Raw genomic sequence first — 114,599 nt, 5'->3', positions numbered from 1 at the left:
GCGCAGGAGGCGCGACTGAGTCCGATCCTTTCCAGGCTCCACTCGCCTGGCGCGCCGCGGGACGGAGAGCACCTGCTCTCCGTCCCGCGCTGTCCCGACCGCTGATCCCGCGGCGCGTCAGGAGCTCCGGCTCTTCATTCCGGGGAGGATGAGCCCGCGCCGTCTGGCGAGCAGGAGGAGGATGATCGCGCACGCCAGGCAGACGACGACCGCACTGAGGGATCCTTCGAAGCCCATGTCCCCGCCCGTGAGCGCGGCCGGCCCTTCGATGGAGGCGGAGAGGAGGCCGGTGTCGCCCGAGCCCGTCCCGGAGACGTCGGAGGAGAAGATCCCGCCCTGAACGAAGTTCCAAGCCGCATGGACGCCGATGACGAGCCACAGACGCCTCGTCAGGATGAAACACGCTCCGAGGAGCAGGCCCGCTTCGAGTGCGATCGCGACGGCGCCCATGAGCGTCGCCTCGGGGTTGATGAGGTGGACGCCTCCGAACAGCACTGAAGTCAGGCCGAGGGCCCACCATGTTCCGATCCGATGCTCGAGGATGCGGAGCAGCAAGCCGCGGAAGAGGATCTCCTCGGCGACGCCGGCCATGATCGACAGCCCGGCGAAACTGAAAAGGGCGGCCTGGGCGTTGAAGCCGACCACCCGGTATGCGCCCGCGAGCGCGGCGGCGCCGACGACCGCGCACATGAGGGCCGTTCCGATGAGGACTCCTGCGCCGAGTTCGCAAAGGGCCCCTCGGCGGGCGAATTCCAACGGACTTCGCTCGGCGATGAAGCGCATGAGGAGCAGATAGCCGCCGAGGGCGAGGAGGGCGCCGATCACCCCTCCGACTCCCGTTCCGGTATCGCCGCCGATCACCTGAGCGAGGAGGGCGCCGAGGCCCTCCGCGACGATGAAGACGACGAGGCCGAGGATCACCTGAAGGATGGGACGACGTCCGATCCGCTCGATCATGAGGTCTGAGGAATCCGGGCGATGCTGATTGCGAGGTGCTGGAACAGCCATATTTCGATTATCCCTCCGTTTCCCCTTGGATCCCCCGCCCCTGAATCCCTCGGCGGGCCGCCTCCGCGTCATGCTCGCGCCCATCATTCGGATGCCCGTAGCGCGAATCGCTTCAGACGTTCTATTCTCGCTGCCATGACGTCGTTCAACGCCCGCTCGTGGTGGTGGCTCTCCTTCTAGGCGAGCCCCTTCGACGTCGTACCCGAAATTCAGCTCGCCGATGATGGCGGGCTGTTCGCGCATCCGGGCCCGCCTCGACCCCGACCAGGAGGAACCCGATGACCGCCGAACCCCTCTCCCCCCGCACCGAGCCCGCAGGGGCCGCCCCGACCGCGAACCGCCTTCCCACCGGCCAGATCGACGGCCTGCCCGAGGCGCCCGTCCGCGACACGATCCTCCCCGCCTACTTCGGGCGCTTCGGCGGCCAGGAAGTGCCCGAAATGCTCTTCCCCGCCCTCGACGAGCTCGAGGCCGCCTACGCGGAGGCGATGAACGACCCCGCGTTCCACGAGGAGCTCGATTTCTTGCGCCGGACCTATCTCGGTCGCGAAACCCCGATCTACGAATGCCGCAACCTCCCCGTCGAGGGCGGGGCGCGCATCATCCTCAAGCGCGAGGACCTCGCCCACGGCGGTGCGCACAAGGGCAATAACGTCCTCGGGCAGGCGCTCCTCGCCAAGCGCATGGGCAAGAAGCGCCTCATCGCCGAGACCGGGGCCGGACAGCACGGCACTGCGACCGCGATGGTCGCCGCCCTCATGGGCATGGAGTGCACGATCTACATGGGCGCCCACGACGTCGCCCGGCAGAAGCCCAACGTCGAGCGCATGGAGCTCATGGGCGCGAGCGTCGTCCCCGTGACGCGCGGCTCGGCCGGCCTCAAGGACGCGATCGACGAAGCGCTCGAGGAATGGTGCACGCGTCTTGAGGACACCTTCTACCTCCTCGGCTCGGCGACCGGGCCCCACCCCTTCCCCACGATCGTCCGTGAATTCCAGTCGGTGATCTCCCTCGAGTCGCGCGCGCAGATGCTCGAGCGCTACGGCCGCCTGCCCGACGCAGTCATCGCGGCCGTCGGCGGAGGCTCGAACGCGATCGGCGCCTTCGCCCACTATCTCGATGATCCCGAGGCCGGGCTCATCGGCGTCGAACCGGCGGGCAGGGGGCTGGACACGGATGAGCACGGCGCGCCGATCTGCGCGGGCCGCATCGGCTCCCTCCACGGGATGCGCTCCTTCGTCATGCTCTCCGACGAGGGCGAAGTCCTCCCCTCGCACTCGATCTCCGCGGGTCTCGACTACCCCTCGGTCGGCCCCGAGCACGCGATGCTCGCCGAATCGGGCCGCGTCTCCTATGTCGGCATCACGGATGAGGAGGCGCTCGAGGCCTTCGCGCTCCTGTCGCGCAGCGAGGGGATCATCCCCGCGATGGAGTCCTCGCACGCCCTCGCGCACGCCCTGAAGATCGCGCGGGAGAACGCGGCGAGGGGAGTGCCCGCCGACGACCAGCCCCTCCTCCTGGTCAATCTGTCGGGGCGGGGCGACAAGGACATGGAACAGGTCGCCGATCGTCTCTGATCGCCGAGGCCGGGGCGCCGGTTCGGGATGCGGTCCTGCCGATTGAGGTCCGCACCCGATCCGGCGCACACTGCTCCTATGGACGAGTTGAGGATCGAGCCGGGGCCGGGCATCCCGAAGGGTCTCGTCGTGCCCGCGACCGAACTCGTCGAACGCTTCTCGCACTCCTCGGGGCCCGGCGGCCAGGGGGTCAACACCTCGGATTCGCGCGTGCAACTCGCTTTCGACGTGGCGGCGAGCTCCGCCCTCGATGATCGCCTGCGCGAGCGCGCGCTGAACAACCTCGCCGGGCGGCTGAGCGGCACGCTCCTCGTCGTCAGCGCCTCCGAGCACCGCTCGCAGTTCGCGAACCGGAAGGCGGCGCGCGAACGCCTCGCCGCCCTGCTCCGCACGGCCCTCGCCCCCGAGACCCCCAGACGCGCGACGAGGCCGACGCGCGCGTCGAGACTGCGCCGACTCGCGGCCAAGCGGATGCGCGCCGAACTCAAGGCGCAGCGGCGCCGCCCGAACGTGGACTAGGCCCTCCCGGTCGGCGCGGTTCAGGCCTTCCGAGCGACCAGGGTGTTCGAGGCCTGGGCGAGCGGCCGGACGATCATCGAGTCGATGTTGACGTGCGCGGGCCTCGTCAGCGTCCAGACGATGGCGTCCGCGATGTCCTGCGCGACAAGGGGGTCCGCCACGCCCTCGTACACCTTTGCGGCGGCCTCCTCGGAGCCGAGGCGGTTGAGTGAGAACTCCGGGGTCTTCACCATCCCGGGGGCGATCTCGATGATGCGCACCGGCTCTCCGACGAGCTCGAGGCGCAAGGTGTTCGCGATGATCCGCTCGGCGTGCTTCGCTGCGACGTAGCCCCCGCCGCCCGGGTAGGTGTCATGAGCGGCGGTCGAGGTGAGGAAGACGATGTCCCCGCCGCGCTCACGCATGCCCGGCAGGAAGGCGCGCGAGGTCAGGAGCGCCGTCATCGCATTGCGCTCGTACATGGCGATCCAGCGGGCCGGGTCGGCATCGGCGACCCTGTCGACCCCGAGGGCGCCGCCCGCGTTGTTCACGAGCGCATCGACCGGGCCTTCTTCGAGCACCTCGCGGGCCATGTCCTCCACCGCGCGCCCGTCGCTGAGGTCGGCCGCGACGTAGCCGCATCCGGTCTCCTCGGCGAGGGCCTTGAGGCGATCCTCGCGCCGGGCGACGGCGATGACGTCCCAGCCGATCGCGCGGAGCGCACGGACCGTCGCCTCCCCGATCCCTGTGGAGGCCCCGGTGACGACGGCGCGGCGAATGACTTCAGTCATGGTTGATCTCCTGTCGGGTCTGCGCTCTCGGGCGCTTCGTGCACCTCCAGGGTATGCGCGTGCGCCGCAGCCCGCTTCTCGGCCCGCCTCTTGCGTATCCTCCGCGTGAGGAACCAAATGAGGACGCCGAGGGGGACGAGAAGGAGCAGCCAGGGCAGGATCATGATGAGGATGAAGGCGATGACGTCGATCCCGTCGAGGAAGGTGTTCCACGAGCGCTCCCAGATGGATTCCGTCACCGAGGGGAGCGCGGAGGTGGAACGGAAGCGGAGGTCGAGCGTGGAGAAGGCGACTCGATCCGCGTACCAGGCGCGCTGGGCGTTGAGGCCGTCGAGCTCGGCCTGACGGCTGGTGAGCTCACGTTCTGCCTCCAGGAGATCCGCAGTGTGCTGGGCCGTTTTCATCAGTTCGCTCAGCCGTGCGATCGAGGTCTCGAGGGCGCTCGCCCTGGCATCGAGGTCGGCGACTTCCGCACCGACATCGGTGGACGAGGTCGATTCCGTCGTGACATCGCCGAGTTTCTTGATCTCGTCGAGGACGCGGTCGAAGGCGTCGGCGGGGATCTTCAGGGTCGCATACGCCGTGGGCGCATCCGCATAGGCGGAGAACTCGGTGGTCGCGACGCTGCCTCCGGCGCCGGTCACGATGCCGGAGGCAGCTTCGAGCGCCGAGCGGGGATCCTTGACATCGATGTCGAGCTGTCCGGTGACGATGACGACCGGGGCGACTGCGGGCGAGGCCTTAGCGGGCGAGGCCTCATCAGTCGCGGCCAGCGGTGATGCGTCCTGCGACTTGGCCGAATCCGGGGATGCCTCGATCCCCTGCCGCGCGTATCCGGTTTCCGCGGGCGGGAAACCGTCCGAGGCGGCGCATCCCGATGCTCCGACGGCAAGCAGCAGAGCGAGAACGGCGGCACGTGAGAACTTCCGGGGTGTCATTGCTCCTCCTCGAGCTCAGCGGTGGCCCCAATTCTTCCGTTTCTGCTCAGGGCGCGGAAGCTCTTCGCCTTATCGAGACCGAATCGAGGCCCGGCCCCGCCTCGTCTCCGCCCGATACGCGACGAGCAGGGGCGCCGCTTCCCGAATCGACGGGAGGCGGCGCCCCTGCTCTCATGCGCCTCCGGCGCCGAAGCGCTTCGGCGAGACCGCGGCTCAGTGGAGCCCGTAGGCCCTGTGGATCAGCCAGATCGGGTGGACCACGTTCGCGCCGGTCGCGGTGCGCAGCTGCCAGCGGCAGGTCTCCGTGTCGCAGGCCGCGAGTTCGACGTTCACCTGCTTGATGAAGTCGAAGACGGGCTTGCCCACGGCCTGGGCGATGTCGTACTTCTCCTTCTTCATGCCGTAGGTCCCCGCGATGCCGCAGCAGGGCTGGTTGGACTCCTCGACGGTGATGCCCGGGATGAGTTCCATGAGCTCGACGGCGGGCAGGCCCAGGCCCTGGGACTTGAGCTGGCAGGGCGCGTGATACGGGATCGTCGCGTCGATGCGCTGGAAGTCCAGGTCGAGTTCGCCCTTCTCGTGCAGGTGCATGAGGAATTCGCAGATGTCCCACATGCGCGAGCCGACGTCCTCGAGCTCGGGCGTATCCATCTCGAGGATCTCGTGGGCCTCGTGGCGGAGCATGCCCGCGCAGGAACCGGAGGCCGAGATGATCGGGGCGTCGCGATTGGCCTTGCGCAGGTCGTTGGTCAGCTTCGACACGTACTTGCGCGATTCGTCGTACAGGCCGTTGGACTGCAGGGCGAGGCCGCAGCAGCCGTGCGGGGGGACGAGGACCTCGTAGCCGAGGTGCTCGAGGACCTGCACGGAGTGGATCGAGGTCTCGACCTCGAAGTACTGGCCCGCGCATCCGTGGAAGAAGATGACCTGCCCCTTGGTGCCGGCCTGGGGAAGCGGGGTGTGCTTCTTGAACCAGCCCTCGAAGGTCCTGCCGGCGGCGCGCGGCATGGGGGCCGAGCGGTGCACGCCGATGACCTTCTCCATGGCGATGCGGATCGGCTTGACATCGAGTGCCCAGTTCGCGATCGGCGCGACGGGCGTCATGACGGTGCCGATGAATCCCGTGCGACCGATGAGGTGGTCGCGCAGCGGGATGCCCTTCTCCTTCTTCATGTCGGTCCGGGCGTGGTGGATCATCTCGGTGACCTTGACGCCCTGCGGGCACACGAGCGTGCAGGTGCCGCAGGAGGAGCAGTAGTCGATCGAGGAGTCGACGATGCGCCCCTCCTTGCGGTAGCGCTCGGCCTGCGGGCCGGAGTACTTGGGTCCGGGGAAGAGGTCGGTGACCCTCATGACCGGGCACTGGGTTTCGCAGATCGTGCACTTCACGCAGGAGTCGAGGGTGGCGCGGAGGCCGAAGTCCTCATCGGCGAGGCCGAGAACGTTCGCTGCTTCGATGGTCATTTGAGGCTCCCGAGGATCTGGTCGGCGGCGCGCAGAGCGGAGGCGAGGGCGATGCCCTCCCCCGACTTCTCGCGCCAGCGGGTCGCTCCGGCGAGGTTCCCGCCGGCCGCGTAGACGTTGGAGTAGACGGGCGCCTTCCCGGCGCCGAGGGGGTGCATGTCGTCGTCGACTTCGAGGCCGGCGAGGAAGACCGCCTGGTCGCTCCCCCAGAAGTCCCCGTGGAGGAGCTGGCCCTCGGCCGCGAGGACGGGGAGTCCGAGGATGGTTTCGGAGAGGGTTCCGTAGGAGTCCATGTCGAGCGCGCCGGATTCGAAGCCGCCGCCGGCGAGGACGACGTTCTTCGTTTCGATGCGCGTCGGGCGCCCGGCGGTCGAGATCGTCACGGCCCTCACGGCCCCGTCTTCGGCCTCCACGCCGGTGACGGCGGAGCCGAGGATGAAGCGCGCCTCCTTCTTGACGAGGGCGGTGAGCGCCTGATTGAGGCGCATGCCGGGGATCGAGGGCGGTTGCATCGCGATCTCGAAGACCTCGTGTCCGAGCCGATCGGCGATGTCCTTCCAGGCGCCCGGATCGTTGAGGCCGAGGACCGCGGGCAGGCCCACGATCTCGCCCTCGTTGAGGTGCGGTTTGATCGTCGCGACGAGCTCGGCGCGCATGGCGGGGTCGTCGAGGGCGCGCGCGTGGTTCGTCCCGGTGGTGTCGACCTCGTCCTTGCGGATCTCGAGGTCGACCATGATCGAGCGCGCCGTGATGGGCTCGCCGTCGGGGCCGGGCTGGCGCGAGAGGTTCTCGGCGATGAGCGCCGGGTAGAAGTCCTTGAGGCGGCGCAGGCCGACGATCGCGTAGGAGCGCCCCGCCTGCGGGATGCCGGCCGCCATCGACGGCTGGTAGAGGCAGGTGGGGCGGAGCGCGCCCAGGGCGGTCGGGAGGAGCACGTTCGCGTGCGGGTCGCCGAGGAGAAGCTCGGGGCCGAGGACCTCCTTGAGCCATGCTGCCGCTTCGCCGACGAATTCGGGGGTGAAGTGCGTGTAGGGGTGGGTCGGCCGCGTCGAGACGTGCTCGCTGATCGCCCTGAGCGGATCCTCGATGCGCGCTTCGGAGTACCCGAGCACGTCGATCGTCCCCTGGGAGAGCTGGAGTCCGCCGAGGCCCTTGGTGACGAGGGTGACCTTCGCTCCGCCGCGGGCGAGGCGGAGGGTGGCGGCGAGGCCTGCGAGGCCCGCGCCGATGACGACCGCGTCTCTCATCGGACGTCCTCCTTCACGGTGTCGAGTTCTTCGCTCGGGAGGTGCTCGACGTCGAGCGCTCCCTCGTGGATCCAGTTGTCGAGGGCGGTCTGGCGCAGCTGCTTGCCGTAGACGATCGGCCACAGGCCGATCCAGCGGTTCTTCAAGAAGGTCCGGAAGAGCTCGTTGGCCTTCACCGAGTCGATGTCGCCGCGCTCGTGGGCGATGCCGGTGGCGCGCTGCGAGCAGAAGCCGCCCTGGCAGGGGCCCATGCCGAGTCGGACCTGACGGCGCACGTCGTCGAGCTGCCCGCCGGGCAGAAGATCCATCGTGGTCTCGAGCATCGCGCGGGTGACGAGTTCGCATTCGCAGATGATCTGGTCGTGGCTCGGGGCCGCGTTGTCGTGCTCGACGGATTCGAGGCGGTGCCCGATCGTGTAGAGGCGGTGATCGGAGGCTGCGGGAACGGCTTCGCCGGCGGTGCGGCACTCGCGCTTCTCGCCCATTTCATCGCACATGATGTCGACGATGCGCTCGGCCATGAGGCGGTAGGTCGTGAGCTTGCCGCCGGCGATGGTGAGCAGGCCCGCCACGCCGTCGCGCGACTTGTGGTCGATGACGCTCATGCCGCGGGCCATGTGCCGGGTGTCGGTGGCGGCGACTCGCGAATCCTTGACGAGGGGGCGCGCGCCCGCCCATGCGTGGAGCGGGCGGGCCTTGCGGAAGCCGGGGATCATCGCTTCGCCGGCGTCGAGCATCTGCTGGACCTGGTCGGCGGGAATGGCGAGCTTGTCGGGGTCGTCGGCCTTGAGGTCGGTGGTGCCGATGATGCAGACCGGGTGATCCGGCACGATGATGTCGCCATCGGCGGGCCATATGCAGCGGTTGAGGACCGTCTGGGTGAGACGGAAGTTCATCGCGACCATGATGCCCGCGCCGGGAACGACGTCGACGCCGTGGCAGTCGGCCAGGGCGGCGATCTGTCCGGCCCAGGGGCCGCCGCAGTTGAGCACGAAGGAGCACTCGATGCGCACGTCCTCGCCCGTGCGCAGATCGTGCGCGACCACTGCGGAGACGGCGTCGCCCTCGCGCTCGATGTTCGTCACCTTGTGGTAGGTGAGCACTTGCGCGCCGTAGGCCTGCGCGGAGCGGATGGCGCCCCAGACCATCTGCCAGCCGTCGACCGATCCGTCGAGGACTTCGAAGGCGCGTTTGAGCTTGGGGTCGAGCCGGGGTTCGCGCTTGAGGGCCTCGGCGACCGAGATCTCCTGCGCGGGCACCTTGGCGGCGGCTGCGCGCTCGAGGAACTTGTCCGCGTACTCCTCGTCGTCCTGGGAGGTCACGACGAAGAGCCCGCCGGTGTCCTCCACGGCGTTGGCGTTGATCTTCTTGACGATGAGGTTCTCCTCGGCGCATTCGGTGGCCGATTCCGGGTCGGATGCGATGTAGCGCCCGCCCGAGTGGAGGAGCCCGTGGAAGCGGCCCGATGTCCCCTGCGCGATGTCGTATCGTTCGACGAGCACGGCCCTGAAACCGCGCATCGCGACGTCGCGGACGACGCCCGCGCCGGTCGAGCCGCCGCCGATGACGACAACGTCGGTGTTGATCGTCTTCACCCTAGTTCCCTTCGAGAGTCTGAAGTCGGGCACGGCCGCGCCGGCCCCTTCGCCTCTCCAATAGTGCCGTCTGAGATGCCTTCTGATCGTATTGTTCAGGCGCGTTGCACATATGTGCATCAGCTCCCGCAGCCCTCCTACCCATTCGCACCCGAAAGGCCCGAAACCCAACGGAATCCCCCCGTTTTCACCCGAATTGCAGCCCTCGCATCTTGCGAAAATGCCCCTTCGGTCGCCCTTCTATAGAGTGGTCGCCATGACCGACGAGATCCGCGCCCGAGTCCTCGACCCCGCAAGCACCGACCCCTCCGTCCGCCCCCAGGACGACTTCTACCGCTCCGTCAACGGCCGATGGATCCGCGAACACGAGATCCCCGCCGACCGGCCCATCGACGGCGCCTTCCACGCACTGCGGGACCTGTCCGAGGAACGCGGACGCCAGATCGCCCAAGACGCCGCCGCGGGCGCCCTCGACGATGCGGACGCCCCGCTCATCGCGAGCCTGTGGACGGCCTTCATGGACGAGGCCGGGGTCGAGGCCAAGGGGCTCGACCCGCTGCGCCCCTCCTTCGGCCTCATCGACTCCGCCGCCAGGACCGGCGAACTCGATGCGCTCAGCGGCCGCCTCATGGCCGAGGGCGTGGGATCCTTCTTCGGCGTCTACGTCGGCACCCACCCCCACGATTCGGACGTCAGGATGCTCACCTTCGTCCAGTCCGGCATCGGCCTGCCCGACGAGTCCTACTACCGCGAAGACGACTACGCCGACATCCGCGAGGCCTACGCCGCCCACATCGAACGCCTCCTCGCACTCGCCGGGCTCGCGCCGGATCCGGCGCGAGCCGCACGCGCCCTCATCTCCTTGGAGACCCGCTTCGCCTCCCACCACCGCGACTCGGTGTCCAACCGGGACCCGCTGCTCTCCGACAACCAGATGGCATGGGCCGAACTCGTCGCACTCGCGCCCGGATTTGACTGGGACGCCTGGGCCGCCTCCGCCGGGCTCAGCATCGCCCCCACCGCCCTCGTCAACGTCGACCAGCCCGACTTCCTCACAGCGGCCGCCGCGATCTGGGCCGACACGCCCGAGGCCGAACGCGCCCTGTTCCTCAAGGCATCGCTCCTCGATGCGCGGGCCCCGCTGCTCTCCTCCCCCTTCGTCGAGGAGAACTTCGACTTCTACGGGCGCACCCTGTCGGGCACCCGCCAGCTCCGCCCGCGCTGGAAGCGCGCCCTCGGACTCATCGAATCCCTCGCGGGCGAATCCCTCGGCAGGGTCTGGGTGGCCCGCCACTTCCCGCCCGAATCGAAGGAGCGCATGGACGCCCTCGTCACGGAGCTCCTCGCCGCCTACGACCGCGCCATTCGCGAGTGCGCGTGGATGGGGGAGAAGACCAAGGCCAAGGCTCTGGCCAAGCTCGCGACCTTCCGCCCGAAGATCGGCTACCCGCCGAAGTGGCGCGACATGTCCGGCCTCGACCTCAGCGGCGCCGAGACCCTCGTCGACATCGTCGCGGCGGCCCGCTCCTTCGAGACGCAGCGCGAGTTCTCCCGCTTGAACGAACCCGTCGACCGCGAGGAATGGCTCATGACGCCGCAGACGGTCAACGCCTACTACAACCCCCCGCTCAACGAGATCGTCTTCCCCGCGGCGATCCTCCAACCGCCCTTCTTCGACCCGCAGGCCGACGACGCCGTGAACTTCGGGGCGATCGGCGCGGTCATCGGCCACGAGATCGGCCACGGATTCGACGATCAGGGATCGCGCTTCGACGCTGCGGGCAACCTGGAGAACTGGTGGGACGAGGACGATCGCGCACGCTTCGAGGAGCTCACCGCGGCCCTCATCGCGCAGTACGACGTCCTCACGCCCAAGGACCTGGCGGGCCAGGACGCGCCGACCGTCAACGGCGCGCTCACGGTCGGCGAGAACATCGGCGACCTCGCGGGCCTGACGATCGCGTGGAGCGCTTGGGCGAATGCCCTCGAGCGGATGGGCCTGACTCCCGAAACCGCTCCCGTCATCGACGGCCTGACCGGCCCCGAAAGGTTCTTCACCGCATGGGCCAGGGCCTGGCGCACCGCATCGCGGCCCGAGTTCGCGCGCCAGATGCTCGCGGTCGACCCCCATTCCCCCGCCGAGTTCCGCTGCAACCAGATCCTGCGCAATATCGACGCATTCCACGCCGCCTACTCCACGGTTGAAGGCGACGGGATGTTCCTGCCGCGAAGCGAGCGCGTTCGGATCTGGTGATCCGAGGAAACCCGCCGAGGTGCGCGAAAGCGGCCAGAATGCGAAAATGCGCTCGACACTTATCCGCGAATGCTCCCATCCGCCAGTGAAAGGTACCCCATGCCCGGCCTCAACCTCACACGTGAAGAAGCCTCCTCCCGCTCTCAGATCGTCGAGGTCCTTCACTACGACATCGAGCTGGACCTCACCACCGGCGACACCGACTTCCGCTCACGGACCCGCATCGAGTTCACCGCGGAGCCGGGCTCGTCGACCTTCGCCGACCTCGTGTCGGCCAATGTCCATTCGATCCGCCTCAACGGCGAGGAGCTCGGGGTCGGGATCCACCGGGACCACCGCATCGCGCTGACGGATCTGGCCGAGCGCAACGTGCTGGAGGTCGATGCGGACTGCCAGTACATGCACACGGGCGAGGGCCTGCACCGCTTCACCGACCCGGCCGACGGGAAGGACTACTGCTACTCCCAGTTCGAAGTGCCCGACGCCCGCCGCGTCTACACGACCTTCGAGCAGCCCGACCTCAAGGCGACCTTCACCTTCACCGTGACGGCCCCCGCGGGGTGGAAGGTCTTCTCGAACGCGCCGACGCCCGAGCCCGAGACTGCGGGTGACGCGCTCATCTACCGTTTCGCGCAGACCGAGCGCATGTCGACCTACATCACCGCGATCGTCGCGGGCCCCTACGAGGGCGTGACCGATTCCCTCGTCTCGACCGACGGCAGGACGATCGACCTGGGCGTGTACTGCCGCGCCTCGCTCCTCGAGCACCTCGACGCGGAGCGCATCATCGATACGACGCGCAAGGGCTTCGACTTCTTCGAGAAGCAGTACGGCATCGCCTACCCCTTTACGAAGTACGACCAGATCTTCGTCCCCGAGTACAACGCGGGCGCGATGGAGAACGCGGGCTGCGTGACCTTCCGCGACGCCTACGTGTTCCGCACCCGCCCGACCGAGGCCCAGCTCGAGACCCGCGCGAACACGATCCTCCACGAGCTCGCCCACATGTGGTTCGGCGACCTCGTGACGATGAAGTGGTGGAACGACCTGTGGCTCAACGAGTCCTTCGCCGAGTTCATGAGCCACCTGGCCCTCGCCGAGGGCACCGAGTTCGTCGACGCCTGGACCGGGTTCATGCTCCGCAAGGACTGGGGCCTGCGTCAGGACCAGCTCCCCACGACCCACCCGATCACCGCTGAGATCCGCGACCTCGCGGACGTCGAGGTGAACTTCGACGGCATCACCTATGCGAAGGGCGCGTCCGTCCTCCGCCAGCTCGTCTCCTACGTGGGGCGCGACGCCTTCTTCGCGGGCCTGCACGAGTACCTCACGGCCCACTCCTACGCGAATGCCACGCTCGCCGATCTCCTCGGCGAGCTCGAGAAGGCCTCCGGCCGCGACCTGACGGCCTGGTCGAAGGTGTGGCTCGAGGAAGCGGGGGTCACGCTGCTGCGCCCCGAGATCACGGTGGACGAGGACGGCGCCATCGCCGAACTCGCCGTCCTCCAGGAGTCCTTCTCCGAGGGCTCCTCGCTGCGCCCGCACCGCATGGCGGTGGCCGGCTACTCCCTCGACGACTCCGGCGCCCTGTCGCTCGACTTCCGCGAGGAGCTCGATGTCGACGGCGAGCGCACGCCGGTCCGAGCGGCCCGGGGCCTGCGCCGCTCGGACCTCATCCTCGTGAACGACGGCGACCTCGCCTATGCGAAGATCCGAATGGACGCCGATTCCCTGGCCTTCGCCACCCGGAACATCGCTTCGCTCACCGATTCCCTCACGCGCGGCGTCGTCATGGCCTCCGCGTGGGACATGACCCGCGATGGCGAGATGACCGCGCGCGACTATCTGGAGCTCGCTCTGGCCGCGATCCCCGTCGAGTCGAACATGCAGCTCCTGGAGCTCACGATCCGTCACATCGAGGAGGCCGTGCGCACCTTCGTCGCGCCCTCGGCCCGCGCCCGGGCGCTGAACGACGTCGCCGCTCGCCTGCTCCTGCTCGCGCACACCGCCCCCTCCGGCTCCGACGCCCAGACGATGCTCGTGCGCGCCGCAGCGCGTTCCGCTTCAGCGCCCGAGCACTTCGAGACGATCCGCCGCCTCTACACGGGCGAGGAAACCCTCGACGGCCTCGATCTCGACCTCGACTGCCGGTGGACGCTGCTCACCGCGCTCGTCCGCGGCGGCGTCGCCGGCGAGGCTGAGATCGCCGCTCTGGAGGCCGAGGACGGGACGATGACCGGCCGTCAGAACGCCGCCGCGGCGCGCGCGGCCGTCATGGACGAGTCGGTCAGGCGCTCCACCTTCGATGCGGTCATGACGGATCAGTCGATCCCGAACGACACCCGTTGGGCGATGATCTCGGGCTTCTGGGCCCAGGCGCGCACCGCTCCTGAGGCCTACGCGGCCTTCGTCCCCGAGTACTTCGAATCGCTCGAGCGCGTCTGGTCCGATTACACCTTCCACATCGCCGAAGACCTCGTGACCCTCATGTTCCCCTCGCTCATCGCGGGCTATGCGCAGGGCGTCGACGTGGTCGCGGCGGGCGAGGAGTGGATCGCCGCCCACCCGCAGGTCTCCCAGGCCCTCATCCGCATTCTGCGCGAACGCATCGACGTGGCGCGCCGCCAGATCGCCGCGCAGGGCGTCGACGCCTGATCGGCGAGGCGCTCACAGGACGCAGGAACGGCGGCGCCCCGACGATCCGGAAGGACGTCGGGGCGCCGTTTCAGTCTTCAGCCTGAGGGGCCGGTCTCAGGTCCTGTGCTCGGGCCCGGACAGTCGGGCCAGGTGGAGCGTCAGGTAGGCGATCTCGTCGTCCGACAAGGCGGTGCCGAGGCGGAGTTCGATGAGCCGGGCGATCGTCCGCGCGCAGTCGTGCTCGCGGGGGTAGGAGTCGACGATCGACTGGACGACTGCGAGGGTGTGGTCGCAGAGCTGATCCTCCCTCCGGATCCTCACGAAGAGGTAGCGCAGGTGCGTGATGAAGCGCCCGGCGCTGATCGACGCGGGGTCGACGGCGAGGCCGAGCCCGGTCTCGGCGATCTCGAGGATCTGCTGGATGACGCCAGTCATCGTGTAGGTCCAGGACAGGTCGCCGCTCGCGAAGCCCGCGTTGACGAGATGGAGGGTGAAGGCTGTGGTCTCGGCCTCGGGGAGGCCGACGTCCGCGCGGGCGCCGAGGGCCCTGCGAAGGGCGTCCGCCTTCGCGTACTCATCCGGGTAGAGGTTGACGACCTCGCCTGTGAGCGGGTACTCGACGATCTGGCCGGCCCGCGCGCGTGCGAGGGCGAAGCCGAGGTGATCGGCGAGGGCGAGGACGAGTGTCGGGCTCTGCGCGTCGGGGATCCCGGCTTCGCGCATCGCGGCCACGACCATCTGGATGTGTTCGGGCGGGATGTCCGCAAGGAGCTGACCCATGTGGTCGGGGTCGCGCCCGTCGGCGGGGACGAAGACCTTGACGATCTTCGACTCGTCGACGGGCGCACCGGCTTTGGCCTGGAATCCGAGGCCGCGCCCGGTGAGGATCACATCGACGCCGTCGCCGCGGCGCGCAAGCACGACGTTGTTGTTGAAGACGCGGAGCAGCTCCATGACGTGATCCTCCTTTCCGGGCGCTTCGGCGGGGCGGTCAGCGTTGGATGTCGATGACGGGGTCACAGGCCTCGACGGTGGAGCCGACGAGGGGCGTGACGGTCCGCATCGCCTTCGTGTTCGTCACTGTCATCAGCGTAGTGGTCGCGTATCCGGCCTGTTCGATCTTCGCGAGGTCGACCTCGACGAGGACCTCTCCGGCAAAGACCTCCTGCTTCTTGACGACCTTGACGTCGAATCCGTCGCCGTCCATCTGGACGGTGTCGATGCCGACGTGAACGAGGATCTCGACGCCGTCGGCGGTCTTGATCCCGAAGGCGTGCCCGGTCTTCGCGACGGTCGCGAGTACGCCGCTCACGGGGGCGACGATCGTCCCCGAGCTCGGGACGATGGCGACACCCGCGCCGAGGGCGCCCGAGGCGAAGACCTTGTCGCCGGACTCGGCGAGCGAGATAACCCGTCCGGGCACGGGGGCGAGGAGGGCGGTGGTCGGCTCGAGCGGCTCGGCCTCTTCGGGTGCGCCGGCCCCGCCCTCGTCCTCGGCGACGGCTGCGGCCGCGGGGGCGCTCGTGCTGAGCGCGGCGGCGGGGGCCTTCTGCTCGGCGGTGCGGTAGTCGAAGATCGCGACGAGGGCGAAGGCGGTGAAGAAGGCGACGCCGATCGCGATCGCGTACACCCACATCGGGTCGAAGACGGAAATCGTGAGGAGTGAGGTGAAGGCGAAGGCGCCGGTGGTGACGCCTCCGCTCGGCAGGCCGAGGATCGCGATAGCGAGGCCGCCCGCGAAGCAGCCGATGAGCATGAGCGGGTAGATCCTCTTGAAGCGCAGGTGGATGCCGTAGAGCGAAGGCTCGGAGATGCCGCCGAGGAGGCCCGCCGCGAGGGCGCCGGTCGCGGTCTGGCGCATCTGGACGTCCCTGTCGCGCATGGAGAGGAAGAGGACGCCGGCGGTCGCGCCGAAGCAGGCGAAGTTCCATGCGCCCATGGGGCCCTGGATGAAGTCGTAGCCGAGGGTCTGGATGTTGACGAGCATGAGCGCATTGAGCGGCCAGTGGAGTCCGAGCGGGACGAGGAAGGGGTAGACCATCGGGATGATGAGCGCGAAGACGAAGGGGGCGTGGCCGTTCATCCACGCGAGGCCGACGCCGAGGCCGTTGCCGAGCCACACGCCCATCGGACCGATGAGGAAGGCGGTGACGGGGGTCATGACGGCCATCGAGATGAAGGGGACGAAGACCATCTGGAGATTCTCGGGGATGAGCCGCTTGAGCCCCTTGTAGACGAGGGCGAGGACGGCGACCATGATGAGCGGGACGAAGACGTTGCCGCCGTAGTCGTTAAGCTGGAGCGGCAGGCCGAAGATGCGGGCCGTGCAGTCCTGGGTTCCCAGGAGCTCGTTCGTCGTACAGCTGAGGTCGGGGAAGCGTTCGGTGTTCGAGAGGGAGAGGAATTCCGGCGTGAGGAGCGCGCCCATGATGGTCGCGCCGAGCCAGGGGTCGATCTCGAGTTTCTTCGCCGCGTTGTAGGCGACCATGATCGGGAGGAAGTAGAAGACGGCGCGCCACAGGGCGTCGACGAAGACCCAGGAGGCGGCTTTGTCGGCGGCGCGGAAGTCGACGAGTTCAAGGGCGTCGAGGACGGCGGCGAAGGCGATGATGAGGGAGGCGCCGAGGAGCACTCCGAGGATCGGGCGGAAGGAGTCGGAGAGGTATTCGAAGAAGGAGTCGAGCCAGGCGAACCTGCCGCGGGCCTTTGAGCGGGCTTGGGCTTTCACCTCGGCGTCGGTGAGGACTGCGGCCTGCCTCATGCCAGGAAGGGAGTGTATTGCGGCGTAGACGCCGGCGACGCCGCCGCCGATGACGACCTGGTAGCGGTCGCCGGATTGGGGGACGACCCCGAGGACGCCCTCGGTGGCGTCAAGGGCGTCGGCGTCGACTTTCGAGGCGTCGACGAGTTCGAAGCGGAGTCGGGTCGCGCAGTGCGTGAGGCTCGTGATGTTGCCCGGACCGCCGATCCCGGTGAGGACCGCTTGAGCGATCTGCGTGTCGGTGGACATCCCTGTCCATCCTTTCTTTCCGGCCCGATGGCGAGCCGAAGCTGTTGATGAGGACTGCGGGCGGTTCGGGCAACAAAAAAGACCCGGGCCCACGCGTGTGCGTGTTCCCAGGTCTTGCCTCATTGCGAGTAACAACCCTGCGCATCAATTGATGTTGATGCATATGGAAGACTACCCCCTGCGGAGAGCGTGCGCCACTTGTTATTCATGGCGCGTTTCACACTTCGACGGCCCACTTCCCCGCCCACACGCCTCCCGACGCTCTCAACGCTCGCTATGGTCCCAGAATCTCGGGGAGCGCAACAGAAGACCAGATACACCTTCCAGATTGTGCACGTTTGTGCAGGATGGGACTTTTGGGCTCTATTCTGCGGTCTTCTTTAACCTGGCGCGAAACGTGACGGAAAGCGCTTGAACTTGCCAAGGAATCGATCCTGCTCTATGTTTTCTATGTTTTTAAATAATCATCGCGTCGGACACGGCCGGACCAGCCGGCAACGGCAGCACCGTCAACGAATACCTCGGGGAGGCTCTGTGGGTACACCTGTGTGGACAAAAGCGATGGCACTGGGCGCAGCGTTCATCAGCGCACTCCTCGTCCTCGTCTCCACGGTCTACGCCCCGCCGGCAGCCGCATCGAGCACCACCCTGAACGCCGATCAGTCCGGACAGCTCATCTTCCTCACCTCGACCGGTGAGATCCTCTACTTCGACGCCAACGGACAGATCGCTCCGGCGCTTCCCTATCTTCCGGCAATCAACTCGACCATCACTGCGCCGACAAAGAAGGCAGTCAGCACGAACCCAGTACCGGCTGTGCGCTCGGATCACGGCAGCACGCTCGATACGAAGAACTGGTACCAAATTCCCGGCATCAACTACAACGCCCTCGCGTCGAGCGAGGACGGCAGCTACTACGCGATGCTGCGCATCAACAACGACACGACGAAGGTCGGGAAGGTTGGTCGCTATCAGGTCTACCGGCTCGGCCAGGGCGAGAGCTACTGGTCGAAATATGGTGCAGAGTTCTCCCTGGACAAAACGACCGTTCCGCCGGAAGTCAGTGGTCGCGCTCAGGCGGTTCCTATGGGCGCCGTCAATCCCGTCGATGGAAAGTACTACTTCGCTTCGGTCGTCATGGACGCCTCGAAGACGGCTTACCTGCACATCTACCACATGGATTCAACGGGACCGACCTACCTGGGCAAGGCTCTGATTGATCCCATCATCTTTAACGGAAACACCGTAGACGCAGCCAGCGGTGATATCGCCTTCACCCGCGACGGCTCACTCGTTGTCACCTCTGCGGCGACGGTCGTCAACACCTTCAACTATGCGCGCATGAGCATTATTCGCTCATCGGATCTTGCGAGCGCGACCGGGGGTCTTCTCCCTTCCTTCTCGCTTCCGACGATCACGCTGCCGGAAACTGGCGATTACAACACTGCAGCACAGAAATACGACACCATCGGCGCGACGACCGGATTCGCCGCGTTGAGCGATGGGACGATCATCACCTCGAATCTTTCCGACGGTTCGTCCTACATCCATCAAGTGTCCCCGAATGGAGATTCCGCAACAAGAGTCGGAAAGATCGACAGCGCAGTTCTCACGCGCAGATCGACTGGAAGCGTCTCGACCTCGCCAAGCCTGTGCATGGCATCGACGGACTTCAACCAGGTGTGGAATCCTCTCACCGCCAATGCCGGCAAGCCAATCTCAGGCAGTTCCTTCACCCCTGCGGAAACTACCTCCCAGTGCGTGTATTCGCTCTACAACACGCAGGTGGTCGACATGGCCGGGTCGATGGCATGGGTTCCGAGCGCAACCCTGCACAAGAACATTGTCAATCGTCAGTCCGCGACCGATCAGTTCACTCTGTCCGTATTCTCGGCGAGCGGAGCACTCCTCCACTCTTCGACGACCGCGGGCACTGACCTCGGCGTTCAATCAGCCTATGCGGGCCCGATTCCCGTCACTGCGGGAGAAAGACTCCGATTCACGGAGACGATCAACAGGGAGAAAGGCCTCAACAGCTACTCACCGAGTTTCCAATGCGTCGACGGAAACGGCGCGATCGTATTCTCGGCCTCGAAGGACGACCTCTCTGTCACGGAGACCACGGCAAGCATTGATGTGACCGTCCCGCAGTCCACCTGGCTCGGAGTGGACCTGTCGTGCACCTTCACCAACAATGTGCCGCAGCATTCCCTCTCGCTCACGAAGGTCAACGCCAAGGATGCGTCCGCCCTGGCCGGTGCCGCTGTGCGCCTGTGGGCCGACACCAATGGCAACGGCACGATCGACGCCGGCACCGACACGCTCATCACCACGGGTGCGACTCCTGCAGCAGGTACGGACGGAACCGTGACGACCCCGGACACGGGCCTCGTCGTGTGGTCGGAACTCAAGGATGGTCGCTACCTCATCGAAGAAACTGCAGCACCAAGCGGCTACATCCGCGCCGAGGCCCCCCCTTGCCGTCACAATTTCCGGCACGGACGTCACGGCGACACTGACGAATGAGCCCATTCGCGCGACGCTCACTTTCGAAAAGCGCGCGAAAACCTCGGACGCACCCGGAAGTGGCGCGCTCCTGTCGGGGGCGAAATGGACACTTAGTGGACCCACTGCTGGAGACGGCCAGCCCGGCCCTGTCCTCGAGTTCGCGGACTGCGTCGCCACCGATCCGGCCGGCTGCTCCGGTCAGACCGATACCGATCCTCGTGCAGGGGTCGTGACGGTCACCAATCTCACGGTCGGCACCTACACACTTCAAGAGGTCTCCGCACCGAGTGGCTACATTCTGGATGCCACTCCTCACGAGATCACTCTTGATTCGCAAGAGCCCTACACCCTTGTAGGTGCCGATGCGATCCTCAACGAGCAGCGCACAGCACCTGCGCTGCCACTGACCGGAGGACTCGGACGCGATTCCTTCCTCATCGCAGGAGCGGGGGTTCTCTTCGGGGGCCTCGCACTCCTCCTCATCCCACTTGGACGCAGGTACGCACACCGACTCGGATGATCGACACAGGACCGAGTTTCACTACGGAAGGAAATCTCATGGCCGAACGATCCATGGGCGTGAGGCGCGCCTTCGCGCTCGCTCTCGCCTTCGTCGTGGCGCTGCTCTTTGGCAGCACGTCACTGACGAGCGCTGCCTACGCGGCGGAGGGCGATATGCCGACGACGCCGGGCTCGCTCACCATCCACAAGTACGAGAACACACCTACGGCGACAAAAGCCGGTGATGGCACGGAGCTCAACCCCGGACCGGCGGCGAAGCCCCTCGAGGGCGTGACCTTCTCGGTCACCCCCGTCACTGGACTGGATCTCACGAAGAACGCCGACTGGGAGAAGGTGACGTCGCTGACCTTCAACGAACAGGCGAAGACAATCTCTGGCGGATCCACGACCTACACCCAGGGCGCTTCCACTTCGCAGACCACTAACGCTCAGGGCATCGCGACCTTCGCGGACCTCCCGATCGGCGTGTACCTCGTCCAGGAGACGGACGCCGGCTCGAATCCGGTCACGAAGAAGGCCGCCCCCTTCTTCGTCACGGTCCCCTATCCGAATGCCGATGGCAAGTGGATCACCAACGTCCACGTCTACCCGAAGAATGACGTGAACACGCCCGGCACGAAGGAAGCCGACGACACCAATCTCAAGGCGATTGGCGATGAGATTCCCTGGACCATTACGAGCAAGGTGTCTGCGAACGCTCCCTCGAAGTTCGGCGTCGTCGACTACCTCCAGAGCTACCTCGATTACGTTGAGGGTTCTGCCACCGTTTCCGTCGGCGGTCAGTCTCTCAATGCCTCTCAGTTCACGGTGAAGCCCGGAAGCGCCCCGGCGAAGAATGTCCGTATTGAGCTTGCGTCTTCGGTTCTCTCCACCCTCAAGGCCGGCGATGTCGTCACCTTCACGCTGAAGACGACCCTCAATGCCCTTCCCGACGGCGGCGTTGTGAAGAACGGCGCGTTCCCGGTCGATGGCGACTACGATCCCTTTATCGACTTCGACCCGAACACGGATACTCCGCCGATTGTTCCGAAGGAGGATCCGAAGTACGGGCAGTACCAGTTCACGAAGGTTGACGCGCAGACCCCCGGAAAGCCCCTGTCGGGCGCGGTCTTCGAGATCTGCGCCGATGAGGCCTGCACCACCGTTCTTGCGAAGGCCACTTCGGACGACAATGGTGTGGTCAACTTCCCCGGCATCTACATCGGCAAGGGCGATCGCGCCACCGAGCGCACCGTGTACCTTCGTGAGACCCAGGCTCCTGCTGGATTCACCCTCAATGGCACTGCGAAGCAGGTCACCATCAAGCCGGGCGCCTACACGCTCGATAAGGTTGACAACTTCGTCAACACGCCGCAGCACGGTCCGAAGCTGCCCCTCACCGGCGCGAACGGCAAGGTCCTCCTCACCATCGGTGGCATCGCGGTCCTCGCAATGGCCCTCGGTTTCATCCTCGTGAACAAGCGCCGCAAGGACGCCTGAGAGCACGCATGACGGTGTGAGGATCCCCTGAGGGGGATGTCACGCCGCTGCCCGGACAAGCGGTGGTGAGCGCGAGCCCACCACCGCTTGTCCGTCATCACGATCCGTCCCCGTGCCCTCGTCACCATTTTTCGCCTACGTGCCGCGAGAAGGAGCATCCATGAAGCGTTTCCTCAATGCGCTCGTCGCTTCCGTCCTCCTGCTCCTTGGGACCGGACTCCTCATCTATCCGAGCGCAGCAAGCTGGAAGGCCCAGTGGGACCAATCGCATCTCATCGCGACCTACACGGATCGCGTCGACCGGGCGAAGCCGACAAAGGACGAGCAGCTCGCAATGGCCCGGCGCTACAACGCCGCCCTCGCCTCGGGTGCTGTCCTCGGGGAGAATGAGCGGATACCCTCCGGTACCGGATCCTTCCCCCAGGGCACCGACCTCGAGAGGATCGCCCCCTACGCGCAGGAACTCAATGCCGGGGATGACGGCTTCATGGCTCGCCTGCGCATTGAGAAAATCGATGTTGACCTGCCGGTCTATCACGGCACATCCGATGAGACGCTCCTCAAGGGCGCAGGACACCTCGAGGGCACATCGCTGCCCGTCGGCGGCACCTCGACCCGCTCGGTCATCAGCGCTCACCGAGGGATGGCGAGCGCGACCATGTTCACGAATCTCGACAAGGTGACCATCGGCGACACCTTCACGATCGAAGTCTTCGGAGAAGTCCTCACCTATCGGGTCATTTCGACGAAAGTCGTCGAGCCGGACGCCAGCGAGGAGGTCCTCGTTGAGGAAGGTCGCGATCTCGTCACCCTCATTACCTGCACCCCGTTAGGGATCAACACTCACCGAATCCTCGTCACGGGCGAACGCGTGCTCCCCACTCCCGCCGCCGACCTCGACAAGGCCGGGAATGCCTCGGGCTTGCCTCACTTCCCCTGGTGGGCTCTCATCCTCACCGTGGTGGTCCTCGCGATTTCCCTCTACCTCGTGCGTGAAGCCGTCCTGCTTCGTCGCGCACGCCGGCACACAGCTGACGAGCCGCCGGCGCAGGATTCCTCGATCTCGGTCCCCACGGCCCCTACAGGCCGGCGCCCACGGGCCGCCCATCGCGGTCGACGCCGACGGGGCAAAGGCCGCGCCGTCCGCATCGAAGGCGTAGGACACGCGCCACTCAGCACGTGAGGACACTGCGCCCCCATCGCGGCGGTAGTGCTCAGCCCCGCTCCATGTCGTCGTCGACGTATCCGGGTCGGGCGGCGCGCACGCCGATCGCGCCCATGAGGAGCGCGACGCCGATGAGGAGCCAGAGGACATGGGTCGTCGAGCCGGTCGATTCGAGGAGGATGCCGACTGCGATCGGGCCGATGGCGGCGAGGAGGTAGGCGCCGGGCTGGACCATTCCTGACAGGCGGGCGGTCGTCGCGGCCGTTCGCGCGCGAGCGGGGATGAGGGCAATGCCGAGGGGGAAGGCGAAGCCGCCGATCGCGAGGAGACAGATCCACAGCCAGGGCGCGGCGAGCGGCGCGAGGAGGAGGCCGAGGTAGCCCGAGGCGGTGATGATGCCGAAGGAGCCGGCGATGAGGGGCAGGTGCGTCGAGGTATCGACGACTTTGGGGATGAGGAGGCCGCCGAGCATCGCCCACAGGTTGATCGCGGCGACCATTGCCCCGGCCGTTGCGCGCTCGATTCCCAGGGAGGCGAGGATGACGGGGAGCTGACCGAATTGGACGTAGGCGTTGAAGGATTGGAGTCCGAACATCGTCATGAGGGCGAGCGCCGTCGGTGAGCGGAGTAGCGAAGCGCGCGTCCCGCCGTGCGGCGCGGCGATCGGGGGGATGTCACGTCCGGTCAAACGCTGGGCCCACGCCCACACGGCGACGGCGAGCGCGGCGAGGGGTGCCCAGATGACGAGGGCGGTCCGCCATTGTGCACCGTCCGCGCCGGCGATCGGGGCGGAGAGGGCGGAGCCGGCCGCGCCTCCGAGGGGCAGGAGCGTCCCGTAGACGCTGAGGAGGAGGACTGCTCGTCCGGCCTTGTGGAGCTTCACCCAGGCGGGGACGATGACATTGGCGAGGGCGGGGCCGATGAGTGCGGCGACGCTGAGGGCGATGAAGGCGGCGTAGCCCGTTACATAGGGTCTGAGGGCGAGTCCGATGGTGGAGATGAGCATGCCGCCGACGAGTGTCGGGGTGAGTCCGAAGCGCGTGGCGAGGGGGACGGCGGGCGCGCCGACGGCGGCAAAGACGAGGCACGGGAGGGCCGAGAGGATCCCGGAGCCGATCTGTCCGATCCCATAGGCCGTTTCGATCGCGTCGAGGACGGGGCCCAGGGAGGTCGCCCCGGCTCGCATTGAGGGCGAGATCGTGAGGACGGCGATGAAGGCCATGAGGGTGGAGAGCGGCACGAAGGCGCGGCTGGGGGCGGGAGTGTCCTCATCGTTCATCTCTTCACATTCACACCGTCCGGCGGCGGCGGGCAAATGGGAGTGGGGGCGGTGTGAGGATCCGCTCATGCCGCCCAGTCTCCGAGGGCTCCTTCGAGGGCGCCGAGCGCGGCCTCGACGATTGGCCAGCGGTCGGATTCGGGGCAGCCGTCCTCGACCCAGGTGAGTGCTGCGGCTTCGATGAAGCCGAGGGCGCCGAGGATGGCGATGTCGTGCCTGCGGCTTGTGGCGGGGGCGAGGACGGTGGCGAGGCGGTCAACGCCGGCCGTGCGCGCCTGGGCACGAACGTGGGCGGCTGCGGCGGGTTCAGCGCCGCCGGAATGCCGTGGCCCAAGGAGTGCGGTGGGGTTTGCTTTGACGGCGTCGAGGTACACGTGGATGAGGCGTGCGACGGCGTCGCGCGCGGGCGTGTTGTCGTCGAGGGCGTCGATTTCGGCGTCGTGGCGCTCGGCGAGCCGGTCGAAGGTCTGGGTGAGGACGGCAGCGTAGAGGGCGTCTTTCCCCTCGAAGTAGCGGTAGAGGAGTGCGGGGGAGGCTCCGGCGTCCTTCGCGATGGCGGCGAGGGTGACGGCATCGTAGGGCTGTGCGGCGAAGGCCGCCGTGGCCGCGGCGAGGAGGGCGCTGCGCCTGGCGTCGGGGTCGAGGCGCCGTCTCGGGGTGCGATCGGTGCGCGACATATTGCCAGCATAGCGGAAGTGAACTAGAGTCACCAGCAGTTATTGAATGAGATTCACTAGGAGGCGCCGTGCAGTCCTGCGAGGACACGATCTGGTGGCATGTCTACACCCTTGGCGCGTGCGGCGCCCCCATTCGCTCCGAGCGCACGCCCGGCCACCGCCTCCGCCGACTCACCGATTCCCTCGACACCGCCCTCGACATCGGCGCGAGCGGCCTCCTCCTCGGACCGATCTTCCAGTCGAGCACCCACGGCTACGACACAAGCGACTACTTCACGATCGACGAGCGCCTCGGCGACGAGGAGGACTTCAGCGCACTCATCACCGCCTGCCGCGAGCGCGGCCTTCGCCTCCTCCTTGACGGGGTCTTCTCCCACGTCGGGGACCGCCACCCCCTCCTCGCCCGCGCCCTCGCCGAAGGCCCGGACTCGTGGGCCGGCCGACTCTTGCACATCGACTGGTCGGGCCCGTACCCGTGGTACTTCGAAGGGCACCATGATCTCGTCCGCTTCGATCACTCCCATGACGAGACGATCGCCTACGTCGCCGACATCATGACGCACTGGCTCGCGCGCGGCATCGACGGCTGGAGGCTCGACGCGGCGTACTCGGTCGACCCGGCGTTCTGGCACGAGGTCCTTTCGCGGGTCCGCGCTCGCTTCCCCCAGGCCTACATCCTCGGCGAGGTCATCCACGGCGACTATCCGGCGCTCGTCGAAGCGGGGACCCTCTCGACGCTCACGCAGTACGAGTTGTGGAAGTCGATCTGGTCCTCCCTCCAGTCGACGAACTTCTTCGAGCTCGACTGGACCTTGAGCCGTCACAACGAGTTCCTCGAGCGTTTCGTCCCGCAGACCTTCATCGGCAATCACGATGTCACGCGCATCGCGTCAACCCTCGGGCCGCAGGGGGCTGTCGCCGCCCTCGCGATCCTCATGACGGTGGGAGGCACGCCTTCGATCTACTACGGGGACGAGCGCGCAGCGACCGGAGTCAAAGAGGAGCGCCCCGGCGGTGACGACGCGATCCGGCCTGCCCTTCCCCTGGCTCACGAGGCCCTCGGGCCCGAAGCTGCCGCAGTCCTGTCCGCCCACCGCGAACTCATCGCCCTGCGCCGAGCGCGCCCCTGGCTCACGAGGGCGAGGACGATCCCGATCGAGCTGACAAACGAGCGCTACCGCTACCGGGCCTCCTCCCCCACCGACGAGCTCGAGGTCCTTGTCGACCTCGCCGGGGAGCATCCGCGCATCCAAATCAGCGAGGGCGGGGCCGTCATCTGGTCGCGCGGCTGAACAACCCTCCCCTCAGCCGGCGAGCGCGGCGAGGGTCGCCTCGACGATCTGGCCCTGCGCCGCCTCACGTGGAATCGTCGCGTTCCCGTCTCCGGATTGGATCCCGTAGTCGCCGAAGAAGGAGTGGATGCCGCCCTCGATGACCGTGACGGTTGCGTCGGCCGGAAGGAGTCCGGCCGTCTCCTCTCGCTTCTCCCCCGTGGCGAGCCCGTCTTCGCTCCCCCAGATCGAGGCGACCTGAAGGCCCTCGCGCGTCACCGCCTCGGAGGGGTAGGACGCCCAGAGGATGAGCTCGTCGATCCGTTCATCCTCCTGGGCGCTGCGCGAGGCGACGACCCCGCCGAGCGAGTGGCCGCCGATCGCCCAGTTCGTCACCTCCGGGTGGGCGGCGATGATGTCCTCGGGTGCGGAAGCGGCGAGGAAACCGACTTGGAGTGGCTGCTTGATGAGGACGATCATGCACTCGCAGCGGGAGGCGAGCTCGGAAAGGATCGGTGCGTACGCGGCCGGGGCGACCTTCGCTCCGGGCTGGACGATGAAGCCGCGGGTGAGACCGCGGTCGGCGTTGAGGGCGATCTCGGTCGACGTCTCCTCGACCGAGACGCCCTCGGCGGTTGCGACCTCGACCGTCGCGGGCATCGGGCGCAGCCACCAGGTCGCCCCCGCGAGGACGAGGACGAGGACGGAGACGATGATCGAGGGGAGGAGGCGGAACCTCTTCGGGGCGCTCTTCGGCGCGCCGCTCCCGTGCAGCGCCGCGTCGAAGAGGACGAGGACCGCGATGAGCGCAGCGACGAGGAGCCAGAGGATCGTCGCCGGATGGAGTTCGAGGAGGACGCTCGCGCCGAGTGAGGCGGTCCTCACGACCGCCGCGAAGAGCGCGAGCGAGGCGATGAGGCGAAGCGAGCGAGCGAGCACATGTCCCCCTTGTCTGACGGTGTGGGCGGCTCCAGTGTCGCACGGGCCTAACTCGTAGGATGATCGACGTCGAGCATCGGGAGAAGGGGACATCATGAGGCGGATCGTCGCGATCGGGACGACCGGTGGGACAATCTCCATGTCCTCCGCTCATCCGGACGGTCCGGCGACCCCGACGATCAATGGCGAGGATCTCGCCGCGCCCCTCGCCCTGTGGGCGGACGACCTCGAGATCCGATCGAGGACGCTCCTGCGTGTCGGTTCGCCACAGCTCAGGCTCGCCCATGTCCTTGAGGTCTTGAGTTTCGCCGAGTCCTCGGTGGACGAGGGCGCCTGCGGCGTCGTTATCGTCCAGGGAACCGACACCCTCGAAGAGGTCGCCTACCTCCTCGATCTCCTGTGGTCGAGGGACGAGCCGCTCGTCGTGACGGGCGCGATGCGGGCGAGCGATGATGCGGGGGCTGAGGGCATGGGGAATCTCCTCGCAGCGGTGCGCGTTGCGAGCGATGAGCGGATGCGCGCGATAGGCGTTCTCGCCGTTCTCAATGATGAGGCCCATCTCGCATCGCTCGTGACGAAGGTCGATGCGAATGCGCTCGCGGCATTCCGTTCAGCCTCCTGGGGCCCGGTCGCGAAGTTCGTCGAGGGCCGCGTCGTCTCCGCCTACCGTCCGCTTGATCGGATGGCCCCGCTCCCCCTGCCCGATAAGTCCGAACCGCGGATCCCGATCATTATGGCGGCGCTCGACGATGACGGGGAGCTCCTTCGCGCTGCGATCTCGACCCGCCCGAGGGGCATCGTCGTGTCGGCGATGGGCTCGGGTCATGTGCCCGTCCCGATGGCTGATGCCGCCGAGGAGGCGGTGCGCGCCGGGATCCCCGTCGTCTTCGCCTCGCGCACCGGAGGGGGCACAACCACGCGGAACTCCTACGGGTATCCCGGGTCGGAGGTCGACCTCCTTCGCCGTGGCCTCATCGGCGCGGGGTGGCTCGACGCCCGCAAGTCGCGCCTCCTTCTCCATCTTCTCGTCGCGAAGGGCGCCTCAAGCGAGAAGATCGCCGCGGAGTTCACCGCCCGCGGGCGCCTATGACGCCTTGTCCATTCGTGCGTCACAACACTCGCCAAACCCGAGGTCGCGATGCTCCGGCGCGCCCACACGCAGGGACAAGGGCGGATGACGCACGTATCGACGAAGGCTCGGGCCGAAGAGAAGAGCGGCGCCCGATGCCGTGTGGGCATCGGGCGCGGTTAGTGTCGGCTCAGCGCTCGCGCACGCCGGGCGGCACGTCGATCAGGCGCGGACGGCCGAGACGTCGAGGGTGATGACAACCTTCTCGGAGACGAGGACGCCGCCGGTCTCGAGCGCGGCGTTGAAGTTGACGCCGAAGTCGGTGCGGTTGATCTCGAACTTGCCCTCGAAGCCGAGGCGCTCGTTGCCCATGTGGTCCTTGGCGGGGCCCTCCCAGTCGAGCTCGACCGTGAAGGTCTTCGTCACGCCCTTGATGGTGAGGTCGCCGGTGACGGTGACCTCGTCGCCCTCGACCTCGACCTCGGTCGAGGTGAAGGAGAGCTCGGGGTAGGTCTCGGCCTCGAGGAAGTCGCCGGTGCGGAGGTGGCCGTCGCGCTGGGCGTTGCCGGTGTCGATGGAGGCGGCCTGAGCGGTCGCGGTGACGGAGGAGGCGTTCGGATTCTCGCCGTCGATGACGATCTCGCCGGCAATGTCGGCGAACCTGCCGCGGACCTTGGTGACCATCGCGTGGCGGGCGGTGAAGTTGAAGGAGGAGTGGGCGGGGTCGATCACCCAGGTGCCGGAGAGGGCGGGGAAGTCGGTCATGAGGGTTCCTTTGTTCGTTGTCGATGCAGTGCAGTTCCTGCCCGGCACCCAGATTAGTTGAATCCTTAACTACTTGCAAACGATGACGAGACACGGCCCCGGACCCCGCGCGGGGCCCGGGGCCGTTCAGCACATAGCCCGCCGCGCGCTCAGCGCTCGACGTCCCGCCCTCGGTAGTTGAAGCGCTCGACGTCGACCCTGCCAGATCGGGCGTAAGCCCCGATCACGCGCCCCGCGAAGGACTCCGTGAAGTCACTCGAGAGGAATGCGCCGTCGACCGCTCCGATCGTCACCCACTCCCCGCCCTCGCGGATCTGCGCGAAGAGGCGATCGCATGACGCGCCGATGACGGCCTTGCCCGCTTGCGGGGCTTCGGCACTGATGCGCAGCGCGACGGACGAGGCCTCGCAGATGAGGGCGCGGCTCCACGACTAGGTGAGACCGCGGATCGTCATGGTCGCAGTCGCAACCCCGCTCGCGACCTCGATCTCCAGACGCGCCCCCTCCTCGTAACGCAGGCAGATGCCGCCCACGCCCTCGGAGAGGTCGAGGGCGGCGGTGAAGACCACCTCCTCGGTGCGTACGCGCATGCCGAGGAAGCGCGAGTGCGCATCCTCCATGCCGACGCCGGCGCCTTCGATCCGGGCGAAGCCCGGCCTCGCCTCAAGATCGACGATCTCCCAGGGGAAGGCCCGCACGGAGATGAGCTCGCCGTCGAATCAGTGGAGCGAGGAGGGGGCCTCGCTCGGGAAGGTGATCGCAAGGTCCTCGGCCGGACGGCGCTCGGCGAGCCTCACCGGCTCAACATGCGGCCAGCCATCGACCCAGGTCACCGGAGTGAAGAAGGTCTCCCGACCGATCGGGGCGAAGGCCCGGGTCATCGAGCGCGGGCGCGTGCCGAGGAGGACCATCCCCCACGATCCGTCGCCGAGCTGGACCAAGTCGCCATGCCCGGAGTTCTGGACGGGACGATCCGTGCCCCTCGCCGTCACGAGAGGGTTGTGGGGAGCGCCCGTGAAGGGCCCGTCGGGGCGAGGACCGCGCGCGATCGACACGGAGTGCCCGCGCTCGGTCCCGCCCTCGGCGATCATGAGATACCAGTAATCGCCGATCCGGTAGAGGTGCGGCGCCTCGGGGAACATGCCGCCCGTGCCCGACCACAGGCGCTTCTGCTTCGTGAGCTCCTTGCCCGTCGCCGGATCGAACTCGACCTGGGTGATGCCCTGGTGGACCAGGAGTGTTCGTCTCCTCATCGAGGAGGAAGCCGGACATCGTGACGTAGCAGGCGCCCTCCTCGTCCCTGGCGATGTCGGGATCGATGCCGAGCACATCCATGACGACGCCGTCCGACCAGGAACCCGCCGGATCCTCGGCCGTGAAGAGGACGTTCCCGCGCCCCGTCCCCATCATGTCGGGGACGACGAGGTAGAAGAGGCCGTCATGATGGCGGATCGTCGGCGCCCAGATGCCTCCGCCGGTCGGCACGCCCTTCACGCCGGACTGGCCGTCGCGGACAATGACATGGGTGAGGAGTTCGAAGTTCTCCATGTCCCTCGAGTGGTAGATCGGGATGCCCGGGAGGTATTCGAAGGTCGAGCTCACGAGGTAGTAGTCCTCGCCAACGCGGCAGACGCTCGGGTCAGGGTGGAATCCGGAGATCAGGGGTTCATATCGGGCTCCTTCGTCGTCATCGTCGTCATTGCCGGACGGGCCGCGGTCACGCTCGGCATCATGGAGCCGATCCGACGAGCGGCGCGTCCGAGGCGAACACACTTATTAACCAGTCGGTAATTAAGTGGATGAAACGAGAGTAGGCAGACGGGAACGGGCTGTCAAGAGGTTCTCGCCGACGGGAATCCCGGCCCGCGAAAGGAGCACCAGAAGCGACGCGGCAAGCCGGATACGCGAATCGGACTCACGGCCGCGCCCGGAAACGAAGAACCGCGGACCCACCGGATCCGCGGTTCGCTTGTGGAGCTAAGGGGATTCGAACCCCTGACCTCTTCCATGCCATGGAAGCGCGCTACCAACTGCGCCATAGCCCCGTCTTCATTTATCGTCCCCGTTGCGGCGACCCGTTAAGCATAGCGGGCGCAATGCCGATTCGTAAAATCGAAGGTCTGTGCTGGTCACCACACATTCGATTCGGCGCGCCTCACCGCCCCGAGTCCGACGACACACCCGCTCACGCTCCGAGCACGTCCTCGCGATAGCCGACATTGTGCGAGGTCAAACGCCATGCCGGAGCCCCGGACGCGCCCGAGCCTCCCCCGCCCACACAGGCCAGCTCCGACCAATGGCAGTTGTCCAGGCCCCGCAGAGCATCGAAGCTCAGAGGATTCAAGCCCATGAAGGTGACAAGCCCGCGCGAGATCGCCGCGCCGTGCGACACGACGACGAGCGTCGACCCCTCGGGCGCAGACGCGGCCGCATCCAGCGCAGCATCCATGATCCTGCGCCCGACACGATCCGAGGCCTCCACCCCGGCGGCCTCGGACTCCCCCGTCGCACGCCATTGAGCGACCTCGCCCTCGTGTCGCGCGATCGCCTCATCCACCGTGAGGCCCTCGAAAAGGCCGTAGCAGCGTTCGATGAGTCGCTCATCGACCCTCGGCTCACCCGCCTTCACGCCCTCGGCGCAGAGCGCGGCGGCGAGGATCCGAGCAGTCTCATGCGCCCTCGATAACGGGGAGCAGATGATCCGCGCGACGCCCGAGGCGGCGGCACCGACATTCATCCCCACCTGCGCGCTCGGCGACGCGATGCGCCTGGCCAGCACCTCGCCCGCCCTGCGCGCCTGCTCGCGCCCGTGATCGTTCAGGGGATGATCGATGATCCCCTGAAAACGGCGCTGCACATTGAAATCCGTCTGCCCGTGCCGAACGAAGACGATCTTCGAGGCGCCGCGCACCCCCTCGAACGCGCCGCTCATGCGCCGACCCTCTCACGCGCCGGATCGCTCAGCGCGGGATCCTCCAAGGGCACGACCGCCCCGTCCGGCCAGAGGTTCTCCAAACGGTAGAAGTCGCGCTCCTCATCGAGAAGCACGTGGACGACGAGTTCCCCGTAATCGAGCAGGATCCAACGGTTGCCGGTGCGCCCCTCGATATGATCCGGTTCGACGCCGAGCTCATCGGCCACCCGGTCGAGGATCTCCTCCCCGATCGAACGCACCTGGCGCTCGGAGGACGCCGAGGCGATGAGGAAGGACTCCGCGATCGCGAGCCTGTCCGCCACATTCACGAGCACCGGGTTCTGCGCCAACTTGTCGAACGCCGCCTTCGCCGCGACATCCACCAGATCACTCGTCAACACCGGCACAGCGGCGCTTCCCCCTCCTCGGCCCGGGGCCGATCAGTCCACTTCCTTATACAGATCATACTTATTGATGTATTGAACGACCCCGTCGGGTACGAGATACCACACCGGCTTGCCCGCCTCGACGCGCGCACGGCAATCCGTCGAGGAGATCGCCATCGCGGGCACCTCGACCAGGGACACCGAGGCGCTCGGCAGGCCCGAGGCGTCGAGCGTGTGGCCCGGGCGGGTCACGCCGATGAAATGCGCCATCTCGAAAAGCCGATCCGAATCCTTCCACTGGACGATCTGCGCGAGCGCGTCCGCGCCCGTGATGAAGTAGAAGTCCGTGCCCTCCGGGTACTCCTCGCTCAGGTCCGTGAGCGTGTCGATCGTGTAGGTCGTGCCGCCCCTGTCGATGTCGACGCGCGACACCGTGAAGCGCGGATTCGAGGCCGTGGCCACGACCGTCATGAGGTAGCGGTGCTCCGCCGAGGTGACGCGCCGCCCCGCCTTGAAGGGCTGCATGGCCGTCGGCACGAAGATCACCTGATCCAGATGGAACGCCTCCATCACCTCGGAAGCGGCGACCAGGTGACCGTGGTGGATCGGATCGAAGGTGCCGCCCATGATGCCGATCGATCGACGAGGGCGGCCGGCGGAGAACTCCTTCGCAGCGGAAGTCGTGACGCCCTCATCCTGGGTGAGACCCCCCTTCGCCCCCGTCACGGGCGCACCGTCCCCTCGCCCTCGATGATCCACGTCGACGTGGTCAGTTCCGCCAGGCCCATCGGGCCGCGCGCGTGGAGCTTCTGCGTTGAGATCCCGATCTCCGCGCCCAGGCCGAGCTGGCCGCCATCGGTGAAACGCGTCGAGGCGTTGATCGCGATCGCCGCGGAGTCCAGCTCCGTCCTGAAACGATTCGCGGAGGCGAGCGAAGGCGTGCAGATCGCCTCGGTGTGCCCCGAGGAGTAGCTCCGGATGTGCTCGATCGCCTCGTCGATCGAATCGACGACCCTGACCGCCAGGTCCATCGACAGGTACTCCGCGGCCCAGTCCTCCTCGACTGCGGGCACGATCATGGCCTCATCGATCGAGGCGTCCCTTCGGGCGATCTCGAGACTGGTCTCGTCGAGGTGAAGGGTCACGCCCGCGGTCGCAAGACGCGTGAGGGCGCCGGGGAGGAAGCGCTCGGCCTCATCGCGGTGGACGAGCAGCGTCTCGGCCGCGTTGCACACGCCGACCCGCTGCGTCTTGGCGTTCATGATGATCCGCTCGGCGGCCTCGAGGTCGGCACCCGAATCGACGTACACGTGGCAGTTGCCCGTGCCGGTTTCGATCACGGGGACGATGGATTCTCGGACCACTGCGGAGATGAGCCCCGCCCCTCCCCTGGGGATGAGGACATCGATGCCGCCCCGGGCCCTCATCATCGCGGTCGCGCCGGGCCTGCCGAGGTCGTCCACGGTCTGCACGAGGTCCGCGGGGAGGCCCGCGGATGAGAGCGCATCCCGCATGACTGAGATGATCGCTCGGTTCGATCCCTCGGCCGCACTGCCGCCGCGCAGGATCACGGCGTTGCCCGACTTGAGGGCCAGGGCCGCCGCGTCGATCGTGACATTGGGCCGCGCCTCGTAGATCATGCCGATGACACCCATCGGGACGCGCACTTGAGTGATGCGCAGACCGAGCTCATTCGTCATGCCGCGCATGACCTCGCCGACCGGATCCGGCAGCGCCTTCACCTCGCGGACGGCGTCGGCGATCGCCGCGATCCGGTATCCGTCCAGCGCCAAGCGGTCGAGCAGTCCTTCCGGCATGCCCTTCTCCCGGCCTTTTTCGAGGTCCCGGGCGTTCGCGGCGAGGATCTCCTCGGTGCGTTCGACGATCGCCACGGCGATCGCTTCGAGTGCGGCGTTCTTCACCGCGGTCTTCGCAGTGGCGAGGGCGCGAGCGGCCCGGCGCGCGGCGTCGGTGCGCCCGGAGATATCAGGAGTATCGTCCATTCGGCCATCATGGCACACGAGGGCGGGCGCCGTGCGAGCGAGCCCGTTCCCCGGTGCGGCGCGCTGCCGGAGGATCGTCCGGCCACTCGTCGCTCCCATTCGCTTTCAGCGGCCACGGGGAGATCCCCTCGACGAGCGAAGGTGATGCTTTCGACGGCTGAAGGTGATGACTTCGGCGGGAGGGAGGGCGCTCAGAGGAGCGGGGCGAGATCGTCGCGATGCACGACCGGCTTGGGATGATCCCAACCGGCCAAGCGCAGATCCTCGGCCGTTGAGCCCGCCATCTCGGCGATCGTGTCCGAATCGTAGGAGACGATGCCCCGGGCGAGCAGCCCCGCCGGCCCCGCGATCTCCACGACGTCGCCGGACTCGAAGTGCCCGAGCACGCGCGCGACGCCCGCGGCGAGCAGGGACTTCTTCCCCCGCGTGATCGCAAGGGCCGCGCCCTCGTCGACGACGATCTCGCCTCGGGAGGGGGCCGCGTGCGCGATCCACAGGCGCCTCGACGCCGGACGCACAGCGGAGGGCGCGAACCACGTGCCGACCTTCTCACCCGCGAGAACCTGCGCGAGACGATCGGCAGAGGTGAGCACCACCCCGATGCCCGATGAGGCCGCCATCGTCGCGGCCTGCACCTTCGTCACCATGCCGCCCGAACCGATCTTCGAACCCGCCCCCGTGACGAGCACCGCGTGCAGCTCATCCGTCGAACGGACCTCGTCGATGAGACGGGCCCCGGGATGGCTCGGAGGCGCCGAATACAGGCCGTCGACATCCGTGAGCAGGACCAGCGCGTCCGCGACCACCATCTGTGCGACGTAGGAGGCGAGACGATCGTTGTCGCCGAAGCGGAGCTCACGGGTCGTCACCGCGTCGTTCTCATTGATGATCGGGACGACCCCCAGGCCGAGCAGCTTGTCCAAACAGGCCCGCACGTTCGTGTAATGATCCCGGCGCATCACGTCCTCGGTCGTCAGGAGCAGCTGCGCGACATCGAGATGGTGCGCCTGGAAGGCCGAAGTCCAACGGGCCACGAGCAGCCCCTGCCCCATCGCGGCCGCCGCCTGAACGCTCGCCAAATCGCGCGGCCGGCCGGCGAATCCGAGGGGATCGAGCCCCGCGGCCACCGCGCCCGAGGAGACGATGACCGTCTGCCTCCCCTCGGTCCGCCACTTCGCGACCAGCCGCGCCACAGAATCGATCCGGTTGAGATCGAGGCCCCCGTCGTCCCTGGTCAGCGACGAGGAGCCGATCTTGATGACGATCCTGCCCGCCCGGTCGAGGCGGGGATGTTCCGAATCGCTCACTTCCCGCTCCTCGGCGCGTCATCGGGGTCCGTCCACACGCCCTGGCGGCGTTCGGTCCACAGCTCCTCACGGGCCGCGGCCTTCGCATCCATGACCTGGTGGTATACCTCGCGCTTCTCCTTGCGGGTCGGACGGCTCGACTGGTCGAGGCGCAGGTCCGTCCCGCGCTGGCCCAGGAGCTCCGGGCCGGTCGTGAGCGTCGGCTCGAAGTCGAAGACGATGCCGCCGTCGAGGTCGCCGATGACGACCGTGTCTCCCGCGACGGCGCCCGCCTTGATGAGGGCGTCCTCGACTCCGGCGGCGGCGAGACGGTCGGCCAGGTAGCCGATGGCCTCGTCGTTCGTGAAGTCGGTCTGCAGCACCCAGCGCTCCGGCTTGTGACCGCGGACCTGGAAGACCTCCTCGCCGTCCTTGCGGGTCTGACGGACCGTGATCTCATCGCGAGAACCCACGGCCTTCGGGCGGATGACCGGCCGCGCCGCCTCGCGCTCGGGAAGGCTCGCGCGATGCTCGAGGACGAGGCGCGCGAGCGTGAAGGAGAGCTCCTTCAGGCCCTCGTGCGTCACGGCCGACACCTCATGGATCGGCCAGCCGAACTCCTCCAGCTCCGGGCGCGTGATCTCGGCGAGGTCGCGCCCGTCGGGCACGTCGACCTTGTTGAGGACGATGACGCGGGGGCGGTCCATGAGGGGCACGTAACCCTCGATCTCACCCAGGTCCCCCTGATAGGCGGCGAGCTCCGCCTCGATGGTCTTCAAGTCCGCGACGGGCTCGCGCTCCGACTCGTACGCCGCGGTGTCGAGGACGTGGACGACGACGCCGCAGCGCTCGATATGGCGCAGGAAGTCCAGGCCCAGGCCCTTGCCCGCGGATGCCCCCGGGATCAATCCGGGGACGTCGGCCATCGTGTAGCGGGTCTGCCCCGCCTGAACGACCCCGAGGTTGGGGATGAGGGTCGTGAAGGGGTAGTCGGCGATCTTCGGACGCGCAGCGGACATCGCCGCGATGATCGAGGACTTGCCCGCCGAGGGGAAGCCCACCAGCGCGACATCCGCGACCGACTTCAGCTCGAGGACGACATCGCGCTCCTCACCGGGCTCGCCGAGCAGCGCGAAACCGGGGGCCTTGCGCGCCTTGGAGGCGAGCGCCGCATTGCCCAGTCCGCCCTTGCCCCCCTCGGCGACGACGAAGCGCGCGCCCTCGCCCGTCAGATCCGCCAGGAGCTCGCCCGAGGTCGATTTCACGACGGTGCCATCGGGAACCGGCAGGACGATGTCCCGGCCGTTCTTCCCCTGACGGAAGTCGCCCATGCCGGGCGTGCCCGACTGGGCGCGCTGGTGAGGCGAACGATGGTAGGTGAGCAGCGTCGTCGTCTGAGGGTCGACCTCGAGGATCACCGAACCGCCGTTGCCGCCGTCACCGCCGTCAGGACCGGCGAGCGGCTTGAACTTCTCGCGCTTGATGGAGGCAACGCCGTTCCCGCCGTTGCCGCCGGAGGCGTGAATCGTCACGCGATCGACGAAGTCTGCCATGTCGTCTCCTGAATGCTCGAAAAGGGGGTGTTCGGTGCCGAGGCGATGCGGCCTGCGCGCCGCCGAGCTGTGCGCTTGCGAGGCCGCGCGTCCTCATCATGTGGAAAAGGGCGTCCGGCACAGTGCCGGACGCCCTCCACGAGCGGTCGGTCTCAGGCAGAGACCGGCTCGACGACGTTGACGACCTTGCGATCGCGCCTGACGCCGAACTCGACCGCGCCCGCGCGAAGCGCGAACAGGGTGTCGTCCTTGCCGCGGCCGACGCCGTCGCCCGGGTGGAAGTGGGTGCCGCGCTGGCGGACGAGGATCTCGCCGGCGTTGACGAGCTGGCCGCCGTAGCGCTTCACTCCGAGGCGCTGAGCGTTCGAGTCGCGGCCGTTGCGGGAGGAGCCGAGGCCCTTCTTATGTGCCATCAGAAACTACTTTCTGCTCGAATGATTCTCAGGTCAGGCGATCTCGGTGATCTTGACGACCGACATCTTCTGACGGTGGCCCTGGCGCTTGCGGTAGCCCGACTTGTTCTTGTACTTGATGATCGAGATCTTCGGCCCCTTGGCGGAGTCGACGACCTCGGCCTTAACGGTGACCTTGTCCAGCTTGGCAGCGTCAACGGTGATGGCATCGCCATCGACCAGCATCAGAGGCTGAAGTTCGATGCTGGAGCCGATTTCCTCGGCAAGCTTGTCGACGACGACGACGTCGCCGACGGACACCTTTTCCTGCCGGCCGCCAGCCTTGACGATCGCGTAGACCACGTTGGAGCTCATCTCTTCTCGAAAACGGACCGGGAACCGGACCGCCGCAACTCTTGGGCGGGGAATCGGACTCCCGCTGGCGCTCGGTGCGCCGACGATCAAACTTAGCCGATTTCGGCGCGTCCGGGCAACCCGGAGGAGCGCGGATCGCACCCATTCGACTGTGCGATTCCACACCCCGCGAGTTCCGGACACGCCGAGGGGAAAGGCGCCGATCAGCCCGCGTCGATGATTCCGGTCGACGCCACCCTGCGACGGCGCTTCGGCGCCGACTTCACCGGGGCGTGGGCCTCGGGCAGATCGATCTCCGAAGTCGAACGAAGCGGAGCGCTCTCGACCCGCACGGTCTTCTTCGGGAGCTCGATCTCGACGGCGGGCGCCGCCTTCGGCTCCATCGACTCGCTCGTCACCGCACGGCGACGGCGCTTCTTCGCCGGCGCCGCAGTCGACTCGGCCGGATCGCCTCCCTCGGAGGCGGCCGTCTCACCCCCGGCCGAAGCACCCTTCGCCCCTCGAGGCGCCTTCTCGGTCGGCGCACCGGGCTCGGGGGCCTCGATCGCCGCCCTCGCAGTGGCGGCCTCCAGAGCGGCCACGGCTTCCTTCGCACCGGGATCGACGACACCGGTCGCGACCGCGCGGCGCCTGCGCCTCGGGCGGGCCTCACGGGGCTGGGCAGCCGGTTCTTCGCGACGAGGACCCTCCTGAGCCTCCTCGACGACCGCGGCCGCAGCCTCCGGATTCTCCGTCCGGGTCTTCTCCTTCTTGTCGCGAGCCCGGGGGCCCCTGCCCTCCGGAGCCTCCGACGGCCGCTCCTGATCGGCTTTCGAAGCCTGAGGCTCGGATTCGAGTGGTGCCGCATCCTCAGATGCATGCTCCTCGGATTTCCGGGTCGCCGCCGCGATGGCCGAGAGGGCCTGCTTCGCCTTCTCATGCTCGACGTCGTCGTCAAGACGACGCGCCTCGGCCTGCTTCTTCCGCTTCGCCTGCTTGGAGGCGCCGCCGGTGTGATCATGGGCGCCCGAGGACTCCACGGGGTGATCGTGGACGATGAAGCCGCGCCCCTCGCAGGCTTCGCAGGTCGTCGAGAACGCCTCGACCAGCCCTTCGCCGACGCGCTTGCGGGTCATCTGGACCAGGCCGAGCGACGTGATCTCGGTGACCTGGTGGCGCGTCCGGTCCCGTCCGAGGCACTCGACGAGCCTGCGCAGCACCAGATCGCGGTTCGATTCGAGGACCATGTCGACGAAGTCGACGATGATGATGCCTCCGATGTCGCGAAGGCGCAGCTGACGGACGATCTCCTCGGCGGCCTCGAGATTGTTCTTCGTCACCGTCTCCTCGAGGGTGCCGCCCGCGCCGATGTACTTGCCCGTATTGACGTCGATGACGGTCATCGCCTCAGTGCGGTCGATGATGAGCGTGCCGCCGCTGGGCAGCCAGACCTTGCGGTCCATGCCCTTCGCGAGCTGCTCATCGATCCGATGCGCGTGGAAGGCGTCCTCCGTTCCCACCCACTGCTCGACGCGATCGGACAGCTCGGGCGAGAGCTCGTCGACGTACTCCTTCACCGTGCCGAAGGTCTCGCGCCCCTCGACGATGAGCTTGGAGAAGTCCTCGTTGAAGATGTCGCGGACCACGCGCACGGCGAGCTCCGGCTCGCCCCGCAGCAGGACCGGCGCCGACTTCGTCTGCGTCTGCTTCGCCTCGATGTCCGCCCACTGCTTCGTCAGGCGCGCGACATCATCACGGATCTGCTCTTCGCTGGCCCCCTCGGCGGCGGTGCGCACGATGACGCCGGAGCCCGCGGGAACGACGGCCTTGAGGATCTTCTTCAGGCGCGTGCGCTCACGGTCGGGGAGCTTGCGCGAAATCCCCATCATCGACCCGTTCGGGATGAGGACGAGGTAGCGGCCGGCCAAGGTGATCTGACTGGTCAGGCGCGCGCCCTTGTGCCCGATCGGGTCCTTCGTCACCTGGACGAGGACGGGATCGCCGGACTTGAGCGCGGCCTCGATCCGGCGCGGCTTGCCCTCGAGGCCCACCGCGTCCCAGTTCACCTCGCCCGCGTACAGGACCGCATTGCGCCCTCGTCCGATGTCGACGAAGGCGGCCTCCATCGACGGCAGGACGTTCTGGACGCGGCCGAGGTAGATGTTGCCCACCATCGACTTCTGGGTGCGACGCGCAACGTAGTGCTCGACGAGCAGGCCGTCCTCGAGGATCGCGATCTGGTCGAGACCGTCCTGATCCCGGATGACCATCTCGCGCTTGACCGACTCGCGGCGGGCGAGGAACTCCGATTCGGTGATGCCGTGGCGGCGCCGGCCCTCGCGGCGGCCCTCCTTGCGGCGCTGCTTCTTGGCCTCCAGGCGCGTCGACCCCTTCAGGGCCGTCACCTGGTCGGCCGGATCGCCCTCTTCCTCGGCGAGCGAGGGGCGGGTCCGGCGCCGACGACGACGCCTGGTCGAGGCGCCTTCTTCGGCTTCGACCTCGCCGCGCTCGCCCTGATCAGCCTCGGCCGCGCCTAAGGCATCGGAATCGACGCTCGATTCATCGGCCGAATCCTGAGCCTGCGCCTCCTCCTTGACCTCGGCGCTCTTGCGCGTGCGGCGCTTGCGCTTCGGGGCCTCCGCCTCGGGCGCCTCCTGCGCAAGAGGCTCGGGCGACTCGAGCGCGCTCTCCTTCGCCTTGCGACGCGAACGCTTGGGTTTGGGCGATTCCTCTTCGACTGCGGGCTCCGGCTCCGGGGCGGGCGGGGCCGCCTGGAAAACGGGGGCCTGGAACGCCGGCGCCTGGAAGAGCAGCGAAGCCGCGGGGGTCTCAGGGGCCGACTGGTTGGTCTCGGTGGTCACGATTCTCCAATTATCCGGTCGCGGTCCCGCACCGGGCCGCGCCCTCGTACTCGCCCGCGAGGGGCGGAAATCCTTACGGTCCGCTCGCAGTTGCGGAGCCGATGTCGGCGCCAAGGCGTCCTCGACATCGCACTCGCCGCGAGGGTGCGCTCACGGCGTCCGATGCCCCCATTGTCGCACATGGTTGATGCCGGACCCGGGCGGCGCCGGTCACAGGTTCGCATTCTGAAACGGAGGGGACGAAGGTCCGAGGGCCCCGATTTCATGGCGGAATGAATGACTGTGTCATAAAACGCCGAAAATCGCGGCTCGCACCCCAAAAGCGCGAACAAGCTCGCTAATCTGAAGCATGAGCATATGACGATGGTCCTAGGACCAACGTCAGAAAGCGATCAACCATCAACCACTTCTGAGGGAAGGCGAGCACTCATGACCCTCGCGCAAGCAGCGCTCGACTCTGTCATGATCGGACGATGGCAGTTCGGCATCACGACCGTCTACCACTTCATCCTCGTCCCGTTGACCATCGGCCTCTCGCTGCTGGTCGCCATCATGCAGACCGCATGGCACAAGACCGGCCAGGAGCACTGGCTCCAGGCCACCCGCTTCTTCGGCAAACTCCTCCTCATCAACTTCGCCCTCGGCATCGCCACCGGCATCGTGCAGGAATTCCAGTTCGGCATGAACTGGTCCGAGTACTCGCGCTTCGTCGGCGACATCTTCGGCGCCCCCCTGGCCGTCGAAGCCCTCCTCGCGTTCTTCCTCGAATCCACCTTCCTCGGACTGTGGATCTTCGGCTGGGGACGCCTCTCCAAGGGCATGCACCTCGCGACCATCTGGCTCACCGCCATCGGCACCGCGATCTCCGCCCTCTGGATCCTCGGGGCCAACTCCTGGATGCAGCACCCCGTCGGCGCGACCTTCAACCCCGAAACGGGCCGGGCCGAACTCGACGGGGTCGGCGGCTTCCTCGCAGTCGTCACCAACCCGGTCCTCGCCTGGGAGTACACGCACGTCATCACCTCCTCGTGGCTCGTCGCCGGCACCTTCGTCGCCGGCATCGCCCTGTGGTGGATGGTCCGCGCGCAGCGCTCCGGCACCGACGAGGGCGCCGAGCAGGCGAAGCGGGTCTGGCGCCCGATCGCCCGATTCGGCCTCGTCGTCGTCCTCATCGGCGGAATCGGCACGGCGACCACCGGCCACTTCCAGGGTCAGGAGCTCGTCGAGCTCCAGCCCATGAAGATGGCGGCCGCCGAGGGCGTCTGCGTCGACACCGAAGGCGCGGCCTTCACCGTCGCCCAATTCGGCTCCTGCCCCCTCGGAGACGACGGCGCGCAGCCCACGAAGTTCATCGAAGTTCCCGGAGTCGCGGCATTCATGTCGCACAACTCCTTCACCGCCGAGGTTCAGGGCGTCGCCGACATCCAGAAGCGCATGGTCGATCTCCTCAACTCCAACGCCGACTTCACGGCCAAGTACGGCGATGCCGCCCAGTACGACTTCCGGCCCCCGCAGATGGTGACCTTCTGGTCCTTCCGATTCATGATCGGACTCGGCATGGTCGCCTTCCTCCTCGCCGCATGGGGCCTGTGGGCGACCCGCAAGGGAGCGGTCTCCGACTCGAAGGCGCTCGGCGTCTTCGCGCTCATCAACCTCCCCCTCCCCTTCATCGCCGCCACCTTCGGCTGGATCTTCACCGAAATCGGCCGTCAGCCGTGGGTGGTCGTCCCGAACCTCCAGGGCCTCGAATCGGGCGATCCCGTCGGCTCGGTGCTCCTCATGACCGATGCGGGCATCTCGACCACCGTGCCGGCGGCGCAAGTCCTCGTCACGCTCATCGGTTTCACCGTCCTCTACGCCGTCCTCGGCGTCATCTGGTTCCTCCTCCTCAAGCGCTACGCGCAAGAGGGAATCCACTCCGCGTCGGCCAAGAAGGACTCCGGCGATGCCGGCGCCCTCGCCTTCGGCTACTGAGAACTAGGAGACTCCCATGACACTGTCGATCCTCTGGTTCGTTCTCATCGCCGTCCTGTGGACGGCCTACCTCGTCACCGAGGGCTTCGACTTCGGCGTCGGCGCCCTGCTCAAGATCGTCGCGAAGAACGACGAAGAGCGCACTCAGACCGTGCGCACCATCGGCCCGCACTGGGACGGCAACGAGGTCTGGCTCCTCACCGCCGGCGGCGCGACCTTCGCCGCCTTCCCCGAGTGGTACGCCACGATGTTCTCGGGCATGTACCTCGCCCTCTTCCTCATCCTCTTCGCGCTCATCATCCGCATCTCCGCATTCGAATGGCGCTCGAAGATCGCGACTGAGAAGTGGCGCAACACCTGGGACGTCCTCCACTCGGTCTGCGCCTGGCTCGTCCCGATCCTCCTCGGCGTCGCATTCGCGAACTTCATCCAGGGCATGAAGATCGAGGTCGTCGACGCGGCGGGACAGGTCATCGCCCCCGACATGGCGGAGGGCTCCCTCGCCGTCGCCGCCCACCAGCTCACCGGCGGTTTCTTCTCCCTCCTCACGCCGTACACGATCCTCGGAGGCCTCACGGTCCTCGCGGTCTGCCTCGCGCACGGCGCGCAGTTCCTCGCGCTCAAGACCGAAGGCGACGTCCGTGAGCGCGCAAACGGCCTCGCCGCCCCGCTCACGGTCCTCGCGACGGTCCTCGCAGCGGCCTTCCTCCTGTGGGGCCAGTTCGCCTACACGACGAACGTCCTCGCATGGATCCCGCTCCTGGTCGCGGCCCTCGCGATCATCGCCTCGGCCGCCTTCTCCCAGAAGGCTCTGCGACGCGAAGGCCTCTCCTTCGTGTTCTCGATCGTCGCGATCGCCGGTACGGTCTCCTGGATCTTCTCGGCGATGGCCCCGAACGTCATGAAGTCGTCGATCGACCCGGCCTACTCGCTCACCATCGCGCAGGCCTCGTCGTCCCAGCCGACCCTCACCGTCATGACGGTCGTCGCGCTCTGCTTCGTCCCGATCGTCCTGGCCTACACGGCGTGGTCGTACTGGGTCTTCCGCAAGCGCGTCTCCGTGAACGACGTCGACCACAACACGGGCCTCCTGCCCAAGCAGATCCGCCTCGGCGAGAACTTCCTCGCTGGCTGATCCTCCGGAACAGGGAACGGGTGGCCCGGTGCGCACGCACCGGGCCACCCGCCGTTGCGGGCGCTCGAGCCGCGAGCACGGGACGAGGAATCGATGAAGGAGCAGGCCCATGCGGGACTTAAGGCACAGGCGATGAGGCACAATAGACGGGTGCGCCCCTTCGACCCACGACTCCTCTCCTACGCCCGTTCAGCCAGAGGAGCGATTCTCGCGACCGCCGCCCTGGGCACCCTCATCGCCCTCGCCATCATCGCGCAAGCCCTCCTCATCTCCTCATCCCTTTCACCGGTGATCGAAGGCGGGCGCTCCCTGAGCGATGTCCTTCCCCTCATCGGCGTCCTCGCCCTCGTCGTCCTGGCCCGGGGCCTGCTCACCGCCGCCCGCGAATCCGTCGCGCAGCGCGGCGCCGACCACGCGATCCGCGACCTGCGCGAAGAAGTCCTCGCCGCCTCGGAGGAACTCGGCCCCCGCTGGCGCGCACTCCACGGCGCGCAAACCGCCACCCTGCTCACACGCGGCCTCGACGATCTCGGCCCCTACTTCGTCAAGTTCCTCCCCCAGCTCGTCCTCACCTGCACGGCGACGCCGCTCGCCCTCGCGGTGATGCTCTACCTCGATCCCTGGTCGGGACTCATCGCAGCCCTCGTCGTCCCGCTGATCCCGATCTTCATGATCCTCATCGGCCGATTCACCCAGGAGTCGTCCACCGCGAAGCTCCAGGCGATGGAGCAGCTCGGCGCGCAGCTCCTCGACCTCATGGCGGGCCTGCCCACCCTGCGCGGCCTCGGCCGTCAGGACGGTCCCCGCACCCACCTGGAGAAGCTCGGCAAGGAGAACACGCGGACCACGATGGCGACTCTGCGCGTGGCGTTCCTCTCCGGCGCCGTCCTCGAATTCCTCGCCACGATCTCGGTCGCCCTCGTCGCCGTCGAAGTCGGCATGCGCCTCGTCTACGGCAACATCTCCCTGGCGGCCGGACTGGCCGTCATCATGCTCGCCCCCGAGGTCTTCGAGCCCCTGCGCCAAGTCGGCGCCCAGTTCCACGCCTCCGCCAACGGGGTCGCCGCAGCCGATGCCGCATTCACGATCATCGAGCTCCCCCGGCCCGACTCCCCCCGCGCCAAGCACGCGAAGGGCCTCAAGGCCCCCGACCCGTCGACGACCACTATCAGGATCGACGGCCTGAGCGTCGCCGCGCGCGGGACCTGGGCTCCGGCCTGCCTCGACGCATCGATCGAACCGGGAACGATCACCGTCCTCGTCGGGCGCTCCGGAGCGGGGAAGACCACGACGGTCCTCACGATCCTCGGTCTGCTCGCCCCCACCCGCGGACGGATCCTCCTGACGCCCGTCGGCGGCGCCCCCGTCGATCTGTCCGAAGTCGACCTCGTCGACTGGTGGTCCCGCATCTCATGGGTGCCGCAGAGCCCCACGATCATTCCCGGCACCATCCTGGAGAACTTCTCACGCCCCGCCCTCGACGAGGAGCTCCGGGCGGCCGCCCGGCAGACCGGCTTCGACCAGGTCGTCGCCTCCCTCGAACTGGGATGGGACGCGCGCATCGGCGTCGGAGGAACAGGCCTGTCGGTCGGACAGCGCCAGCGGCTCGCCCTCACGCGCGCCCTCGTCGACGACAGCCCCCTCGTCGTCCTCGACGAACCCACCGCCCACCTCGACGCCGTCAGCCAGGACGACATCGCCCGCGCCCTCGATGCGCTCAAATCGCAGGGCAAGACGGTCCTCATCATCGCCCACCGATCGGCCCTCATCGCACTCGCGGACCGCACGATCACGATCGAATCGCGTCACGCCACCGCCGAGGACCTCCTCGAGTACCCGATTCTCGGCGAGATCCCCGCCGGCCCGCACTCCTTCGACGTCGACCTGCCCGGGCTGCTCGACGACTCCATGCTCCTCGACGACGCCGGGAGGAACGAATGAAGATCCTCACCGATCCGGAACGCGCAGCACTCCGCCGCATCATCCCCCTGCTCGAGGTCGACAAGAAGGGCTTCGCCCTCTCCGTGCTCCTCGGATCGGGCGCCCTCGGCGCCGCGATCGCCCTGTCGGCGACCGCCGCATGGCTCATCGCCCGGGCCTCCGAGCACCCGCCGGTCCTCTTCCTCACCGTCGCCGCCGTGTCCGTCCGGCTCTTCGGGGTGTCGAGGGCGGTGCTGCGCTACTGCCAGCGACTCGCGAGCCACAGGGTCGCCCTCGAAGGAATGGACTCGCTCCGGCAGAACCTCTACCGGATCCTCTCGATGCAGCGGATCGACACCCTCACCTCGATCAAGCGCGGCGATCTGCTCGCACGCACCGGCCGCGACGTTGACGACGTCGGCGACCTCGTCGTCAAGACCTTCCTCCCCGTGATCGTCGCCGCCGTCGTGGCGCTCGGGACCGTCATCGGCATCGGGCTCGTCTCCCCCGCGAGCGGACTCGTCCTCGCCCTCAGCCTCTTGATCTCGGGAGCGCTCGCCCCCCTGCTCTCCTCCCGCGCCGCGAGGATCGCCCAGATCGACACGACCGAGGCGCGCACGCAGCTCGCGGCTCACACCCTCGCCCTGCTCGAAGGCGCCTCGGAACTGCAAGTCGCAGGGCGCATCGATGAAGTGCGCTCCGCGATCGCGGACAGCGAATCCCGTCTCGTCGACGCCTCGAACCGGGCGGCACGACTCGCAGCGCTCGCCGCCGGGATCGACCGCGCCGCGATGGGCGTCGCCGTCGTCGCGGCCCTCCTCATCGGCATCCCCTCGACAAGCGGCGGGCTCGTCGCGCCCGTCATGCTGGCGGTGCTCGTCCTCACGCCCCTCGCCTCCTTCGAAGGCACCGCGGAACTCGCACCCGCGATGGTTCAACTCGTGCGCTCGGCCAACGCGGCCGCCCGCATCGACGAGCTCCTCGCCCACGACGCCCCCGTCGGTACTCACCCGGTCCCGGCTTCCACCGCGCCGACGCTGTCGGCCCGCGGGCTCGCCATCGGATGGCCCGAGGGCCCGGTCCTCGCCGAGGGGATCGACCTCGACCTCGAGCCCGGGCGCTCTCTCGCCCTCGTCGGCCCCTCCGGAATCGGCAAGACGACCCTCGCGTTCACTCTCGCGGGCCTCATCCCCGCCAAGGCGGGCGCGGTCACGATCGGGGGCACCGATGTCTGGGCGGCCGAGCGGACGGACCTCTCCCGCCTCCTCACCGTCACCGCAGAGGACGCCCACGTCTTCGCCTCGACGGTCCTGGAGAACCTGCGGGTCGCGAACGGCGCCCTCAGCGAGGATGAAGCCGAGGCGCTGCTGCGCCGAGCCGGCCTGGAGCAGTGGATCGATGCGCTGCCCGCAGGCGTGCACACGCCGATCGGATCGCAGGGCACGACGGTGTCCGGCGGCGAACGCCGGCGCCTCCTCATCGCACGCGCCCTCGCCTCCCCCGCTCCTCTCCTCATCCTCGACGAGGCGGGCGAACACCTCGACGCCTCGACCGCCGACGCCCTCATCGCCGATGTCCTCTCCGACGCCGAGCGCGGCATCCTCCTCATCTCGCACCGGCTCTCGGCCCTCGAGAACGCCGATGAGATCATCGTGCTCGGCCCCGGGCCCGACGGGCCCGCGCGTATCCTCGACCGAGGGGCTCACGCCGAGCTCGCCGAACGATCCGCGCCCTACCGATGGGCCCTCGCCCAGGAGGACGAGCAATGACAGCCCGCACCGACCACGCCCTCCTCGAAGCCGCGCTCGACCTGACGAGCACGCTCGACCTCAAGTCCGCCCTGCGCAGCTTCGTCGATCAGGCCTGCCGTCTCACCCGCGCCGCCTACGGGGCGTTGAGAGTCCTCGACACATGGGGGGCGACGACCCTCCTCATCGAGCACAGTGAAGGCCCTGCCGGTCCCACGGTGCCCGCTGAGATCATCGCCATGATCCCCGCGAAGGGGCACCTGCGGCTCGACCGCGGTGCAGCAGTCGAGGACAGCGGGCTCATCGCCGACGACGACTTCATCGGCGTCTCCGTCCTCGTCCACGAACAGGTCTACGGCCGCCTCTACCTGACGGGCAAGCCCGGCGGCTTCACCGACTCCGATGTCGACGTCCTCACCGCCCTCGCCCCCGCCGCCGGCGTCGCCGTCGAGAACGCCCACCTCTATGCGGATGCGCGCCGCACGGAGCGCTGGATCTCCGCTTCGCAATCCCTCACGACCACGATGCTCGAGGGTGCGGACGAGGAGGAGGCCCTCGAACTCATCGCCCGCACCGTCCGCGAGGTCTCGCGCGCCGACACCGCCATCATCGTCCTGCCCTCCGTCGGGGACTCCTGGGCGGCGGAGATCATCGACGGCTACCTGGCCGATACGCTCCTCGGCATCGTCTTCCCTCCCGAGGGGCGCGCCATGTCGGTCCTCCACGAGGGCACCGGCATGATCGTCGACTCGATGGCCCGCGCCCAGACGATGCGCGTCCCCCAGCTCTCCGCATTCGGTCCCGCCCTCTACGCGCCGCTCCTGTCCCGGGGGAACACCGCGGGCGTCCTCATCCTCCTCCGGCGCATCGGGCAACCGGAATTCAACGGCTCCGAACTCTCCCTGGCCGAATCCCTCGCCTCCCAGGCGGCCCTCGCGCTCGAACTCGCCTCCGCGCGCCACGCCGAGGATCTCGCCACTCTGCTCGACGAACGCGACCGCATCGGCCGAGACCTGCACGACTTCGCGATCCAGCAGCTCTTCGCCACGGGAATGCAGCTCGATGCCGCCAAGCAGGAAGCCTCCCGGGGCGATCTCAATCCCGAGACCCTCAACCGGACGATCGACCGAGCGCTCGCCTCCATCGACGAGGCCGTCCGGCAGATCCGCCAGATCGTGCACAATCTGCGCGAGCCGGATCAAGCGGTGGCGCTCGTCGAGCGCATCCGAAGAGAGGCCTCCCTCACCCGCTCCCTCCTGGGCTTCGCGCCCTCGCTCCTCATCACCCTCGACGGCTCCCCCATCAATGAGGCGGAGGATTCGGAGGGGTCGAAGATCGAGCAGATCGACGCGAGGATCGACCTCGACCTGGGCGATGACATCGTCGCCGTCGTGCGCGAGGGCCTGTCGAACATCGCACGCCACGCGCACGCCACCGCGGCCGCCGTCACCGTCGATGTCCTCGGAATCGGCGAGGCCGGATCGATCACCATCACGATCGCAGACGACGGTCGGGGAATCGACCCGGACCGGACCCGGAACTCCGGTCTGGCGAATATGAAGGAGCGGGCGCGCAGGCATGGAGGGGATTTCTCCCTCGCTTCGGGGATCGGCGGACTGGGCGCGCAGATCTCATGGAGCGCTCCCCTGGGGTGAGCCGAGGGGCGGGGCATCCGATGGATGCCCCGCCCCGTTCATGCGACCCGCCTCGCCCTCAAGCGGCTGGCGCGGGTCGTGCTCGCGTCCTCACTTCCTGCGACGAGACACGGCGAGGGCCCCGGCCAGTGCGAACAGGCCCGCGATTCCCACGAGGGCGCCCGTCTCGGCGCCCGTGGCGGCGAGCGTCGAAGCGGAGGTCTTCCCCTGAGACGCCGGCGGGACGACGGGGGCCGGCTGCGACGCCGCCTTCTTGACCGTCAACGCCGCCTCAGCACTCTTGCCCTTCTGAGTGAGAACCACCTTGTGAGCACCAGGAGCCAGATCCTTCGGCACCGTGAAGGTGAACGACACCTTGCCATCAGCACCCGCAGGCTTCGACCCGATCTTCACCGGATCCGAATGCAACACGGCCTCAACCTCAACACCGGGAACAAAACCCGAACCCGAAACAGTGACCTCGTCACCCGCGACAACCGACGCCTTGTCCACAACAACGCTGAACACAGGCTCAGCAGGATCCGGAGTCGGATCAGGGTTCGGCTTCGGCTCAGGATCCGGCTTCGGCTCAGGATCCGGGTTCGGCTTCGGATCAGCCGCCTTCACCTTCACCACGATGAGACCCGACTCCGCAACACCCGCCGAATTCGTCGCCTTCAGCATGAACTGAGCACCATCCGTCGACTCGTCGAAGGAGAGGGAGAAGTCGGGGCCCTTCTCCTCGGTGATCGCTTCCCATTCCCCGGTGCCGGCAGGCTTCTTCCACCACTGGAGTTCCGGATCCGGGGTGCCCGTGACCGTGGCCTTGAGATCGAGGATCTTGCCCGCAGGGGCGGTCACCGTCCGGGACTGACCGTCACCGGCCATCTCGACATCGCTCATGTCTTCGGAATCCACCGCAATCGGGGAGATCGTCGGAGCCACGCTCTTCACGATCGGATCACCGAAGACCTCCACCTCAGCCAGAGCCAGCTGAGCATAGGGGCCGGGAAGCACGACGCGGACGAAACGCGCTTCGGCTCCATCAAGAGCGACCGTGGACGGATGTCCACCGACGCCCTCGACCTTCACGGCCTTCACGCCCTCGGGAATCTCACCCGCAGCAGGGTTGAAGTCAGAGGCGAGCTCCTCCTTCGAGGCGACCACCCAGAAGTCCTTCAGACGCTGATCGCAGGTCGTGTAAGAGCACTTGTCCTGGGAGGAACGATTCCACACGTCGACGGTCTTCAATGCGAATTCCTCGGTGAGATCCACCTGCCACCAGGCCACCTGATCGAAGCCCGTGTGGGACACGGAATTGTTGTCGAAGACTCCATCCGTGTTGCCGTCGTTCGCACGCGAGGGAACGCCGCCCCACGCGGTCGAGGACTGGATCGAGGGCTTCTCGAGGGCGAGATTCGCCGACTTCTCGAAGACCGTGAGGGTTGCGATCTCCGACGTAGTCGACCCCACGGAGTTCGTCGCCACCACGTAGTAGCGCGCTCCGTTGTCGGTAAGCGCAGCAGTGAAGGACAGACGCGAGGCGGTCTCGCCCTCGAGGGCAACGCCGTCCTGAGCACCCGGGGCGATCCGGTACCACTGGTAGGTCGCGGCGGGCCTCGATGCAGCGGCGGCCGAGAAGAAGGCCTTCGCTCCGGAGGCGACCTCCGCGTCACGCGGCTGAGTCCTGAAAGCCGGCGCGGTTTCGGACAGCTTCTTCTCGAAGGCCTCGACCGTCAGCTCCGCGTCGCGCACCCCCAGGCCATTGGCGTAATAGGGGGGATTCGCGAGCTCGATGCGCACGCGCGTCACCTGATTGGGCGAGAGCGACAGACCGTCCCCGAAGGGACCCGCTGCGATATCGGCGCCGGAAAGCACCATTTCCTTGTCCCCGAAGGTCACCTTGTACTCGGTCTCCGAGTCGAAGGAGCCTTTGAGCGTGAGCTGCACATCCTCATAGCTCTTACCGGAGCGATCCACGATGTAGGCATCGCGCGCGACAGCGCCGTAACGGGAGTTAGCGGAATTCAGTCCCCTGATAGCGGAGGCCGGCACGACCCCGAGTCCGTTCTCGAGCTCGACGGTGGCGGTCGACACGTACCGGGGGGCTTCACCGAAGGAGACCTTGATGACAGGAAGAACCTCGTCCGGCTTCTCCCCCGCCATCTTCACGGTGAGGGTCGTTCCCTCCTGAGTGAATTCGAGGGGGCTCCCCTTGCCGTCGATCGTCACGGCAGTGGCCTTGGACCCGACGCCCTCAAGCACAAGGGAGTCACCGTCCGTCCAGCTCCTCGGGAAGAAGTAGAGATCATTGCCCTTCGTGGTGATGCGGCCCCAGCGGGGGATCGGGAACCAGGTGGCCTTCGCGCCGGTGATCGCATCGGGATGACGCTTCATCCAGGCGCCGATGCCGTCGAGCACCTTCGTATCGAAGTCGTCGAAGGAGCCATCGCCCTTCGGGCCGACGTTGAGATCGAACTGGCCCCCGCCCGAGATCGTCGTGACGAGCTCGCTGGTGAGGTTGCGAACCTTGTACCCGATATTCGACTCCGAGCGATCAGCCCGTCCATCGGAGCAGTAGCTCCAGCAGCTCGGGAAGATCGAGAGGATCGACTCCCAGGGACCGACGCGGAAATCGCTCGGCACGTGGTTGTCACCGCCGACCTCGAAGTCGCCCTTGTCGTTCCAGACGCGGGAATTGACCATCGTCGCGGGCTGCTTGTCATGCACCCACTTCGCCATGCGCGCCGACTGATCCGGCGTCGGCCCTCCCATGTCGAACCAGAACTCGGCGATCGGGCCGTAGTTCGTCATGAGCTCGTCGATCTGAGGCTTGATGATCTTCGTCATCATCTCCTCGGTGATCGGGTTCTGGTTCCCGTAGGGCTCGGCCTCGTGCTGGGTCCAGTCGATGATCGAGAAGTAGAAGGCGAGTTTGATGTCGCGCTTGCCGCACTCGTCGGCGAGCTGCTTCATCGGGTCCTTGGCGAAGGCGGTCTTCTTCACCACGTTGAAGTCCGTCGTCTTCGTGTCCCACATGGCGAAGCCGTCATGGTGCTTCGTCGTGATCATCACGTACTTCATGCCGGTGTCCTTGGCCTTCTGACACACGGCGCCCGCATCCCACTTCTCGGCCTTCATCTTCGCGGCCTCAGCGAGATAGTCCTCATCCGAGATCTTCATCCAGGCCTTGATCTGCTCCGGATAGCCGATCCGCTGCTGTTGCCCCTTGAAGCTGCCCTCGAACATCGAGTAGACGCCCCAGTGCATGAAGAGACCGAACTGAAGATCCTGCCAATCGGAGATCTTCTCGACCGGAGAATTCGGCACTGCCGCAGGAACACCGATCACCGGGGCGGACGAGTCGGGAGGCGCCGCCGCCGGCACCGCAACCGCCGGGGAGACGAGGCCGGCGCACGCGATCGCCGCCGCCGACAGGCCTCCCACGATGGATTTCTTGAGGTTCACCTTCGCACCTTTCGAAACGTGCCTCGCCGACCGACCACAGTGTCGATCGAACATCGATAAGGCACTGTCACGTTATCGAGGGAAAGGCCCAGAAATACGGCCTTTTGTCCGCTCGAACGAGACCGCGCATGAATACCGGAAAAGCTTTCAACAGGTTTCCCTTGAGTTTCCAACAAAAGCGAAACGAAACAATTTCGCAAATATCATGAAATTGCCAAGCGAGGAAAACAATGATGTCAGGAACGCGCCGCGAGAACGCCTGCGGCCTTCAGCCATTCGGATCTAGCATTCGCCACCAGCCGCATTCAACGGGGAGAAGGCGAAGGACGCCCCTCGCACCACGCACGATTCGAGTCCCGACTCCTGTCCGAATCGGGGCTCGATCTGAAAGCGGGGTTCGCTCTAATTTCGCCAAGCCGCAGCGCGCTGACCGGCAACCCAGGCCGCGACCTGCGTACGGCGCTGAAGGCCCATCTTCGACAGGAGCGAGGTGATGTGATTCTTCACGGTCTTCTCAGCCACACCGAGCTTCTCACCGATCTCACGGTTCGACAGGCCATCGCCGATGAGCTCGAGAACCTTGCGCTCCGAAGGGGTCAGATCCGCAGTCGGATCATCATGATCCGCACGACGACGGGTGAGAGTGCGCTCATCGAGCAGGACACGACCGGCGGCGACGGCCTTCACCACGTCCGTGATCTCCGCTCCGCGCACGGTCTTGAGCACATAGGCGCGCGCCCCCACCTCGAGGGACTCGGCGAGCGCCTCATCATCATCGAAAGAGGTGAGAACGATGGGGAGGATGTCAGGATGCGTTAGAGCCAAGGACTTCATGATGTCGATGCCCGTACCGTCGGGCAGCTGGAGATCGACGAGGATGACATCCGGGCGCACGAGATCCGCACGGCGCAGAGCATCCTCAACCGTACCGGCCTCGGCCACGACTTCGAGCTCATCGGCCCGATCAACGATTTCAGCGATGCCGCGACGCACGATCTCATGGTCATCGACGATCATCACTCGCACGGGCGACGAATACAGGGCGTTCTCACTCACCCCGCCATCCTAGCGGGTCGAAGGTCCCCCAGAGTGAATGATCCGCCGTGTCCCGCCCGGGATCGACACGAAGGCAGCAGAGGGGACGACGCCTACGCGCCCTCGAGGAGACGCACCCCGGCCTCCGCAGCGGCGTTCTCCGCATGCTTCTTCGACGAAGCCCTTCCCTGCCCGATCGGCTCATCCCGGCCAGTCACATAGGCCTTCGCGGTGAAGACCCGGCAGTGGTCCGGCCCTTCTCCTTCGACGGCGTAAGAGACCTCGCCCAGGGACAATTCGTTCGCCCGCTCCACGAGAATCGTTTTCCAATCGTGATGCGCGCTCCGCGAAGACGCCCGCGCGAGGAGGAACTCCAGATTCGCGAGGACCACGCGGCGCGTCGGCTCCAAACCCCTCGTGAGGTACGTGGCCCCGATCAGTGCCTCGAAAGTATCCGAAAGGATCGAATCCTTGTCCCTGCCGCCCGAAGCGGACTCCCCCTTGCCCAAACGGATGAAGGACCCCAGATCGATGCGGCGCGCAGCACGCGCCAGAGGCTCCTGAGAGACGGTCGCCGCACGCATTCGCGAAAGATCCGACTCCGCAGAATCGGGATGATCGTGGAAGAGACGGTCGGCGATGACCACCGACAGAATCGCATCGCCGAGGAATTCCAGCCGCTCGTTATTCGCGATGCCCCCGGCCTCATTCGCATAGGAGCGATGCGTCAGGGCGCGCTCGAGCAGCTCCGGATCGATCTGCTCACCCCAAGCAGCGATCAGACCCTCAAGATCGGTGCGCGGCGGAACGGGAAGATGCTTCGCTCGTGCCATCCTCAGTCGGCCTCGATATCCGAATCCGGAAGAAGCGCGGCCAAGGAGGCCAAGCGCGGATCGATCACATCATGACGGTGATCCTCGGGGAGCTCGTCGAGCTTGACGCCGCAGCCCTGGCACAGGCCGCGGCAGTCCGGACGGCACAAAGGGCGCTCTTCGACGAGGGTGACGATCGAATCGCGCAGCAGCGGTTCAAGATCGATCGAATCATGCGGGCTGATCAGCAGCACTTCATCAGCCTCCGGATCCTCGTCCTCGGGAGGCGAATCGAAGTAGACATCGCAGGCGCGGATCTCATGATGCGCACTCACGGGGTCGAGGCAGCGCACGCATTCGCCCACGAGATCAACGGACGTGCCCACCGATACGAGGACCCCGGAATCAACGCTCGTCAGATCCACCGAGAGCGCGAGCTCAGTGGACGGCCGAACCGCCATCGAAGGCGTGCCGAGATCATCGGGAGCGACCCACACGCGATCCACGTGGTACGTCGACCCGATCTTCGCGGGCAGGGGCAGCAAAGAGACGGCGAGCGCGGAATCAGTCATCATTCAAGCCGATGTCCGTACGATCCTGGCCATGACGCTCGGCGAGCGTGCGCCGCCCGGCCTCCGTCTTGCGCTGAAGCTCGGCGATCAGGCCGGAGAGCTCGGCGAGCGACTTCTCGACGTAGTCGTCAGCGCCCTCGCGCAGGCGCTTCTCCTCACGCCGGGCCTCACCCACGATCTCGCGCCCGCGATCCTCCGCCATGCGCGTGATGTTCTCCGAAGCGACCAGACGCTCCGCCTGCGCATTCGCATCGACGAGGATCGCCTCGGCCTCCTTGCGCGCCTGGTCGACAGTCGTCTCGGCCTCCTCCTTCGCCTTCGCCACAGTGCGCTCGGCCTGTTCATTCGCCGTTCTCACGAGATGCGCGGCCTTCTCCTCGGCCTGCTCGACGGTCGACTGCGCACGGGCATTGGCTTCGGCGATCGTGGACTCCGCGGCCGAATCGGCGCGCCCGAGGACGGCGTCCGCATCCGCGACCACGGCATCGGCGGCCACCAGGTCCTCCGGGAGCGCCTCGCGCGCCTGATCGAGCAGGTCGAGGATCTCCGCGCGATTCAGCATGATCGACGCCGAAAGAGGAACCGCCCGCGCCTGCTCGACGAGCGCCTCGATCTGATCGAGAGCGGCGATCACGGTCGACGGACCGTAAACGGTGTTCTCCTCCCAGGTCGCGTCGGAACCGACCGGCTCTTCAGGATTCGACATCTTCAGCTCCCTTACGATTCTCCGCGATCACCGCGACTCAGCTTGTCAACCATTGTTCCGCAAGAAGGGCATGATCGCGGTCGGAACATACCGGGAGACGTCCAATCCGAGCCCCATCAACTCGCGCACCACGGAGGAGGAGACGACCGAGAGCTCCGGACGGGCGGGGATGAGGACCGTATCGATCCCCCCGATGTCGCGGTTCACCACCGATTGGGGGACTTCGAAGTCGAAATCGGCAGCGGTGCGGACGCCTTTGACGATGATCTCGGCGCCCGCCTCGCGCGCGCAGTCGAGCAGGGCGCCCGGCATGCTAACGACGCGCACTCCCTCGACGCCCTCCAGGGCTCGTTCCACCATCTCGACGCGCCGGGGCTGATCGAAGAGGTAGCGCTTCGCCGGATTCACCCCCACGGCGACCACCAGTTCATCAACGAAGCCCAAAACCCGCGTCACGACGTCGACATGACCGATGGTGATCGGATCGAAAGAGCCCGCGAAGAGCGCTGTTGTCATGCGAACAGCATAGGCTCCGAAGCGCCTGCGGCGCTAAGGCTCAACGCCCCTCGAGGGGCGCGGGCCCTGCGAACCAGGCGAGCGTCTCACCCCATCGGCGTTCATCCTCGAGGACGAGGAAGTCCGGCCACTCCGGCTCCGGCGAGCGCGACGAACGCTCCACGACGACGAGGGCATCCGGGGCGAGCCACGGCCCCAGCAGGGCGAGCGCCTCGGCCAGCTCCTCCTCGGGGAGGTCGTAGGGCGGATCCACGAGGACGAGATCAACCTCGCCGACGAGAGGCCGGCCCTCACGGGCCGAGAGGAAGGACTCGACCGAGGAGCGCCTTGCACGGGCCGGAAGGCCCGTCGCGCGAATGTTCTCGGAAAGGATCCTCGCCGCACCCGGCGCCTTCTCCACGAGCTCCACGCTCGCGGCGCCGCGCGAGGCCGCCTCAAGCCCGAGGGCCCCCGTGCCCGCGTAGAGGTCGAGGACCCGGGCGCCGTCAAGCATCCCCATGTGCTCGAGGCGCGAGAAGAGGGCCTCTCTGACGCGCTCCGAAGTCGGTCGCGTCCCCTTCGGCGGAACCTTGAGCACGCGTCCCTTCGCGATGCCGGCGACGATTCTGGTCATGGCGACACTCTAGGCCTTAGGAGCGCGAGATCCACGCCAGGTCGCTCCGCCCGGTCCGGCGGAGCTCGGCCGCCAGCAAAGGATGATCGACGAGGCCGGGATCGGCCTCGATGAGACGGATCGCCTCGGTGCGCGCGCGCCGGATCAGCCCCGCATCGCGCCTCACCGACAAGAACCTCAGATGAGAGCCCCCGCCCGACTGATCGGCGCCCAGCACATCCCCCTCGCGGCGCAGCTCGAGGTCCTTCTCCGCGAGCTCGAAGCCGTTCGTCGTCGCCGCGAAGGCCTTAAGACGCTCCATCGTCCCCGGACCGAGATCGTGGCGGTGCACCGCCATGCACAGGCTCGCCCGCTCCGAACGCCCGACCCGCCCCCGCAACTGGTGCAACTGAGCGATCCCGAACTGCTGGGCGTCGAGGATCACCATCATCGTCGCCTCGGGGACGTCGACCCCGACCTCGATGACGGTCGTCGCCACAAGCAGCGGCATCTCACCGCCGGAGAAGGCCTCCATGATCGCGGCCTTGTCGACCTGGGAGGTGCGCCCCGTCAACTCCGCGATCCCTTCAGGATCGACGACGCCCGATCCCCGCAGAGTCTGCGCAACAGCGCTCACCGAAGCCAGGGGCGGCCGCTGCACCCCCGACTCGTCAGGATCCGCATCGTCGACCTCATCGCCCTCGTCGATCCTGGGGCAGACGACGTACACGCGGCCGCCCCCGGCGATCTCCTCAGCCGCCCGCTCCCACAAGCGCCCCATCCACTGGCCGTTCGCGGCATCGACGAGGAAGGTCTCGACGGGCTTGCGCCCCGGCGGAAGGCCCTCCATGCGCGTCTCCTCCAAATCCCCGAAGACCGTCATCGCGACCGTCCTGGGGATCGGGGTCGCCGTCATCACGAGCTGGTGCGCGGCCCGTCCCCCGGCGAAGGTCCGAAGGCGATCGCGCTGGGCCACGCCGAAGCGATGCTGCTCATCGACCACCACCACGCCCAGATCCGCGAAGGACACCGATTCTTGGAGCAGCGCGTGCGTGCCCACGACGATCACGGGCGCGCCCCGGGCCATGAGTCCATTGATCTCCCGACGCGCAGCCGAGGGGGTCGCCCCCGTGAGCAGACGGATATCCACCTCGGCCCCATCGACGAGGACGCCCTCGACCAGCGATCGCATCGAAGCCACGTGCTGAGTCGCGAGAACCTCCGTCGGCGCCACCAGAGCCCCCTGATGCCCGGCGTCGACGGCCGCGAGCAGGGCCGCGAGCGCCACGACCGTCTTCCCCGCGCCCACATCCCCCTGAAGGAGGCGCTGCATCGGGCGCGTCGATGCTGTGTCCTCCAGGATCTCCCCCAGCGCCGCATCCTGCGAGGCGGTCAGGGCGAAGGGCAGGGCCTTGATGAAGTCGTTCACCGCCCCCGCCCTCGGGCACGAGGGCGCGAGGAGCGAGTGGGCGCCGAAACGACGGCCCGCGAGCACGCATTCGAGGAGGAAGGCCTCCTCCAGCGCCAGAGCCCGTCGCGCCAGCCGAGCCTCCTCATCGCTCCCCGGACGATGCAGCATCCTCAAGGACTCCAGACGAGAGGGCGCCTTCCAGGAGAGGCGAAGCGCGTTCGGCACGGGATCGGGCACGTCACCGGGTGCCAGTGAGTCCAAGAGCATCCCGACTGAGCGCCCCACCATCCAGGAGGTCACGCCCTTCGCCTGCGCGTAAATCGGAATCGGCCGCTCCGTCTGCGCACGCGCCGCCTCCGCATCGTCGTCCATGCCCTCGAAGCTCGGATGGGTCAGTGTCAGGGCGCCCCGATACGCGCCGACTTTGCCCGCGAAGAGGAAGGAGGCCCCCGGGACGAGAAGCCGCGCGTGCGGAGCGAGCTTGTGCTCCGAGGAGGCGAAGAAGGTCGCGTTCATCCTCGAAGACCCGTCCGTCAAACGGACCTCGAGCCGAACGCCCGGCCTCGAGCGGTTCGGCACGAGCGCCGCGGACTCCACCTGGGCGAGGATCGTCACGTCCTCGCCCTCGTGGAGCAGCGACATCGGGGTCAACGCGCCCCAGTGGTAGTAGCGGCGCGGCGCGTTGAACAGCAGATCCTCGACCGTTTCGATGCCAGCCTTCGCCAGTTTGCGGGCGGTCGCGGCGGGCAGGCGCAGGTTGAGGGGCGCATCGAGGGCGCTCATCACCCCACCGCCTGCAAGAGGGTCCCCGAATCCTGACCCCCGTCGATCACTTCGAGGTCGGGCCCTTCGACGGGCTCGTCGAGCATCGCCTGGCGCGCGCCGTACACGCCGCCGAGCATCGATCGCTCGCCGCCCTCGTGAACGAGGATCTGGCGCACGAGGGCGACGAGGTCCGGGCCGTCCGAACGGCACAGCAGGAGCCTCCACGCCTTCGGTTCGAGGCTCATGAGAGCCGACACCGCGGCCGCGATCCCCGCAGTGTCCCCGTCGATCCTCTGAGTGCGCACCGATGAAAGGGCGGATCGGGCGGAATCGGCGAGGATCTGGGCCATCTGATCGCGAACGGCCGCACCGCCCGGCTGGGGGACGAAGGAGCCCGCGCACTCGTGGGCGACCTGGAAAGCGCTCAAGTCGTCGCGGCTCCCGGCCACCATGACCCGCGTGCTCGCCTCCTCCGGGCCCTGACGGCTCAGCGCCTCGGAAACCGCCCCGCCCAGTGCGGCCGAGGCCTCGTCGCAGGGGATGAACAGGGTCGCCCTCGTCAACGAGGCGCGCGCGAGGGCGGCGATGCCCGCACCGTCCTCGCCCGAAGGATCCAACAGGACCAGGGCGCCCGTCCGGGCCAGGTCCTCCACGAGCCCCGGAGCCCTCGTGCAGGCGAGCACGCGCGCGCGCTCCACGCGCCTGAGCGGGCGGCGCTCCAGGAGTCGCACCCCCCGGTGCGTGAGGATCTCATCATCCAGCTCGTCGACGCCGAGCTCCTCATCGGGCCGCGCGTCGGCGACCTGGAAGCGCAAGACCGCCCCTCCCCTTGGGCGCGCCGCCAGGGGGGCCGAGGTGTCGGCGTGGAGACGCCAGGTCCCGACGCCGAAGGGGTCCACGACGCCCACCAGGCTCACCCGCGCGCCCATCGCGCCGAGGGCTGTGACATGCGCCTTGGCGTCCTCGCGAGTCGCGCGCCACAGGACGTCTACGGCGAAGGCCCGCTCGGGAGCAGGAGGCGCGGGGCTGGGAGCACGCCCCTGCGCATCGGCGAGCTCGGACAGCATCCTCGCCAGTGACTCGAGCACCGAGGAGTCCCCTCCGACGGCCGCATCCAGGCACGCGAAGAGGATCGCGAACACCGACGCGCCCGGATCGATCCGCCCCGTGCGATCATCCGTCGCCCCGACCAGTCCCTCCTGGATCGACATCGAATACCAGGACACGAGGTAGGGCGTGCCCGTCAAGGTATCGCCCAGGTCCGCAACCGCCTCGCCGGCCGTCGCCACACACGCCGTGATCGCGGGCGAGGGCGAGACATCCAGCATCGGCCCCGTCAAAGCGGCCCTCAGCATCCGCCGCACCGCGACGGGTGAGGGCTCTGCCGCGCCGAGCTCGTGCGCCCAGGACGCGAGCAGAGCCGTCACGAGCATGCCGATGTGCCCGGAGGCCGACGACAGTCCCTCGGCGATCACGGCTTCGAGCCCCTCGGCGAAGGAGGCCGAGCCCTTGACTCGCGCGGCCGCCCGGGCCATCGCGGCCAGAGTGAGCGCCGCATTCGAACCCGTGTCGCAATCGGAGCCGTTCCAGCCGTCGAGATCGTCGAGGAAGCGCGACAGGGTTGCGCTCTCGCAGGCTGCCGCATCCAACGCCCGTGCGAGGGTCGAAGCATCGATCGTCACGGCCCCTCCTTCTTTTCGCCTCCCCCCATTATCCCCGCCCCACCGCGAATGCCCACTGCGCTCATGTGGGCGATCCGACAGGTCCGAGGGCGCGGGAAGACTTGGAGAAGCCCTCGCCGATCCGGTACTCTGTCACAGTTGCCTGCGGTGGCCCCCATCGCGTGGCGAGCATCCCGCGTCAGCGCGGGGTCGCAGGAAATCTGGAAACCGAGGAGATCATCGTGGCTGCCGTTTGTGACGTGTGCGGTAAGGGACCCGGCTTCGGCAAGAGCGTGTCGCACTCGCACGTTCGCACCAACCGCCGCTGGAATCCGAATATTCAGCGCGTTCGCGCTCTGGTCAATGGGACGCCCAAGCGCCTCAACGTGTGCACCAAGTGCCTGAAGTCCGACAAGGTGACGCGCGCGATCTGATTCGCGAGTCCCCGTCACGGTCCCGTTGATGGACCGATCCGGCCAAGACGCGGCCCGGAGGATCATTCCTCCGGGCCGCGTTCTTCGTGCTCCGGGATTCCTTCGCGCCTGGAGGCCTCCCGCCCTGGCGTCCTTCGCGCCCTGATGTTCCTCGCTCCCCGAGGAGCGAGGCGCCGCCCCGCCCTCGTCGATGAACGAGACAGCGGGACGGCGTCCAGAACCGTGCCCGGCGGGTCGATCAGCAGTCGATGTTCTTCGCCCGGGAGCTTCAGCTCCGTGGGGAGCGTACGGGTCTCCAGAACCGCGAGATCGGTGTCTTGCACGGGATGCGGGCACGAGTCCTCGAGGCTGCCCGAGACCGATCCGCGGGACTCGACGAGTCCACCGCAGCCTCGAGTGCAGCCTCCTTGAACTCATCGGTCGCCCTCGGCGTCAGGGCGGCGGTCACGACGGCTGGGAGCCCCGTCCCGCGAAGTGGTCCCACCCGCCCGTCACCTCGGTTCCGTCGAGGAGCAGCCCGGCCACCTCGCCCTCGCCGACGGCCCTGATCCGGCCGATCGGCCTAAAGCCCTCGGGCAGGCGCGCATCGGGGGCGAAAGCCGCGAGCATCCCGTGATCCTCTCCCCCGCGGATCACCCATTCGAGCGGATCCTTCCCGCATACGGCCCCGAGCCCCGCAAGGGGGGCGGCCTCCCTCAAGAGGGCCTCCCGGTCGAGTTCGATCACCACATTCGACGAACGCGCCATGCGTCCCGCGTCCTTGGCGATGCCGTCGGACAGATCCATCATCGCGTGCGCCCCCGCCGCCGCAGCAGCCGGCCCGGACTCCAAGGGAGGCTCGGGCGCTCGATAGGCGTCGAGGGCCTCGCCGAGCACTCCCCGACCGGCGGTATCGCGCAGCGAAGGATCAACATGCCCGCCGAGCAGCAGGTCCAGGCCGGCGTTGGACAGGCCCGCCCGGCCGGAGAAGGCGAGAACGTCACCCGGCACCGCCCCATCGCGCGTGACGGGCGCCCCCTCGCAGTACCCGATCGCCGTGATCGTGAGGACGGTCAGGGGCCCCCTGGACATATCGCCTCCGACGACCCCCGCCCCGGCGGCTCGCGCCCGGTCCCCGATGCCCCGCACCAGGGAGAGCATCCAGTCCAGTTCGGTATCGGCCCTCAAGGCGACGCCGACGACGAGGGCGGAGCAACGACCCCCCATGGCGGCGATGTCGGCGAGGTTCTGCGCGGCGACGCGCGCTCCGATCTGCTCGGGATCGGACCACGCGCGGTGGAAGTGCTCGTCCTCGACGATGAGATCGGTCGTGACGATGAAGGAGCCCTCGGGAGCGGCGACCTGCGCGCAATCGTCTCCGATGCCCAGGAGGGTGCGCTCGCCGCGCGGCAGCAGGTCGGCGAACTTCGCGATGAGCTCGCCCTCGTCGAATTCGCTGATGAGGGTCATGCCCTCAGGGTAGAGGAGTCGCCGGAGTCATTTCAGGCGCCGACTCGCCCGGAGCGCACCGTTTGCGAGGCGAAGAGGCACATCGCGGCGGCCGAAGCCACATTGAGGGACTCGGCGTCGCCGGTCATGTCGATGCGCACCAAGGCATCACACGCCGACAGCTCCTCCTCTGACAGCCCCTTGGCCTCATTGCCGAAAACCCACGCATGAGTGCCCGCCAGGCAGCCGCGCGCTTCAAGAGCCGCTGACAGCATGAGATTCGCCAGATCCCGAGATCCGGCCGCCCCGCTCGTCCCCAGCACCCGGCCGCCCCGCTCGTGCACCGAGCGGACAGCCGCATCGAAATCGGGGACCGCGATGACCGGCAGGTGGAACACCGAGCCGGCGGATGAGCGGATGACCTTCGGCGAATCGACTGCGACCGTGCCCGCAACGGCGATGACGGCGCTCGCGCCCATGGCATCGGCGGTTCGGATGATCGTCCCGACGTTGCCGGGATCGCGCCCCTGGGCGAGGATCACGAAGGTCTCCCCCGCCTCGGCCCCGCCGAATTCACCGCTCACGGCCTCTAAGCGCGCAACGGCGACGATCCCCTGAGAATCCGGGCTCATCGCATGAGCGACCTCGTCGGTCATCGTGTGCGTCCAGCGGGTCGCCGTGCGCGCCAGGGAGAAGATATCGCGATGGCGCTCAGCCGCCCTCTCGGACAGGTAGACGTCCTCGACGAAGGCCGAGCGATGAGACAGGAGTTCACGCACGGCCTGGGGGCCCTCGACGAGCATTCGCCCCGAACGTGAACGCGCCGAACGCCCGGTAAGAGCCGCCACCTTCCGCACGCGTTCCGCGCGGGGGTTGGCGAGCACCTCCGGGCGCTCAGCGAAAGCAGTCAAAACCTCAGGCCTTGGGGGCGTTGACGTCCTCGGGGAGGGCGTCCTTCGCAACCTTGACGAGGGCGTTGAAAGCGTTGATGTCGTTGACGGCGAGCTCGGCGAGCATGCGGCGATCAACCTCGACACCGGCAAGGCCCAGGCCCTGGATGAAGCGGTTGTAGGTCATGCCCTGCGCGCGCGAGGCGGCGTTGATGCGCTGGATCCACAGGCGGCGGAAGTCGCCCTTGCGCGCCTTGCGGTCGCGGTAGGAGTAGACGAAGGAGTGGGTGACCTGCTCCTTGGCCTTGCGGTACATGCGCGAGCGCTGGCCGCGGTAGCCGGAGGCCTGCTCGAGGACGGTACGACGCTTCTTCTTGGCGTTCACAGAACGCTTGACACGTGCCATGTTTCAGTTCTCCTTTTCCGGTCCGCTCACTTGCCGAGGAGTCGCTTGACGCGCTTGACGTCAGCGGTCTCCAGGACCTGGTCGGTCGCGAGACGACGGGTCTTGCGGGAGGACTTGTGCTCCAGCAGGTGGCGCGCGCCGGCCTGCTCGCGCATGATCTTGCCCGAGCCGGTCACGCGGAAGCGCTTCTTGGCACCGGAGTGCGTCTTGTTCTTCGGCATTCTTCTATTCCTTCTCTGTTACGCAGTCGATGAATCGACGGCGTCAGTTCTTCTCCGTGGAGGCGGCGCGCGCCTGATCCTTGCTCGCACGCTCGGCGCGCTTGCCGCGGCGCTCCTCGCGCTCGGCCTCGCGGCGCTTGCGCTGCTCGTTGAGCGCGTCGGCCTTGCGCTTGGTCGGGGCGAGCACCATCGTCATGTTCCGGCCGTCCTGGCGGGGCATCGACTCGACGGTGCCGAGCTCGGCGATCTCATCGGCCAGGCGCTGAAGCAGACGGACGCCCGCCTCGGGACGCGACTGCTCGCGACCGCGGAACATGATCATGACCTTGACCTTGTCGCCGGCCGAGAGGAAGCGCTCGACGTGCCCCTTCTTGACCGCGAAGTCGTGATCATCGATCTTCAGGCGGAAACGGATCTCCTTCAGCTGGGTGTTCGCCTGATTACGGCGAGCATCGCGAGCCTTCTGGGCGGCCTCGTACTTGAACTTCCCGTAGTCCATGAGCTTGGCCACGGGCGGCTTCGCGTCGGGCGCGACCTCGACGAGATCGAGTCCGGCCTCTTCGGCCAGGCGCAGCGCGTCTTCGACACGGACAACGCCGACCTGTTCCCCTCCGGGGCCCACGAGGCGGACCTCGGGGACTCGGATCCGCTCGTTGATGCGGGTCTCGCTGATGGGTGGCTCCTTCCACGGTGTTTCGCGAAGAGCGGCGAAAAAGCCTCCGGCGCTCTTCATGCGCACGGAGGCTCGACCTCGCGGCTCACGCACGAGGCGCTCACCGCTCGACCCGATCCCCTTTAACATCGCGCCATCGGCGCGGACCTCACGAATGAGGCGGGCATCCAGGTGGGAGGAATCTCCGCTTGCATTCCGGGCAGGCGCCCGGACGGTTCTGTTCAAGGTTATCAGCAGCCGTTGACGAGGGCGAATCCGCGCCGAACGCACCCGGTATGGGATCGGACACAAGGCGGGGCGGGGGCTTTAGGCGGCGCCTCGGGCGTCAAGACCTGCGACGCCCGAAGCAGAGCGTCAACAAGTCGGACACGCTCGAAGCTGATTCGAGCGTTTGCCCAGGTCAGATTCTGCTTCTGCACGAAAGTCTCGGACAGACGTCCGACTTGTTGCCAGCAGGAGGCCAGAAGGGCGGGAAGCCGGGAGGAGGGACACGGCGTCGCCACCGGCGGAAGGACGCGCGTGACGATCAGGCCGGATGCACGAGACGCGGGACGATCTCCACCCGATCGGCCGCGGCCGCGAGGCGCTTCGAGGAGACGATCCTCTGCGCGGCCCTCGTGATGCGGGCCCGCAGCGCCCCCTCCTCGACCGACGCATCCGCAAGGAGCTCGACTTGGACCACGCCCTCGCCCGCGTAGACCACCCGCAAGTCGACGACCCCCTCGGCTCCGGCGCCGACGAGCCCGCGGAGCTCGTCGAGCAGCTCGCCATCCCTCCAAGCGGGCAGCCAGGAATCCTTCTGCGCGAGCGCGGCCACCGCCGCACGGGGGATGAAGACCTCGGAACCGCCCGGATCCATGACGATCCGCCCCGCCGTCTCCACCAGGGCGACGAGGGCGAGCCTCACCGGGTCGAAAGCCATCGGCCGATCCGCCGGCCGATTCAGCGCGAGCGTCTGCTTCGAGGAGTAGACGACCAGGGCCTCACCCGCCCCGGTCCGGACCCGCGCGAAATCGATGTCCCCGTGCTTCGCTTCACCCCGCTCAGCATCGACGGGCCGGACGAGCGCGGCCTCGACCTCGACGGGCACGATGACGCGCTCGACCGCGAGCGCCGCGACGAGCGCCTCGAGGCGCGCCGCTCCCCCATCCGGGCCCGGATCGATCGAGAGCGCCGCGGCCGTGCGCGCGAGGACCGACCCGTCGTCGCTGCGATCCGAGCGCGCGAGCCCGAGGCGCTCGGCGAGCTTCTTGCGCTGCGCCTCATCCGGAGCCGGAAGACGCCTCACTTCGCCGACTCACCCGAAGCGACCGCGAGCGCCTCCGCCAGGGTGAAGGCCCCCGCATACAGGGCCTTGCCGACGATCGCGCCCTCGAGCCCCGCATCGACGAGCTCGCGCAGGGCCGCGATATCGGCCAAGGAGGACACGCCGCCCGAGGCGACGACCGCCGCGTCCGTCGCCGCGCACACGCGCGCGAGCAGTTCGATGTTGGGGCCCGACAGCATGCCGTCACGGGCGACATCCGTGACGACGTAGCGGACGCACCCGGCCTCATTGAGGCGCTCGATCGTCTCGAAGAGATCGCCGCCGTCGCGGGTCCAGCCCCGCGCCGACAGGGTCTCGCCGCGCACATCGAGCCCGACGGCGATCCGATCGCCGAACTCCTTGATGACGGCCTCGGTCCACTCCGGATCCTCCAGGGCCGCCGTCCCGAGATTCACGCGGCGCGCACCCGCCTCCAAGGCGCGGGCGAGCGAGGCGTCATCACGGATCCCGCCGGAGAGCTCGACGTTGATCGGCAGCTCCTTCGTGATCTCCATGAGGACAGGGGCGTTCGAACCGCGCCCGAAGGCAGCGTCGAGATCGACCAGGTGCAGCCACTGCGCACCCGCCTCCGCGAAGGAGCGGGCCGCCTCCAGCGGATACCCGTAATCCGTCTCCGTCCCGGCCTCGCCCCGGGTCAGACGCACGGCCTTGCCGTCGACGACGTCGACGGCGGGCAGGAGGATGAGACGCGACATGACGGACCTTTCGTCAGGAGGATGAATCGTCAGGGGGATGAAGCATTCGCCGAGCGCGGCGGATCACAGGCTCTGAAGCCAGTTGCGCAGCAGGTGCAGCCCCGCCTCGCCCGACTTCTCCGGATGGAACTGGGTCGCCACGAGGGGGCCGTTCTCCACGGCCGCCACGAAGCGGGAAGCGCCATGACACGCCCAGGAGACCAGGGGCGGGATCATCGGACCGGGGCCGAGCGCCTCAAGCGGGTCGGAGAGCACGCCGTAGGAGTGCACGAAGTAGAAGCGCTGATCGGCGATGCCCTCGAAAAGCCTCGAGCCCTCGGCGGCCTCGACCGGGGACCACCCCATGTGCGGCACCACCGGCGCGTCGAGGCGGCGCACCACGCCCGGCCACTGACCGAGGCCCTCGGCCCTCCCCTTCTCCTCCGAGGACTCGAACATCACCTGCAATCCCACGCACACGCCGAAGACCGGCCGAGAACCCGCCAGGCGCGCGTCGATGATCGCCGGCCCGTCCGCTGCGCGCAACTGCTCCATCACCGCCGCGAAAGCGCCCACCCCGGGGACGAGAAGCCCCCGGGCCTCCAAAGCCTCCGTGCGATCCGAGGTGAGCTCGACCCGCGCGCCCACATGCTCCAGGGCACGGCACGCGGACCTCACATTGCCCGAACCGTAATCGAAAACGACGACCTTGGGCCCCATCCGTCACCTCCTGCGCAGCCAGCCCATGGGACCGGGTCGCTTCCTCGTCGTGCCGTTCGCCGACACCGAATCGTCGTAATCCTCGGGCGTCGTCCTGCCCAGCAGCAGATCCTCCGTCGCCTGCGGCATCGATCCAAGCAGTAGGCCCGCGGGGATCGGCTCCTCCGGCGCCCCCGACACATAGCGCTGGGCCGTGATCCGCCCCGACACGCCGGGCTCGACGCCATCGCCCTCGACGAGCCAGGACATCATCGCCACCGCCCCGTACTTCGACAGGCGCGAGACGACGCGCGCGACCTCATCGACACGCGGCGGCATCGGACGCGAATCGGCGAGCAGCGCCTCGAGCTCGTCCTCATCCGTCGGCTTCGTCTCCACCGGGAGCCACACGGCCGTCCAGGGCTTGAGGCGCACGACCGCCTCCGAGATCCCCGTCAGCGCGAGCAGCGAATGCAGGGCCTCCGGCAGGGGGATCGGCGCGAGGACCAGGGCGACCGACAGGCGCCCGCCCTCCAGATGAAGCGACTCGTCGACCGGCCGATCATCCGGATCCTTCAGGTCCTCTTCGAAGGCCGCCAGTTCGGCGTCAAGACCCGCCCCGTCCCGGGATCCGGGAGCCCCGCCCGCGGCGCCGCCCCCACCCATGCCGGCGACGAGATCGCGGAACGCGGCATCGATATCGTCGTCGCGATCAGCCATGTTCGTCCCCGATTCTCGATTCTGCCCCGTCAGCCCACGCCGACCTTGGAGAATCGTATCGCACCGCTCAGAGCGCGCCCTTGGTCGAGGGGACGCCCTCGACCCGCGGGTCCGCTTCGACCGCGACGCGCAGGGCCCGCGCGAGCGCCTTGAACTGCGCCTCGACGATGTGGTGCGGGTCGCGCCCGTTGAGCACGCTCATGTGGAGGCAGATCCCCGAGTTGAAGGTCAGCGACTCGAGGACGTGCCGTGTCATCGAGCCCGTGAAATGCCCCCCGATGAGGTGGTACTCCTGGCCGGCGGGCTCGCCCTCGTGCACGATGTAGGGGCGGCCCGCGACATCGACGACCGCACGGGCGAGCGCCTCGTCGAGCGGGACGGTCGCATCGCCGAAGCGCCTGATGCCGCGCTTGTCGCCGAGGGCCTCCTTGAGGGCCAGCCCGATGCAGATCGCCGTGTCCTCGACCGTGTGATGGACATCGACCTCGATGTCGCCGGTCGCGCGCACCGTGAGATCGATGAGCGAGTGCTTCCCGAGCGCCGTGAGCATGTGGTCGTAGAAGGGCACGCCCGTCGAGACCTCGGTCGCCCCGGTGCCGTCGAGGTCGAGCTCGACGTGGATCGAGGACTCCGAGGTCGTCCGGTCGATGACGGCGGTCCTGTGCGCGGCAGTAGTCATGAGATGACCTCCTCGAGTGCGGTGACGAATGCGGCGGTTTCTTCGGGGGTTCCGATACTGACGCGCAGCCAGCCTTCGGGGCCGACGACGCGGATGAGGACGCCCCGCTCCACAAGGGCGTCGAAGACGGCGCGGCGATCCTCGAAGGGGCCGAAGAGGACGAAGTTCGCGTCCGAATCCACTGCCCGCAGGCCCATCGCCCGCAGGCGCTCGACGAGACGGTCGCGCTCCTCGCGGAGCGAGGCCACCTGGGCGCGCAGCTCATCGGCGTGCCGAAGGGCCGCCAAGGCCGCGGCCTGCGTGACGGCGGAGAGATGGTAAGGCAGGCGGACGAGCATGACGGCGTCGATGATCGCCTTCGCGGCGGTCATGTAGCCCAGGCGCAGGCCCGCCATCCCGAAGGCCTTCGACATCGTGCGGGAGACGACGAGATGCGGTGCGTCTTCGAGCAGTTCGAGCGCCGAGGGCGTGCCCTCCCTGCGGAACTCCGCGTAGGCCTCGTCGATGACGACGATCGTCGAGGCGGCTTCGCCGTCGACGAGGGGCCCGCTCTCCTCGGCGGCCTCGAGGATCCGCTTGACGTCGCCGAGCGGGAGCGCCGTGCCCGTCGGATTGTTCGGGCTCGCGAGGAGCAGGAGGGCCGGGCGTTCGCGCCGAAGGGTCTGCTCGACGAGCTCGAGGTCGAGCATGAAGTCCTTCAGGCGGGCCCTCTGGATCCAGCGGGTGTTCGTGTCGCGCGCGTACTCGTGGTACATCGAGTAGGTCGGCGCGAAGGACACCGCGCTCCGGCCGGGACCCCCGAAGGCCTGGAAGAGATGGAGCATCACCTCGTTCGAGCCGTTGCCCGCCCAGATCAGCTCCGGCGCGCGGCGCACACCGGACTCGTCGGCGAGGTAGTCGGCGAGCGCGCAGCGCAACTCCATGAAATCCCGATCCGGGTAGCGGTTGAGGCCCGCCGCCGCCCTCGCCACCGAGTCCGCGATGTCGGCGATCACCCCGGCCGAGGGCGCGTAGGGGTTCTCGTTGACGTTGAGGCGCGCCGCGACCTCCAGCTGGGGCGCCCCGTAGGGTTCGAGGCCCGCGAGGTCCTCGCGCAGCGGCAGGCGCCCGGCTGCGCCCTCGTCGATCCGCGCGGCGCTCATGAGGCGCTCCCCTTGCCCTCGCGGACCAGGGCCGCCGCGCCGTGAGCGGGAAGATTCTCCGCGTTGGCGAGGACGTCGAGGGCCGCCGACTGAGCGGCGAGGGCGGGCGCGGAGTACTCGACGACCTGCTGGGAGCGCAGGTACTGGGTGACGTTGAGCCCGGAGGCGAAGCGCGCCGTCCCCCCGGTCGGCAGGACGTGGTTGGAGCCCGCGATGTAGTCGCCGAGCGGGACGGGCGTGTAGGGGCCGACGAAGATGGCGCCGGCGTTCCTCACCCGCTCCGCGTCGGCCCGCGAGTCCGCCGTGTGCACCTCGAGGTGCTCGGCGGCGTAAGCGTCGACGACCGCGATCCCGGCGTCGACGTCATCGACGAGGACGATCCCGGACTGCGGGCCGGCGAGCGCGGTGAGGATCCGCTCGGTGTGCGTCGTCGCCCCCGCCTGGACGGGGATGAGGCTCTCGACCTCGTCGGCGAGCGCCGCCGAGGAGGTGACGAGGACGGAGGCCGCTGCCGGGTCGTGCTCGGCCTGGCTGATGAGGTCCGCGGCGACATAAGCCGGGATCGCGGTCTCGTCGGCGAGGATCGCGATCTCGGTCGTCCCGGCCTCGGCGTCGATGCCGACCGTCCCCTGGACGAGGCGCTTGGCGGCGGCGACGAAGATGTTGCCCGGGCCCGTCACGACGTCGACCGGCTCGAGGACGTCCTCCCCGTCCTCGACGCCGTAGGCGAAGGCGGCGATCGCCTGGGCGCCGCCGATGGCCCACACCTCGTCGACGCCGAGGAGGGCGCATGCGGCGAGGATCGTCGGGTGCGGCAGGCCGCCGAAGGCCTCCTGGGGCGGGGAGGCGAGCGCGATCGAGGGGACGCCCGCGACCTGGGCGCACACGACGTTCATCACGACCGAGGACGGGTAGACCGCCAGACCGCCGGGCACGTACAGGCCGACCCGCGACACGGGCAGCCAGCGCTGGGTGACGCGGCCTCCGGGCACGATCTCGACCTCCGCCGCGCTCGGGAGCTGCTGGACATGACCGGCCCGGTTGTGCGCGATCGAGGTTTCGAGGGCGGCGCGGATCCCGGGGTCGAGCTCCTCGAGGGCGCGCGCGATCGCCTCGGCGGGAACGCGGAGGCGGTCGGGACGCACGCGGTCGAAGCGTTCGGCGAGCTCGTAGAGGACGGGCGCACCCTCGGTCCTCACTCGCTCGATCAGCGGCGCCACACGGTCCGCCGCCTTCGCCGTGTCGAGAGCCGCCCTCGGCAGGACCTTGCGCAGCTCGGCGGCCGAAGGGCGTTCGCCTCTAAGATCGATGCGTCGCATGATGCCAGTCATGCGCCCAGAATAGGCGAAGGGCCCTTCGACAAGGGTCCGCGCCCACGCCCCGAACACTTCCGGACCGATGCGCGAGGACCGGGAGGAAAGGACCCCTCATGAGCGAAGCACCCGTCGTCGAGGTCAGCGGCGTCATCCGCCTCGGACAGTTCCTCAAGCTCGCGAACCTCGCCGAGGACGGGGCGCTCGCGCGCGAACTCGTTCAGGGCGGCGACGTCCTCGTCAATGGGGAGGTGGAGACGAGGCGGGGGCGCCAGCTCGCCGACGGGGACCTCGTGGAAGTCGACTCCCCCGCCGGGCGCTTCTCCGCCCGCGTGCGCCGCCTCGACTGATCCACCGAGGTCATCACCTTTCTCCCTCGAGGTCATCACTTTTCTTCACCGAGAGGATCCCGTCGGCGGGAAAACCCTCAAGCTCAGGTATCCACACCCTTTCCGCCGGAGCGCCGAATGCACAGGCCGGCGCCCGGCGATCCGGTGCTCCGCTTCTCGGAGGGCAGTCTGGGCGCATGGACCTCCTCGCAACGCCGAACGCCACCGACGCAGCCCCGTTCCCCACGCGCTTCCGAAAAGGCCGATTCCTCGACATTCCCGCGGAAGCGGAATGGTGGGAGAAGGATGAACGCCTCCACCGAGCCAGACTCCTCGACGTCGCCCGCCGGAGCACTCAAGCGATCGCCGTCCTGCAGTCGGCCGTGATCCTTCACGGCGGGTCACTCAAACATCCGCCGAGGCAAGCGCATATTCACGCATCGTGGCATCGCAAGCCGATGAAGACCACCGGTCCTTCCTTCTTCGCCCTCAGTCCTCGCGAGCGACGAGAACGCCTGGCCCGGCGTCCCGTCGTCAACCACCGCATGGAACTCGATGAGGATCAGCTGATCATCATCGACGGGATCCTCACAACCGATCTCCTTCAAACCATGGAGTTGGCCGCGCGATTCCTCGCACCCGACGACGCGCTCATCGCCCTCGATTCGCTTCTCGCCATAGCGGTAGAACGCGGCCCCCATTGGCGCGACGACCGCCCGTCACTCGAGCGCAAGGCGCGCGTCATCCTCACCCGGATCCTCCGCTCCCTGGAGAAACACCGAGGACAGCGGGGGTACCGTCAGGCCCGGGAACTGCTCGCAGTCACCACTGCGCTCGCCGAATCCCCGTTCGAAAGCGAGATGCGCAGGATCGCCCTCGCGGCGGGTTATTCGCGGATCGAACCCCAAGTTGAAGTCCGAACGCGCGTCGGCGTGCGCTGGGTCGATCTGGGGATCCCGGGAGTGCGGCGCGGCATCGAGATCAATGGCGCGATCAAGTACGAGGGCGGGGCCGGAAGACTTCAAAGGGAGAAGGAAGCGGCTCGTCGCGTGGATCTCGCGGAGGTCGGATTCACGGTTCGTGACGTCGACGCCTCGGCCACTGCGGATGTGCCGCAGATGCTCAAGCTGCTCGACGAGAGTTTTCCGGAGCAGCGCGACCTGCACGGGCGGGCGGCGCTGTGGACCCCGGCTGAGCGCGCAAGGTTCCGTTGAATCTCCTGCCGGTCATCGCCTCGCCCGGCAAGAGATCCTCTCGATGCCGAAAGGTGATGACCTCGGCGGAGAAAGGTGATGACCTCGGCTAGTGGGAGGTGAGGACCCCGGAGATGCCGACGACCGCCTTCACCTGCGAGAAGAAGGCGCTCGACTGCTCGACGCGCAGCTTCGGATCCAGCTCGACGATCGTGGTCCTACCGGGCTCCCGGACGTGCAGACGCACCGGCGATCCGCCCGGGAAGGATTGGAGGACATCGCGGAGCTCGAGAAGCAGCTCGGGCGTGCAGCGCGAGACCGGAAGCTCCAGATCGAGCGGAGAATCCCCGTCCTCGCGCAGATCGAGCAGCGTCAAGGACTGCCCGTAGATCGACATGCCCTCATCGCGGACATTCACCCGCCCCTCGACCTGGACGATGACGTCCTGGACCAGGTGCGTCTGGATCGTCTCATAGGCGCGCGGGAAGAAGAGCACCTCGACCGAACCCGACAGGTCCTCGATCGTCGCAATCGCCCACACGGACCCCTGCTTCGTCACCTTCGTCTGCACGCCCGAGACGAGGCCCGCGATCTTCACGACGCGATCCGCCATCGAATCCTCGGAGCCGACGACCTGGGCGATCTCCACATCCTGGTACCGCGCGAGCCCGCCCTCGAGGCCGCGCAGGGGATGATCCGACACGTACAGGCCCAGCATCTCGCGCTCCTGGGCGAGCTTCGACTTGCGGTCGAACTCCGGGATGTCGGGGATATCGATCGCCAAGGACGATTCGCTCGACTCGTCCTGCCCGCCGAGCGCGCCGAAAAGATCGAACTGGCCGACGGCCTCATTGCGCTTGACATCGATGATCGCATCGACCGCTTCATCGCAGCGGGCCAGCAGGGCGCGTCGGGTGTAGCCGAGCGAATCGAAAGCGCCGGCGCGTATGAGCGACTGGATCGTCCTCTTGTTGCACACCACCTGCGGGACCTTGTCGAGGAAGTCCTGAAAGCTCGAGAACTTCCCCTTGGCCTCGCGGGTCTGCACGATCGCGTCGACGACGTTCGCCCCCACGTTCTGAATCGAGTTCAAGCCGAAGCGGATCCGCTCGCCATCAGGGGCGAAATTGCCGCGCGAGGCGTTGACATCGGGGGGAAGGACCGTGATGTCCATGTGCCGGGCCTCAGCCAGGTAGAGGGCGCGCTTGTCCTTGTTGTCCTTCGTCGAAGTGAGAAGGGCCGCCATGTACTCCGTCGGGAAGTTCGCCTTGAGGAAGGCCGTCCAGTAGGACACCAGGCCGTAGGCCGCCGAGTGCGCCTTGTTGAAGGCGTAGGCGGAGAAGGGGACGACGACATCCCACAGGGCCTGGATCGACTCCTTCGAGTAGCCGTTCTTCAGCATGCCCGCCTGGAAGCCCTCGAACTGCTTGGCGAGCACCTCTGGCTTCTTCTTGCCCATCGCCTTGCGGAGGATGTCCGCCTGGCCGAGCGTGTAGCCTGCGAGCTTCTGCGCGATCTGCATGACCTGCTCCTGATACACGATCAGGCCGTAGGTCGTGCCGAGGATCGATTCGAGGGGCTCGGCGAGCTCGGGATGGATCGGGGTGATCTCCTGGCGCCCGTTCTTGCGCAGCGCGTAGTTCGTGTGCGAATTCGCGCCCATGGGGCCGGGACGGTACAGGGCGCCGACGGCGGAGATGTCCTCGAAGTTGTCGGGCTTCATGAGCTTGAGGAGATCGCGCATGCCGCCGCCATCGAGCTGGAAGACGCCGAGGGTATCGCCGCGCGACAGCAGCTCGTAGGTCAGCCTGTCATCGAAGGCCAGGTGCTCGAGATCGGGGTCCGACTTGCCGTTGAGGGTGATGTTCTCGAGCGCATCGGACAGGACCGTGAGGTTGCGCAGCCCGAGGAAGTCCATCTTGAGCAGGCCGAGCGTCTCGCAGGTCGGGTAGTCGAACTGCGTGATGATCGCGCCGTCCTGGGGGCGTTTCATGATCGGGATGATGTCGGTGAGCGTGTGACTCGACATGATGACCGCGCAGGCGTGGACGCCCCACTGCCGCGTCAGCCCCTCGAGGCCGAGGGCGTACTGGACGACCTCATGGGTGTCGGGGTTGTCCTCGTAGTACTTGCGGAACTCCGCGGCCTCCGCATAGCGCGGATGCTCCTTGTCGAAGATGCCGTGGACCGGGATGTCCTTGCCCTGGACGCCGGGCGGCAGGGCCTTCGTCAGCTGCTCGCCGACTTTGAAGTCCTTGCCCAGGATGCGGGCCGAGTCCTTGAGGGCCTGCTTCGTCTTGATCGTGCCGTAGGTGACGACCTGGGAGATGCGGTCCTCGCCGTACTTCCGTTTGACGTAGGCGATCACTTCGTCGCGCCTGCGCTCGTCGAAGTCGACGTCGAAGTCGGGCATCGAGATGCGCTCGGGGTTGAGGAAGCGCTCGAAGATGAGGCCGTGCTCGAGCGGGTTGAGTTCGGTGATGCGCATCGCGTAAGCGACCATCGACCCGGCGCCGGATCCTCGGCCCGGCCCCACCCGGATGCCCTGCTCCTTCGCCCACTGGATGTAGTCGGCGACGGTGAGGAAGTACCCGGGGAAGCCCATCGAGATGATGACGTCCTCCTCGTATTCGGCCTGCTTGCGCACATCGTCGGGGATCCCGTTCGGGAAGCGGTAGTTGAGGCCACGCTCCACCTCCTTGATGAACCAGGAGGTCTTGTCCTCGCCCTCGGGGACGGGGAAGTCGGGCATGTAGTTCGCGCCCTCTGCGGTCGTCGTGAAGTGCACTTCGCAGCGCTCGGCGATCTCGAGGGTCGAGTCGCAGGCCTGCGGGAGCTCGGACCAGATCGAACGCATCTCCTCGCTCGGGCGGATGTAGTAGCCGTCGCCGTCGAACTTGAAGCGGTCCGGATCGGAGATGCGCGAGCCCGAGTTGATGCAGAGCAGGGCGTCCTGGATCTTCCGGTCGTCTTTGTGGACGTAGTGCGCGTCGTTGGTCGCCACGAGCGGCGCGTCCATGAGCTCGGCCAGTTCGAGGAGCTGTTTCTGGGTGCGGCGCTCGAACTCGATGCCGTGATCCATGATCTCGACGTAGAAGTTCTCAGGGCCGAAGATGTCGCGCAGCTCGGCGGCCTCGCGCACCGCCTCGTCCCATTGCCCGAGGCGCAGGCGCGTCTGGACGGCGCCCGAGGGGCAGCCGGTGAAGACGATGAGGCCCTTGTGGAACCTCGCGAGGAGTTCCTTGTCGGCGCGCGGCCACTTGCCGAATTGACCGTCCGTCGAGGCGTATGAGCCGAGGCGGAAGAGGTTGTGCATGCCCTCGGTCGAATAGGCGATGAGGGTGAGGTGGTTGTAGGAGCCTCCGGCCGACACGTCGTCCGAGCGCTGCCACGGCTCGCCCCAGGTGACTTTCTGGCGGTCGAAGCGCGAAGTCCCCGGCGTCACATAGGCTTCAAGGCCGATGATCGGCTTGACCCCGGCCTTCACGCAGTTCTGGTAGAAGTCGAAGGCGCCGAAGAGGTAGCCGTGGTCGGTGAGGCCGATGGCCGGCTGGCCGAGCCGCGCGGCTTCTTCCGCCATCGCCTTCGTCTTCGCCGCCCCGTCGAGCATCGAGTACTCGGAGTGATTGTGAAGATGCACGAAGGAGTCGGTCGCCATGCCCCCGATCCTAGTGGCGACCGGGCGCTCAAGCACCTTCACCTCGAGGACCGGGGATCCTGACGCGCTCCCCTTAGCGCCCCTCGTGCGCCCGTACGGGTCTTAGGCCTGTCGTGCGCTCGCACGCGCATCGGCGAGGCGCCCCCGCATCGCCGATGAGGTCGCGCCCTCGTCCCCGGCAGTCCTGTTCGAAGGGGAGGGCTCGCACCCGGGCGCGAGCGTCGGGGGGATGCGGCGGGGATTCACACGGGATTGCGCAGGAGGTCGAGGGCGCGCTCGAGATCGGCCGGATAGGGCGAGCGCACCGAGGTCGGCGCGCCCGTGCGAGGATGCGCGAAGCCGAGTTCGACCGCGTGGAGCCATTGGCGTTCAAGGCCCAGCCTGGCCGCCGCCGTCGGGTCGGCGCCGTAGAAGACGTCTCCGACGCAGGGGTGGCCCATTGCGGCGGTGTGGACCCGGATCTGATGCGTGCGCCCGGTCTCGAGGTGGACCTCGAGGAGGGAGGCGCCGGCCATGAGCTCAAGTGTGTCGTAGTGGGTGACGGCCCGCTTGCCGCCGTCGATGACGGCCATGCGCCACTCGCGGGACGGATGACGGCCGATCGGGGCGTCGATCGTGCCGATCGGGGGGTCCATGTGCCCGGAGACGACGGCGTGATAGATCTTCGTCACCGTCCGCTCCTTGAAGGCGCGTTTCATCACCGAATAGGCGAGCTCGGATTTCGCGACCATCATCGCGCCGGAGGTGCCGACGTCGAGCCGGTGGACGATTCCCTGACGCTCGGGCGGGCCGTAGCCGGTGATCCGGTATCCGGCCGCCTCGAGATTGCCCAGGACCGTGGGCCCGGACCAGCCCGGCCCCGTGTGGGCGGCGACGCCCACGGGCTTGTCGACGACGACGATGTCCTCATCGTCGTAGAGGATGTCCATGCCGATGACGGGAGGGGGCGCTTCGTTCAGCGCGGGGATCGTCACCTCGATGAGGTCGCTCGCGCTCAGGCGGGTCGATTTGAGGGCCGTTCGGCCGTTGACGAGGACGAGCCCGTCCTCGACGAGTCCCGCGACTTGCGCGCGCGGCATGCCGAGCATGCGCGCCAGGGCTGCATCCACGCGATCCCCGATGAGGGCGTCGGGAACGGGAAGGAGCCGGGTGTCACTCATGCTTCGCCTTCTCGCCGAGGATCATCTCGATCGCGAGCCAGGCCGCGCCGAGGACGATCCAGATGTCGGCGACATTGCCGACGAAGAACCCGCCGTAGTCGATGAAGTCGATGACGTGCCCCTGGCCGAAGGAGGGGGGTTGGATGAGGCGGTCGATGAGATTGCCGATCGCACCCCCCAGGAGCAGGCCGATCGAGGCCGCCAGGCGCATCGAGTGGGCGCGGACCAGGGCGTAGAAGAGCACTCCGATGATGACCAGGGCGAGAATCGTGAAGATCCACGTCGAGGAGGCTCCGAGGGAGAAGGCCGCACCGGAGTTCCGGGTGAGGACCAGGGAGAGGTACTGCCCGATCACCCCGATCCGTCGGCCTTCGACGAGGGCGGACAGCGCCCATGTCTTCGTCAGCTGATCCGTGATGACGGCGAAGGCCGCGACGAGGGCCGCGAGGATCATGCCCCGTGCGCCGGCGCCCTTCGCTCGTTTCGACCTGGACTCCATGAGACTCGCTTTCGCATGATGATGGCGGCGGCGCCACCGGCGCCGCCGCCATCAGGAACACTGGATGCCGATCAGGCTCCGACTCCCCCGTCGACCTCCTTGAGGAGGCCCTCGAGGTGGCCGCGGAGGTTGGAGCGGTATTCGGTCTCGAAGGTGCGGAGCTCGTTGATCTTCGTCTCGAGCAGGCCGCGCTGCTGATCGAGCTGGGCGAGGATCGTCTCGTGCTGGCTCTGGGCGTCGGCGACGATCTCGTCGCCCTTGGCGCGAGCCTCGGCGATGATGCGCTCGGACTCCTCCTTGCCGTCACGGACGTACTCGTCGTGGACACGCTGCGCGAGGGCGAGCATCGAGGTCGCGGACTGGGCGGCCTCGGGATCCTCGACGACTGCGGGGGCGGCGACGAGCGGAGCGACCGGCTCGGGCTCGACGACGGGGGCCTCTTCAACGGTCTTTTCGACCGGCAGCGCCTCGGCGCCGCCCGAAAGTTCAGCGATGCGGCGCTCGGCGGCTTCGAGCTTCTCCTTGAGATCCTGGTTCTCCACATTCAGGGAGTAGATGGTCGAGACGACCTCATCGAGGAACTCATCGACCTCGACCTGGTCGTATCCCTCGCGGAACTTGACGTACTGGAACTTCTTGTTCAAGACGTCTTCGGTGGTGAGCAGGGCCATTTCCTCGCCTCTCGGTAATGGGTCGATGCGGGCCCGATTGGAGTGCCGGTCGCGCATCCGAACGGCCGATGATGACCGCTCATTGATACATCAACGCACATCATAACCGACACACCTGCAACAGAGGCACCATTCACCACGTCTTTCTCACACAACGTGGTGAATACCTCTACTCGGGAAGGGTGCTAGCCGATCGAGAAGAGGAAACGGCCGAGATTCGCGATGAGCACGACTGCGATGAAGACGATCATGAAGCCGAGATCGAGCGCGATGCCGGAGCCGAGCCGCAGCGGCGGGACGATCCTGCGCAGAGCGCGGATCGGCGGATCCGTGAGCGCGTACACCGCATTCGCGAGCACGAGGAGGAGGCCGCGCGGAGCGAAGGCGGGGACGAGGAACTGAACCCAGTCGATCACCATCCTGACGACCAGGACGAGGAGGTAGAGGTTCGCGACGAGAGTGATCGCCGTTCCGAGAAGTGGGAGCACCCGATCAGCCCTGGTTGAAGAGCGAACCGCGACGCGATCCCTGAACGTCGCCCGTGACCTCGACGGTCCTCGGCGAGAGCAGGAAGACCCGGTTCGTGACGCGCTCGATCACCCCGTGGAGGCCGAAGGTCAGGCCCGCGGCGAAATCGACGAGGCGGCGGGCGTCATCGTCATTCATGTCCGAGAGGTTGATGATGACGGGCGTGCCGGAGCGGAAGGCCTCCCCGATCGTGACGGCGTCGGAGTAGGCGCTCGGGTGGACGGTGACGATGCGCGACAGGTCGGACCCCGCTTCGGCGTCGTGCCTCTCCTTGCGGAGGGGGGCGACGAGGGGGCGCTCCACCGGGCGCTCAACGGGAGCGATCTCGGTCACGGGAGCGATGTCCTCGAAGTCCTCGAAGCGCTCCTGGTCCTCCACGACGTCATCCGCAGAGTACCAGCCCATGAACTTCCGCGCCTTCGCGCCAAATGACTCCGCCATTGCTTCTCTCCTCACCCGAGTCGGCTGAAGTCAAGGTAGTGCGATGGGTGCGCCGACTCCGGCAGGAGATTCGGCGAGTCGCGAGGTCGGAGGATTCAGCCGGGGCAAATGATCGCCGCATTGCGCCCGCAGGCCCGGTCGCGCCGGTAGGAATGCAGGTGCTCGTCCTCGAAAGTGCAGCGGGGATCGACCCGCACTTCCCGGCATCCCGCCTCCTCCAGCTGCCGGCGTCCGACGGCGACGAGGTCGAGGGCGGGAGTGCCCCAGGAGGTGGTCGACGACGAGCCCGGGAGCGGGTCCTCGCAAGCGGCGCGCATGGTCTCGGGGACTTCATAGCAGCGCCCGCAGATCGCGGGCGCGATGAAGGCGCGGATGGGAGCGTCCTCGATGGCCCGCATGGCGGCGACCGCCTTCGGGAGGATCCCCCCGAGGAGGCCGAGGCGGCCCGCGTGGACGGCTGCGATGAGGCCGGAGTCCCCGGCGAGCAGGACGGGCAGGCAGTCGGCGGTCATCACGGCGGCGGCCGGGGCCTGCGCCCATGTGCGCGCATCGACGATGAGCCCGTCGGCCTCGATGTTCGCGAGCGGATCGGCGGGATCGAATGGAACGGTCTCGCCGTCGATCACCGCGCACGGTCCCGAGGGCGTGCTCGTCAGCACCGCCACGCGCGAGGAGTGTGTCTGATTCATCCAGGCGATGGGGCGTCCGAGGCCGCGCGCGAGGGCGAGGCGCCTCGCTTCGACCAGCTCGAGGTCGTCCCCGACGTGATGGGCCGGGTTGTTGCGCAAAGGCCCGGTGCCCGGGCCCGCCTCGACGAGACGGACCCTGGCACCGGTGAGCGCGAACATGGGATCAGCGCAGGAAGTCGGGGATGTCGAGGTCGGAGGCCTGTTCGTCCTCGTCGAAGATCCTGGGGACCTCGAGCGATTGGTCCTCCTCGCGCACGGGCTCTTCGACGCGGCGCGTTGCGACCGGGATCGCGCCCGTGCGGGTGGGGACATCCACGACCGCCCTGTGCTGGGCCTTCGGGACCTCTCCGAGGGGACGGCGAGTGGCGGCCGGCGCGGGGGCGGCCGGAGCCGGAGCCTGAACGGTCTTCGGGGTCTGGGCGGCGGGCGCCGAGGCCGCGGGGGTGATCCCCGCGATGGCGCGGTCGGTCGGCTCGTCGAAGCCGGCGGCGATGATCGTCACGCGGATCTCGTCGCCGAGGGCGTCGTCAATGACATTGCCGAAGATGATGTTCGCCTCCGGGTGGGCCGCTTCGCGCACGAGCTGCGAGGACTGGAAGATCTCCTGGAGGCCGAGGTTCGAACCGCCCTGGAAGAACATGAGCACGCCGTGCGCGCCGTCGATCGAGGCCTCGAGGAGCGGGGAGGAGATCGCGGTCTCGACGGCGCGAAGAGCGCGATCCTCGCCCGTGGCCGCGCCGATGCCCATGAGCGCCGATCCGGCGTCCTTCATCACGGACTTCACGTCGTTGAAGTCGACGTTGATGAGGCCCGGCGTCGTGATGAGCTCGGTGATGCCCTGAACGCCCGAGAGGAGGACCTGATCGGCTGCGCGGAAGGCCTCGAGAACCGAGATGTTCGTGTCGGAGATCTCGAGCAGGCGGTCGTTCGGGATGACGATCAGGGTATCGACCTCGTCGCGGAGGGTTTCGACGCCGGTCTCGGCCTGGGCGGCCCTTCGGTTGCCCTCGAAGGAGAAGGGGCGGGTGACGACGCCGACCGTGAGAGCCCCGGCTTCGCGGGCGATCTTCGCCACGACCGGAGCCGCGCCGGTGCCCGTACCGCCGCCTTCGCCGGCGGTCACGAAGACCATGTCGGCGCCCTCGAGGGACTCGGTGATCTCGTCGATGTGGTCCTCCGCTGCCTTGCGGCCGACGTTCGGATCCGCGCCCGCGCCGAGGCCGTGCGTGAGATCGCGCCCGATGTCGAGCTTCGTCTCCGCGTCCGACATGAGGAGGGCCTGCGCATCGGTGTTCACCGCGATGAACTCGACTCCCTTGAGACCGACTTCGATCATGCGGTTCACGGCGTTGACACCGCCGCCGCCGACGCCGACGACCTTGATCACTGCGAGGTGGTTCTGCGGTGCCGCCATTGAATGTACTCCCTTGCGAAGAAGACCCTCACCCTCAGGTTGAAGGTTGAGCTTCAACCTGCTCATGTCCGGGAGAAAAGTAGGGACGGAATCGCCTTCCATCAAGCGGACACGCGGGCGAGTCGCACTCCCCTACACGGTGACCGGATGGGCCGGCGCCGACACGTCGTAGACCGACGCGCCCCGTTGAGCGATGAGGACCTCGACCACGCGGGCCTTCAGGGCGGAATCGTCAACCGTCCCCCATTTGACCGTCGCTCCGGTGTCGATCGTGAAGGACACGGTCAGGCCGTCGGCGCTCACCCACCCGATGCGCGCCTTGAGGGAATCGGAGCACGCCGCCCACACCGCGAGGACGTCCTCGGCCGCGTCCTGGCGCTTGTCCCCCTCGGGGAGGACGACGTAGGGCAGCCCCTCGGGCACAGGCTCGGCCGGCGCGAAGGACACGCCGCCCGAGTCGACGAGCCGATAGGCGCCCTCGGCCCCCTCGATCATCGCCGGCTCGCGCAGAACCAGCGCGATATCGAGGCCTGTCGGCCAGCGCCGATTCACCTCGACGGCCGAAACCGGGGGAAGCTTGGCGATCTCGGACGCGATCCCCCCGGTCGGGACCCTGGGGAGGGGGGTCCCCTCATAGGGGGCGGCCGCGGCCCTCACCTCCTCCTCGGAGATCAATCCCGACTGAGCCCCTTCGACGGTGACATGCCCCGGATCCAGGGCGAAGAGCGAGGAGAAGAGGAGCACCCACGCCAGCCCGGCGACCATCACCGCGCCCGCAAGAGCGATCAGCGCCGTCTTGAGGAAGTAGGAGCGCTTCGCGCGCCGCCTCTCCTCTCGCCGCTTGAGGAAGTCCGTCGGCTCCGCGACGGGGCCGAGCACGGCCGCGGCATCCGCCTGCCCGATCGGCCGGGCGAGATCCTTCGGCGACGCGGCCCGGGTCGGCTTCGCCGATTCGGCGGCGGGGCCCGCGGGCTTCGAGTGCTGCGCCCCCGGCTCTCGCGATCCGGGGCGCTCGGGCCCCGAGGGCGAGGTGCCGGGACGTCGGGGGGCGGGCGGTTTCACTCCAGACCCGCCTGAATGCGCCACTCATCGAGGACGTCCGGGGCGCACTCGGTGATCGAACCGGCGCCCATGGTCACCACGAGACCGCCCTCGGGGCACAGCCGAGCCGCCAGGCGGGCGGCTTCGTGCATATCCGGGACGAAGCGCGCGCCCTCGATCGCATCGGAGATGAGCGCGGCCGTCACACCCGGTTCGGGGTCCTCCCTCGCAGCGTAGATGTCGGTGAGGACCACATGATCCGCCGCGGCCAGAGCGCGGGCGAAATCAGCGGCGAAGATCCGCGTGCGCGAGAACAGGTGCGGCTGGAACACCACGGCGACCCCGCCCTGCCCCGCGACGACGCGCGCCTGCGCGATGGCGGCCGCCACCTCGGTCGGATGATGCGCGTAGTCGTCGAAGACCCTGCGCGCCCCCACGCTCCCCCGCAGTTCGAAGCGCCTCGAGGTCCCCCCGAAAGCGGCGAGGCAGCGCGCCATCTTCTCAGCCCCGACACCGCACTCCACCCCCGCGATCCACGCGGCCGTCGCATTGAGGATGTTGTGGACGCCCGGCACCGCGAGCTCGAGGCGCACCTCGCCCCCGGGTCCCGTGAGGGTCGCGCTCACGCCCTCAGGCGAGGAGGTCACCTCCGTGATCGCGACATCCGGGACGCCCTCGCACTCGCACGGGCGGCCGTAGGTGAGCACCCGCGTCCCCTCGCCGCCCGCGGCCCCGGCCAGGCGCGCCGCACCGGGGTCCTCGGCGCAGCACACGAGCAGGCCGCCCGGCACCAGGCGCCTCGAGAACTCGACGAAGATCTCCTCGAAGGCCCGGGCGCTCCCGTACCTGTCGAGATGGTCCGGCTCGACATTCGTGACGACCTCGATCGCCGGCGCGTAGTTGAGGAAGGAGCCGTCGGACTCGTCGGCCTCCGCGACGAAGACCTCCCCCGAGCCCAGATGCGCTCCCGATCCGAACTGCGGGACGATCCCCCCGACGGCGACCGAGGGATCCTCGCCCGCTTCGCGCAGCGCGACGGCGAGCATGCCCGAAGTGGTCGTCTTCCCGTGGGCGCCGGCGACGCCGATGAATCGCATGCCGGACGCGGCCAGGGCGAGCGCCTGCGAACGGTGGATGACGCGCTGCCCGCGTCGTCGTGCGACCGCGAGCTCCGGATTCGACTCCCGGATCGCCGTCGACACGACCACGGTCGCATCGAGCGGGACGTGGACGGCATCGTGGCCCGCGTGGACCTCGATCCCCAGCCCCCCGAGGCGGTCGAGCACCGCCGAGGCGCAACGATCGGAGCCCGACACGCGCGCGCCCCTGCTCGCGAGCAGTTCGGCCACGACCGACATCCCCGCTCCGCCGATGCCGATGAAGTGGAAGCGCCCTTCGACAGGGGCGGCGCTGTTCGATCCGTTCATCGTCCGATCACCTCTTCAATGAGCGCGCTGAAGTCCGCTGCGGCGTCGACCCGTCCGAGGCCGCGCGAGGCCCGGGCCATCGCATCCAGCTCCGGGGAGGCAAGAAGCGCGAAGACCCGCGTCTCGACGGCATGCGCATCGAGCCGGGCATCGGGGATGAGCAGGGCGCCGCCCGAGGCCACGTGATCATGAGCGTTGAGCCGCTGCTCGCCGTTTCCGATCGGCAGGGGGGCGTAGACGCAGGGAAGGCCCAGGGCCGTCATCTCCGCGACCGTCCCGGCCCCCGAACGGCACAGGACGAGATCGGCCACCGCCAGCGCATCCTCCATGGTCCGCAGGTAGTCGAGGACGAGCCAGCGATCGGAGACGCCGGCCGCCTCGACGGCGTCCCGAACGGGGGCGTCCTTCCCCCGGCCCGTGAGGTGGACGACGGCGGCGCCCTCGGGAAGGGCCTTCGCGGCCGCGCACACGGCCTCATTGATGGCGAGCGCGCCCAAGGACCCCCCGGTGACCAGGAGGATCCGACGATCGGGGTCGACCCCGAGGCGCTCGGCCGCCGCCAGTCGCGCCCTCAGCGCATCCTCGGAGCTCCTGCGCGCGAGCGCGAGCTCGCGGATCGCGGGACGCAGCGGGAGCCCCACAACCTCCGTCCGGCCGCGACGCGCCTCCAGGGGCGTGTTCGCGAAGGTCAGGGCGACGAGCCTCGCGAAGCGCGCTCCGACTCGATTCGCGAGCCCCGGCCGGGCGTTCTGCTCGTGGATGACGACGGGCACCCCGAGACGCTTCGCGGCCCTGTAGGCGGGAGTCGACACGTATCCGCCGAATCCGACGACGCAGGCCGCGCCCTCGATCACCTTCTCGCATTCGTCGACCGCCCTGCGCCATTTCGCGGGGAAGCGCAGAGCCGAAGCGGAGGGGCGACGCGGGAAGGGCACCTTCTCGATGACCTTGAGGGCGAAGCCGGCGCGCTCGACGAGATCGGCCTCGAGGCCCTCCTGCGTCCCGAGCGCCTCGACGCGATAGCCGCGAGCCCGCAGTTCGACTGCAGTCGCAAGAAGAGGGTTCACGTGGCCTGCGGTCCCGCCGCCGGCCACCACGATCCTGGACGTCACGATTCTCCTACCTCGATGCGCCGAAGCCTCAGATGCGCCTGGGCTTCGGCTCGATCCTGGGGTCGCGCCGACGCGTCGCCGCATCGAAGCGCCCCCACATTGTCATCCCTGCTTCCGCCCTCGCGAAAGAAGCCACCACGCCGATCGCGATCGCCGTGAAGAGGAACGACGACCCGCCATAGGACACGAGCGGCAGGGGCACGCCGATGACCGGTCCGATACCGGTCACCGAGAAGATGTTGACGACGGCCTGAGCGCCGATCCACGATGCGACGCCCCCCGACACGATCTGCACGAAGAGATCATCACTCGACTGGACGACGCGCAGCATCCCCCACACGAGCAGCCCGAGCGCGATGATCACCGCGAGCGTCCCCAGGAGGCCGAACTCCTCGCCCACGATCGCGAAGATGAAGTCCGTGTGCGCCGCCTGGAGGTAATTCCACTTCTCGCGCGAAGCGCCCGGTCCCAGGCCCGACAATCCGCCCGAGCCGAAGGCCCACAGGGAATGATCGATCTGCTCGGGGGCGGAGAGGTCGCGGGAGGAGCCCCCCGGGAGGATCGCGAGCACGCGACGCAGGCGCGTCGGATTCGAGAAGACGAGGGCGGTCCCCACCGGAACCATCGCGATTCCGAGGATGAGGAACCAGCGTTTCGGCAGCCCCGCGACCCACAGCGCTCCGAGGGCCGCGGCGACGACGATCATGGAGGTCCCCATGTCCCGCCCCAGAAGGACGAAGAGGATCGCAAGCGCAGTCAAGCCGCCGGCTTTGACCGCCATCTGCCGCCAGTCGGACAGGCGCGCGCCCGGATGAGTGAGCGACTTCGCCAGCACGAAGACGAGGGCGAGCTTGAGGAATTCCGAGGGCTGCAGCAGGACGGGCAGGCCGGGGATGTGCACCCAGTTCGCATTGCCGCCCTCGGACCTGCCCAAGGGGGTGATGACGAGGAGCTGGAGCATCATCGCGAGGACGAAGGCGGGCCAGGCGAGGCGCTTGAACACGCCGACGGGCGCGGCGTGGACGAAGGCGGCGATCAGCGCGGCGACCACGATGATGGCGAGCGGGCGCAGGTAGGCGATGTACGGGTTCTCACCCGCGGCGATCGCCGTGACCGCCTGGGCCGAGAAGCCCATGAGCAGGCCGAACACCGTGAGCACGAGCGCGGGGACGACGATGAGGTAGTAGGTCGACACCGGAGACAACGCGGCCCGCGACTCCTCCTCGCGCCCGAACTCGAAACGCGGGATCGCCCGCTTCAAGCGGACGAGCGCATCAGGCAGGGCCGCCATCGGCGCTCCCCCACTGCTCGGCGAGCCTCTTCACCGCATCGGCGAACACGCGACCGCGCTCCCCGTAATCCCGGAACTGATCCCAGGACGCGGTGGCGGGGGCCAGGACGACCGTATCGCCCGGTCTGGACAGCGCGACCGCCTCATTCACGACGGAGAACATCCAATCCTCGTGGCCGTCGACCTCGACGAAGGGCACCTGCGGAGCGCAGGACCTCAGGGCCGACACCTCCGGTTCGCGGTCCTCGCCGATGACGACGACGCCCCTCAAACGGGGGGCCGCCCGGGTCACGAGATCAGCGAAGTCCTGCCCTTTCGCATCCCCGCCGAAGATCCAGATCGCGCGCCCCTCGGGAACGCCTTCGAGCGAAGCGAGGGCCGCGTGCGCATTCGTCGCCTTCGAATCGTCGATCCACGTGAGGTCGGCCGCCCGGGCGACGACGGCCCGACGATGTCCCGCCGGAACGAAGGCGCGCAGGCCGCGAGCCACCGCCTCGGGGGCCGCTCCGTGGGCGCGCGCCAGGGCCGCTGCCGCCAGGGCGTCGGCGACCACTGCCGGAGAGGGGCTGGGGCCGTAGGCGGGCTCGAGGTCGCCAAGGCGCGCGAGTTCAAGGGCGCGGGTCCGCCGGTCCTCGAGGAAGGCCCGATCGACGAGGACGTCCTCGACGATGCCGAGCTGCGAGACCGCGGGGACGGCGAGGGTCGTGCCGATGGCGCGAGCGCCTTCGATGACATCGGCTTCTTCGACCATCCGCTCCACCGAGCGGTCCTGCGCAGGGTAGACGCACGCGACCTGCGTGCGCTCATAGACCCGCGCCTTGTCGGCGGCGTACGCCTGCACGCTCCCGTGCCAGTCCAGGTGATCCGCATCGACGTTCAGGCACACGGAGGCCTGCGGCGAGACCGTGAGCGCGGTGTGCAGCTGGAAGCTCGACATCTCGACGGCGAACACCTGCGCGTCCGAATCGATCGCCTCGGTGATCGGAGTCCCGATGTTGCCGACTTCGAGGGCGTCTTCGCCGTTCGCCCTCAGGATCGCGCCGAGCATGCCCACCGTCGTCGTCTTGCCGTTCGTGCCCGTCACGACGAGCCAGGGGCGGCCCGCATGAGGCCCCGCCTCCTGGAGGCGCCATGCGAGCTCGACCTCCCCGATGAGTTCGATTCCGGCCCGCCGCGCGGCGGCGAAGACCGGGGCGTGCGGGGGGATCCCAGGCGAGACCACGATGAAGCGGGGCCGGCGGCTCACGACCGCGTCGGCGAGTTCGACCGGGTCGGCGTGGACGTGAAGCGTCACGGCCCCGTCGGTCTCATCCGGCACCGCGGGCCCGCTCCGGTCGAAGGCCTCGACCTCGTAGCCGCGTGCGAGCAGTGCGCGCGCCGCCGAAAGGCCCGAACGGCCCCAACCGATGATCGCGACCGGGCTGCTCACAGTTGCGCCGCCCATTCGGCGTAGAAGAGGCCCGCGCCCGTGATCGCGAAGATCGCGGCGACCAGCCAGAAGCGGATGACAATCGTCACTTCCTGCCAGCCCTTGAGCTCGAAGTGGTGGTGGAGAGGGGCCATCCGGAAGACTCGTTTGCGGGTCGCCTTGAACACCGAGATCTGGATGACGTCGGACATGATGATCGCGACGAACAGGCCGCCGATCATCACCGCGAGGAACTCGGTGTGCGTCAGGACCGACATTCCGGCGAGCGCGCCTCCGAGGGCGAGCGCCCCCGTATCGCCCATGAAGATCCTCGCGGGCGAGGCGTTCCACCAGAGGAATCCCGCGAGCGCGCCGATGAGCGCGGTCGAGAAGATCGCAAGATCCAGCGGGTCCCGCGTCGAGTAGCAGGCGGCCATGTTGCCGTTGGGGACCACGCAGGACTGGATCTGCTGGAAGTAGGCGACGAAGGTGTAGGCGCCGAAGACGAAGATCGAGCAGCCGGTCGCGAGGCCGTCGAGGCCGTCCGTGAGGTTCACGGCGTTCGACCACGCCGCGACGATGAAGTTGGCCCACAGGAAGTAGAGGGCGATCCCGATGCCGACGCCCGCGAATGCGAGGGTGATTCCGGTCGGCCGCGTCACTGAGATCGCCAGCGAGCCCGGGGTACGGCCGTACTCGTCGGATCCGACGATCGACATCCACGCGAAGAGCGAGGCGACGGCGATCTGGCCGATGATCTTGCCCGAGGGGTGCAGGCCCAGGGAACGCTGACGCATGATCTTGATGCCGTCGTCGAGCAGGCCGATGAGGCCCAGCCCCACGAAGAGCACGAGCAGGCTCAGGCCCGACCAGGAGGGGCCCGCGCCCGAGAGGGTCGAGCCGATCATCCAGGCGATGACCGTGGCGAGGATGATGACCAGGCCGCCCATCGTCGGCGTGCCGCGCTTCGTGAGGTGCTGAGTCGGCCCGTCCTGGCGGATGAACTGCCCGTACTGGTGCGAGACGAGGAAGCGGATCAGGACCGGCGTTCCGAGGATGGACAGCGCCATCGCGATAATGAACGCCGCGATGAGACCGATCATCGCGAGGCACCCCTCTCCTGCAGTGCTTCAGCCACCTGCCATGAATACGAATAGAGCGAGCCCTTGGCGAGGACGACGCAATCGTCTTCGAGCTCTTCAAGAGCCGCGCGGATCGCGTCGTCGACGTCTGAGGCCAGGACCCCGCGCACCCCGGATCCGGCGCCCTCGAGGTAGAAGGGCGCGTCGTTCCCGAGCACGATGAGAGTGTTCACTCCGGCTTCGGCAGCCATTATGCCGACCTCGCGGTGCGTCGGAGCGCTCGCCTCTCCGAGTTCGAGCATTTCGGACAGCACTGCGATCTTGGGGCGTCCGCGTCCGATGGCGGCGAGGGCCGCGAAGCCCGCGCGCATCGAATCGAGGTTCGCGTTGTAGGCGTCGTCGATGAGGGTGATCGGGTGCGACTCCACGGTGAGCTCGCGCAGGTCCATGCGGTGCGGGGACAGGGCCTTCGCGCCGTTGAGCGCGGTGACGACGGTGCCGAAGGGGATGCCCAGGGCGAGGGCGCCGCTCGCCGCGGCGAGGGCGTTGGCCACGTGGTGGACCCCCACGACGCCGAGGCTCACCTCCGCCTCGCCCTCGGGGGCGATGAGCGTGAAACGGGCGCGATCGGCCTCGTCGGCGATCACGTCGAGGGCGCGGACATCGGCCTGCGGAGCCCCCGAGGCGGAGAAGGTCCTCACCGGGCCGGTGGCGAGTGCGGACATCGCGAGGACGCGCGGATCATCGTTGTTGAGGACGACCGGAGCGCCCGGCCTCGCCCCTTCGATGAGCTCGGCCTTCGCGGCCGCGATGCCCTCGACCGAGCCGAAGCCGCCCAGGTGGGCGTGACCGACCATGAGCTCGATCGCGACGTCCGGGGCGGCGATCGAGGTGAGGTAGGCGATGTGCCCGGGTCCGGAGGCCCCCATTTCGAGGACCATGTGTCGGGTGTTCGGCGTCGCCGTGAGAACGGTCAGGGGAAGTCCGACTTCGTTGTTGAAGGAGAGCTTCGGCGCGACCGTCGGCCCGTCGGCGCTCAGGATCTGGAAGAGGAGGTCCTTCGTCGTCGTCTTCCCCGCCGACCCCGTCACGGCGACGACGTCGAGGCCGCCGCGCTCGCGCAGATCGCTGAGGTGGGCGCGCGCGAGATCGCCCAGCGCGCGGGTCGCGTCCTCGACGAGGATCTGCGCGCATTCGACGTCGACGGGGCGCTCCACGACCAGGGCGACCGCACCCGCCTCCACTGCGGCTCGAGCGAAATCGTGGCCGTCGCTCGTCTCGCCGCGGCGCGCGAAGTAGCACGATCCGGGCCCGGCCTCGCGCGAATCGGTGACGAAGGGGCCCGTGACACGCGCATCGGCTCCCAAGAGCCGCCCGCCCGTCGAGGCGGCGATCCACTGTGCTGAACGTTCCACGGTTCTCCCTTCACGGCTCATCGCCGTTCGCATCGCCCTGCTCATTGCGGGGCCGACGGGTAGAGGACCGCCGGTTCCGCCGAAGCGGGGATGCCGAGATTCTTCACGGCTGCCTCCGCGACTTGCCCGAAGAGGGGCAGCGCGGACGAGGCCGCCAGATAGGCGACCTTTGGATTGTAGATGACAACCGTGATCGCCAATCTTGGCTTATCGGCCGGGATGATCCCCGCCGTGGTCGAGGCGACGCCCGTCAGCCCCGACTGGCCGTCGACTCCGATCTCGGCCGTGCCCGTCTTCAGGCCGACCCGATAGCCCGCGACGCCGCCCACCCCGTTCGTCCCATTCGGATCGGCGACGACCGATTCCATCATCGTGAGGACCTTCTTCGCGGTGTCGGCCGACATCACCTGGACGGGTTCGGGGCGCTTCTGCTCTTCGAAGGTGCCGTCGGCGTTCGTCCACGACTTCACGATCCGCGGGCTGATGCGCACACCCCCGTTGCCGATCGTCGCCATCATCGAGGCCATCTGGAGGGGCGTCACCGCGTAGGACTGGCCGAACATCGAGACGTAGCGGTCGCGTCCGCCCCATTCCGATGGCGGGCGCAAGAGCCCGGCCGACTCGCCCGAGAGCTCGATGCCCGTAAGCTCGCCGAAGCCGAGCTTTTTCATCATGTCGTAGCGCGACTCGTCGCTCACGGTATCGCCCACCTGCACGGTGCCCGTGTTCGAGGACTCGACGAGGATGCCGGTCGCCGTGCGCTCGTAGGTCTCGTGCTGGTGTAAGTCGTTGATCGGCCCGTCCGCGCCCGGCATGTTGATCGAGCCGGGGACCGAGAAGACCGAGGTGGGGGTGATGGTGCCCTGTTCGAGGGCGACGGCGTTCGTGAGGACCTTGCCCACGGATCCGGGTTCGGTCGCGTACTGGACTGCGCGGACGATCTGCGGATTCGCGTTGTCGGGCGGCGTCGAGTAGGAGTCGGCCATCACGAGGACCTGCCCGGTGCTCACGTCCTCGATGACGACCGCTCCCCATTCGGCTCCGTGGTAGGTGATCGCGGTGTCGAGGAGCTCCTGGACCTGGTGCTGCAGATCCGTGTGGATCGTGAGCGAGACTGTTCCGCCGTCGTGGGGCTCTTCAAGAGTGCGTTTCCCGCCTGGGATGACGGCCCCGTCGGGGGCGATCTCGAAGGCCTGCGAACCGGGGAGGCCCTGCAGCAGGGAGTCGTACTGCTGCTCGATCCCGGAGGATCCCTCGCCTTCGGCGTTCACGGTGCCGATGAGGGGCGCGGCGGTGTTCCCGTTGGGGTAGATCCTCTCGTAGACCGCCTCCCATTCGATGCCGTAGATGTCGAGGGCGCGGATCTTGCGGAAAGTCACCGCGTCGACGTTCCGTTTGAGATAGGTGTAGGTCGAGTCGCCGATGAGCTGACCGCCGAGTTCGGCCTCGGACATGCCGAGGAGTTCGGCGAGCTGCCGGGCGGCCTCGGCGGGGCCCCGGCCCACGACGGTCGTCTGCTTCGAGCCGTTGACCTCCTTCGTCTCGTAGTGGACGTAGGAGCGGATATTAACCTGATTCACCGCGATGTCGTAGGTGAGGATCGAATCGGCCAGGACCGTTCCGGTCGCGTCGAGGATCTGGCCCCGTTTCGCGGCGATCGCCGAACGGGAGGTTCTCACCTGCTCGCCTTCGGCGGCGAGCTCGGGCCCCTGGACGAGCTGGAGGTCGACGAGGCGGAGCGCGCACGCCGACAGGAGGATCACGAAGATCGCCAGGATCACCCGCGATCGCCGGATCGAGGCGGAGGCGTTGCTGGGGGTCATCAGTTCGCCGGAGTCCCGCCCTCGACCGTTCCAGTCGACAGGGTGATGAGACCGCTCTTGCCGGCGGGCACCATGCCCGCGTTCCGCGCCGCCGCTTCGAGGGAGGCGGGAGAGGCCGCTTCTTCGATGACAGCCTGCATGCTCCACGCCTCGGCGTCCAGGGCGTTGAGCTGGAGCTGCTGTTCACGGATCTCGAACGCCGTCTGGGCCATCCTGGTGTGCAGCACCATCGAGGCGATCACCGCGGTGAGGATGACGAGGATCGCCGCGAGGGCGAGGGCGAGGAGGGAGCGGCCGGGCCTTTGGCCTTCGACGACTCGGAGTTCGCTGACCTCGGCTCGAAGCCGCTCGGGCCGAGAGGCCGGTCGCGTCGCAGCTGCTGCGCTGCTCATGAGGACTCCTTCCATTCGCGGACGAGTTCGACGCCGCGGAGTCGCACGGAGGCTGATCGGGGGTTGCGGGCTCGTTCCTCTTCGTTGGCGAGGACGGCGCCGCGGGTGAGGAGCTTGAGCGGCGGCGCCTTCGATTCGGGGATGATCGGCAGGTCCACCGGCACGTCGAGCGTCGATCCCGCTCTGAAGGCCTCTTTCACCAGACGGTCCTCGAGGGACTGGTAGGACTCGATGACGAGGCGTCCGCCGATCCTGAGCGAGCTCAGCGCCGCGGGAAGGGCGCGTTCCAGGATCCTGAGCTCGTCATTGACGGCGACGCGGAGGGCCTGGAAGGTGCGTTTGGAGGGGTTGCCCCCGGTGCGTCTGGCGGGGGCCGGGATCGCGTCGCGGATGATGTCGACGAGTTCGCCCGTGCGTTCGAGGGGGGCTTCTTCGCGCTTGCGCACGATCCGCCGGGCGATGCGGGAGGCGAAGCGCTCCTCCCCGTAGACGCGCAGGATCTTGGCGATCTCGGCCTCGGCGGCGGTCGCGAGGAGATCGGCCGCGCTCCGCCCCTTCGTCGGGTCCATGCGCATGTCGAGGGGGGCGTCGGCGGCGTAGGAGAAGCCCCTGTCGGCTTCGTCGAGTTGGAGCGAGGAGACGCCGAGGTCCATGAGGATGCCGTCGGCGAGCCCCGAGGGCGAATGGCGGGCCACCACCTCGCCGACGCGGTCGTAGGTCGTGTGGACGGCGCGGAAGCGCTCCCCGAAGGGGCGGAGGCGCTCGGAGGCGAGGGCGATGGCCTGGGGATCGCGATCAATGCCGATGACGCTGAGGCGGGGGAAGCGCTTGAGGGCGGCTTCGGTGTGCCCTCCCATGCCGAGGGTGCAGTCGACGAGGAGCGCGCTTTGGGCGTCGAGGGCGGGGGCCAGCATGTTGAGGCACTCGTCGAGGAGCACGGGGGTATGCCGTTGGGACGTGGCGCGGGCGTCGTCCACTTGCACTCCTTTCTTCTGCGAGGCTCGTAGGGCCGGGTCCCCCACCGCGCTCCGACATCGGGGAAGTGAAGTCGGAACCCGGATGGAGACCGGGCCTTGCGAGTCAGAACATGCCGGGGATGATCTCCTCGGCAGTCTGGGAGAACACCTCCTCCTGGACGGCGAGGTACTCGCGCCAGGACTCGGCGTTCCAGATCTCGGCCCGCGAGCCCGCACCGATGACGGTGAGTTCGCGGCCGAGGCCGGCGTAGGCCCGCAGATCCGCGGGGATGGAGATCCTCCCCTGCTTATCCGGAACCTCCTTGTACGCGCCCGACAGCATCACTCGGATCCAGTCGCGCGCCTGTTTGGAGGACAGGGGCGCTGTGAGCAGGTCCTTCGTCATGTCGTCGAATCGCGAGGCCGGGAACGCGTAGATGCAGTGCTCCTGACCCCGGGTGAGGACGATGCCGCCCTCCATGTCCTCGCGGAATTTGGCGGGCAGGAAGACGCGTCCCTTGTCGTCGAGTTTGGGCTCGTACGTACCGAGGAACATGTCTCACCGCCTTCCCCTGCGGAACACTTTTCCCCACTTTACCCCACAATATTCCCCCAAGACAGTGCTCAACGCGCCAACACTGCTGAATTGCCGCTCAGAATCCGCTTAATTTCAAAGAAAGATTGCGGTGGTGAATTGTGGGGAAGAATCTCACTCCTCATCCGTCGTTCCAGCACCCCGCCCCCCTCGCGGGCGGCGGAGGCTCCCTCTGCGGCGCGGGCGGCAGCGACCGCCCCGCCCCCTCACGGAAGCAGGGATCCGGCGCGGGGCCAGTAGGGCAGGCGCCTCAGACGGCCCCCTCGCGGGCGGCGGGGCTCATCGCCGCCGGAGGGGCGGATGCTGAGAGGGGACGCAGCCCATCGCATGAGAAATCCCCGTTCCGCTGTGCGGAACGGGGACGTGTGGAGTGAAGTGGTGGAGGACCCGGCGGATCAGTAGTCTCGACGACGATCCTGCCAGCGGCGCTCCTGATCCTCGATGAGGCGGGCCCAGGTGCTCGTGCCGCCGGCGCCCGCACGTTTCTTGGGCGCGCCACCCTCGGCCCCCTTCGTCGACACGGCGACCCAAACGCCCAGGACCATGAGGACGAAGCCGAGCACGCCCAGGAGGATCGACCAGAGGGAATACCCCAGGGAAACGGCGCCGACGAGGACTGCGAGCCCCGCGACCGCGATGAGCGCGCCGAGCGCGATCCGACGGGGCGAGAAGGAGCCCGAGGGGGCGTCCGGATCGACCGCCTTGGCCATCTCGGACGCGAGTTCCGGATCGGCACGACGGAACTCCGCCTCCATCTGCTCGAGCACCTGCTTTTCATAATCTGAAAGAGCCACGGCGCCTCCTCTCCCTGAGATCGATTCGCAGTGTAATGCGTCAAGGCGCGCCGGTGCGATTCGACTCCGCGCCCGCACCGGTCCCGCGATCGCGATCAGCGATCCCGCTGACGGGCATCCGGGGGCTCCAGCAGGGTCGCCGGGCGCAGTGCGGCATCGCCGAAGCGCGAGCGCACCGAATCCATCGCCCGCTCCGAGGCCAGGGGGCGGGCGTCGTCGTCGAGGCGCACCGCGACCCCCGCCTCACGCGACTGCAGGCCCTCGCAGCGGACTCCACACAGGCGCACGCCGCCCTGGGGCATCGCCTCGCGCGAGAACAATGCGCGAGCCGCCGCGAAGACCTCCCTGCCCACATCGGTCGGCGCTTGGAGCGTCACCGATCGCGTGATCGTGGTGAAGGAGGGGTCGCGGAGCTTCAGACCGACCGTCCAGGCCACCCACCCCTGCGCCCTCAGGCGACGCGCGCAATCGTGGGCGGCCGACAGGAGGAACGCCTCGACCTGCGCCCGCGAGCGCAGGTCCTCATCGAAGGTCCGCTCGGTGCCGACCGACTTCTCCTCCCGGCTCGTCACCACCGGACGAGGATCGATCCCGTGCGCGAGGTCGTGGAGGTGGTGCGCGGAGGCGACGCCCACGAGCTTCTTCAAGCGTTCCATCGGGCAGGCGGCGAGGTCGCCGATCGTGTCGATCCCCGCACGGGTCAGGCGCTCCGCGCCGACCGATCCGACGCCCCAGAGCGCCCCGACGGGCAGTCCGTGGAGGAAGTCGATCGTACGATCCGCCGGAACGAGGAGGAGGCCGTCAGGTTTCGCGTTCGATGAGGCGATCTTCGCAACGGACTTCGAGCCCGCGATGCCGACCGATGCGGGAAGCCCCACCTCGTCACGGATCATCCGCCTCAGGGAGCGGGCGATCTGAAGGGGCGGGCCGAGGAGGCGCCGAGCGCCGGACACGTCGAGGAAGGCCTCGTCGATGCTCACCTGCTCCAGGCGCGGAGTGATCCGGCCCAGCACCTCCATGACTCGGCGCGAGTACTGCGAGTAGAGCCCCCGATGCCCCGGAAGGATCACGGCGTCGGGGCTCAGGGCCCGGGCCCTCGCCATGGGCATCCCCGCCCGCACGCCTTTGGCGCGCGCCTCGTAGGTCGCCGAAGTCACGACGCCCCGGTTCGAGGAGCCGCCGACGATCACTTCGCGCCCGCGCAGCCCCGGGTTCTCGCAGAGCTCCACCTGGGCGAAGAAGGAGTCCATATCGACGTGGAGGATCGGAGTGGCGGAATCGTCATCCCCCCAGGAGCGCCTCACGCGCGCATCGCGCGGAGCATTCGACATGACGCCTCCTCTCGTCCCGATACAGTGTCCCCCATGGCACGGGCATCAGCGCGCGGGAGCGAGTTCCATGAGATCGACTCCGGAACGGCCGAGATCCGGTGGGACGGCCCATTGGCGACCCTCTTGATCGACGGCGTGGAGTCCTCGTGCGTGAACACCGCGAATCCCGCCGATCTCGAATTCGAATACATGCAGCACGCGACCTGCGCCCTCGACGCCCTTCACGCCCAGGGCGAGGGGGTCCGGGCTCTGCATCTGGGCGGCGCCGGCTGCGCGCTTCCGACTGCCTGGGCGCATCAGCGGCCCTCCTCGAGGCAAACGGCGGTGGAGATCGACGCCGCCCTCGCGACCGTCGTCCGCCACTGGTTCGACCTGCCGAGGGCGCCGAGGCTGTCGATCCGGGTGGGCGACGGCAGGCGGGTGCTCGAGGAGGCCAGGCCCGGGTCCTTCGACGTGATCGTGCGCGACGCCTTCGCGAAGGGGGAAGTCCCCGAGCACATGCGGACCCGCGGCTTCGCCCGGGCCGCCCTGCGCGCTTTGAAGCCGCAGGGGCTCCTCCTGGCGAACTGCGCGCACGGAGGCGGGACGGACGCCAGACGGGACATCGCGTCGATCGCGGACGTCTTCCCCGAGGTCCTCTCCGTTCAGGACCCGAAAGTGGGCAGGTCGCAACGACGGGGCAATGTCATGGTGATCGCCTCAGCCGCGCCCGCAGGCGCCTACCCCCTCGAGCGACTCGACCGGCTCTTGCGCACGCTGCCTCTTCCGGCCAGGGCGATGGACCCGGCGGCTCTGAGGAAGTGGCTCGCGGGCGCCCCGCCCCTCGACGATCCGGCGGGCGGCATCGGCGCTTAGGGCCGTGATCGGGGGCCGAGGCCTCTCAGTCCTGCGGCTCCTCAGCCGGACCGCCCTCACCAGCCCCGGCCGGACCACCCTCGTCAACCCCAGCCGGACCACCCTCGTCAACCCCAGCCGAACCACCCTCGTCAACCCCAGCCGAACCACCCTCACCAGCCCCTGCCGGACCGCCCTCATCGGCGGGAGGGAGGGGGCCTTCAGCGAAGCGGATCCCGAGGCCCGCCTCCTCCCCTCGCCCGTCCTGCGGCTCGGGAGCGCGGTGGAGGGGCGCGCGGGAGCGCGGTCCGTCCGGGGACCTGCGGCGCTCTTCGACGCGGCGGAGCGCGGCGGCGAGCGGGTCCTCCTCCGCATCCCCCGCCTCGGCGCGCTCGGGCTCCTCCTGCTCGCCGTCCTGAGAGGCGAGATTCGCCAGGTATGCCTCGATCACTTCGCCGATGTCCTTGGACTGCTTGCGCGCGTTCACCATGTCCGCGCCCTGCCCGAGAGCGCCCAGGGGCATTCCCGAGCCCTCACCCGTCCAGGCGTCGTAATGCTCCTCGAGGGCGGACACCGTGTGGAGGATCTCCGGGTTGGCTTCGACGAGGGAATCGATCGTCTCCTGGTCCTCGGCGGCGCCCTGCTCGAGCTCGCCCACCGGCAAGGAGAGGTCCGCGTATTTGGACAGGGCCCCGAGCAGGGCGGAGGCGCCCGCGGGGTAGCCGGTGTCCGACATGTAGAAGGGCACGGCCGCCAGCATCGCGATCCCGTTGATGCCGCGTTCGCGCAGACGGGATTGGAGGAAGACGGAGGCGGGCGAGGGGAACTGGATGATCTGCGCCATCTTCGGCTGCACCGGCACGAGGGAGGCGTCCGTCGCTTGGAAATGCACCGGAGTCGCCCGCGTGTGCGGCACCCCCGAAGGGATACCGTGGAAGGAGACGGTGATCTCGACCCCCGCTTCCTGAGCCAGCTCGGAGACGATGCGGGCGAAGGCCTCCCATTTCGCGTCCGGCTCGGGGCCGTGGAGGACGAGGATCGGGTTGCCGAGGTCGTCGCGCACCCGATCGAGGACGAGTTCGGGGGCTTCGAGCGAGGTCATCACCCAGTTCTCGACCGTCGAGATCGGACGGTGCGACCGGTAGTCGAGGAAGTGGTCGGCGTCGAAGGTCGCGATCCTCTCCGAGGGCAGCGAGCGGAGCATCTCCCGGATGGCGAGGCGGCCGGCGGCACCGGCGTCGAGGGCGCCGCGGAAGTGGATGACGAGGATCCTGGCCCGCGAGTCCTCGGCTCCGGCGCGCTCGAACATCACCTCGTCCGTCGTTCTCATCACGATCCCCTCCGTCGCATACGGGCGTCCTGCTCGACCGGATCCACGCTACCCCTCAATCGCGGCTTCGTCGCGAGGACGAGGGCGGTTCGGCCGAGGGCGAATCACCAGTCGGTCCATCGCGCACGAGCGCCGGACGATGATGGACAATGGGTGGCCGCATCTCGAACCTGTGGAGGACTCGTATGGCCGAACAGCCCCTCGCCGATCAGGCGACCAGCGACATGCCCGAACAGGATTTCGTCGACGCCGCATATGAGCGCCTCGATGCGCTGCGGGACTCCTACCGGGAGCGCCAGCGCAGGGCCCACGCCGAGCACGGAGTCGACAACGCGCAGGCGTGGACCGAACGGGATGCGATCTCCTCCCACCTCGGCGACATGGCCGCGCGCCTCGAAGGCGTCGAGGACCGCCTCGTCTTCGGTCGGCTCGACATGACCGACGGACAGGTCAGGAGGATCGGCAGGATCTCCCTGTCGACCCCGGACGGCCCTCCCCTGCTCATCGACTGGCGCGCCCCCGCCGCCATGCCCTTCTACCAGGCGACCGCCGTGGAGCCCCTCGGAGTCGCCCGGCGGCGCCACATCACGACACGGGCCCGCCGCGTCATCGCGATCGAGGACGAGCTCCTGGACTCCGCCGCGGGGGGCATCGAGCTGCAGGGCGAGGGCGCGCTCATGGCCGCGCTGTCATCGGCGCGAGACGGCCGCATGGGCGACATCGTCGCCACGATCCAGTCCGAGCAGGATCGGATCGTCCGCGCCGACGAGAAGGGCATCGTCGTCGTCCAGGGCGGCCCGGGAACCGGGAAGACCGCCGTCGCGCTCCACCGAATCGCCTACCTCCTGTACGCCGAACGCGAGCGCCTCCAGCGCTCCGGCGTCCTCCTGGTCGGCCCCTCGCGCATCTTCCTGAGATACATCGAGCAGGTCCTCCCCTCGCTGGGCGAGACCGGAGTCGTGTCCACGACACTCGGCGATCTCATCCCCGGGACGAGCGCCACCGGGGCCGAGCCCCTCGAGGTCGCTCAGGCGAAGGGCCGTCCCGGCTGGGAGCGCGTCCTTGCCCAGGCGGTCAAATCCCTTCCCCGCCCCCTCGACGCCCCCGTCGCGCTTCGGGTGTGGAATCGGAGCGTCGATCTGCTCCCTAAGGACGTATCCGCGGCCCTCAAGCGGGCGAGGCGCTCGCGCAAGCCCCACAACGAGGCGCGCGAGGGTTTCGCCCTCGACCTCATGAAGCGCCTGGCGAAGAGGCTTGCCCTCGCCGCCGGGGACGGCGATTCGGAGGGCCGCGTTCCCGAGGACGTCCTCAACTCGTGGACCGTCGAGGTGCGCGACTCCCTCGATGCGCGCCGGGCGATCAACCTGGCGTGGATGCCCACCTCCGCGAAGACCCTCCTCGCGCGCCTGTACGCCCGCCCTTCGCTCCTCGCCCGCCTCAACGCCGCTGCGGGTTCCCCGCTGTCGGCCCGCGAGCTGCGCCTCGTCGCCCGGCGGGATTCGACCTGGACCCCGGCGGACGTTCCCCTCCTCGATGAACTCGAAGAGCTTCTCGGGCCGCTCCCCCACCGGGCCCCGCGGAAGAGCTCGACCGAGGCCGAGGAAGTCGAGCGCGCTCGCGCCGCGATCGAGGGCCAGGGGCTCGGCGGCGGCATCGTGACCGCCGAGCAGCTCGCAGCCTCCGCGCGCGGGGAGGGCGAATGGACGCCGCTCGCGGAACGGGCAGCGAATGACCGGCAGTGGACCTACGGCCACATCGTCGTCGACGAGGCCCAGGACCTGTCCCCGATGGCGTGGCGCGCGCTCCTGCGCCGCTGCCCCGCCCGCTCCATGACGATCGTCGGCGACCTCGATCAGCGCCGGGGCGCGCACCGCCCCTCCACCTGGGAGCAGGCCCTGGGACCGGCGGCGCGCGCCCTCGAAGCCGAGTACGTCCTCACGGTCTCCTACCGCACGCCGCGGGCCCTGACCGAGCTCGCCGAGCGCGTCATGGCCAGGGCCGGCGAGCCCGTCCTCCATCCGATGACCGCGGTCCGCGATGTTCCGGACTGCTACCGGGTCCTCTTCGCCCAGGATTCGGGCGCGGCCGGCCTCGACGAAGCGGCGAATGGGGCGGTGGAAGAAGCCGTGAAGCGCCTCGACAGCGAGTCCGGCCCCGGATCGGGGCGCGTGGCCGTCATCGTCGGCGCTCGGCGCGCCCTCGAGTGGAAGGCCGACGTCTCGGGCATGAGCGGGCTGGATTCCCGTGTCAGCGTGCTCTCGGCCGCAGCCGCCAAAGGCCTCGAGTTCGACTCGGTGGTCCTCGTCGAGCCTGCGGAGATCGCCTCCGACGGTCTGGGCGATCTCTTCGTCGCCCTCACGCGCTCGACCCACGACCTCACCGTCGTGCACCGCGCGCCGCTGCCGGCGGGGATGGAGGAGTGGTAGAAGCCCGCCCGCACTCTGGCCGCCCGGCGCGCAGGCGCCGGGCGTCTGGCACTATGAGGCCATGACGCGCGCACTTCTGCTTGAGAATCCCCACAAGGTCGCCGACGAGATCTTCGCCAGGCACGGCATCGAGGTTCAGCGGGTTTCCGGCGCACTCGACGAATCCGAGCTGCTCCACGCCCTCGAAGGCGTCGAGTACATCGGCATCCGCTCCAAGACGACCCTCTCGCGCAAGGTCCTGGAGGCCCACCCCCAGATCCAGGCGATCGGTGCCTTCTGCATCGGCACCAATCAGATCGACCTCGCGGCCGCCACCGAGCTCGGCATCTCGGTCTTCAACGCGCCCTACTCGAATACGCGCTCGGTCGTGGAGCTCGCGATCGGCGAGATCATCGACCTCTCGCGTCGCGTCACCGTGAAGAACTCCCGCCTGCACCGCGGCCTGTGGGACAAGTCCGCCGACGGCGCGCACGAAGTCCGCGGACACACCCTGGGCATCATCGGCTACGGCAACATCGGCACCCAGTTGTCCGTCCTCGCCGAAGCGATGGGGCTCAACGTCATCTTCTACGACACCGCCGAACGCCTCGCGCTGGGCAATGCGACGCAGATGCCGACGATGGAATCGGTCCTGCGCGAAGCCGACGTCGTCTCCTTGCACGTCGATGGACGCCCCTCGAACACGAAGATGTTCGGGGCGCAGGAGTTCGCGATGATGAAGCCCGGCGCGATGTTCATCAACCTGTCGCGCGGGCACATCGTCGACATCGACGCTCTGCACGACGCCCTCGTCTCCGGGCACCTGTCGGGGGCTGCGGTGGACGTGTTCCCGACCGAGCCGAAGAAGAACGGCGACCCCTTCACCTCGCCCCTGGCCAAACTCGACAACGTCATCCTCACCCCCCACATCGGGGGTTCGACGGAGGAGGCGCAATACGACATCGGCCGCTTCGTCGCCCATAAGCTCGCCGACTACCGGCGCACGGGCTCGACCGACATGTCCGTCAATCTGCCCAACCTCCAGCTCTCGGCCTCGGAGGAGTCCCGCTACCGGATCCGCCTCATCCACCGCAACACGCCCGGCGTCCTCGCCCTCGTCAATAGGACCTTCGCCGAGACGGGCGCCAACATCGGCGCGCAGATCCTGGGCACCTCGGGGCAGACCGGCTACGCGCTGACGGATATCAACTCCGAGCTGCCGATCGAGGCGATCGAGGAGATCCGCTCGATGAAGGACACGATCCGGCTGACCATCACCCGCCTCTGAAGGGCGGGTCATGCGGGACCGACGGCCTTCGTCGGCGCAGTCGCGAGCGGGTTCCCCTACGGCAGAGTAACCTACGGAAGCGTAGGAACTTGGAAGGGAATGCCGCAATGACGCTCACCGACGACCTCCGCCGCGGATACGCACCCGGCGTCGCCCATACGATCGACATTCCGGACACGACCCTGCCCCGCATGGTCGAAGAGGTCGCCGCCCGCTACCCCGAACGCGTCGCCCTCGACTTCTTCTCACGGCCCATCACCTACTCCCAGCTCATCGAACGGGTTCAACGCGCCGCGGTGGTCCTCATCCGCGCAGGGGTGGCCAAGGGCGACCGCGTCGGCCTCGTCATGCCGAACTGCCCCCAGCACGTCATCGCCATCCTCGCGACGATGTCCATCGGCGCGATCGCCGTCGAGCACAACCCCCTGGCGCCCCTCGGCGAGCTCCGCGAGGAATTCGCGCGCCACGGCGCCCGCGTCGTCATCGCCTGGGAGAAGACCGTCCCCTCCCTCAGCTTCCTCGACCGCTCGACGACGGTCTTCTCCGTCGACATCACGCGCGCCCTTCCCGGCCCCGCGCAAGTCCTTCTGCGCCTGCCCGTGAAATCAGCGAGGACGAAACGCGACGCGCTCTCGGCCCGACCGCCCCGCTGGGCCAGGTCCTGGGACCGCGAAGTGGCCCAATCGCCGAGGTGGCTGCGCCGCGTCGAGGTCTCGCCCGACGACGATGCGCTCCTCATCCACACCGGCGGCACCACCGGGGTCCCGAAAGCCGCGAGACTCACCCACCGCTCGATCCTGGCCAATGTCGCCCAGTCCATCGCCTGGGTCCCCGTCCTTCACGAGGGCGCAGAGGTCTTCTACTGCGTCCTGCCCCTCTTCCACGCCTTCGGCTTCACGGTCGGACTCATGGCGGGCCTGCGCCTCGGCGCGACCGTCGCCCTGTTCCCGAAGTTCGACACCACGATGATCCTCACCAGCCAGAAGCGCCTCCCCTGCACCTTCTTCCTCGGCGTCCCCCCGATGTACGAGCGGCTCCTCGCCTCCGCGAAGGCCCTGGGCGCCGACCTGAGCTCCATGACCTTCTCCCTATCGGGCGCCATGCCCCTGTCCGGCGAGCTCGCCGCCGAGTGGGAGGCGGCGACCTCTGGCCTGATGATCGAGGGCTACGGCATGACCGAGGCCTCCCCGATCCTCCTCGGCTCGCCCCTGTCCGCCGATCGGCGACCGGGCGCCCTCGGCCTCCCCTTCCCCTCGACCGAGATCCGCATCGTCGATCCGGAGGATCCCGACCGCGAGATCGAGACGGGGGGAATCGGCGAGCTCCTCGTCCGCGGGCCCCAGGTCTTCGCCGGATATTGGATGCGTCCCGACGAGACCCAGGAGGTCTTCCACAAGGGCTGGCTGCGCACCGGCGATCTCGTCACGGTCCGCGACGGATTCGTCTACATGGCGGACCGCCGGAAGGAGATGATCAACTCCTCCGGGTTCAACGTGTACCCGAGCCAGGTCGAGGAGGCCGTCCGTTCCATGCCGGGCGTGCGCGATGTGGCCGTCATCGGCATCCCCGCGGGCACAGCGGGCGAGGACGTGGTCGCCGCGATCGTCCTCGAGGCGGGAGCCTCGATCACTCTGGCCGACGTGCGCGAGTGGGCGGAGAAGTCGCTCGCCCACTACGCCCTGCCCCGCCAGCTCGTCATCATGACCGAGCTCCCGCGCAGCCAGCTGGGCAAGGTCATGCGCAAGAAGGTCCGCGAGCAGGTGCTCGGCGCGGCGAGCTCGGTGAAGGATGCGGCCGAGAACGCCGCTCAGGCTCTCCGCAACGTCGCCGGGAGGAACGGCGAGTAGCGGCCGCGAGCAAGAGGGGGCGGCTTCCGCGGCCCCGCGCCGCAGTGCGAGCGGACGGCTCCTCCGGGCCGATCGGACTCATCGAGCGGCCCCATCCGCTCGGGCAAAACCCTAGGCCTTTCGAGGGATCCGCAGGGCGGACGGACTGATCCGGGGCGCCCCTGCGGCTCAGTCGTCGAGCAGGGTCGGGGCGTCCTCCCGTGCGCGCTTCTTGGAGCGCGTCCGCTTCGGCTTGGCCTGCTCCTGCGCCCTGCCCCGGAGGGTCGCGATCGCGGCCTCGAAGTCCTCAAGCGAGTTGAAGGCGCGGTACACCGATGCGAAGCGGAGGTAGGCGATCTCATCGAGCTCGCGGAGAAAGGGCAGGATCGCCTTGCCGACCTCCTCGGAGGACACATTCGACACCCCCGTCGAGCGCAGCTGCTCCTCAACCTGCTGGGCGAGGACGGCGAGCTGATCATCCGTGACCGGGCGCCCCTGACAGGCCCGCAGCACGCCTGCGACCACCTTGTTGCGGGAGAAGGGCTCGACGACCCCCGAGCGCTTCACGACCTGGAACGACGAGGTCTCGAGCGTGGTGAAGCGCTTCTTGCACGCCGTGCATTCACGCCGACGACGAATCGAGGCGCCATCATCAGCGATGCGCGTGTCGACGACCCGGGAATCCGGATTGTGGCAGAAGGGGCAGTGCACCCCTTCACGCTACACGTTTCACGCGCCCCAGTGGAAACACGCACCCCACGAATGCCCCTTCGACCAAGAGAGCCTCAAGCCCCCGAGCGGAAGAGTTAACGAATCGGGACCTCGATGAGATCGCCCACGACGAGCCCGCCCTCGATGCCGTTGAGGGCCTCGATATCGGTGACGACCTCTTCGAGCGGGCGATCAGTGTTCACGCCCTGAGCGATCGACCAGAGGGACTCCCCGGAGCTCACCGCGTGCACGGCGGTCGGGCCCGAATACGTTCCCGGCGAGAGCATCAGACCCGCGCCAGCACCGGCCGCACCGAGGGCGAGGGTCGCGAGAGCCCCCGCGAGGAGGCGCACGAGGCGCGCACCCGCGCCGACTCCGCGCGATGCGGGAACGACGGGGCGGCGGAGGCTGGAGGGCTCGTCACGGCGAAGGGCCTCGCGCCGGCGCCTGGCCGAAGGAGCCGAATCCAAGGAGCGCACCTCGGCCGAATGCGAGCCGAGCCCCGATACCGGGCGCGAATCGCCGAAGACGGGGGATACGGTGCGGGCCGCCGATACCATCGCGCTCATGAGGTTCTCCTTCGTCGAATCGTACACATGTTCGTCGAACACCTGTACGATATCAGGTGAGGGGGATGAAGTCGAGACTTGCTCGAACAGATGTTTCATCTCCGGCCCGGGCTCGGATACCCTGGCCCTACAAGTGGAACAGGGGCCATGTGCATCTGCGTCCACCCGAGGAACCAGGAGGCCCCATGGCACCGAAGGATCAGCTCTCCGAGCGGCAGCGTCAGATCCTCCTCGTCGTTCACGAGGAAGTGCGCGCCCACGGCTTCCCGCCCTCCGTCCGCGAGATCGCCACGCGCGTCGGCCTCGCCTCGCCCTCCACGGTGAAGCACCACCTCGACGCCCTCGAGCGCTGCGGATACCTCCAACGGGTCCCCGGCCTCCCCAGGGCGCTCGAGCTCTCCCGAGCGGCGCGCGAGGAGCTCGGGGTGGACCCCTCCCCGGCCCCGACCGGAACGACCCCCGAAACCCGCGTCGTGACGATCGAATTGCCCGCGGCGCACGTCGACGAGGAATCCACCTCCGTCCCCCTCGTCGGGCGGATCGCCGCGGGCGCGCCCATCACCGCGGAGCAGCAGGTCGAGGACGTCTTCGCACTCCCCACCCGCCTCACCGGCCACGGCACGCTCTTCATGCTCGAAGTCCACGGCGATTCCATGATCGACGCCGGCATCCTCGACGGCGACTTCGTCGTCGTCCGCTCTCAACCCGACGCCTCCGAGGGCCAGATCGTCGCCGCGATGATCGACGGCGAGGCGACCGTCAAGGTCCTCTCCTTCACGGACGGCCACGTCTGGCTCCTGCCCTGCAACGAGGACTACTCGCCCATCCAGGGCGACTGCGCCACGATTCTCGGCCGAGTCGTCACCGTCCTGCGCTCCCTCGCATAGACGACGAGGCCCGCCCCTCATCACGCGAGCGGGGGCGGCACCGTGAAGGTGCCGCCCCCGCCGCGCTTTCTCGGACTCAGAAGCCCAAGTCGCGAGCGACCTGCCGCAGGCGGGTCGCCGAAGCCGTCAAGCCGTCGCGCTCATTGAGCGTCAGGGGCGGGTTGAGGACGCGGCCCGCGCCAACACGCCCCACGATCGTCGGGGCGGCCATGCAGACATCGGAGATGCCTTCCCAGTCCTCCAGGAGCGTCGAGATCGTGAGCACCCGATTCTCATCGCGCAGCACCGCCCCGGCGATGTTCGCCGCGGCCAGACCGATCGCGTAGTTCGTCGCGCCCTTGCCGTCGATGATCTTGTACGCCGACTGCACGACGTCCTGCGCGATCGACTTGCGCAGCGCCGCATCGAAATGGCCGCCGTCGAGGGTCGGCCCCCAGTGCTCGAGCGGTACGTTGCCGATCTCAGCGGAGGACCACAGGGCGACCTCGGAGTCCCCGTGCTCACCGGCGATGTAGGCGTGGATGTTCTGAGTGGCCACGCCCGTGTACTGCGAGACGAGGTAGCGCAGACGGGAGGTGTCGAGCACCGTGCCCGAACCGAAGACCTGGTTGCGCGCAAGCCCCGTGATCTTCAGAGCCGCATAGGTGACGACGTCGACCGGGTTCGTGATGAACATGAACACCGCGTCGGGCGCGACCTCCTGGAGACGGGGAACGATCGTCTTCATGAGACCCACCGTCGATTCGGCGAGTTCGAGGCGCGACTGCCCGGGCTTCTGCTTCGCACCGGCCGTCACGATGACGAGATCCGAGCCCCGCACGATCTCCACGTCGTCGGATCCCTCCACCGAACCGGAAGGGGTGAACTGAATGCCGTGAGCGATATCGAGGGCCTCGGCCTCGACCTTCGCCTTGTTGATGTCCTGAAGCACGATGGTGCGCGCATCGCCTCGCATCGCGCAGGCGTAGGCGACGGCAGTGCCCACCGCCCCCGCCCCGACGATCGCGATCTTCGAGGGCCGTCCTGCCGACTTCGCCGGATACAGGCTCTTCATTTGGGCGGTCATTCTTTCGCGTCCTTCCTCGGGAAATGCCCCCGTCCTTCGGCGAGCTGGATCCCACCCCTATTGTGCCTGTTCGACCGCCCCGACAGGAGCGCGTCGGGCGGCGAATCGCCGATCACTTCCCGGCGGCCCCGTCGGCCAGCCGCGACAGCGCCCCCATGACGACCTCCCGATCCGTCGTCGGCCACATCCTCGGCATGGAGCGGAGGATGAACGCGCCGTAGGACTTCGTCAGGAGCCTGCGATCGAGCAGGGCCACGACGCCGCGATCACCGCCCGACCTCAAGAGCCTGCCTGCCCCCTGGGCCATGAGGAGGGCCGCCCTCGTGAGCGAGACCGTCTGGAATCCGGAGAACCCGCGCCTGCCTGCGTCGATGGAGCGCGCTTTCGCAACCGGATCCTCACGATGCGGGAAGGGGATGCGATCGATGACCACGAGGCGGCAGGACGGCCCGATCACGTCGACCCCCTGCCACAGCGACAGCGTCCCGACCAGGCAGGAGTCCTCCTCCTCGCGGAAACGATCCACGAGGGCGGACAGGGTTTCATCGCCCTGCATGTAGACCTTCAGGCCCGTGCGCTCTCGCAGGGCCTGGGCCCCTGCCTCCGCGGCCTTCCACGAGGAGAAGAGGCCGAGGAGGCCGCCCCCGGAGGCCTCGGCGAGCTCGACGAGACGATCCCGGGCCTCCTCGCCGAGGCCGGGCGCCCCCGGATCGGGCAGGTCCCGGGCGATGTACATGATCGCCTGCGACGCGGGGTCGAAGGGGGTCCCCACGTCGATCCCCTTGAACTCCGCGGACGACATCATGAAACCGCATTCCCGGGCTATGGCATCGAAGGAACCGCCCAGGGACAGGGTCGCCGACGTGAGGATCGCCCCCCGCTCGCCGAAGCCGCGCAGGCCCAGGGCGGGGGCCACGTCCAAAGGGCTGATCGAAATGAGATCCGACTCCGCCCCCTGGAGCGCCGACACCGACAGGATCATCGAGTCCGGATCCTTCGACCACGCATCGATGAACGCCCGCGCCTCGTCGACCGCCGCGCGGGCGAGCGTCTTATCCGCCGAGTCCGCACGGGAGTCGGAAACCGCGCTCGCTGCGCGTCGGAGGGCCTCATCGACGAGGAGCATCACGTCGACCAGCGGGCCGGGCCGCTCCTCGACGAGCCCCTTGGGCAGGGGCGCGATCGCGGCTCCCAGTTCCTCGGCGGCCCTCTCCAGGTCCCCGGCCTCGATCTTCGTCCGCGAGCGCAGTGTGCGGGCGATCCGCGCGAGCATGCCCGCGGAGAGCGCGAGGGTCGACTGGTCCCTCACCCGGTCGGCCAGCTCATGGGCCTCGTCGATGATGACGGGGCCGAACTGGGGCAGGATGTCGGTCTCGCCCGTGCAATGGATGCCGAAGAGCGAGTGGTTCGTGACGACCAGATCCGCTTCCGCGGCCTCGAGGCGTGCGGCTTGGGCGAAGCACTCCTCGATCATGGGGCACGCGCGCCCCAGGCACTCCCGCTTGGAGACGCTCACCTGCCGCCAGGCACGATCGGCGACCCCGGGGACGAGGTCGTCCCTGTCCCCCGTATCCGTCGTCTTCGCCCACTCGCGCAGGCGCACGACCTCTTCGCCCAGAGCGCTCGGCCCCCTCGCCTGCGCAGCGTCGAGCGCGTCGAGCGCGTCGAAGAGGGTCCCCTCGCCCGGGTAGCCGCCGTGGACGCGGTTGAGGCACAGGTAATTCGACCAGCCTTTGAAGACCGCGATCCTCGGGCGCCAGTCGGCCAGGCCCGCCATAGCCTCGATCACCACGGGGGCGTCCTTCGTGATGATCTGGCGCTGGAGGGCGAGGGTCGCAGTCGAGACGAGAGCGCGTTCCCCGCTGCGCCGGCAGTGATCGAGCAGGGGCACCAGGTAGCCGATCGACTTGCCCGTGCCGGTGCCCGCCTGGACGAGGAGGTGGGCGCCGTCCTCGATCGCCGTCGCGATCTCCTCGACCATGGTGCGTTGCCCCTCGCGCCGGGCGCCGCCCATGGCCTCGATGACGCGGTCGAGCAGTACGGCCGCCTCCTCGGCGGCCTCACTCATCGTCGCCGTCCGGCCCGGCGCGAAGGGGCCGGTCGTGGGTCTTGCAGGCGGCCTCGTCCGGGGAGGAGACGACGAAGGGCTCCAGGTCCGCTGCGAGCCGTTGATCGACTCGGGCCCTCACCCGGGTCCCCGCATCGACGTATTCCTCCGAATCGACTTCGCCCTCTTCGTGGATGCGGTGGACCAGGTCCCCGCGCGAATAGGGCAGGACGAGCTCGACCTCGACGCGCGGGCGCGGGAGCGCCGTCTCGATCCTGAAGGCGAGTTCCTCGATCCCCGTTCCGGCCGCCGCGGATACGGCCACCGATTCGGGCAAGTGCGTGCGCAGCAGGGCGAGGCGCTCGGGCTCAGCGAGATCGGCCTTGTTGAGCACGATGATCTCGGGGATCTCGAGCGCCCCCTCGATCTCGGACAGGACGGTGCGGACCGCTGCGACCTGCCCGAGCGGGTCGGGGTGCGCGGCGTCGACCACGTGGATGAGGAGGTCCGCTTCTCCGGCCTCCTCCAGAGTCGAGCGGAACGCCTCCACGAGCTGAGTCGGCAGGTTGCGGACGAAGCCCACGGTGTCCGTCAGCGTGTAGGCGCGCCCGTCCGAGGTCTTCGCCCTCCTCACCGTCGGGTCGAGGGTCGCGAACAGGGCGTCCTCGACGAGGACCTCCGCGCCCGTGAGGCGATTGAGCAGAGTCGACTTCCCCGCGTTCGTGTACCCGACGATCGCCGCGGAAGGGACCCGGCCCCTCCGCCTCGACAGGCGCTGCGTGCGGCGCGCGGGCTCCATCTTGCGGATCTCCTCGCGCAGTTTCGCCATGCGCGTCCGAATCCTGCGGCGATCGAGTTCGATCTTCGTCTCGCCCGGGCCCCTCGATCCGATGCCCGCGCCCGCGGCGACGCGCCCGCCCGCCTGCCGCGACATCGACTCGCCCCAGCCCCGCAGGCGCGGCAGAAGGTACTCGAGCTGAGCGAGTTCCACCTGTGCCTTGCCCTCGCGGGACTTCGCGTGCTGGGCGAAGATGTCGAGGATCAGCGCGGTGCGATCGACGACCTTGGCGTCGACCACGTCCTCGAGCCCGCGACGCTGAGAAGGCGCGAGCTCCTCATCCACGATCACCGTGTCCGCTCCGGCTGCGCGGACGATCTCGGCGAGCTCCTTGGCCTTGCCCGAACCGAGGTAGGTCGCCGGATCGGGGTGGGTCCTCTTCTGAACGAGGGCGTCCAGGACCTGGGAGCCGGCCGTCTCGGCGAGGGCGGCGAGCTCGCGCAGGGAGGTGTCGACCTCCTCCTCGCTCTGATCGGTCCTCAGGGCGACCAGGACGACCTTTTCGAGACGCACCTGACGGTACTCGACCTCTAAGATCTCCTCCCGGTCCTTGCGGTCGGCTTGGACGCGCCGCGTACCCGCGCGCGCCTCCCTTTCGAGCTCACCCGCATCGCGGGAGTGATCGAGGCCCTGCGTGGATTCTAGTGCCGTACCGCGGCGGGCGAGGATCCGTGCGACGAGACTCTCCGCCGCAGCCTCGTCCCTCAGGCGCTCGGACCCTGTGTCAGGCTCCCCCATTGAGTTCCTCTCAGCCGATTTGATGGTCCCCCCAGTGTGTCACGCCCGCGCCCCGTCCTCCTGCGCACCCACCGTCTGCTGGAAGGAGCGCGACGCCATGACGGGCTCGAGTGCCGCTACCCTTGGGGATGTGCAAGAACAGTACTTCTCCGATCATGCGCCCGCCGCGGACTCCGATCTGCGGACCCTGCGCTTCGAGGCGCGCGGCGCGGAGTTCGTCGCCCGGGTGAGCCCGAAGGTCTTCTCAGCGACGCACCTCGATCTGGGAACGCGTCAGCTCCTGTCCGAAGCCCCCGACCTGCCCTCCCAGGGCCGTTTCCTCGATCTCGGCTGCGGATGGGGGCCGATCGGACTGGCGATGGCGAAGGAGGCCCCCGGGGCGGAGGTCTGGGCGATCGACGTCAACTCGAGGGCCGTCGACCTCGCGCGGCGCAACGCGAGCATCAACGGCTGCCCGAACCTGCGCGCCCTCGACGCCGAAGAGGCGCTCGAGGAAGCTGAGTCCGAGGATCTGCGCTTCGACGCGATCTGGTCGAATCCGCCGATCCGCATCGGCAAGGAGGCGCTGCACGGACTGCTGCTCGCCTGGCTCCCCCGTCTCAGCGCCGACGGAGCGGCCCACCTGGTGGTCCAGCGCAACCTCGGAGCCGATTCCCTCATCGACTGGCTCAACGGGCAGGGGCTGCGCGCCGTCAAATTCGCCTCGAAGAAGGGCTTCCGGATCATCGAGGTCCGCATCGCCTCCTGAGGCCCGCCCTTCAGGCCCCCTTCCCCCAGTCGACGAGGCCGACGCGCTCCGCCGGACCCGTGAGGATCACCGGAGCCCCGGTCACGCGCGGCCCGTCCTCGCCGAACTCGAGGACGCCTTCGATGTCGACGCGCACCTCTCCCCCGGGGATGCGGACGCGCCACGAGTCCGGCGCACCCGGGCCCCGGCGGATCGCAGTCGCGAGCGCGGCCGCGCAGCAGCCCGTTCCGCACGACAGGGTCTCGCCGACTCCTCGTTCGAGGACCCGCATCGAAATGACGCCCTCGTCTTCGTCATCGCCGAGGTCGACGACCGCTTCGAGGTTCGTGCCGCGGGCCGGACGCGGATCCAGACTCGGCCGGAGGGCCGAGGGGGCGCGCTCGGCGTCCATCGTCGGGAAGATGAGGGAGGCGAGTTCCTCCTCCGATTCCACGGCGATCACCGTGTGAGGATTCGGCATCTCAATGAAGATCCCCCGATGCGCACCGCCAAGGCCGGGAATCCTCACATCGATCCCCTCGAGGGCCGTCGAACGGGCGGCCCCCATATCGACCCTGTATTCGACGCCGCCCTCCGCCCTCGGCACCACTAGGACCTGACGGACGCCGCCCCTCGTCCCGACCTTGATCCGAGCGCCGTCGAACAGGCCCTCCCGCCGGAGATGATCGACGAAGACGCGGATGCCGTTCCCGCACATCTCGGCGAGCGACCCGTCCGCGTTCCGGTAGTCCATGAACCAGCGGCCCTCGCGCCGCACCGCCCTCATGAGGCCGTCGGCGCCGATGCCGAACGCGGGGGAGCAGAGGCGGCGCACGTCCTCGGGCGCGAGGTCGATCTCGTCCTCATCATCGACGTACACGAGGAAGGAATTGCCCGTCCCGTGCGCCTTCGCCATCCGCAGATGCGCGCCAGTCCCCTTGTTCATGCCCTCAGGCTATCGGGCGTCCTCCCCCAGGTGCGCCTCGACCGACTTCTGGACGATCTCACCCGCCCTGCGGACCAGGGCATCGGGGGAATCGGCATCGATCCAGTGGACGCGCGGATCCGGGCGCAGCCACTTCGCCTGTTTGCGGGCGAGCCGCCGGGTGGCCGCTGCGACCTCGTCGATCGCCTCCTGCTCGCTCAGCGCGCCCTCGATCACCCCGATCGCCTCGGAGTATCCCGTTGCGCGGCGGGCGGTCCGTCCTTCCTTCAGCCCCTCGTCGAGCAGCCCCCGGACCTCCTCGACGAGGCCCTGCTCGAACATGGCGCGCGTCCGCCTCCCGATCCGCTCGTCGAGGATCGCCTGCTCGTGGCGGATCGCGATCATCACGCAGGGACGGATGAAGACCCGTTCGGGCATGGTCGACGAGTACGGCCGCCCCGTCAGCTCGATCACCTCCAGCGCGCGGATGATCCGGCGCGCGTTGTGCGGGTCGATGCGCCGGGCGGACTCGGGATCGAGGGCGGCGAGCCTGGCGTGCAGCCCGCGCGCCCCCAAGGGGCCTTCGGCCCCGGCCTCAAGGGCCGCCCGCACGCCAGGATCCGTCCCGGGGAACTCCAGACGGTCCAGGAGCGCTCTTTGATACAGTCCCGAACCGCCGACGACCAGGGCGAGCCCTGAGCGCCCGTGAATCGCCTCCACGTCGGCTCGGGCCGCGATCTGATAGCGGGCCACCGAAGCCTCTTCGGTCACATCCAGAACGTCGATCTGATGGTGGGCGATGCCGCGCCGTTCGCTCACGGACGTCTTTGCCGTGCCGATGTCCATGCCCCTGTACAGCTGGAGCGCGTCCGCGGACACGATCTCCGCCGCTGCGGCTCCCATCAGTTCCGGCAAGGACTGCGCCAAGTCCAGCGAGAGGTCCGACTTGCCCGACGCGGTCTGCCCGACGACCGCGACGATGAGATCGCCGGGTCGGTCGAGGGCGCTTGGAATCATCACCCGGGCATTCTACGATTCCCCTCCGCGCCGGGGCGCCCGCCCGCCTCCAGGCGATACAGTGGTGGCATGAGCTCAACAGATGCGCGGCCGGTGACGGTCGAGCGGATCAGCGCCGCATTGGAATCGATGGGCGTCTTCCCCTTCGTCTCCGACCGTGGCCAGGTGGCGGCGCTCCTGCCGTCGCGCACGATCCGCATCATCGTCCCCGAGGGCCGTCCCGTTCAGGGCGTCAGCGACTATCCGCGTCGTTTCCACGCCTCGTACACCGACGCCCTCAACGAAACGGTGCGGACCCTCAACGCAGCGACCTACCTGCCGAAGGCGACGACCCTCGCGAATGAGGACTCCACGGTCTCCGTCCGCTTCCTCCACTGCTTCAACTGGGCCGTCGGGGCCACCGATGCGCAGCTCCGCGGAGAGCTCTCCCAGTTCGTCATGTCGGCGATCGCGATGCAGAACCGACTCGACGCGCAGTACCCCGACCAGTGGGCCGAGGAGGCTCCCCATGCCTGAATGGAAGTCATGGACCTTCGAGTCCGACGAGGACGCGGTCTTCGCGGTCCCCTCCCCCGCATCGTCCGCGTCGAGCGGGCACGAGCCGGCGCCCTCCGTTCGGATGGCTCCTGATGCGGCCGCTGAGAAGTGGGGTACCGAGGTCGCTCCCGTCACCGTCGAGCGCATCGAGGCGGTGATGGCCGGGGACGGGCTCCCCCATGCTTCGGGAGAATTCATCGTCCTCACCGAGATCGAGGGGCTGCGGATCCAGGCGCACCGCGAACCGGCCGATGCGCCCTGGCTCCAGGTCGAGTGCCGCCTCGACCTGCCCGAGACGGCCCGGGAGTTGCCGAGCGAGAGGCTCAACGCCATCGCGAACGCCTGGAATCTGGACCACCTCCAGCCCACCGTCTTCCCCGTGGAGGCCGAATCAGGATCCGCCCTCGTCCTCGCGACGCGGTTCTTCGTGGCTGAGGGGCTCTCTGATCGCCAGATCCACGCCATGATCCGCCGGGGGATCTCCGTCGCCCTCCAAGCGAAGACGGAGTTGCCCGCGCTGTTCGAAGGCGAATGACCCGGGTTCGACGCCGAACGGCCCCCGCGAATGCTCGCGGGGGCCGTTTCATCGGGCCGGGGCCGCTGTCACC

The 114,599-nt window shown here is 68.2% G+C and carries 100 protein-coding genes, 1 tRNA gene and 2 pseudogenes (1 of these 103 cut by a window edge); 27 read left to right on the top strand and 76 right to left on the bottom strand.

What is annotated here, in order from left to right; translation table 11 throughout:
- Nucleotides 1-19: the final stretch of an Ig-like domain-containing protein gene (locus tag HD592_RS05440; RefSeq protein WP_184452423.1), read on the top strand. Its footprint begins 1,472 nt before the window's first position; only the last 19 of its 1,491 coding nucleotides appear in the window; its start codon lies off the left edge, out of view; it ends in the stop codon at nucleotides 17-19.
- 98 nt (nucleotides 20-117) lie between these two features.
- Here the strand turns inward: HD592_RS05440 and HD592_RS05435 are convergent, their stop codons facing one another.
- The gene (locus HD592_RS05435) at nucleotides 118-1,008 is read right to left on the bottom strand and encodes a CPBP family intramembrane glutamic endopeptidase (RefSeq protein ID WP_184452422.1); all 891 of its coding nucleotides are present in this window, start codon (nucleotides 1,006-1,008) and stop codon (nucleotides 118-120) included.
- 392 nt (nucleotides 1,009-1,400) lie between these two features.
- Here HD592_RS05435 and trpB point away from each other — a divergent pair.
- Nucleotides 1,401-2,582, top strand: a pseudogene (gene trpB, locus HD592_RS05430) (tryptophan synthase subunit beta); the annotation flags it as partial.
- Nucleotides 2,583-2,663: 81 nt separating this feature from the next.
- Nucleotides 2,664-3,104, top strand: coding sequence for an alternative ribosome rescue aminoacyl-tRNA hydrolase ArfB (gene arfB, locus HD592_RS05425; RefSeq protein WP_184452420.1), 441 nt, complete (start codon nucleotides 2,664-2,666; stop codon nucleotides 3,102-3,104).
- A gap of 20 nt (nucleotides 3,105-3,124) precedes the next feature.
- Here arfB and HD592_RS05420 read toward each other — a convergent pair whose 3' ends face one another.
- The 5 genes from HD592_RS05420 to glpA all read right to left on the bottom strand — a co-directional run bounded on the left by HD592_RS05420 (nucleotide 3,125) and on the right by glpA (nucleotide 9,118).
- Nucleotides 3,125-3,874 (bottom strand): SDR family NAD(P)-dependent oxidoreductase, encoded by a 750-nt coding sequence (locus HD592_RS05420; protein ID WP_184452419.1) that lies wholly within the window; start codon nucleotides 3,872-3,874, stop codon nucleotides 3,125-3,127.
- Nucleotides 3,871-4,812 (bottom strand): DUF4349 domain-containing protein, encoded by a 942-nt coding sequence (locus tag HD592_RS05415; protein WP_184452418.1) that lies wholly within the window; start codon nucleotides 4,810-4,812, stop codon nucleotides 3,871-3,873. The genes HD592_RS05420 and HD592_RS05415 overlap by 4 nt, the downstream gene beginning before the upstream one ends.
- A gap of 213 nt (nucleotides 4,813-5,025) precedes the next feature.
- Nucleotides 5,026-6,276 carry an anaerobic glycerol-3-phosphate dehydrogenase subunit C gene (locus HD592_RS05410; RefSeq protein ID WP_184452417.1) on the bottom strand — a complete coding sequence of 417 codons (1,251 nt, stop codon included), beginning with the start codon at nucleotides 6,274-6,276 and terminating at the stop codon, nucleotides 5,026-5,028.
- Nucleotides 6,273-7,523 (bottom strand): glycerol-3-phosphate dehydrogenase subunit GlpB, encoded by a 1,251-nt coding sequence (glpB, locus tag HD592_RS05405; protein ID WP_184452416.1) that lies wholly within the window; start codon nucleotides 7,521-7,523, stop codon nucleotides 6,273-6,275. The genes HD592_RS05410 and glpB overlap by 4 nt, the downstream gene beginning before the upstream one ends.
- Nucleotides 7,520-9,118, bottom strand: coding sequence for an anaerobic glycerol-3-phosphate dehydrogenase subunit GlpA (gene glpA, locus HD592_RS05400; RefSeq protein WP_184452415.1), 1,599 nt, complete (start codon nucleotides 9,116-9,118; stop codon nucleotides 7,520-7,522). Before glpA ends, glpB begins: the two co-directional genes overlap by 4 nt.
- Nucleotides 9,119-9,374: 256 nt before the next feature.
- Here glpA and HD592_RS05395 point away from each other — a divergent pair, with 256 nt between their 5' ends.
- On the top strand, nucleotides 9,375-11,372 hold the full coding sequence (locus HD592_RS05395; protein ID WP_184452414.1) for a M13 family metallopeptidase: 1,998 nt from the start codon (nucleotides 9,375-9,377) through the stop codon (nucleotides 11,370-11,372).
- 99 nt (nucleotides 11,373-11,471) lie between these two features.
- Nucleotides 11,472-14,027 (top strand): aminopeptidase N, encoded by a 2,556-nt coding sequence (gene pepN, locus HD592_RS05390; protein ID WP_184452413.1) that lies wholly within the window; start codon nucleotides 11,472-11,474, stop codon nucleotides 14,025-14,027.
- A gap of 96 nt (nucleotides 14,028-14,123) precedes the next feature.
- Here pepN and HD592_RS05385 read toward each other — a convergent pair whose 3' ends face one another.
- Nucleotides 14,124-14,963: a PRD domain-containing protein gene (locus HD592_RS05385; RefSeq protein WP_184452412.1), complete on the bottom strand. Its 840-nt coding sequence runs from the start codon at nucleotides 14,961-14,963 to the stop codon at nucleotides 14,124-14,126.
- A gap of 37 nt (nucleotides 14,964-15,000) precedes the next feature.
- A complete protein-coding gene (locus HD592_RS05380; protein ID WP_184452411.1) occupies nucleotides 15,001-17,019 on the bottom strand; it encodes a glucose PTS transporter subunit IIA in 2,019 nt (672 codons plus the stop codon).
- Between the two features lie 561 nt (nucleotides 17,020-17,580).
- Here HD592_RS05380 and HD592_RS05375 point away from each other — a divergent pair.
- From HD592_RS05375 to HD592_RS05360, 4 genes are all read left to right on the top strand, one after another.
- Nucleotides 17,581-19,545: a prealbumin-like fold domain-containing protein gene (locus HD592_RS05375; RefSeq protein WP_221437824.1), complete on the top strand. Its 1,965-nt coding sequence runs from the start codon at nucleotides 17,581-17,583 to the stop codon at nucleotides 19,543-19,545.
- A 211-nt stretch (nucleotides 19,546-19,756) separates the two neighbouring features.
- Entirely contained in the window at nucleotides 19,757-20,047 is a 291-nt protein-coding gene (locus tag HD592_RS12595) for a prealbumin-like fold domain-containing protein (protein ID WP_425503081.1), read from the top strand.
- A gap of 38 nt (nucleotides 20,048-20,085) precedes the next feature.
- A complete protein-coding gene (locus tag HD592_RS05365; protein ID WP_184452408.1) occupies nucleotides 20,086-21,528 on the top strand; it encodes a SpaH/EbpB family LPXTG-anchored major pilin in 1,443 nt (480 codons plus the stop codon).
- A gap of 160 nt (nucleotides 21,529-21,688) precedes the next feature.
- Complete coding sequence (locus tag HD592_RS05360; RefSeq protein ID WP_221437823.1) at nucleotides 21,689-22,711, top strand: class C sortase; 1,023 nt, start codon at nucleotides 21,689-21,691, stop codon at nucleotides 22,709-22,711.
- A 31-nt stretch (nucleotides 22,712-22,742) separates the two neighbouring features.
- Here HD592_RS05360 and HD592_RS05355 read toward each other — a convergent pair whose 3' ends face one another.
- Both HD592_RS05355 and HD592_RS05350 read right to left on the bottom strand, forming a co-directional pair.
- Nucleotides 22,743-23,972, bottom strand: a complete 1,230-nt coding sequence (locus HD592_RS05355) for an MFS transporter (RefSeq protein ID WP_184452407.1) — start codon at nucleotides 23,970-23,972, stop codon at nucleotides 22,743-22,745.
- Between the two features lie 65 nt (nucleotides 23,973-24,037).
- Nucleotides 24,038-24,649: a TetR/AcrR family transcriptional regulator gene (locus HD592_RS05350; protein WP_184452406.1), complete on the bottom strand. Its 612-nt coding sequence runs from the start codon at nucleotides 24,647-24,649 to the stop codon at nucleotides 24,038-24,040.
- Nucleotides 24,650-24,717: 68 nt separating this feature from the next.
- Here HD592_RS05350 and HD592_RS05345 point away from each other — a divergent pair, with 68 nt between their 5' ends.
- On the top strand, nucleotides 24,718-25,941 hold the full coding sequence (locus HD592_RS05345) for an alpha-amylase family glycosyl hydrolase (RefSeq protein ID WP_184452405.1): 1,224 nt from the start codon (nucleotides 24,718-24,720) through the stop codon (nucleotides 25,939-25,941).
- A gap of 12 nt (nucleotides 25,942-25,953) precedes the next feature.
- On the opposite strand, the gene HD592_RS05340 is transcribed toward HD592_RS05345, so the two are convergent.
- Complete coding sequence (locus HD592_RS05340; RefSeq protein WP_184452404.1) at nucleotides 25,954-26,859, bottom strand: alpha/beta hydrolase; 906 nt, start codon at nucleotides 26,857-26,859, stop codon at nucleotides 25,954-25,956.
- Nucleotides 26,860-26,953: 94 nt separating this feature from the next.
- On the opposite strand from HD592_RS05340, the gene HD592_RS05335 reads away from it, so the two are divergent.
- Nucleotides 26,954-27,949, top strand: a complete 996-nt coding sequence (locus HD592_RS05335) for an asparaginase (RefSeq protein WP_184452403.1) — start codon at nucleotides 26,954-26,956, stop codon at nucleotides 27,947-27,949.
- A 201-nt stretch (nucleotides 27,950-28,150) separates the two neighbouring features.
- Here the strand turns inward: HD592_RS05335 and HD592_RS05330 are convergent, their stop codons facing one another.
- From HD592_RS05330 to HD592_RS05275, 15 genes and pseudogenes are all read right to left on the bottom strand, one after another.
- On the bottom strand, nucleotides 28,151-28,693 hold the full coding sequence (locus HD592_RS05330; protein ID WP_184452402.1) for a YceI family protein: 543 nt from the start codon (nucleotides 28,691-28,693) through the stop codon (nucleotides 28,151-28,153).
- Between the two features lie 149 nt (nucleotides 28,694-28,842).
- Entirely contained in the window at nucleotides 28,843-28,986 is a 144-nt protein-coding gene (locus HD592_RS11905; protein ID WP_221437822.1) for a hypothetical protein, read from the bottom strand.
- Between the two features lie 138 nt (nucleotides 28,987-29,124).
- On the bottom strand, nucleotides 29,125-29,391 hold the full coding sequence (locus HD592_RS11900; RefSeq protein WP_221437821.1) for a hypothetical protein: 267 nt from the start codon (nucleotides 29,389-29,391) through the stop codon (nucleotides 29,125-29,127).
- A gap of 21 nt (nucleotides 29,392-29,412) precedes the next feature.
- Complete coding sequence (locus tag HD592_RS12350) at nucleotides 29,413-29,946, bottom strand: family 43 glycosylhydrolase (protein ID WP_221437820.1); 534 nt, start codon at nucleotides 29,944-29,946, stop codon at nucleotides 29,413-29,415.
- A 67-nt stretch (nucleotides 29,947-30,013) separates the two neighbouring features.
- A pseudogene (locus HD592_RS12590) lies at nucleotides 30,014-30,466 on the bottom strand (family 43 glycosylhydrolase); the annotation flags it as partial.
- A gap of 199 nt (nucleotides 30,467-30,665) precedes the next feature.
- Nucleotides 30,666-30,738 (bottom strand) — tRNA-Ala (locus HD592_RS05320).
- Nucleotides 30,739-30,878: 140 nt separating this feature from the next.
- A complete protein-coding gene (locus HD592_RS05315; RefSeq protein WP_184452401.1) occupies nucleotides 30,879-31,625 on the bottom strand; it encodes a histidine phosphatase family protein in 747 nt (248 codons plus the stop codon).
- Complete coding sequence (rsfS, locus tag HD592_RS05310) at nucleotides 31,622-32,008, bottom strand: ribosome silencing factor (protein WP_320657840.1); 387 nt, start codon at nucleotides 32,006-32,008, stop codon at nucleotides 31,622-31,624. Before rsfS ends, HD592_RS05315 begins: the two co-directional genes overlap by 4 nt.
- 39 nt (nucleotides 32,009-32,047) lie before the next feature.
- Complete coding sequence (gene nadD, locus HD592_RS05305) at nucleotides 32,048-32,629, bottom strand: nicotinate-nucleotide adenylyltransferase (protein WP_277298859.1); 582 nt, start codon at nucleotides 32,627-32,629, stop codon at nucleotides 32,048-32,050.
- Nucleotides 32,630-32,715: 86 nt separating this feature from the next.
- Entirely contained in the window at nucleotides 32,716-33,996 is a 1,281-nt protein-coding gene (locus HD592_RS05300) for a glutamate-5-semialdehyde dehydrogenase (protein ID WP_184452398.1), read from the bottom strand.
- 191 nt (nucleotides 33,997-34,187) lie between these two features.
- Nucleotides 34,188-35,303, bottom strand: coding sequence for a glutamate 5-kinase (proB, locus tag HD592_RS05295; RefSeq protein WP_184452397.1), 1,116 nt, complete (start codon nucleotides 35,301-35,303; stop codon nucleotides 34,188-34,190).
- Nucleotides 35,300-36,835, bottom strand: coding sequence for a GTPase ObgE (gene obgE, locus HD592_RS05290; protein ID WP_184452396.1), 1,536 nt, complete (start codon nucleotides 36,833-36,835; stop codon nucleotides 35,300-35,302). The genes proB and obgE overlap by 4 nt, the downstream gene beginning before the upstream one ends.
- 152 nt (nucleotides 36,836-36,987) lie before the next feature.
- The gene (gene rpmA / locus HD592_RS05285) at nucleotides 36,988-37,248 is read right to left on the bottom strand and encodes a 50S ribosomal protein L27 (protein ID WP_154478587.1); all 261 of its coding nucleotides are present in this window, start codon (nucleotides 37,246-37,248) and stop codon (nucleotides 36,988-36,990) included.
- Between the two features lie 33 nt (nucleotides 37,249-37,281).
- Entirely contained in the window at nucleotides 37,282-37,602 is a 321-nt protein-coding gene (gene rplU, locus HD592_RS05280) for a 50S ribosomal protein L21 (protein WP_154478589.1), read from the bottom strand.
- A 203-nt stretch (nucleotides 37,603-37,805) separates the two neighbouring features.
- Nucleotides 37,806-40,442, bottom strand: a complete 2,637-nt coding sequence (locus HD592_RS05275; RefSeq protein WP_184452395.1) for an Rne/Rng family ribonuclease — start codon at nucleotides 40,440-40,442, stop codon at nucleotides 37,806-37,808.
- A gap of 429 nt (nucleotides 40,443-40,871) precedes the next feature.
- Between HD592_RS05275 and HD592_RS05270 the strand changes: the two genes are divergently transcribed.
- From HD592_RS05270 to HD592_RS05250, 5 genes are all read left to right on the top strand, one after another.
- The gene (locus HD592_RS05270) at nucleotides 40,872-42,416 is read left to right on the top strand and encodes a cytochrome ubiquinol oxidase subunit I (RefSeq protein ID WP_154478591.1); all 1,545 of its coding nucleotides are present in this window, start codon (nucleotides 40,872-40,874) and stop codon (nucleotides 42,414-42,416) included.
- Nucleotides 42,417-42,432: 16 nt separating this feature from the next.
- Complete coding sequence (cydB, locus tag HD592_RS05265) at nucleotides 42,433-43,551, top strand: cytochrome d ubiquinol oxidase subunit II (protein WP_184452394.1); 1,119 nt, start codon at nucleotides 42,433-42,435, stop codon at nucleotides 43,549-43,551.
- 132 nt (nucleotides 43,552-43,683) lie between these two features.
- The gene (cydD, locus tag HD592_RS05260) at nucleotides 43,684-45,492 is read left to right on the top strand and encodes a thiol reductant ABC exporter subunit CydD (protein WP_221437819.1); all 1,809 of its coding nucleotides are present in this window, start codon (nucleotides 43,684-43,686) and stop codon (nucleotides 45,490-45,492) included.
- A complete protein-coding gene (gene cydC, locus HD592_RS05255; RefSeq protein WP_184452393.1) occupies nucleotides 45,489-47,240 on the top strand; it encodes a thiol reductant ABC exporter subunit CydC in 1,752 nt (583 codons plus the stop codon). Before cydD ends, cydC begins: the two co-directional genes overlap by 4 nt.
- Nucleotides 47,237-48,874: a sensor histidine kinase gene (locus HD592_RS05250; protein ID WP_154478599.1), complete on the top strand. Its 1,638-nt coding sequence runs from the start codon at nucleotides 47,237-47,239 to the stop codon at nucleotides 48,872-48,874. Before cydC ends, HD592_RS05250 begins: the two co-directional genes overlap by 4 nt.
- A 90-nt stretch (nucleotides 48,875-48,964) precedes the next feature.
- Here the strand turns inward: HD592_RS05250 and HD592_RS05245 are convergent, their stop codons facing one another.
- The 9 genes from HD592_RS05245 to HD592_RS05205 form a co-directional block, all read right to left on the bottom strand.
- Nucleotides 48,965-52,321 carry an alpha-L-fucosidase gene (locus HD592_RS05245; protein ID WP_184452392.1) on the bottom strand — a complete coding sequence of 1,119 codons (3,357 nt, stop codon included), beginning with the start codon at nucleotides 52,319-52,321 and terminating at the stop codon, nucleotides 48,965-48,967.
- A gap of 402 nt (nucleotides 52,322-52,723) precedes the next feature.
- Nucleotides 52,724-53,338: a response regulator gene (locus HD592_RS05240; RefSeq protein ID WP_154478774.1), complete on the bottom strand. Its 615-nt coding sequence runs from the start codon at nucleotides 53,336-53,338 to the stop codon at nucleotides 52,724-52,726.
- Between the two features lie 131 nt (nucleotides 53,339-53,469).
- Nucleotides 53,470-54,189: a ribonuclease III gene (rnc, locus tag HD592_RS05235; protein WP_154478605.1), complete on the bottom strand. Its 720-nt coding sequence runs from the start codon at nucleotides 54,187-54,189 to the stop codon at nucleotides 53,470-53,472.
- A gap of 2 nt (nucleotides 54,190-54,191) precedes the next feature.
- On the bottom strand, nucleotides 54,192-54,740 hold the full coding sequence (locus HD592_RS05230; protein WP_154478776.1) for a YceD family protein: 549 nt from the start codon (nucleotides 54,738-54,740) through the stop codon (nucleotides 54,192-54,194).
- Nucleotides 54,733-55,446 carry a hypothetical protein gene (locus HD592_RS05225; RefSeq protein WP_184452391.1) on the bottom strand — a complete coding sequence of 238 codons (714 nt, stop codon included), beginning with the start codon at nucleotides 55,444-55,446 and terminating at the stop codon, nucleotides 54,733-54,735. Before HD592_RS05225 ends, HD592_RS05230 begins: the two co-directional genes overlap by 8 nt.
- 45 nt (nucleotides 55,447-55,491) lie before the next feature.
- A complete protein-coding gene (coaD, locus tag HD592_RS05220) occupies nucleotides 55,492-55,962 on the bottom strand; it encodes a pantetheine-phosphate adenylyltransferase (protein WP_154478609.1) in 471 nt (156 codons plus the stop codon).
- A gap of 40 nt (nucleotides 55,963-56,002) precedes the next feature.
- On the bottom strand, nucleotides 56,003-56,575 hold the full coding sequence (gene rsmD / locus HD592_RS05215) for a 16S rRNA (guanine(966)-N(2))-methyltransferase RsmD (protein WP_184452390.1): 573 nt from the start codon (nucleotides 56,573-56,575) through the stop codon (nucleotides 56,003-56,005).
- 16 nt (nucleotides 56,576-56,591) lie between these two features.
- Nucleotides 56,592-58,748 carry an ATP-dependent DNA helicase RecG gene (locus HD592_RS05210; RefSeq protein ID WP_184452389.1) on the bottom strand — a complete coding sequence of 719 codons (2,157 nt, stop codon included), beginning with the start codon at nucleotides 58,746-58,748 and terminating at the stop codon, nucleotides 56,592-56,594.
- Nucleotides 58,748-60,412 carry a hypothetical protein gene (locus HD592_RS05205; RefSeq protein ID WP_184452388.1) on the bottom strand — a complete coding sequence of 555 codons (1,665 nt, stop codon included), beginning with the start codon at nucleotides 60,410-60,412 and terminating at the stop codon, nucleotides 58,748-58,750. Before HD592_RS05205 ends, HD592_RS05210 begins: the two co-directional genes overlap by 1 nt.
- A gap of 221 nt (nucleotides 60,413-60,633) precedes the next feature.
- Between HD592_RS05205 and rpmB the strand changes: the two genes are divergently transcribed.
- Nucleotides 60,634-60,825: a 50S ribosomal protein L28 gene (rpmB, locus tag HD592_RS05200; RefSeq protein ID WP_184452387.1), complete on the top strand. Its 192-nt coding sequence runs from the start codon at nucleotides 60,634-60,636 to the stop codon at nucleotides 60,823-60,825.
- Between the two features lie 444 nt (nucleotides 60,826-61,269).
- Here the strand turns inward: rpmB and thiL are convergent, their stop codons facing one another.
- From thiL to hisD, 12 genes are all read right to left on the bottom strand, one after another.
- Nucleotides 61,270-62,274 carry a thiamine-phosphate kinase gene (thiL, locus tag HD592_RS05195; RefSeq protein WP_184452386.1) on the bottom strand — a complete coding sequence of 335 codons (1,005 nt, stop codon included), beginning with the start codon at nucleotides 62,272-62,274 and terminating at the stop codon, nucleotides 61,270-61,272.
- Between the two features lie 32 nt (nucleotides 62,275-62,306).
- Nucleotides 62,307-63,164, bottom strand: a complete 858-nt coding sequence (locus HD592_RS05190; RefSeq protein WP_221437818.1) for a TrmH family RNA methyltransferase — start codon at nucleotides 63,162-63,164, stop codon at nucleotides 62,307-62,309.
- Between the two features lie 4 nt (nucleotides 63,165-63,168).
- Nucleotides 63,169-63,549 carry a 50S ribosomal protein L20 gene (gene rplT / locus HD592_RS05185; RefSeq protein WP_154478619.1) on the bottom strand — a complete coding sequence of 127 codons (381 nt, stop codon included), beginning with the start codon at nucleotides 63,547-63,549 and terminating at the stop codon, nucleotides 63,169-63,171.
- Nucleotides 63,550-63,575: 26 nt separating this feature from the next.
- Nucleotides 63,576-63,770, bottom strand: coding sequence for a 50S ribosomal protein L35 (gene rpmI / locus HD592_RS05180; protein ID WP_154478621.1), 195 nt, complete (start codon nucleotides 63,768-63,770; stop codon nucleotides 63,576-63,578).
- Between the two features lie 43 nt (nucleotides 63,771-63,813).
- Nucleotides 63,814-64,503 (bottom strand): translation initiation factor IF-3, encoded by a 690-nt coding sequence (gene infC / locus HD592_RS05175; RefSeq protein WP_184452385.1) that lies wholly within the window; start codon nucleotides 64,501-64,503, stop codon nucleotides 63,814-63,816.
- 466 nt (nucleotides 64,504-64,969) lie between these two features.
- Nucleotides 64,970-65,731, bottom strand: coding sequence for an SseB family protein (locus tag HD592_RS05170; RefSeq protein ID WP_184452384.1), 762 nt, complete (start codon nucleotides 65,729-65,731; stop codon nucleotides 64,970-64,972).
- Entirely contained in the window at nucleotides 65,728-66,465 is a 738-nt protein-coding gene (priA, locus tag HD592_RS05165; protein WP_184452383.1) for a bifunctional 1-(5-phosphoribosyl)-5-((5-phosphoribosylamino)methylideneamino)imidazole-4-carboxamide isomerase/phosphoribosylanthranilate isomerase PriA, read from the bottom strand. The genes HD592_RS05170 and priA overlap by 4 nt, the downstream gene beginning before the upstream one ends.
- 63 nt (nucleotides 66,466-66,528) lie before the next feature.
- Nucleotides 66,529-67,164, bottom strand: coding sequence for an imidazole glycerol phosphate synthase subunit HisH (gene hisH, locus HD592_RS05160; RefSeq protein ID WP_184452382.1), 636 nt, complete (start codon nucleotides 67,162-67,164; stop codon nucleotides 66,529-66,531).
- A 3-nt stretch (nucleotides 67,165-67,167) separates the two neighbouring features.
- Nucleotides 67,168-67,863, bottom strand: a complete 696-nt coding sequence (locus HD592_RS05155) for a hypothetical protein (RefSeq protein WP_154478627.1) — start codon at nucleotides 67,861-67,863, stop codon at nucleotides 67,168-67,170.
- Between the two features lie 67 nt (nucleotides 67,864-67,930).
- Nucleotides 67,931-68,542 (bottom strand): imidazoleglycerol-phosphate dehydratase HisB, encoded by a 612-nt coding sequence (gene hisB, locus HD592_RS05150; RefSeq protein WP_184452381.1) that lies wholly within the window; start codon nucleotides 68,540-68,542, stop codon nucleotides 67,931-67,933.
- A complete protein-coding gene (locus HD592_RS05145; protein WP_184452380.1) occupies nucleotides 68,539-69,684 on the bottom strand; it encodes a histidinol-phosphate transaminase in 1,146 nt (381 codons plus the stop codon). The genes hisB and HD592_RS05145 overlap by 4 nt, the downstream gene beginning before the upstream one ends.
- Complete coding sequence (gene hisD / locus HD592_RS05140) at nucleotides 69,681-71,015, bottom strand: histidinol dehydrogenase (protein ID WP_184452379.1); 1,335 nt, start codon at nucleotides 71,013-71,015, stop codon at nucleotides 69,681-69,683. The genes HD592_RS05145 and hisD overlap by 4 nt, the downstream gene beginning before the upstream one ends.
- A gap of 98 nt (nucleotides 71,016-71,113) precedes the next feature.
- On the opposite strand from hisD, the gene HD592_RS05135 reads away from it, so the two are divergent.
- Both HD592_RS05135 and HD592_RS05130 read left to right on the top strand, forming a co-directional pair.
- On the top strand, nucleotides 71,114-71,347 hold the full coding sequence (locus HD592_RS05135) for an RNA-binding S4 domain-containing protein (protein WP_184452378.1): 234 nt from the start codon (nucleotides 71,114-71,116) through the stop codon (nucleotides 71,345-71,347).
- 176 nt (nucleotides 71,348-71,523) lie between these two features.
- Nucleotides 71,524-72,540, top strand: a complete 1,017-nt coding sequence (locus HD592_RS05130) for a hypothetical protein (protein ID WP_184452377.1) — start codon at nucleotides 71,524-71,526, stop codon at nucleotides 72,538-72,540.
- An 88-nt stretch (nucleotides 72,541-72,628) separates the two neighbouring features.
- On the opposite strand, the gene dnaE is transcribed toward HD592_RS05130, so the two are convergent.
- The 21 genes from dnaE to dinB form a co-directional block, all read right to left on the bottom strand.
- Nucleotides 72,629-76,177 (bottom strand): DNA polymerase III subunit alpha, encoded by a 3,549-nt coding sequence (gene dnaE / locus HD592_RS05125; RefSeq protein WP_184452376.1) that lies wholly within the window; start codon nucleotides 76,175-76,177, stop codon nucleotides 72,629-72,631.
- 242 nt (nucleotides 76,178-76,419) lie between these two features.
- A complete protein-coding gene (locus HD592_RS05120; protein WP_184452375.1) occupies nucleotides 76,420-77,337 on the bottom strand; it encodes an RluA family pseudouridine synthase in 918 nt (305 codons plus the stop codon).
- The gene (gene lspA, locus HD592_RS05115; RefSeq protein WP_246429987.1) at nucleotides 77,330-77,836 is read right to left on the bottom strand and encodes a signal peptidase II; all 507 of its coding nucleotides are present in this window, start codon (nucleotides 77,834-77,836) and stop codon (nucleotides 77,330-77,332) included. The genes HD592_RS05120 and lspA overlap by 8 nt, the downstream gene beginning before the upstream one ends.
- 71 nt (nucleotides 77,837-77,907) lie before the next feature.
- A complete protein-coding gene (locus HD592_RS05110) occupies nucleotides 77,908-78,507 on the bottom strand; it encodes a DivIVA domain-containing protein (RefSeq protein WP_184452374.1) in 600 nt (199 codons plus the stop codon).
- A gap of 185 nt (nucleotides 78,508-78,692) precedes the next feature.
- Complete coding sequence (locus HD592_RS05105) at nucleotides 78,693-78,995, bottom strand: YggT family protein (RefSeq protein WP_184452373.1); 303 nt, start codon at nucleotides 78,993-78,995, stop codon at nucleotides 78,693-78,695.
- 4 nt (nucleotides 78,996-78,999) lie between these two features.
- A complete protein-coding gene (locus tag HD592_RS05100; protein WP_184452372.1) occupies nucleotides 79,000-79,476 on the bottom strand; it encodes a cell division protein SepF in 477 nt (158 codons plus the stop codon).
- A 95-nt stretch (nucleotides 79,477-79,571) separates the two neighbouring features.
- Nucleotides 79,572-80,324 (bottom strand): purine nucleoside phosphorylase YfiH/LACC1 family protein, encoded by a 753-nt coding sequence (locus HD592_RS05095; RefSeq protein WP_184452371.1) that lies wholly within the window; start codon nucleotides 80,322-80,324, stop codon nucleotides 79,572-79,574.
- Nucleotides 80,325-80,328: 4 nt separating this feature from the next.
- Nucleotides 80,329-81,579, bottom strand: a complete 1,251-nt coding sequence (gene ftsZ / locus HD592_RS05090) for a cell division protein FtsZ (protein ID WP_184452370.1) — start codon at nucleotides 81,577-81,579, stop codon at nucleotides 80,329-80,331.
- A gap of 132 nt (nucleotides 81,580-81,711) precedes the next feature.
- Nucleotides 81,712-82,641, bottom strand: coding sequence for a cell division protein FtsQ/DivIB (locus HD592_RS05085; protein WP_184452369.1), 930 nt, complete (start codon nucleotides 82,639-82,641; stop codon nucleotides 81,712-81,714).
- Entirely contained in the window at nucleotides 82,638-84,047 is a 1,410-nt protein-coding gene (murC, locus tag HD592_RS05080; protein WP_184452368.1) for a UDP-N-acetylmuramate--L-alanine ligase, read from the bottom strand. The genes HD592_RS05085 and murC overlap by 4 nt, the downstream gene beginning before the upstream one ends.
- A complete protein-coding gene (locus tag HD592_RS05075) occupies nucleotides 84,044-85,159 on the bottom strand; it encodes a UDP-N-acetylglucosamine--N-acetylmuramyl-(pentapeptide) pyrophosphoryl-undecaprenol N-acetylglucosamine transferase (RefSeq protein WP_320657857.1) in 1,116 nt (371 codons plus the stop codon). Before HD592_RS05075 ends, murC begins: the two co-directional genes overlap by 4 nt.
- Before the next feature lie 28 nt (nucleotides 85,160-85,187).
- On the bottom strand, nucleotides 85,188-86,450 hold the full coding sequence (locus tag HD592_RS05070) for an FtsW/RodA/SpoVE family cell cycle protein (RefSeq protein WP_184452366.1): 1,263 nt from the start codon (nucleotides 86,448-86,450) through the stop codon (nucleotides 85,188-85,190).
- On the bottom strand, nucleotides 86,434-87,894 hold the full coding sequence (murD, locus tag HD592_RS05065) for a UDP-N-acetylmuramoyl-L-alanine--D-glutamate ligase (protein WP_184452365.1): 1,461 nt from the start codon (nucleotides 87,892-87,894) through the stop codon (nucleotides 86,434-86,436). The genes HD592_RS05070 and murD overlap by 17 nt, the downstream gene beginning before the upstream one ends.
- Nucleotides 87,876-88,961 (bottom strand): phospho-N-acetylmuramoyl-pentapeptide-transferase, encoded by a 1,086-nt coding sequence (gene mraY / locus HD592_RS05060; protein WP_184452364.1) that lies wholly within the window; start codon nucleotides 88,959-88,961, stop codon nucleotides 87,876-87,878. Before mraY ends, murD begins: the two co-directional genes overlap by 19 nt.
- Entirely contained in the window at nucleotides 88,958-90,355 is a 1,398-nt protein-coding gene (locus tag HD592_RS05055; protein WP_184452363.1) for a UDP-N-acetylmuramoyl-tripeptide--D-alanyl-D-alanine ligase, read from the bottom strand. Before HD592_RS05055 ends, mraY begins: the two co-directional genes overlap by 4 nt.
- 41 nt (nucleotides 90,356-90,396) lie before the next feature.
- The gene (locus HD592_RS05050) at nucleotides 90,397-92,178 is read right to left on the bottom strand and encodes a peptidoglycan D,D-transpeptidase FtsI family protein (protein ID WP_184452362.1); all 1,782 of its coding nucleotides are present in this window, start codon (nucleotides 92,176-92,178) and stop codon (nucleotides 90,397-90,399) included.
- Nucleotides 92,178-92,570 carry a cell division protein FtsL gene (gene ftsL, locus HD592_RS05045; RefSeq protein WP_154478669.1) on the bottom strand — a complete coding sequence of 131 codons (393 nt, stop codon included), beginning with the start codon at nucleotides 92,568-92,570 and terminating at the stop codon, nucleotides 92,178-92,180. Before ftsL ends, HD592_RS05050 begins: the two co-directional genes overlap by 1 nt.
- Nucleotides 92,567-93,547 (bottom strand): 16S rRNA (cytosine(1402)-N(4))-methyltransferase RsmH, encoded by a 981-nt coding sequence (gene rsmH, locus HD592_RS05040; protein WP_184452361.1) that lies wholly within the window; start codon nucleotides 93,545-93,547, stop codon nucleotides 92,567-92,569. The genes ftsL and rsmH overlap by 4 nt, the downstream gene beginning before the upstream one ends.
- Before the next feature lie 103 nt (nucleotides 93,548-93,650).
- Nucleotides 93,651-94,082 (bottom strand): division/cell wall cluster transcriptional repressor MraZ, encoded by a 432-nt coding sequence (gene mraZ, locus HD592_RS05035; protein WP_184452360.1) that lies wholly within the window; start codon nucleotides 94,080-94,082, stop codon nucleotides 93,651-93,653.
- A gap of 434 nt (nucleotides 94,083-94,516) precedes the next feature.
- The gene (locus HD592_RS05030; RefSeq protein WP_184452359.1) at nucleotides 94,517-94,915 is read right to left on the bottom strand and encodes a DUF3040 domain-containing protein; all 399 of its coding nucleotides are present in this window, start codon (nucleotides 94,913-94,915) and stop codon (nucleotides 94,517-94,519) included.
- Between the two features lie 95 nt (nucleotides 94,916-95,010).
- Nucleotides 95,011-96,246, bottom strand: coding sequence for a DNA polymerase IV (gene dinB / locus HD592_RS05025; protein ID WP_184452358.1), 1,236 nt, complete (start codon nucleotides 96,244-96,246; stop codon nucleotides 95,011-95,013).
- 33 nt (nucleotides 96,247-96,279) lie between these two features.
- Between dinB and HD592_RS05020 the strand changes: the two genes are divergently transcribed.
- Nucleotides 96,280-97,101, top strand: a complete 822-nt coding sequence (locus HD592_RS05020) for a spermidine synthase (protein WP_184452357.1) — start codon at nucleotides 96,280-96,282, stop codon at nucleotides 97,099-97,101.
- Nucleotides 97,102-97,126: 25 nt separating this feature from the next.
- Here HD592_RS05020 and HD592_RS05015 read toward each other — a convergent pair whose 3' ends face one another.
- Nucleotides 97,127-98,410: a PAC2 family protein gene (locus tag HD592_RS05015; protein ID WP_184454463.1), complete on the bottom strand. Its 1,284-nt coding sequence runs from the start codon at nucleotides 98,408-98,410 to the stop codon at nucleotides 97,127-97,129.
- Between the two features lie 185 nt (nucleotides 98,411-98,595).
- On the opposite strand from HD592_RS05015, the gene HD592_RS05010 reads away from it, so the two are divergent.
- The 3 genes from HD592_RS05010 to HD592_RS05000 all read left to right on the top strand — a co-directional run bounded on the left by HD592_RS05010 (nucleotide 98,596) and on the right by HD592_RS05000 (nucleotide 103,950).
- The gene (locus HD592_RS05010) at nucleotides 98,596-100,836 is read left to right on the top strand and encodes a HelD family protein (RefSeq protein WP_184452356.1); all 2,241 of its coding nucleotides are present in this window, start codon (nucleotides 98,596-98,598) and stop codon (nucleotides 100,834-100,836) included.
- 61 nt (nucleotides 100,837-100,897) lie between these two features.
- A complete protein-coding gene (gene serA / locus HD592_RS05005; protein ID WP_184452355.1) occupies nucleotides 100,898-102,103 on the top strand; it encodes a phosphoglycerate dehydrogenase in 1,206 nt (401 codons plus the stop codon).
- Between the two features lie 107 nt (nucleotides 102,104-102,210).
- Nucleotides 102,211-103,950, top strand: a complete 1,740-nt coding sequence (locus HD592_RS05000; protein WP_184452354.1) for an AMP-binding protein — start codon at nucleotides 102,211-102,213, stop codon at nucleotides 103,948-103,950.
- Between the two features lie 168 nt (nucleotides 103,951-104,118).
- On the opposite strand, the gene nrdR is transcribed toward HD592_RS05000, so the two are convergent.
- On the bottom strand, nucleotides 104,119-104,640 hold the full coding sequence (gene nrdR / locus HD592_RS04995; protein WP_184452353.1) for a transcriptional regulator NrdR: 522 nt from the start codon (nucleotides 104,638-104,640) through the stop codon (nucleotides 104,119-104,121).
- A gap of 95 nt (nucleotides 104,641-104,735) precedes the next feature.
- Nucleotides 104,736-105,209 (bottom strand): LysM peptidoglycan-binding domain-containing protein, encoded by a 474-nt coding sequence (locus tag HD592_RS12160; RefSeq protein ID WP_246429986.1) that lies wholly within the window; start codon nucleotides 105,207-105,209, stop codon nucleotides 104,736-104,738.
- A gap of 185 nt (nucleotides 105,210-105,394) precedes the next feature.
- Here HD592_RS12160 and lexA point away from each other — a divergent pair, with 185 nt between their 5' ends.
- Entirely contained in the window at nucleotides 105,395-106,096 is a 702-nt protein-coding gene (gene lexA / locus HD592_RS04985; protein ID WP_184452352.1) for a transcriptional repressor LexA, read from the top strand.
- A gap of 76 nt (nucleotides 106,097-106,172) precedes the next feature.
- On the opposite strand, the gene HD592_RS04980 is transcribed toward lexA, so the two are convergent.
- From HD592_RS04980 to hflX, 3 genes are all read right to left on the bottom strand, one after another.
- Nucleotides 106,173-107,162 carry an L-lactate dehydrogenase gene (locus tag HD592_RS04980; RefSeq protein WP_184452351.1) on the bottom strand — a complete coding sequence of 330 codons (990 nt, stop codon included), beginning with the start codon at nucleotides 107,160-107,162 and terminating at the stop codon, nucleotides 106,173-106,175.
- 112 nt (nucleotides 107,163-107,274) lie between these two features.
- Nucleotides 107,275-109,230, bottom strand: a complete 1,956-nt coding sequence (locus HD592_RS04975) for an ATP-dependent DNA helicase (protein WP_184452350.1) — start codon at nucleotides 109,228-109,230, stop codon at nucleotides 107,275-107,277.
- On the bottom strand, nucleotides 109,223-110,785 hold the full coding sequence (gene hflX, locus HD592_RS04970; RefSeq protein ID WP_184452349.1) for a GTPase HflX: 1,563 nt from the start codon (nucleotides 110,783-110,785) through the stop codon (nucleotides 109,223-109,225). Before hflX ends, HD592_RS04975 begins: the two co-directional genes overlap by 8 nt.
- 130 nt (nucleotides 110,786-110,915) lie before the next feature.
- Between hflX and HD592_RS04965 the strand changes: the two genes are divergently transcribed.
- The gene (locus HD592_RS04965) at nucleotides 110,916-111,533 is read left to right on the top strand and encodes a methyltransferase (RefSeq protein ID WP_184454459.1); all 618 of its coding nucleotides are present in this window, start codon (nucleotides 110,916-110,918) and stop codon (nucleotides 111,531-111,533) included.
- Nucleotides 111,534-111,543: 10 nt separating this feature from the next.
- Here HD592_RS04965 and dapF read toward each other — a convergent pair whose 3' ends face one another.
- Nucleotides 111,544-112,458 carry a diaminopimelate epimerase gene (gene dapF, locus HD592_RS04960; protein ID WP_184452348.1) on the bottom strand — a complete coding sequence of 305 codons (915 nt, stop codon included), beginning with the start codon at nucleotides 112,456-112,458 and terminating at the stop codon, nucleotides 111,544-111,546.
- 9 nt (nucleotides 112,459-112,467) lie between these two features.
- Nucleotides 112,468-113,454, bottom strand: coding sequence for a tRNA (adenosine(37)-N6)-dimethylallyltransferase MiaA (miaA, locus tag HD592_RS04955; RefSeq protein WP_184454457.1), 987 nt, complete (start codon nucleotides 113,452-113,454; stop codon nucleotides 112,468-112,470).
- Nucleotides 113,455-113,523: 69 nt separating this feature from the next.
- On the opposite strand from miaA, the gene HD592_RS04950 reads away from it, so the two are divergent.
- Complete coding sequence (locus HD592_RS04950; protein ID WP_184452347.1) at nucleotides 113,524-113,970, top strand: YbjN domain-containing protein; 447 nt, start codon at nucleotides 113,524-113,526, stop codon at nucleotides 113,968-113,970.
- Entirely contained in the window at nucleotides 113,963-114,526 is a 564-nt protein-coding gene (locus HD592_RS04945) for a YbjN domain-containing protein (protein ID WP_184452346.1), read from the top strand. The genes HD592_RS04950 and HD592_RS04945 overlap by 8 nt, the downstream gene beginning before the upstream one ends.
- The last annotated feature ends 73 nt before the right edge of the window (nucleotides 114,527-114,599 follow it).

It is taken from the genome of Schaalia hyovaginalis (genome assembly GCF_014208035.1).
Taxonomy (GTDB): domain Bacteria; phylum Actinomycetota; class Actinomycetes; order Actinomycetales; family Actinomycetaceae; genus Pauljensenia; species Pauljensenia hyovaginalis.
The sequence above is the reverse complement of the archived record's forward strand: the minus strand, read 5'-3'. Positions and strand labels throughout refer to the sequence as shown.

Excerpts from the sequence above, each read along its gene's own strand:
- HD592_RS04945 (WP_184452346.1), top strand. The coding sequence starts at position 113,963 with ATGCCTGAATGGAAGTCATGGACCTTCGAGTCCGACGAGGACGCGGTC.
- HD592_RS05250 (WP_154478599.1), top strand. The coding sequence starts at position 47,237 with ATGACAGCCCGCACCGACCACGCCCTCCTCGAAGCCGCGCTCGACCTG.
- HD592_RS04950 (WP_184452347.1), top strand. The coding sequence starts at position 113,524 with ATGAGCTCAACAGATGCGCGGCCGGTGACGGTCGAGCGGATCAGCGCC.
- HD592_RS05415 (WP_184452418.1), bottom strand. The coding sequence starts at position 4,812 with ATGACACCCCGGAAGTTCTCACGTGCCGCCGTTCTCGCTCTGCTGCTT.
- mraZ (WP_184452360.1), bottom strand. The coding sequence starts at position 94,082 with ATGTTCCTCGGTACGTACGAGCCCAAACTCGACGACAAGGGACGCGTC.
- cydB (WP_184452394.1), top strand. The coding sequence starts at position 42,433 with ATGACACTGTCGATCCTCTGGTTCGTTCTCATCGCCGTCCTGTGGACG.
- rpmI (WP_154478621.1), bottom strand. The coding sequence starts at position 63,770 with ATGCCGAAGAACAAGACGCACTCCGGTGCCAAGAAGCGCTTCCGCGTG.
- dapF (WP_184452348.1), bottom strand. The coding sequence starts at position 112,458 with ATGAACAAGGGGACTGGCGCGCATCTGCGGATGGCGAAGGCGCACGGG.
- hisH (WP_184452382.1), bottom strand. The coding sequence starts at position 67,164 with ATGGGGCCCAAGGTCGTCGTTTTCGATTACGGTTCGGGCAATGTGAGG.
- serA (WP_184452355.1), top strand. The coding sequence starts at position 100,898 with ATGACGCGCGCACTTCTGCTTGAGAATCCCCACAAGGTCGCCGACGAG.
- hisB (WP_184452381.1), bottom strand. The coding sequence starts at position 68,542 with ATGACTACTGCCGCGCACAGGACCGCCGTCATCGACCGGACGACCTCG.
- HD592_RS05355 (WP_184452407.1), bottom strand. The coding sequence starts at position 23,972 with ATGAACGATGAGGACACTCCCGCCCCCAGCCGCGCCTTCGTGCCGCTC.
- HD592_RS05360 (WP_221437823.1), top strand. The coding sequence starts at position 21,689 with ATGAAGCGTTTCCTCAATGCGCTCGTCGCTTCCGTCCTCCTGCTCCTT.
- HD592_RS05100 (WP_184452372.1), bottom strand. The coding sequence starts at position 79,476 with ATGGCGGAGTCATTTGGCGCGAAGGCGCGGAAGTTCATGGGCTGGTAC.
- HD592_RS05110 (WP_184452374.1), bottom strand. The coding sequence starts at position 78,507 with ATGGCCCTGCTCACCACCGAAGACGTCTTGAACAAGAAGTTCCAGTAC.
- thiL (WP_184452386.1), bottom strand. The coding sequence starts at position 62,274 with ATGACCCTCATCAGCGAATTCGACGAGGGCGAGCTCATCGCGAAGTTC.
- HD592_RS05145 (WP_184452380.1), bottom strand. The coding sequence starts at position 69,684 with ATGAGCGCCGCGCGGATCGACGAGGGCGCAGCCGGGCGCCTGCCGCTG.
- HD592_RS04975 (WP_184452350.1), bottom strand. The coding sequence starts at position 109,230 with ATGAGTGAGGCCGCCGAGGAGGCGGCCGTACTGCTCGACCGCGTCATC.
- rpmA (WP_154478587.1), bottom strand. The coding sequence starts at position 37,248 with ATGGCACATAAGAAGGGCCTCGGCTCCTCCCGCAACGGCCGCGACTCG.
- HD592_RS05000 (WP_184452354.1), top strand. The coding sequence starts at position 102,211 with ATGACGCTCACCGACGACCTCCGCCGCGGATACGCACCCGGCGTCGCC.
- rplU (WP_154478589.1), bottom strand. The coding sequence starts at position 37,602 with ATGAGCTCCAACGTGGTCTACGCGATCGTCAAGGCTGGCGGCCGGCAG.
- HD592_RS05135 (WP_184452378.1), top strand. The coding sequence starts at position 71,114 with ATGAGCGAAGCACCCGTCGTCGAGGTCAGCGGCGTCATCCGCCTCGGA.
- HD592_RS04980 (WP_184452351.1), bottom strand. The coding sequence starts at position 107,162 with ATGACCGCCCAAATGAAGAGCCTGTATCCGGCGAAGTCGGCAGGACGG.
- murC (WP_184452368.1), bottom strand. The coding sequence starts at position 84,047 with ATGAACGGATCGAACAGCGCCGCCCCTGTCGAAGGGCGCTTCCACTTC.
- HD592_RS05020 (WP_184452357.1), top strand. The coding sequence starts at position 96,280 with ATGGCACGGGCATCAGCGCGCGGGAGCGAGTTCCATGAGATCGACTCC.
- HD592_RS05410 (WP_184452417.1), bottom strand. The coding sequence starts at position 6,276 with ATGACCATCGAAGCAGCGAACGTTCTCGGCCTCGCCGATGAGGACTTC.
- HD592_RS05070 (WP_184452366.1), bottom strand. The coding sequence starts at position 86,450 with ATGGCGGCCCTGCCTGATGCGCTCGTCCGCTTGAAGCGGGCGATCCCG.
- HD592_RS05095 (WP_184452371.1), bottom strand. The coding sequence starts at position 80,324 with ATGTTCGCGCTCACCGGTGCCAGGGTCCGTCTCGTCGAGGCGGGCCCG.
- infC (WP_184452385.1), bottom strand. The coding sequence starts at position 64,503 with ATGAAGAGCGCCGGAGGCTTTTTCGCCGCTCTTCGCGAAACACCGTGG.
- HD592_RS05375 (WP_221437824.1), top strand. The coding sequence starts at position 17,581 with ATGGCACTGGGCGCAGCGTTCATCAGCGCACTCCTCGTCCTCGTCTCC.
- HD592_RS05050 (WP_184452362.1), bottom strand. The coding sequence starts at position 92,178 with ATGACCCCCAGCAACGCCTCCGCCTCGATCCGGCGATCGCGGGTGATC.
- HD592_RS05210 (WP_184452389.1), bottom strand. The coding sequence starts at position 58,748 with ATGAGCGCCCTCGATGCGCCCCTCAACCTGCGCCTGCCCGCCGCGACC.
- HD592_RS05315 (WP_184452401.1), bottom strand. The coding sequence starts at position 31,625 with ATGAGCGGCGCGTTCGAGGGGGTGCGCGGCGCCTCGAAGATCGTCTTC.
- cydC (WP_184452393.1), top strand. The coding sequence starts at position 45,489 with ATGAAGATCCTCACCGATCCGGAACGCGCAGCACTCCGCCGCATCATC.
- coaD (WP_154478609.1), bottom strand. The coding sequence starts at position 55,962 with ATGACAACAGCGCTCTTCGCGGGCTCTTTCGATCCGATCACCATCGGT.
- dinB (WP_184452358.1), bottom strand. The coding sequence starts at position 96,246 with ATGTCGAATGCTCCGCGCGATGCGCGCGTGAGGCGCTCCTGGGGGGAT.
- obgE (WP_184452396.1), bottom strand. The coding sequence starts at position 36,835 with ATGGCAGACTTCGTCGATCGCGTGACGATTCACGCCTCCGGCGGCAAC.
- HD592_RS05335 (WP_184452403.1), top strand. The coding sequence starts at position 26,954 with ATGAGGCGGATCGTCGCGATCGGGACGACCGGTGGGACAATCTCCATG.
- cydD (WP_221437819.1), top strand. The coding sequence starts at position 43,684 with ATGAGGCACAATAGACGGGTGCGCCCCTTCGACCCACGACTCCTCTCC.
- HD592_RS12350 (WP_221437820.1), bottom strand. The coding sequence starts at position 29,946 with ATGAGGAGACGAACACTCCTGGTCCACCAGGGCATCACCCAGGTCGAG.
- arfB (WP_184452420.1), top strand. The coding sequence starts at position 2,664 with ATGGACGAGTTGAGGATCGAGCCGGGGCCGGGCATCCCGAAGGGTCTC.
- pepN (WP_184452413.1), top strand. The coding sequence starts at position 11,472 with ATGCCCGGCCTCAACCTCACACGTGAAGAAGCCTCCTCCCGCTCTCAG.
- rsmD (WP_184452390.1), bottom strand. The coding sequence starts at position 56,575 with ATGACCAGAATCGTCGCCGGCATCGCGAAGGGACGCGTGCTCAAGGTT.
- hisD (WP_184452379.1), bottom strand. The coding sequence starts at position 71,015 with ATGACTGGCATCATGCGACGCATCGATCTTAGAGGCGAACGCCCTTCG.
- HD592_RS05015 (WP_184454463.1), bottom strand. The coding sequence starts at position 98,410 with ATGAGAACGACGGACGAGGTGATGTTCGAGCGCGCCGGAGCCGAGGAC.
- dnaE (WP_184452376.1), bottom strand. The coding sequence starts at position 76,177 with ATGGCGACCGACTCCTTCGTGCATCTTCACAATCACTCCGAGTACTCG.
- lexA (WP_184452352.1), top strand. The coding sequence starts at position 105,395 with ATGGCACCGAAGGATCAGCTCTCCGAGCGGCAGCGTCAGATCCTCCTC.
- rnc (WP_154478605.1), bottom strand. The coding sequence starts at position 54,189 with ATGGCACGAGCGAAGCATCTTCCCGTTCCGCCGCGCACCGATCTTGAG.
- HD592_RS05130 (WP_184452377.1), top strand. The coding sequence starts at position 71,524 with ATGGACCTCCTCGCAACGCCGAACGCCACCGACGCAGCCCCGTTCCCC.
- glpB (WP_184452416.1), bottom strand. The coding sequence starts at position 7,523 with ATGAGAGACGCGGTCGTCATCGGCGCGGGCCTCGCAGGCCTCGCCGCC.
- lspA (WP_246429987.1), bottom strand. The coding sequence starts at position 77,836 with ATGGAGTCCAGGTCGAAACGAGCGAAGGGCGCCGGCGCACGGGGCATG.
- HD592_RS05395 (WP_184452414.1), top strand. The coding sequence starts at position 9,375 with ATGACCGACGAGATCCGCGCCCGAGTCCTCGACCCCGCAAGCACCGAC.
- HD592_RS05240 (WP_154478774.1), bottom strand. The coding sequence starts at position 53,338 with ATGATCGTCGATGACCATGAGATCGTGCGTCGCGGCATCGCTGAAATC.
- HD592_RS05350 (WP_184452406.1), bottom strand. The coding sequence starts at position 24,649 with ATGTCGCGCACCGATCGCACCCCGAGACGGCGCCTCGACCCCGACGCC.
- murD (WP_184452365.1), bottom strand. The coding sequence starts at position 87,894 with ATGGGCGGCGCAACTGTGAGCAGCCCGGTCGCGATCATCGGTTGGGGC.
- hflX (WP_184452349.1), bottom strand. The coding sequence starts at position 110,785 with ATGGGGGAGCCTGACACAGGGTCCGAGCGCCTGAGGGACGAGGCTGCG.
- HD592_RS05230 (WP_154478776.1), bottom strand. The coding sequence starts at position 54,740 with ATGACTGATTCCGCGCTCGCCGTCTCTTTGCTGCCCCTGCCCGCGAAG.
- miaA (WP_184454457.1), bottom strand. The coding sequence starts at position 113,454 with ATGATTCCAAGCGCCCTCGACCGACCCGGCGATCTCATCGTCGCGGTC.
- HD592_RS05435 (WP_184452422.1), bottom strand. The coding sequence starts at position 1,008 with ATGGCTGTTCCAGCACCTCGCAATCAGCATCGCCCGGATTCCTCAGAC.
- ftsZ (WP_184452370.1), bottom strand. The coding sequence starts at position 81,579 with ATGGCGGCACCGCAGAACCACCTCGCAGTGATCAAGGTCGTCGGCGTC.
- HD592_RS05330 (WP_184452402.1), bottom strand. The coding sequence starts at position 28,693 with ATGACCGACTTCCCCGCCCTCTCCGGCACCTGGGTGATCGACCCCGCC.
- HD592_RS05010 (WP_184452356.1), top strand. The coding sequence starts at position 98,596 with ATGGCCGAACAGCCCCTCGCCGATCAGGCGACCAGCGACATGCCCGAA.
- HD592_RS05380 (WP_184452411.1), bottom strand. The coding sequence starts at position 17,019 with ATGTCCACCGACACGCAGATCGCTCAAGCGGTCCTCACCGGGATCGGC.
- ftsL (WP_154478669.1), bottom strand. The coding sequence starts at position 92,570 with ATGAGCAGCGCAGCAGCTGCGACGCGACCGGCCTCTCGGCCCGAGCGG.
- HD592_RS12160 (WP_246429986.1), bottom strand. The coding sequence starts at position 105,209 with ATGAGCGCGATGGTATCGGCGGCCCGCACCGTATCCCCCGTCTTCGGC.
- HD592_RS05120 (WP_184452375.1), bottom strand. The coding sequence starts at position 77,337 with ATGAGTGACACCCGGCTCCTTCCCGTTCCCGACGCCCTCATCGGGGAT.
- HD592_RS05155 (WP_154478627.1), bottom strand. The coding sequence starts at position 67,863 with ATGGCTGATCGCGACGACGATATCGATGCCGCGTTCCGCGATCTCGTC.
- HD592_RS05270 (WP_154478591.1), top strand. The coding sequence starts at position 40,872 with ATGACCCTCGCGCAAGCAGCGCTCGACTCTGTCATGATCGGACGATGG.
- priA (WP_184452383.1), bottom strand. The coding sequence starts at position 66,465 with ATGTCGCGTCTCATCCTCCTGCCCGCCGTCGACGTCGTCGACGGCAAG.
- HD592_RS05420 (WP_184452419.1), bottom strand. The coding sequence starts at position 3,874 with ATGACTGAAGTCATTCGCCGCGCCGTCGTCACCGGGGCCTCCACAGGG.
- HD592_RS05385 (WP_184452412.1), bottom strand. The coding sequence starts at position 14,963 with ATGGAGCTGCTCCGCGTCTTCAACAACAACGTCGTGCTTGCGCGCCGC.
- rplT (WP_154478619.1), bottom strand. The coding sequence starts at position 63,549 with ATGGCACGTGTCAAGCGTTCTGTGAACGCCAAGAAGAAGCGTCGTACC.
- mraY (WP_184452364.1), bottom strand. The coding sequence starts at position 88,961 with ATGATCGGTCTCATCGCGGCGTTCATTATCGCGATGGCGCTGTCCATC.
- HD592_RS05365 (WP_184452408.1), top strand. The coding sequence starts at position 20,086 with ATGGCCGAACGATCCATGGGCGTGAGGCGCGCCTTCGCGCTCGCTCTC.
- HD592_RS05225 (WP_184452391.1), bottom strand. The coding sequence starts at position 55,446 with ATGTCGAATCCTGAAGAGCCGGTCGGTTCCGACGCGACCTGGGAGGAG.
- HD592_RS05300 (WP_184452398.1), bottom strand. The coding sequence starts at position 33,996 with ATGGACGATACTCCTGATATCTCCGGGCGCACCGACGCCGCGCGCCGG.